This window comes from Bifidobacterium sp. UTCIF-1 (assembly GCF_006408915.1).
Lineage (GTDB): Bacteria > Actinomycetota > Actinomycetes > Actinomycetales > Bifidobacteriaceae > Bifidobacterium > Bifidobacterium reuteri.
This window is the reverse complement of sequence record NZ_JFAG01000017.1, coordinates 1-83,452: the sequence shown is the minus strand read 5'-3', so window position 1 is coordinate 83,452 and position 83,452 is coordinate 1. Positions and strand designations below refer to the sequence as shown.

58 protein-coding genes, 1 tRNA gene and 4 pseudogenes are annotated in these 83,452 nt (G+C 60.2%); 16 read left to right on the top strand and 47 right to left on the bottom strand.

The annotated features are described in order from the left end of the window. Positions 1 to 15: 15 nt before the first annotated feature. The 3 genes from BW09_RS08595 to BW09_RS08585 form a co-directional block, all read right to left on the bottom strand. The gene (locus BW09_RS08595) at positions 16 to 2,088 is read right to left on the bottom strand and encodes an LTA synthase family protein (protein ID WP_140463841.1); all 2,073 of its coding nucleotides are present in this window, start codon (positions 2,086 to 2,088) and stop codon (positions 16 to 18) included. A gap of 278 nt (positions 2,089 to 2,366) precedes the next feature. Continuing rightward, positions 2,367 to 3,293, bottom strand: coding sequence for a metal ABC transporter solute-binding protein (locus tag BW09_RS08590; protein ID WP_140463839.1), 927 nt, complete (start codon positions 3,291 to 3,293; stop codon positions 2,367 to 2,369). Between the two features lie 299 nt (positions 3,294 to 3,592). After that, positions 3,593 to 4,489, bottom strand: a complete 897-nt coding sequence (locus BW09_RS08585; protein WP_258185037.1) for a hypothetical protein — start codon at positions 4,487 to 4,489, stop codon at positions 3,593 to 3,595. 52 nt (positions 4,490 to 4,541) lie between these two features. Here BW09_RS08585 and rpmB point away from each other — a divergent pair, with 52 nt between their 5' ends. From rpmB to BW09_RS08545, 8 genes are all read left to right on the top strand, one after another. Further along, positions 4,542 to 4,781, top strand: a complete 240-nt coding sequence (gene rpmB / locus BW09_RS08580; RefSeq protein ID WP_044089944.1) for a 50S ribosomal protein L28 — start codon at positions 4,542 to 4,544, stop codon at positions 4,779 to 4,781. Positions 4,782 to 4,945: 164 nt separating this feature from the next. Next, positions 4,946 to 5,116, top strand: coding sequence for a 50S ribosomal protein L33 (gene rpmG, locus BW09_RS08575; protein ID WP_044089945.1), 171 nt, complete (start codon positions 4,946 to 4,948; stop codon positions 5,114 to 5,116). Between the two features lie 15 nt (positions 5,117 to 5,131). Beyond that, complete coding sequence (gene rpsN / locus BW09_RS08570; protein WP_140463837.1) at positions 5,132 to 5,437, top strand: 30S ribosomal protein S14; 306 nt, start codon at positions 5,132 to 5,134, stop codon at positions 5,435 to 5,437. A gap of 29 nt (positions 5,438 to 5,466) precedes the next feature. Next, complete coding sequence (locus BW09_RS08565; protein WP_003813936.1) at positions 5,467 to 5,589, top strand: 50S ribosomal protein L36; 123 nt, start codon at positions 5,467 to 5,469, stop codon at positions 5,587 to 5,589. Next, positions 5,589 to 5,756, top strand: a complete 168-nt coding sequence (gene rpmF / locus BW09_RS08560; protein WP_094667360.1) for a 50S ribosomal protein L32 — start codon at positions 5,589 to 5,591, stop codon at positions 5,754 to 5,756. Before BW09_RS08565 ends, rpmF begins: the two co-directional genes overlap by 1 nt. A gap of 99 nt (positions 5,757 to 5,855) precedes the next feature. Beyond that, positions 5,856 to 7,481, top strand: coding sequence for a metal ABC transporter solute-binding protein, Zn/Mn family (locus tag BW09_RS08555; RefSeq protein WP_140463835.1), 1,626 nt, complete (start codon positions 5,856 to 5,858; stop codon positions 7,479 to 7,481). Positions 7,482 to 7,723: 242 nt separating this feature from the next. Next, a complete protein-coding gene (locus BW09_RS08550; protein ID WP_258185036.1) occupies positions 7,724 to 8,197 on the top strand; it encodes a Fur family transcriptional regulator in 474 nt (157 codons plus the stop codon). Between the two features lie 81 nt (positions 8,198 to 8,278). Beyond that, the gene (locus BW09_RS08545) at positions 8,279 to 8,626 is read left to right on the top strand and encodes a lectin-C (protein WP_181161797.1); all 348 of its coding nucleotides are present in this window, start codon (positions 8,279 to 8,281) and stop codon (positions 8,624 to 8,626) included. A 318-nt stretch (positions 8,627 to 8,944) separates the two neighbouring features. On the opposite strand, the pseudogene BW09_RS08540 reads toward BW09_RS08545, so the two are convergent. From BW09_RS08540 to BW09_RS08510, 7 genes and pseudogenes are all read right to left on the bottom strand, one after another. Beyond that, a pseudogene (locus BW09_RS08540) lies at positions 8,945 to 9,049 on the bottom strand (class C sortase); the annotation flags it as partial. A 41-nt stretch (positions 9,050 to 9,090) separates the two neighbouring features. Then, on the bottom strand, positions 9,091 to 10,461 hold the full coding sequence (locus BW09_RS08535; RefSeq protein WP_140463859.1) for an IS256 family transposase: 1,371 nt from the start codon (positions 10,459 to 10,461) through the stop codon (positions 9,091 to 9,093). Beyond that, on the bottom strand, positions 10,445 to 11,098 hold the full coding sequence (locus tag BW09_RS08530; protein ID WP_181162098.1) for a class C sortase: 654 nt from the start codon (positions 11,096 to 11,098) through the stop codon (positions 10,445 to 10,447). The genes BW09_RS08535 and BW09_RS08530 overlap by 17 nt, the downstream gene beginning before the upstream one ends. A gap of 223 nt (positions 11,099 to 11,321) precedes the next feature. After that, positions 11,322 to 13,031, bottom strand: a complete 1,710-nt coding sequence (locus BW09_RS08525) for a SpaA isopeptide-forming pilin-related protein (protein WP_140463830.1) — start codon at positions 13,029 to 13,031, stop codon at positions 11,322 to 11,324. A gap of 1,022 nt (positions 13,032 to 14,053) precedes the next feature. Beyond that, positions 14,054 to 17,302, bottom strand: a complete 3,249-nt coding sequence (locus BW09_RS08520; protein WP_140463828.1) for a DEAD/DEAH box helicase family protein — start codon at positions 17,300 to 17,302, stop codon at positions 14,054 to 14,056. 14 nt (positions 17,303 to 17,316) lie between these two features. Further along, on the bottom strand, positions 17,317 to 19,305 hold the full coding sequence (locus BW09_RS08515) for a site-specific DNA-methyltransferase (RefSeq protein ID WP_140463826.1): 1,989 nt from the start codon (positions 19,303 to 19,305) through the stop codon (positions 17,317 to 17,319). A gap of 429 nt (positions 19,306 to 19,734) precedes the next feature. Then, positions 19,735 to 20,898 (bottom strand): M48 family metallopeptidase, encoded by a 1,164-nt coding sequence (locus tag BW09_RS08510; protein ID WP_140464866.1) that lies wholly within the window; start codon positions 20,896 to 20,898, stop codon positions 19,735 to 19,737. A gap of 149 nt (positions 20,899 to 21,047) precedes the next feature. Between BW09_RS08510 and BW09_RS08505 the strand changes: the two genes are divergently transcribed. Further along, positions 21,048 to 21,521, top strand: coding sequence for a hypothetical protein (locus BW09_RS08505; RefSeq protein WP_140463324.1), 474 nt, complete (start codon positions 21,048 to 21,050; stop codon positions 21,519 to 21,521). A 493-nt stretch (positions 21,522 to 22,014) separates the two neighbouring features. Here the strand turns inward: BW09_RS08505 and BW09_RS08500 are convergent, their stop codons facing one another. The 9 genes and pseudogenes from BW09_RS08500 to BW09_RS08460 all read right to left on the bottom strand — a co-directional run bounded on the left by BW09_RS08500 (position 22,015) and on the right by BW09_RS08460 (position 32,894). Then, a complete protein-coding gene (locus BW09_RS08500; RefSeq protein WP_140463322.1) occupies positions 22,015 to 22,725 on the bottom strand; it encodes a DUF4391 domain-containing protein in 711 nt (236 codons plus the stop codon). Beyond that, positions 22,722 to 27,059, bottom strand: coding sequence for a helicase-related protein (locus BW09_RS08495; protein WP_140463320.1), 4,338 nt, complete (start codon positions 27,057 to 27,059; stop codon positions 22,722 to 22,724). Before BW09_RS08495 ends, BW09_RS08500 begins: the two co-directional genes overlap by 4 nt. Positions 27,060 to 27,082: 23 nt before the next feature. After that, positions 27,083 to 28,018, bottom strand: coding sequence for a hypothetical protein (locus BW09_RS08490; protein ID WP_140463318.1), 936 nt, complete (start codon positions 28,016 to 28,018; stop codon positions 27,083 to 27,085). Beyond that, positions 28,012 to 28,857 carry a hypothetical protein gene (locus tag BW09_RS08485; protein WP_044089954.1) on the bottom strand — a complete coding sequence of 282 codons (846 nt, stop codon included), beginning with the start codon at positions 28,855 to 28,857 and terminating at the stop codon, positions 28,012 to 28,014. The genes BW09_RS08490 and BW09_RS08485 overlap by 7 nt, the downstream gene beginning before the upstream one ends. Positions 28,858 to 29,107: 250 nt before the next feature. After that, entirely contained in the window at positions 29,108 to 29,314 is a 207-nt protein-coding gene (locus tag BW09_RS08480; RefSeq protein WP_044089956.1) for a zinc-ribbon domain-containing protein, read from the bottom strand. 286 nt (positions 29,315 to 29,600) lie between these two features. After that, positions 29,601 to 29,993: a Fur family transcriptional regulator gene (locus BW09_RS08475; protein ID WP_044089957.1), complete on the bottom strand. Its 393-nt coding sequence runs from the start codon at positions 29,991 to 29,993 to the stop codon at positions 29,601 to 29,603. A gap of 111 nt (positions 29,994 to 30,104) precedes the next feature. Then, positions 30,105 to 31,271: pseudogene (gene purK, locus BW09_RS08470) on the bottom strand (5-(carboxyamino)imidazole ribonucleotide synthase); the annotation flags it as partial. Further along, entirely contained in the window at positions 31,255 to 31,755 is a 501-nt protein-coding gene (gene purE, locus BW09_RS08465; protein WP_044089958.1) for a 5-(carboxyamino)imidazole ribonucleotide mutase, read from the bottom strand. The gene purE and the pseudogene purK, both read right to left, overlap by 17 nt. A 146-nt stretch (positions 31,756 to 31,901) precedes the next feature. Continuing rightward, positions 31,902 to 32,894, bottom strand: a complete 993-nt coding sequence (locus BW09_RS08460; protein ID WP_140463313.1) for a zinc-binding dehydrogenase — start codon at positions 32,892 to 32,894, stop codon at positions 31,902 to 31,904. 336 nt (positions 32,895 to 33,230) lie between these two features. Here BW09_RS08460 and BW09_RS08455 point away from each other — a divergent pair. Then, positions 33,231 to 35,229: pseudogene (locus tag BW09_RS08455) on the top strand (1-deoxy-D-xylulose-5-phosphate synthase); the annotation flags it as partial. Between the two features lie 201 nt (positions 35,230 to 35,430). Here BW09_RS08455 and BW09_RS08450 read toward each other — a convergent pair. The 5 genes and pseudogenes from BW09_RS08450 to BW09_RS08430 all read right to left on the bottom strand — a co-directional run bounded on the left by BW09_RS08450 (position 35,431) and on the right by BW09_RS08430 (position 40,938). Next, a complete protein-coding gene (locus BW09_RS08450) occupies positions 35,431 to 36,930 on the bottom strand; it encodes an ABC transporter permease (protein ID WP_140463309.1) in 1,500 nt (499 codons plus the stop codon). Between the two features lie 15 nt (positions 36,931 to 36,945). Further along, on the bottom strand, positions 36,946 to 38,229 hold the full coding sequence (locus tag BW09_RS08445) for a COG1361 S-layer family protein (protein ID WP_238566984.1): 1,284 nt from the start codon (positions 38,227 to 38,229) through the stop codon (positions 36,946 to 36,948). 299 nt (positions 38,230 to 38,528) lie between these two features. Continuing rightward, positions 38,529 to 39,224, bottom strand: a pseudogene (locus BW09_RS08440) (ABC transporter ATP-binding protein); the annotation flags it as partial. A gap of 404 nt (positions 39,225 to 39,628) precedes the next feature. Then, a tRNA-Arg gene (locus tag BW09_RS08435) sits at positions 39,629 to 39,701 on the bottom strand. A gap of 367 nt (positions 39,702 to 40,068) precedes the next feature. Beyond that, positions 40,069 to 40,938 carry a MurR/RpiR family transcriptional regulator gene (locus BW09_RS08430; RefSeq protein WP_044089978.1) on the bottom strand — a complete coding sequence of 290 codons (870 nt, stop codon included), beginning with the start codon at positions 40,936 to 40,938 and terminating at the stop codon, positions 40,069 to 40,071. Between the two features lie 400 nt (positions 40,939 to 41,338). On the opposite strand from BW09_RS08430, the gene BW09_RS08425 reads away from it, so the two are divergent. The 4 genes from BW09_RS08425 to phnX all read left to right on the top strand — a co-directional run bounded on the left by BW09_RS08425 (position 41,339) and on the right by phnX (position 47,215). Beyond that, on the top strand, positions 41,339 to 42,139 hold the full coding sequence (locus BW09_RS08425) for an ABC transporter ATP-binding protein (RefSeq protein ID WP_044089962.1): 801 nt from the start codon (positions 41,339 to 41,341) through the stop codon (positions 42,137 to 42,139). Positions 42,140 to 42,142: 3 nt separating this feature from the next. Then, on the top strand, positions 42,143 to 45,010 hold the full coding sequence (locus tag BW09_RS08420) for an ABC transporter permease subunit (RefSeq protein WP_140463307.1): 2,868 nt from the start codon (positions 42,143 to 42,145) through the stop codon (positions 45,008 to 45,010). A gap of 156 nt (positions 45,011 to 45,166) precedes the next feature. Further along, a complete protein-coding gene (gene phnW / locus BW09_RS08415; protein ID WP_140463305.1) occupies positions 45,167 to 46,375 on the top strand; it encodes a 2-aminoethylphosphonate--pyruvate transaminase in 1,209 nt (402 codons plus the stop codon). Positions 46,376 to 46,435: 60 nt separating this feature from the next. After that, positions 46,436 to 47,215, top strand: coding sequence for a phosphonoacetaldehyde hydrolase (phnX, locus tag BW09_RS08410; protein WP_044089980.1), 780 nt, complete (start codon positions 46,436 to 46,438; stop codon positions 47,213 to 47,215). Positions 47,216 to 47,524: 309 nt separating this feature from the next. Here phnX and BW09_RS08405 read toward each other — a convergent pair whose 3' ends face one another. The 7 genes from BW09_RS08405 to alr all read right to left on the bottom strand — a co-directional run bounded on the left by BW09_RS08405 (position 47,525) and on the right by alr (position 59,600). Continuing rightward, positions 47,525 to 49,288, bottom strand: a complete 1,764-nt coding sequence (locus BW09_RS08405) for a PLP-dependent aminotransferase family protein (protein ID WP_140464864.1) — start codon at positions 49,286 to 49,288, stop codon at positions 47,525 to 47,527. A 366-nt stretch (positions 49,289 to 49,654) separates the two neighbouring features. Continuing rightward, positions 49,655 to 50,293 (bottom strand): pyridoxal 5'-phosphate synthase glutaminase subunit PdxT, encoded by a 639-nt coding sequence (pdxT, locus tag BW09_RS08400; RefSeq protein ID WP_044089983.1) that lies wholly within the window; start codon positions 50,291 to 50,293, stop codon positions 49,655 to 49,657. A gap of 215 nt (positions 50,294 to 50,508) precedes the next feature. Then, the gene (gene pdxS / locus BW09_RS08395) at positions 50,509 to 51,384 is read right to left on the bottom strand and encodes a pyridoxal 5'-phosphate synthase lyase subunit PdxS (protein WP_044089984.1); all 876 of its coding nucleotides are present in this window, start codon (positions 51,382 to 51,384) and stop codon (positions 50,509 to 50,511) included. 166 nt (positions 51,385 to 51,550) lie between these two features. Continuing rightward, positions 51,551 to 54,406: a transglutaminase domain-containing protein gene (locus BW09_RS08390; protein WP_140463301.1), complete on the bottom strand. Its 2,856-nt coding sequence runs from the start codon at positions 54,404 to 54,406 to the stop codon at positions 51,551 to 51,553. A gap of 171 nt (positions 54,407 to 54,577) precedes the next feature. After that, positions 54,578 to 56,671: a DNA primase gene (gene dnaG / locus BW09_RS08385; protein ID WP_044089986.1), complete on the bottom strand. Its 2,094-nt coding sequence runs from the start codon at positions 56,669 to 56,671 to the stop codon at positions 54,578 to 54,580. Positions 56,672 to 56,916: 245 nt separating this feature from the next. Next, positions 56,917 to 58,203 (bottom strand): deoxyguanosinetriphosphate triphosphohydrolase, encoded by a 1,287-nt coding sequence (locus BW09_RS08380; RefSeq protein WP_044089988.1) that lies wholly within the window; start codon positions 58,201 to 58,203, stop codon positions 56,917 to 56,919. Positions 58,204 to 58,241: 38 nt separating this feature from the next. Further along, positions 58,242 to 59,600: an alanine racemase gene (alr, locus tag BW09_RS08375; RefSeq protein ID WP_044089990.1), complete on the bottom strand. Its 1,359-nt coding sequence runs from the start codon at positions 59,598 to 59,600 to the stop codon at positions 58,242 to 58,244. A gap of 277 nt (positions 59,601 to 59,877) precedes the next feature. On the opposite strand from alr, the gene BW09_RS08370 reads away from it, so the two are divergent. Then, positions 59,878 to 61,329, top strand: coding sequence for an APC family permease (locus tag BW09_RS08370; protein WP_044089991.1), 1,452 nt, complete (start codon positions 59,878 to 59,880; stop codon positions 61,327 to 61,329). A gap of 156 nt (positions 61,330 to 61,485) precedes the next feature. Here the strand turns inward: BW09_RS08370 and BW09_RS08365 are convergent, their stop codons facing one another. From BW09_RS08365 to BW09_RS08315, 11 genes are all read right to left on the bottom strand, one after another. Then, a complete protein-coding gene (locus BW09_RS08365; protein ID WP_140463299.1) occupies positions 61,486 to 62,028 on the bottom strand; it encodes an N-acetyltransferase in 543 nt (180 codons plus the stop codon). A gap of 282 nt (positions 62,029 to 62,310) precedes the next feature. Continuing rightward, a complete protein-coding gene (locus BW09_RS08360) occupies positions 62,311 to 62,805 on the bottom strand; it encodes an S-ribosylhomocysteine lyase (RefSeq protein WP_044089992.1) in 495 nt (164 codons plus the stop codon). Between the two features lie 136 nt (positions 62,806 to 62,941). Then, positions 62,942 to 64,987 carry a RecQ family ATP-dependent DNA helicase gene (locus BW09_RS08355; RefSeq protein ID WP_044089993.1) on the bottom strand — a complete coding sequence of 682 codons (2,046 nt, stop codon included), beginning with the start codon at positions 64,985 to 64,987 and terminating at the stop codon, positions 62,942 to 62,944. Between the two features lie 33 nt (positions 64,988 to 65,020). Next, positions 65,021 to 66,205, bottom strand: a complete 1,185-nt coding sequence (locus BW09_RS08350) for a cystathionine gamma-synthase (RefSeq protein ID WP_044089995.1) — start codon at positions 66,203 to 66,205, stop codon at positions 65,021 to 65,023. A gap of 193 nt (positions 66,206 to 66,398) precedes the next feature. Next, a complete protein-coding gene (locus BW09_RS08345) occupies positions 66,399 to 67,469 on the bottom strand; it encodes a pyridoxal-phosphate dependent enzyme (RefSeq protein ID WP_140463297.1) in 1,071 nt (356 codons plus the stop codon). Positions 67,470 to 67,981: 512 nt separating this feature from the next. Continuing rightward, entirely contained in the window at positions 67,982 to 69,424 is a 1,443-nt protein-coding gene (locus tag BW09_RS08340) for an MATE family efflux transporter (RefSeq protein WP_140463295.1), read from the bottom strand. A gap of 139 nt (positions 69,425 to 69,563) precedes the next feature. Next, a complete protein-coding gene (locus BW09_RS08335; protein WP_375137577.1) occupies positions 69,564 to 70,466 on the bottom strand; it encodes an ABC transporter ATP-binding protein in 903 nt (300 codons plus the stop codon). A gap of 97 nt (positions 70,467 to 70,563) precedes the next feature. After that, a complete protein-coding gene (locus BW09_RS08330) occupies positions 70,564 to 71,385 on the bottom strand; it encodes an ABC transporter ATP-binding protein (RefSeq protein ID WP_140463293.1) in 822 nt (273 codons plus the stop codon). Beyond that, positions 71,375 to 72,403: an ABC transporter permease gene (locus tag BW09_RS08325; protein ID WP_081886490.1), complete on the bottom strand. Its 1,029-nt coding sequence runs from the start codon at positions 72,401 to 72,403 to the stop codon at positions 71,375 to 71,377. The genes BW09_RS08330 and BW09_RS08325 overlap by 11 nt, the downstream gene beginning before the upstream one ends. Further along, positions 72,400 to 73,377, bottom strand: a complete 978-nt coding sequence (locus BW09_RS08320; RefSeq protein ID WP_044090623.1) for an ABC transporter permease — start codon at positions 73,375 to 73,377, stop codon at positions 72,400 to 72,402. The genes BW09_RS08325 and BW09_RS08320 overlap by 4 nt, the downstream gene beginning before the upstream one ends. Before the next feature lie 193 nt (positions 73,378 to 73,570). Then, positions 73,571 to 75,250 (bottom strand): ABC transporter substrate-binding protein, encoded by a 1,680-nt coding sequence (locus tag BW09_RS08315; protein ID WP_044090622.1) that lies wholly within the window; start codon positions 75,248 to 75,250, stop codon positions 73,571 to 73,573. 168 nt (positions 75,251 to 75,418) lie between these two features. Between BW09_RS08315 and BW09_RS08310 the strand changes: the two genes are divergently transcribed. Further along, positions 75,419 to 76,198: a type III pantothenate kinase gene (locus BW09_RS08310; RefSeq protein WP_044090621.1), complete on the top strand. Its 780-nt coding sequence runs from the start codon at positions 75,419 to 75,421 to the stop codon at positions 76,196 to 76,198. Positions 76,199 to 76,216: 18 nt separating this feature from the next. On the opposite strand, the gene BW09_RS08305 is transcribed toward BW09_RS08310, so the two are convergent. The 5 genes from BW09_RS08305 to BW09_RS08285 form a co-directional block, all read right to left on the bottom strand. Further along, positions 76,217 to 77,638: an ABC transporter substrate-binding protein gene (locus BW09_RS08305; protein WP_044090620.1), complete on the bottom strand. Its 1,422-nt coding sequence runs from the start codon at positions 77,636 to 77,638 to the stop codon at positions 76,217 to 76,219. A 145-nt stretch (positions 77,639 to 77,783) separates the two neighbouring features. Beyond that, a complete protein-coding gene (locus BW09_RS08300; protein ID WP_044090619.1) occupies positions 77,784 to 79,130 on the bottom strand; it encodes a sugar ABC transporter substrate-binding protein in 1,347 nt (448 codons plus the stop codon). A gap of 614 nt (positions 79,131 to 79,744) precedes the next feature. After that, on the bottom strand, positions 79,745 to 81,826 hold the full coding sequence (locus tag BW09_RS08295; RefSeq protein WP_140464861.1) for a beta-galactosidase: 2,082 nt from the start codon (positions 81,824 to 81,826) through the stop codon (positions 79,745 to 79,747). A 181-nt stretch (positions 81,827 to 82,007) separates the two neighbouring features. Beyond that, positions 82,008 to 83,009, bottom strand: a complete 1,002-nt coding sequence (locus tag BW09_RS08290) for a carbohydrate ABC transporter permease (RefSeq protein WP_044090617.1) — start codon at positions 83,007 to 83,009, stop codon at positions 82,008 to 82,010. Between the two features lie 64 nt (positions 83,010 to 83,073). Further along, positions 83,074 to 83,452 (bottom strand): carbohydrate ABC transporter permease (locus BW09_RS08285; protein WP_140463289.1); only part of this gene is annotated, 379 nt, incomplete at its 5' end.

Below are 83,452 nucleotides of genomic sequence, written 5' to 3'. Positions count from 1 at the left end.
ACCGGGTTGTCCGCTTTACGGCAGTGTCATGAAATCGGTGTTTTTGAGGTAGTTTTTGCCGGCGGTGATGTCGTATTGGATGAGCTTGTAGTCGGCGAGCAGCTGCTTGGTCCCCTCGTCGAAGTCCTCGGTGGACATCGGCTCGCCATCCTGGTCCAGATAGATGCTCTGGCCTTCGGGGATGCGCTCCCAACCCTGGATCTGGTTGACCACCGGTGGCTCCATGGCGGCGATCTTCGCGTGCATCTCAGTCAGGAACGCCAGATACGGCGACACCTTGGCGTCCATATGCTCGGCGGCCTGGGCCACGAAGAAGTTCGGTGAGGAATAGGCGGCGTCATCGGTCTTGACGCCCTGGGTGCCGGACGCCTTGTTCGACCAGATGAAGTAATCGGTCAGATGCAGGGCCAAGGAGTTGCCGTCATCCTGGCTGGCCGAGGAATAGATGCCGGGCAGGTGGTCGCCGTAGAACACCACGGTGACCGGCTTGTCCAGCTTGTCCAATTCGTCCAGGAATTCCTTCGTGGCCTGATCGGTGATCGACGCGCCCTTCTGATAGGTTTCGATCGACTCCTGCTCATCCTTCTCCAATGGCGTGCCGGTGGTGGATTCGACGGTGAAGTCGTTGTCCTTGTACCACTCGTGGTAGGGCATGTGGTTCTGCATCGTGATGATCTGGATGAACTTGTTCGCGGTGCCGTCCTTGATGCCCTCAAGCGCCGAATCGTACGAGGATTTGTCGGAGACATAGGGCGAATCGTCGATCTTGTCCTGGTATTTGATCACATCAGGGCCGGTCAGCGTATAGAAGTGCGAGAATCCGAACTTCTTGTAGTTCGTGGCGCGTGAATACATGCTCGACTCGTAGGGGTGGTAGCCAAGCGAATTCGCGGGCGCGCCCCACATCTGGTTGATGGTGGGCGCCCAATGAGCGCCGGGCACCAGCTGCTGGTACGGGCTGGTGAGAGAGGAGTCGAAGTTGGCCATCGACAGGCCGGTCAACCCCATGTATTCGAGGTTCGCGGTGCCGCCGCCATAGCCCGAGGAGAGCATCAGACCCGAGGTCGTGTTCTCCTTGATCTTGCGGATATTGGGCATGGAGTCCTTGTTGACCTTCAGCCCGGGCACACGGCTCGGGTCGGAGAATGATTCGGACAGCACGTACACCACGGTGGAATCGTTGAGATTGTTGGCGCGGGAGGCGTTGATCCGCTTGGCCTCCTGCTCGTAGCGCGCCGCCACCTCCTTCATGGTCTGCTCGGAATAGTCGCCCGGCTTATCCATGATCTTGGGGTTGACCTGACGGGTGAAGGCCACGAGCGGGCCGTTGCGCTGCGCATCATAGACCGAATCCCACATGGAGGGCTTGTCGCCCATGCCCAAGGAGAGCTTGTTGGCCCAGGAATCCGTGGTGCTCACCTGCATGCAGTACAGGGAGAAGGCAAGCAGTGGCAGCAACAGCAGAATCAACCGGGAGGCGAAGCTCAGCCCCATGTTCCCGGTGCGGATCATACGGCCTTGGCGCCCATCGAAATGACGCAGCACCAGAATAAGCGCCACCAATGCGATGAATGCGCCCAGCGCCACCAAAATGGTCACGTGGGCCCCGGCCGGGATGAAGGTGAGCATGTTGCCGGTGTTGGTGCCGAGGAATCCGAGATCGGCGGGCAGGATAGCCTCATATCGGATCTCCACCTTGAAATGCTCGATCGCGGCCACGAAGATGCCGGCCGCGAGGATCACGATGCTGGCCGTCCAGAACCGGTTGAACAGCATGAGCAGCGCCAGATACAGCAACCCGACCAATATCACGTTCAGCAGGAACACGAAATTGCCGTCGGTCCACATTTTGCTGACGAATCCGAAGCCGACCGTGGGGCTGGAAAGCTGCACACGCGTGGAGCTGGAGGAGACACCCACTTCGAGCGCCGCCACGGCGATGATGTCGAATACGAGGAACAGCACGCCGTACAACCAGCCGGGGAACGGCTTGTGCGGGTGCTTCGGGGTGACTTCGTCCGCCTCGGCCCGGTTCTCCCAGAGCCGCCAACGGAACTTCGATGTGGTGTTACTGGTGTTCTCGCTCATTCGCCTGCAGTTTACCTATTGTTTCTTCAATATTTCCAAAGGGCTATTGTTACCGCACAACCTTGGGGAATCATGATCATGCGACGATTCTTTACGGTTCTCTGACTCCTCAGAATAGTGCAAAGGGTGCCTCGGCATAACCGAAGCACCCGTATACAAGGAGCCTTCCCCAATAGCTCGCGTTCTCACTATCCCTATGCGAACCGCGCTATTCGATCGGCTTATTGATTATGATCACGCACCGTTGTGTCTGTTGCGCATTACCGCCTGTCGCCAAGTCACTTCACTGCGGCGGCGAACTGATCGACCAGGGCATCCATCCAGTCGAGCAGGTTGTCGTATTCGGACGGCATCTGTTCGGTGAGTTCCACGATCGGCACGTTGGCATCCTTGGCCGCACCGGTGATCTGATCGGTGGTGGAGTTGGCCTCCTGGGAGTTGAAGACCAGCATCTTGATGGAGCCGCCCTTCAGCGCGTCCTGGAAGTCCTTGATGTCGGCCGGGGTCGGCTCGCTCTCGTTGGCGGAGGCCTGCGCATAGCCCTTCGGCGTGGCGTCGCTCATCTTGAGGTCGTCGGCCAGATACCACGCCACGGATTCAGTGGCGGCATAGGGCAGGTTCGCCGTCTTGGCGGACGTCTCCTTGATCTTGGACTCGAGCTTGTCCTCCTTGGCGTGCCAGTCCTTGTTGAGCTGAGCGTAGTCGTCCTTGTTGTCCGGGTCGGCCTTCTGATAGGCGGCGGTGATGGCGTCGGCGGTGGCGGAGCGGACCTCGGCGGAGAACCAGACGTGCGGGTTGTCGCCCTCCTTGATGCCGGCGGTTTCGGCGGCGTCAACCAGCGTGGCATTGGTGGACCCGGCCGCCTTGGATGCCCACGGGTCGTAGTCGGCGCCGTTGACCACAGCCACCTTGGCCGAGCCGAACTTGGCTACGTCCGCGGCCGTGGGCTCGTAGTCGTGCGCCTCCACGTTGGTCTTGGTCATGATATTGGTGACTTCGACGTTGTCGCCGCCAAGGTCGGCGGCCACCGAACCCCACTGGTTGATGGAGGCGACGACCTCGATCTTGCCGGAGGATGCGGCGGCGCTGGAATCGGACTTGGTGTTGCTGTCGGCGTTGCTGGAGCCGCAGGCGGCCATCGAGAACAGGGTCGCGGCAGCAGCCGCGACGGCGAATGCACGCTTGGCATTGGACATGATGGACATGGTTTGGGTTTCCTCTCTATTTCAACTGCCAGGCCGGGCGATGCTGATGCTGTTGCATCATCGCCCGGCCACCGAGACGACAGAATAACACATATTGAGAACTATTATCATTTGCATTTGTTTCGGCGTGTTCTCATTCGGCCGCGCGACCCGTCACAATCTTCAACACCCGGCCCTCCGTAACGCAGCAACACAGCAAAACACAGCATGACCAAGCAATGCCGAACGACACAGATCGCGATGCTCTCATCCACCTGACCTATTCACCCAATTCCAATCAGCCCTGCATCAGCGCGCACTCAGACACGTGGCACCGTTGCACCGGACGCCACACCCACCAGCTCCATCAGACTTACGGTATGGGCGTCCTCGCATATCAGCGCATCGCAGTCGGCTATAGCGCGAATGATGTCACGGCACCGGCACTCACCATCCGCATCCAGATGACGCGCCAAACAGCCGGCTCCGACCACCGGCAGCTCCAATACGCACGAAGACTCTCGAATCAGGCGGGAGACCACGGCACCAGTGGAGCGCTCATCATAGACGCCATCCTCCTCACCCAAGCCATAGAGACACAGCCGATCGTCGTCGAAGAACCGCTCCTCGAACTCGTCAAGACCCACCGCATTGGCGACGACACCGACGAACAACGGCATACTCCAGTCATCAAGGCGGAACAAATCCGTCAGATACTGCGCCACCAGAGAGCCCTCCAAACCGACCGGCAACGAGACAAGGAACGCCTCAGGCATGGTAAACGACAGGGATTCCGGCGACGCGGACGCGGAAATCCCCATAGCATCCGACAACCCATTCGACTCAATCCTTGGCGGCACTTCCGATCCCACCCCGACACCTGTTGCAAACGCCGAGCATATTGACTTCAGCACGCGTCCGACGTCATGCTTCACCGTGCAACTCATGCAGCATTCCTCCAAGGCGAACGAGTCGGTCTTCCCGAATGCCAGATCGTCGGCTCGCGGTCGAGTAATCGTACGCACGATGTCCAGCCCGGACTCGACGGCGGCATTCGGACGCACGTCATAGGCGATCGAGCATATGGACGGACAGGAATCAGCCAACGAAAACGCAACGGCATCAAGACTGAGCCGATCCGCCCCTGTGAGCAGCACCACCGGCACGCCAGCGCCGCGTTCCGCGTTTCCCAATGATTGCAATACCGGATGAATCATAACGACCTTTCTTTTTGATAATGGTTATCATTATGGTGTATAGTCTGCAATCATGTCCAAACAATGTCAAATCCTGGGCACGCATGCCTCCACCGGCAATCGCGTCTCCCATTCGCATCGGAAAACCAAACGAACCTTCTCGCCTAATCTGCAAACGAAGCGGTATTGGGCCCCGTCTCTGGGACGCACCATCACACTCACCGTGAGCGCCAAAGGCATGAAGACCATCGACCGCATCGGCATCGAAGCGGCGCTCGCTCGCATCCGCCGCAACCAGAACGTCAACCGATGACTCGCGCCCGATACTCGCTCGGCAGACACTGGCTGCTCGACGCGGGCGACGCTCATCAGCCCTGCGATGCGCACTCGGCAGGAAACCATTAGGCACCCAACAGCCATCCGTCAGATACCTGAGATGCAACCAACAGACAACCAATAGAAAGCAGTCGAAGCATCATGTCAAGCAAATCATCGGAGATCAGACCGGTCATCACCCTTAAATCCACGGCGGGAACCGGCTTCACCTACACGACCCGCAAGAACCGACGCAACACGCCGGACCGACTCGAACTGCTGAAGTTCGACCCGGTGGTGCGCAGGCGCGTCGTCTTCCGGGAATCGCGCTGAACAGGAGGAAATCCCATGGCCAAAACCAGCAAAATCAACCGACAAATGCAGCGCGAACGCATCGTGGCGAAATATGCCGAACGGCGAGCGCAATACAAGCGGGACAGCGTCAACCCGCACCTGCCGCCCGAGGAACGGGCCGAAGCCATGCGCAAACTGCATGCGCTCCCCCGCGACGCCAGCCCGACCCGCCTACGTAACCGGGACTCCATCGACGGGCGGCCGCGAGCCTTCAACCGCAAGTTCGGGCTTTCGCGCATCAATCTGCGCGAAAAGGCGCATAAGGGCGAATTGCCCGGCGTAGTGAAATCAAGCTGGTGACCCACAAACCGTAGATAAGAAGCAACACCATGAAAGTCAAATCCTCCATTCGATCGCTGGCGCGTAAGGACGGCTCCTACGTCGTCCGGCGCCGCGGACATCTGTACGTCATCAATAAGAAGAATCCGCATTGGAAAGCGAGGCAAGGCTGATGGCACTGCCGAAATACCGGACCTCACGGTCGCACACCCGCTCACGCCGAGCCAATTGGAAGGCGAAAGTTCCACAGTTGGCCACGGTCACCACACCGGAAGGCGAAGTCGTCCAGGTTCCCCAGAATCTGGCCGCAGCCGTACGGAAGGGGTATATGAAGCCCTAATGTCCCGCGTGTCCTGCGTCGGAAATGTGTTGACAAGCAGAGCACACCCAGAAACTGAACAATCAGAACAATACGAACAATCAGGTAGAAAGCCCAAACATGACTAACCCAAACGCTAGCCAGCCCACACCCGAAACCAATCCCGATGCTCGCGCAGCCATCGGCGAACGCCGCAAGCCAATCATCGCCGCCATCGCCGCATTCTGCGTCGGCGCGCTGCTCGCCGGCGGCATTGTCGGCGGATTCGCCTACGCAAGACAAGGCCAGACGTCCGGCGGTGAGCCCGGCGGCAGCACCACGGCGACGGCTGCGGATTCCTGCGACACGACATTCACCGTGGTCGCCTCGGTGAATCAGTGGGGTTCGCTTGCCGAGCAACTCGGCGGCTCCTGTGCCGAAGTCACTTCGCTGATCAACTCGACCTCCGCCGATCCGCATGATTACGAGGCCACCGCCTCGGACCTCGCGAAGCTCGCCAAGGCCGACATCGTGGTGCTCAACGGCGCCGGATACGACGGCTGGGCGGAAAAGGCTCAGCTTAACCCGGACAAGCAGACCATCGTGAACGTGGGCGACCTCATGGGCATCACCGCCACCGAGGAGCACTCCCACGAGCATGAGGAAGGCGAGGAAGGCGAGGAGGGTCACCACCATCACCACGGCTCCACGAACCCCCACGTGTGGTTCAGCCCCGAAGGCGTGCTCAAGGCCGCCGAGGCAATCAACGACGCCTACGTGACCAAGGCAGGCGAGAACTCGAAGACCGCCGCCACCGTGCAGCGCCACTTCAACGAGTGGAACGGCGAGTACGCCGACTTCGTCGCCCTCGTGAACAAGGGCCGCGCCGCGGGAGTCGAACGCAACTACGTGGCGACCGAGTCGATCATCAGCTACCTGCTCGATTACATCGGTGCGACCGACAAGACCCCCGAAACCTACACCAACGCGATGAACAGTGAGTCCGAGCCGTCCGCCGCCGACCTCAAGAACGCGATGGACATCGTCGCCAGCGACGACGTGGACATCCTCGTCGTCAACCCGCAGGAGATGGGCGGCTTCGCCAAGAAGCTCAACGAAGCCGCGCTCTCCAGCAACAAGACGATCATCTCCGCCACCGAACAGCTGCCCGAAAACCAGAAGACACTGCTCGGCTGGCTCACCCTGATCGCCAAGCAGGCGCTGGCCACCGACACCACGAACGGCTTCTTCCTCACGCAGGACGTCAAAGACCGCACCCTGTCCGATTACGAGGGCGAATGGCAGTCCGTATACCCGTACCTTCAGGACGGCACACTCGACACGGTGATGGAGGCAAAGGCCAAGAAGGGCGACATGACCGCCGAGGAGTACAAGCAGTACTACGACACCGGATACAAGACCGACGTGGAGAAGATCGTCATCACGGGCAACCAGATGAGCTTCACCCGCGACGGCAAGACCGCTACCGCCACCTACCAGTACGACGGATTCAGAATCCTCGACTACGCCAAGGGCAACCGCGGCGTAAGGTTCCTGTTCACCGCCACCGGCGACGTGCCCGAGGGCGCACCGAAGGTCGTGCAGTTCTCCGACCACGGCATCGCGCCGGGCAAGTCCGCCCACTTCCACATCTTCATGGGTGACTCCTCCCAGGAGGAGACCCTGAAGGAGATGGACAACTGGCCCACCTACTACCCGGCGTCGATGAGCGGCGAGGAGATCGCCACGGAGATTCTGGCGCACTGAGCCATACCCGCGGCGTCGTCCCGAGCCGGCCCCTGAACCACCACTTGCGCCCCGATCGGAAACATGTTTCTCCGCCGATCGGGGCGCATCATCATGTCTCGCCATTCTTCGGGCACGACGGCACCGGCGCACCGGACCGGCGCGACCATGGCGTCAGGTTCGCGGATTTCCCGCACAACCATCCGACTTGCCTTCTAAACGATAACCACTATCATTATCCAATGGGAGAGGAGGGGAATACAGTGACCAATCACGACGGACAACAGCGCGACGAGCGCGCGGAGTCGCCCAACCCCCGCATCACCAGACCGCGCATGCTGATCGAGCAGACACTGTCGGAGTTGTCGCGCTTCGCCACCGCTCAGGAGATCACCGACATCCTGCGCAACCGAGGCACGCGCATCGGCACCACCACCGCATACCGGAATCTGCAGATGATGGCCGGCCAAGGAAAACTCGACATCATTCATCTCGACGGCGAAACCCTGTACCGCGCCTGCACCGACCATCGTCACCACCACCACATCATGTGCCGGAGTTGCGGGAAGACCATAGAAATCGAGATTCCAGGGCTGGAACAGTGGATCGATCAGGCGGCGGCCAAACTGCACTACATCAACGTCGCCCATGAGCTGGAAATCTACGGCCTGTGCCCCCGCTGCGCGCAGAAGGTCATCGACAGTGCCCACGACGGCGACGGGCAGCGAAACCGGTAACCACTTTCACTAACTTCCACACGCACCGCGCGCGTCTTATCCTTTCAATCGAAAACCATGGACACATTGAAAGGAAAACTTATGACCATCAAAACCATCGACCAGCACGCCTACGAAATCGTCACCGAGGAAGGCACCTTCGCCGTCTGCAAGGACACGCTCGCCAAGTTCGACATCTCCGCCCACGAGCACGGCGTTGCCGCATGCGGCTGCTGCGGCTGCTGCCTGACCGGCGACTGCTGCGACGACAACGACTGCATGCACGGAACCGACGAGCAGTGCGAGGGCAAGGCCTGCATTCACACCTGCCACGAGAACCGCGAAGGCCACGAGTGCGCCTTCTGCCACCTCGCCTTCGACACCAACGAGAAGTGCCACGAGGAGATCCTCGCCGATCTCAAGGAGCTGAAGGCCGAACTCGCCGCCTGAAAAACGATTTGTCCGGCCCGTGCGATGAGTGAATTCATCGCGCGGGCCGGGGCCACAGGCCGTGCACCCCTTCCCTTCCAAGCGGGCGTCCCCCGTCATTTAAGAGAGGTACCCCCCTCAGAATGACGAGGGACGCCCGCTATGCATACGCCGCGATTACGCGCGATGCCGCGCACGGATCGACGCCCTGCACGAACCGGCGCTGCATACAAACCCCGAGCCGCCGCCCAAAACGATGAGAAACACCACAATCCCCGCCATCGTCGGCACCGATTCGCGCCGTGTTGCGCTTTCCCCTCCCCCACGTGAATCGGAAGGCACGCGGACACCCGATACGAGAAGCCTATGGGTGTTCACCCCATACGGGGTGCAGGTCATCAGCGTGACGCGGTCCTCTCCGGGAACAATCAGCAGTTGCGTCGAGCTTGTCAAATTGTTTGTGTTTGGGGTTTTGTTTTTGTTTTTTAGAGGTATGGTTCCATGCGTTCGGGATACGCGGCGGCGAGTTGGGCCAGGGCCTGTTTCCAGTTGGTGGTGACCCGCCCCTCGATGAGACGGCATTCGCTTTTATGGCGTTTGCCTTTCCCGGTCTTCTCCCGTTGTCTGGCCCGTTTGTCCTCGATGTCGCAGATCGCGAGCCACAGGAGCTTGACGACGGCCTGGTCGTTGGGGAACTGGCTGCGGTTGCGGCCGGCCTTCCTCAACTGATAGTTCAATGATTCGATGCTGTTGGTGGTGTAGATGACACGGCGCAGCATCGGCGGGAACTGGAGGAACGGTATGAACCGGTCCCAGGCCCGCTCCCACGTGGCAGCCACGGACGGGTACCGGCGTCCGAGCTCGCTTTGCCTGAACTCGTCCAACGCCTTGCGCGCCTGCCCGGAATCGACCGCCTCGTACACCCGCCTCAGATCCCTGCACACGGCCTTGCGGTCATGGTCGGCCACGAACCTGTTGGCCGCGCGGATCAGATGCACCACGCAGGTCTGCACCATCGCCTGCGGCCATGTCGCCTCTATCGCCTCGGGCAGGCCCTTCAACCCGTCGCAGCACACGATCATCACGTCCGTGACGCCCCTGTTGGCGATCTCGGCGCACACGTGCGCCCAGAACGAGGAGCCCTCCGCATCCTGGACCCAGATGCCCAGCACGTGCTTGAGGCCGTCCATATCGACGCCGACCGCGAGATGCGCGGCCTTCGACACGACCCTGCCCCCATCCCTGACCTTCACGCGTATCGCGTCCAGGTACATGACCGGATAGAACTCGTCCAACGGGCGCTCCTGCCATTCGAGCACCGCGTCGGCCACCGCGTCGGTGACCGACGAGATCGTCTCGTGCGACAGTTCGGTGCCCACGGTCTTGGCGAGATGATGCTGGATGTCGCGCACCGTCATGCCGCCCGCGTACAGGCTGACGATCATGTCGTCCAGACCACCGAGCCGTCTGGAGCACTTCGGCACCAGCCTCGGCGTGAACGAGCCGTCGCGGTCCCGCGGCACCTGGATCGTCACGGGCCCGACCCCGGTGGCCAGGGTCTTCGGATACGAGCCGTTCCGCGAATTCCCCGTGCCGCTGGCCGCCTTGCCGTCACGGTCTCCCGCCTCATAGCCCAGATGCGAGGTCATCTCCGCCTCCAGGCCGCGCTCCAGGGCCGCGCGCACCAGTTCCGGGATCAGACCCCCATCGCCGGCCGGCTCCACATCGCCCCTGTCTATACGCTCGAACAGGGAATCCAACGAACCCGACGAAACAAGACCATCCACCAGCTCACGGGCGGAACCCACGGCAACGGCACCATCGCCGCACCCTACTTCATCATGCGAGGTCACCATCATAATATCCTTTCACCCGGCAACCCCATACACAAACAATTAGACACCCTCGTTGCGTCACGTCATCGGGCTCTATCACGCTGATGCGGTCGACGCGGTAGTCCATGCTCCTGCCCAGCACGTCGATCGAGAACCTGTCGCCGACCGCGACCTCGTCAAGATGGGTGAACATCACATCCCGCACCAACCCGCTGTGCGCCGTGATGACCGCATGCGTGGAGGGCCCGCCCACCGGCAGCGACGTGCCGTACAGATGGCCGGCGCCGCGCGCCAACGTCTGCTCGCCGGTGCCATGCCCTATCGGCAGATCCACATGGATGACGCCGATGCGGATCGACCCCATGACCCCTGCGGAGATATCCAGCAATCTGCTGTATCGCGAGCGTTCCCCGTCATCCCTCGTTCCGGCGGAATCCGATGGAACCGTCGACCATTCGCCCAGGACCGGCTGCCCGCGCGTCGCCAGTACGTCGTTGTATCGGCGGGCCGCATCCAGCATGCGCTCACGTTCCCGTGCGCTCCTGTACCGTGCAGCTTGCGCGACCTCCGCGGCGCGACGCTCATGGCCAGCCTGCCGCACCATGCGCGCCCCGAATACGCCGACGATCAGAAGCAGCGCCACCAGCAGATACGCCACACCTCTCAGCAACAGCCGCCGCCCACGCCGCTCCCTCCGGTCAATGACGGCACACACTCCCCCTTCGCAACGCCGTACCGTCGCGACATCCCTCATCGTTCGCATAACTCCTCCCGAACCGGCGACGCCCAACGCGTTCGGTTCCGTGACGCACCCCGAGGCGTCACGGAACCGAACGAGACCCATCAGACGGACAGCCGGCAAGCCGAATGATCGCGTACCGTCATCGACGGCGCGCCGTCTTGAGCAGTCGCGCCTTGACGACGTTGCCGACTCCCAACGCACCCAATCCCACGGCGAGCGCCACGATCGCCGTGATACCCGCACCACCGGTCAGCGGCAACTGGGCGATGGTCTTCACGTTCGCCACGCGATAGTCCGAGGTGCCCGGATCATGGGAGACCAGCCCGAGCACATCGTCCTGGGGATCGGTGTACTCGACCGACTGCAGCTTCTTCTGCCGGGAGGTGGCGCCGGATACGAATGTCGGCTTCACTTCGAAAGAGAAGGAAGGCAGAGCATAGTCCGGGTACCCCTCCGGAGCCTTGGTCTCCAGCACGGTCTGCACGCCGGAGTCCACACCCGTGACGGAGACCGTGCCCTTGGCATCACCGTCGGAGGCGGTCACGAAGCTCTCGTCCCTGCCGGAGACGGCGAACTCCGCACCGCCCAGCAGTTGGGACGGATCGGCCTTGTCGGTTTTGGTCAAGCCGAACCCGTAGGTGTAGGCGTAGATGTAGTTGTCTTCACTGCCGAACGCGCATGCCGCGTTGGCACACGCCTGCGCGGTATGCGTCAGATCGGTGGGCGTGCTGGAGTACGACAGGGACGAGGTGATCGGATTGCCTTCCACGCCCTGCGGCGTGGAGACAGCGGCAGCATCGGTGAGCCGCACCTTCGCATCCACGGTCAGGGAGCCTCCGTCAAGCACCTTGTTCGCCCCCTGTCCGTTGACGTACTTGCCGAAATCGATGGTGGCGATGCCGCCGGGCGTCACGTCGAAGTCCTTGCCGGCCTCGAGCCTCTGCACCGTCGCGCCGTCCACGGATGTGACGGTCGCCACCACTTCGCTGCCGTCGAATTCGATGCCGGAACCGTCCTCGCCGCCATCCTCGCCGAACGCCAGCGCCAGCGAGTAGATGCGCCCACCCAGCGGATACCCGGTGTACGAGGGAATCGTGGTGGAGACCTGTGTGTAGAAGTCATGCCCGATGGCGAAATCCGGCTGGTCGACGATGCGGAATGTGCCCTTCTCGGTCTTCTCCGCCAAGGCGAGGTCCACCGTGGGCACGTTCTGGTTCTTCAGATTCACCTTGCCGAGCGGATGCGCGGGGTCGAACGACGCTCCGGACGCGTCGGTGGAGACGAGAATCGGAATCGAGCCGATGGTCGCTCCGAAATCGATGCCCTGATCGTCTACGAGCAGCCAGATGCCTTCGTCCACCTCGAAGAACCGGTTCTGGTCGTTGTAGACGAGGACCTCGTCGGGCTCGATCTCCGTGTCGCCGGAGACGATGTCTTTGGCGAGGGCGTCGGCGAACGCCCTCAGCTTGGGATTGGAGTCCCATGGCTTCGCATTGTCCTGGGGGTCAGAGAATGCGGTGGCCACATACCGCAGCGGGTCGGAATCCACGACGCCCGCAGATTCATGCAACGCCGTCGAGGCCACGGAGGCGTATTTCTCGTTGGTGGTGACGTCGACACCTTTCAGTACGCCATCCTCCACCCGGGCGTTGGAGTACGTGCCGACGCGGTACGCCTTGAAACGGTGTTCGCCGGAGACACCAGTGGGCGTGCCACTGATTTCGATGGACGTGTCGGTGATGGCCGGATCTCCGGCGGCATCGGTGGAGGCGAATGCCGGAGCCGCCACGCCCGCCAGCGCCGACATGGACAACGCCGCTGCGCATCCCACTGCGGTTATTTTGCTCATGCCCTTCATGGGCACCTTCTTTCTATCTGCCTCAGGCAGCTGTGACAGGGCCGCCACGCCCGTCGACGGCAAGCCGCGGGGCGCGGGGCGGGATGGGTCCCATCCCGTTCGGCCATACAAGGCAGCGATGCTCGCCGCCTCCATCATTATTGATAATGATTCTCATTTTAACAATCTGTGGCGTGTCGCAGCTTGCTGGATGCGACTTGCGAGATTCAACACGCAGGATGTATCTCGCGGGATACACGGTTTGCTGGATATGCCGTTCCCGTACCCAGTGCCCTGCGTCGTAAATTCGTTTATCTCATTCCCAGTTCCCCTTGTCAGGAGAGCCTGCCCGCGAAGAAGGCCTGAGGGGCAGTCAATTCATCAACGAATTTGCGGCGCGAGATACAAGGTGTTTGTTTCATGCCGGGACTTCACTTCCGTGCTGTATTGCTTCAATGCTTGTTCGGCAGGTTGAGCGGTGTTTCCCGCAGTGTGACACCAACCTGCCAGAGCACATCCTCGTTGCAAGGGGTACATCGCGCGCGTTGCGAACACCCATCTGCGCTACGAGGGGTATCCAAACCTCGATATCCTGGGTACGCACGGCGGAATACCGGCCCTCACGGTCTGGAATCCCCGTGAACCCCCGGTCCAGGCACCCCTCGTAAGCCACATAGAAGTCCGCAGCACCCCGTATCAACCCCTCGTCACCGAGATAGCACAGGCAGGTCAGCGCCTGGCGGTGAAAAAGGCCGTGAGAAGCGCGGCGCACTCCCCCTCGCGCACACCGCCATACTCCCATCAGTTCCGTCCGAGTCCCACCGACCCATCCAAGCCAGACAGCGGAAGCCACACGAAGCAACAGCGCACCCCAGCGGCGGATTGTACGAAGCAATGGGCTGTTCTTCGTGCAAACCGCCGCCGACCTCATCCCAGTGACCGCATTATTAGAAATGCGATTGTCTCAACGCGTTGTGGTCCACTGATGGTTAATCCAATAGTTTCCTTTACTTAAGTGCAACTGTAAACAACTACTATTGCAGTGATTTGATCGTCTCGAGGAGCGACTGATAGCTGTTGACTTGTTCGTAGCGAACATCGCCGGCTAACTGGAATTCGTTGAACAGTTTTGATGCACAGGCGATTTTGCCTTTTTCGACTTCACGTAATTCAAGCGAACCCATAGTGCCTTTGGTTTCCGCTACGAAGAACAGGTGCTTGATTCCGTCGTCCTCGCGGAACGCGACCGCCCAGTCGGGGGCGTAGTTGCCGACCGGTGTGGGGATCTGGAATCCGCGCGGGAGCTTCGCGTAAACCGCCACTTCATCCGCAGCATCGAGATCCTTGGCGAAGCGTCGTTCCACGCTTTCTTTGGCTGTGCCGTCGGGGAAGACCCAGTCCTGCACGCATTTGCTGGCGCGGTATCCTTCGGCCTCGATGCGTGAGTTGCCTCCCGCGGTGAAGATGCTTGCATCGTATTCGCCTTCGATTCGGTCGTAACAGATGTGGTCCACGACCATGGCGGCCTTCTGCTCGATGATGAGCTTCGACACCTTGGCGATGAACTGTTCCGGATTGTCGGCGAACATGCTGAACTTGGCCGGAGCGATTCGCTTGAGAATCTCGGCTGCACAACGACGGGTGATGCTCGCCCCGCGGGAGATCTCGCCAAGCAGGTCGTAGGCCACACCGTTCGACGCATCCACGTTCATCTCATTGCCGCTGCTGGTCGACTCCCTCACGAAATGGTCGCCGGCAGCCAGTTCGTTGCGATTCGCCTTCTGTTTCTGCAGGCCGCGTGTAATCGAATACGACAGCTTGGAGACAACTAGCTCATTGTCGATGGCTTTGACGGCGTTGCCAACCAACTCATCATCGTCGAAGCTGACCGTGTACGCATACTTGTGGTTGATGCGCTTCCACAACGCCTGAAACTCCTTGCGGTTCCAATTGTCGTTGAGCGGATTGGCCAGCGCCTTCTTCTTGAGCGCGTTTCCGATAAGCATTGACGTCGTGCCTTCCAGCACGGTTTTCAGTGCGAAATCGATTGCGAGCGCTTTGTCCTGCAATGATTCGGGAAGATCCTTGATGGTCTCCTCGTCCAAACCGTGCTCACGGTATTCGTCGGTCAACTTGTCATCGTAATCAATGAGCCCATGCTTGATGAGCACAAAGTGGACGCGATTCGCCTCCTCTTCGGTGAACGTGACCGGCTCGCCGCCGACAGCCTCGCCTCCGAGCTTTTCGGCAGGCACCGTGATACGGGTGAGGAACGCGTTGTCGACCTTGAGAGGGCGTTCGCGCAGGTTGGCGTTGATGTCCTTCTGCAGGGCCTCGGTGAAGTCCGCATAGCTTTCCGAGGCGATCACCGTCAGCAGGTTGACCTCCTGCACCTGATCGGCGCCAAGTACATTCGCATCCTGGCGCACGCCGTCCTTGTTCACGCACAAACGCAAACCGCGGCCGACTTCCTGGCGTTTGCCGGTTTCAGAATCGGAATGCTTGAGCGTGCAGATCTGGAACACGTTCGGATTGTCCCAGCCTTCGCGCAACGCGGAGTGACTGAAGATGAACCGGGTCGGCTCGTCGAAACTCAGCAGGCGTTCCTTGTTTTTGAGGATCAGATCATAAGCGCTGATATCGTCGCTTTCCTGCTCCTTGCCTTTCGTCTTGGAGTCGATGCTATGCCCGTGCTTGTCGATGCTGAAATAGCCGTTGTGCGCGTCATGCGCCCGAGTATGGCGAAGGAATTCGCGATACTGGCCACGGTCCACATCCAGGTAGGTGTTCAGCCAGTCCTGCACGCACGAGTCGTACTCTTCCTCGAAGATGCGCGCGTATTCGCCGGACTGTTCCTCGCCGTTCTCACCGTATTGGCGGTACTTGGCCACCTCGTCGATGAAGAACAGGCTCAGGCATTTGATGCCGCGCGCGTAAAGCATGGCTTCCTTGTCCAAGTGGCTCTTGATGGTCTCCCGGATCTGGATGCGGCGCAGATCGGCTTCGGCGCCATCGTTGAGGATTTCGCCACGGCGCAGGATCGTGCCGTTGAGAAACCGCACGTATCCCAATCCACCGCTCAGCTGGTCGGGCACGATACCGTCCGGCGCGATGGACCAGCCACCCCGGTACGCCTCAAGCTCGCCGGACGCCGTGTACATGTCGTCGTCCACGTCGAAAAGCCCCATGGCTTTGACCACGTTGCCGGCGGCGGACATCTTCTTATGCTCGATGCGCGCCTGGGGAGCATGGTTCGGCTTGACGATGATGTCCTGCAGATACAGGTATCCGTCGGTGCCTCGCATGTTCTCCAGCTCGATGCCCTTGACCTCGATGCGCTTGACCAGACGCTGGTTGTAGGCGTCCAATGCATCCAGCGAATACACAAGGTCATGATGGACCTTGTGGGTAGCCGAATAGTTCAGCACGAACAGCGGCTTGAACAGGGAGACGCCTTTCTGCGTTGCCACACCTCCCATCTTCTGCGGTTCGTCCATGATGATGATCGGGCGCGTGGCCGCGATCACGTCGATCGGCCGGCGCGATCCGAAGTCGTCTCGTTCGGAAAAGATGATGCGCGAATCCTTGCTGCGGCCTCCTTCCTTCATGGAGGTATTGAACGTCTGCATGTTGATGACCATCACCGATACGTCCGGCGACTGGGCGAACGTATCCAAGTCATTCAGATTCGACGAGTTGTACACGAACCAGTTGATGTGCTTCCCATAGCCGGTGTCGTCGTTCACGCCGGAAGTGTAGAAATAGTCGTCCGTCAATGCCAGTGACTTGTCCACGCCCTCACGAATGGCGATGGACGGCACCACGATGATGAACTTCGACCACCCGTACCGACGGTTAAGCTCAAGGATCGTCTTCGTGTACACGAACGTCTTGCCGGTGCCGGTCTCCATTTCCACATCCAATTCGACCGCGCCGTTGCCTTGGAACAGCCGAGGCGAATCAGCCAGTCCTCCGCGGTGCTGGACCTTGTGGATGTTGGCCAGCAATTGCGCTGGGGACAGCATGAGATCGTTGTTGCGATAGCCAGTGTCGTCCAACTCTTCGGACCGCATGTCATCGAATGCGTTCTGCTTGGATTGGTTTTGCAGAATATCCAATTCGCCTTGCTCCGCTTCAGGCGTGAAGACGGGTTCCGGCTTCCCCCATACGCCGACATCACGGATATAACTCACATGCTCTCGGGAAGGCTGCCCCTCGAATACGTCGCATACGGCATTCGCGGCATCAGTCTGATATTGGTATCTGGAAAACTCGAATTTCATGCTTCACCTCATTTTCAGATGATGCGAATCTGCGTCGAACCCTGCCGGGCGTTCGCCGCCTGTTTGAAGATCTCGGTGAAGTTGGTGACCGTCTGGCTGTTCTTCAGACCTGCCTCAGCAACCACCGCATACGACGGTTTCGGGTCGAGCGCCGCCATGCCACGCAGCACCGATTCGGGAATCTCTGCGTCGAAGCACGCCACCAGTTGGCCGCCGTTCACGCTATACACCGTGTGACCGGCGAACGCAGGATCCTCCAGCACCTCGATCGAGGAATCATACGGCAACTGGAGCGACGGGAAGCATTCGAAGAGCTTGTCCAACGAATCACGATCAGCCTTGGATACGTCGACCAAATCATCCAACTCGCCCTGTGTTGTCTCCAGCGGGGAACGACGAGCATCCGCATAATTCGACGAATCCACGCGCAGCACACGGAAACCGATATCCGGCACCTGCTTCGGCTCCGCACCAAGCTCCAACTGCTGGTTCTCCTGCTCGATCTCGGCCTTGATCTTCTCGCCGGCGCGACGAATGCGCTCCTCACCGATCTCGCAGATCGTGTGATAGCCAGCTTTCGCCGCTTCAGAATTCTCGTCGCACACCTCAGGCAATTGCACCATAATGAACTTACGATTGCCACCGTCTCCAGCGTTTAGCTGCATAACGGCATGCGCGGTGGTCGCGGAACCAGAGAAGAAATCAAGGATGATGTCCTCTTCGGATGTTGCCTGCTCCAAACAATAGAGCAACAATCCGACCGATTTAGGGGTATCGAAAATATTCTTACCGAGAAGGGTTTTTGTTTGTAATGTTCCAGCTTCCGCAGAATACTCCGCTCCTATCCAAACGGACTTTGGCTTAATACGTTTTTGGCCGCTAGAGGATAAATAATCCTTTTGAAAGACATCATATTCATTACGCCCAGATACAAGCTGAACAGTAAGTTCATCCAAACGTTGCTGTGCAGTCTCTTTTCCCCATCGCCATCGACCATCACTTCCATCGGAGAGTTTAGGGAGAATTTCTATACTGTCATCAGAAAAAACTAGACTGAGTTTTTTCTGTATTTCAGAATAATAAAAAGGATAGAACATATTCGGACGATCTTCACGTCGTGAACCTGCTCCTCGTTTTCTAAGACCTTGTAAGCGATATTTTCCTTTATCGTCATTTAACTTGTATTCTTGGATGTACTCGGACGGAATAGGAACTCCTAGAGACTCAAAGGACTTTTTCTTATAAATAAGAAGCCCCTCATGTGCAGTAGCGATATATTTATCATCGCTTCTTCCTTTAAAATTATTGACAACCGCGACATCTGCAATACGATTATCACGACCGAAGATTTCGTCTGCAATTTTCTCAAGATTATCTTCTTCATTGGCATCTATGCTGATGAATATAATCCCATCCACAGTGAGCAAATCCCTTGCCAACAACAACCGTGAGTACATCATGGTGCACCAGTCGGAGTGGAATCGGCCGTTGGACTCAGGGTTGGCGACGAGACGTCCGCCGTCCTCATCGTATTCACCGCTGTCACCGGCGTAGTCATCGGCGTTCTTACGGAAATTGTCACGGTAGATGAAGTCATGCCCAGTGTTATACGGCGGATCGATGTAGATCATCTTGATCTTGCCGGCGTACGTCTCGCGCAGGATTTTCAGCGCGTCGAGGTTGTCGCCTTCGATATACAGGTTCTTGGTGTCATCCCAGTTCTTGCTGCGGTCCTTGACTGGGCGAAGTGTCTTGGCGATCGGCTGTCGCGCCTCTTCCTTGGCTGCGCGTTTGCCCGGCCAAGTGAACTGGTAGCGTTCGCGCATACCTTCGGCCACGTCGCCGAGCTGGTCGCGCAACGCATCGAAATCAACCGCACGCTTGACTTCCCCGGTTTGCGGGTCACGCACTTCCGTCGCCACGTTCGGGAACAGTTCGAGTATCTTCTCGATATTCTCCTGTGTGATATCAGGCGTCACCGGTTCGATGCGAGGCACTTCCATGCTGCTCTCCTTTACTCTGTTCTTTCTAACAATTCATTCAACGGGTCATGATCGTAACCGCCGTTTCCCGCCCATAATCATGAACCACGGTTATTTGACTCCGTGCGGCTTGCTGGTTTGCCTGTCGCTCCGACACTACAGTCAACCGGACAAGCACCCATACGATACGCCGAAGACCGCAGCATCGGCACCCATCATTGGATGCCGTAGCGTTGTAAGCGTCCGGTCGCCACCACGACGCTGCCGACCATTGGGCTTCGCCGATAATTCCCCATAGGTATCCGGACGATCATGGGCATGAGGCAAAGGCGCCGATGATGTCGTAACCTGCGTTGAGTTCATCGCACCAAACCTCCACAATTTGATTACCTATGCCGGTTTCATCAGGCGCAATGCACTTATAGCACACTAGAATTCTAACGCTGTGACTTACAGCGTAGACAAGGTACCGTCTATCTTTTCTCCTCGTTTCCACCACATCTCCTGTCTCTCATTATCCCCGATAGAATCCGCAGCGTTAGCGCACAGTCTCGTTAAGCTTGAGTCCACTGATTCGGTACTGATGAGTACGGGCTTTCCATTACTCCCCATGCTCCATAGGACAGCAGGTGTCGTTTCAGTGTCGTGGCCACGAAATTCGCACCAGTATTTTTCAGCATTTTGCAACGTTTGTGAGACCTTTCCCTGCAACAATTGACAGAAGCAAATATTGTATTCACCAAGATTTCTTGGTTTCAATCCACTGTCGATCGCTTGTCGAATCATTTTTTCCGCTTTACCTGGGTCTACCGGAATGAGACAGAACCCTTTTGCGTTCAGTGCTGCTAAATTGCCTGGATATTGCCTAAGGAAGAAATCAAATAATGTCGATGCTTGCTCGTAGTTATCTTTTTTCAGATATGCGAGAGCCGATTCGTATACTTGTGTATACAGGTGATCTTTTAATATAGACTCATCCGAGGAATAAACAGCTCTACGCGCGATAATTTCGATAAGTTCGGACTGCCTTATAGGAATCCTGGTGACTGCCCGCTCTGGAAAGTCCCCGATTTCGTTATCCACTATATATCGATACTCGCGATGTAAAGATGTGGTCAACCATGCGTTCGGGTCAGGTATCAGATATCGATCGCACAACCACTGGTACTGCTCAGATACTGCCGCATCTTCGGATGGCGTTAAACGCAGTTTGTCCCATTCGTCGTCAGATGGCGACTTAAGTTCAATTATGTCTTTCAAATTGGCGGATGCCATCCATTTTGTCAGCATCATGTAGCGATCTGAGAGCGTTCGGGTCGCATCATGACAGGATCCTTTGAGGAGAATCTGCCGCCACCGATCCATGAGTTGTTCCGGATATAGATCGTTCGGAGCAAGGCCCATTGCTCGAAACAGCAATGGTATTGTCACATGACTCGCGAACCCATATCGAAGCACATCTTCGGCGAGGCCATATTTTTCGAGAATGCGCAAAGCCCCAGTAATGATCTGACTTCTGAGAGGTGCGTCCCCTTGATTCGCATTCAAGGGTCGGCTTAGTGCTTCTCCAAGGGCTTGAAAACATGAGCGAATATCGAAAGAAGGGGTTGCCATTAAACCTCCAGCCCTGTTCGCTACATATGATGATATGCAGGATATTGACAATATAGTATATATTATGATAATATGGGAACTGTAGTTTGTCTAGTATCGGCATGATGTTTATTCGTGCTGACATTTCACATGCCTTGACAAGGAGAGCTATGACAATTTTCCAAGCGTCTGATCTCGCAACCAAAAGAACCGAGGTTCTACAAGCAGCTCGCGACGGAAAAGCTGTTATTCGAGATCCACAGGGGCAAGGTTTGGTGATGCTTCCTGAAAGGAAACTGCAGAACCTTGAAAAATACAGTCAGTGGTCAGTGCAGCTTGAACGACTTCGCCGTATAGTCAACTCCAGTAGGCGTCCTTCTGTTGCAGAACTGGGCGAACTTGCGTGGCTGAGAGTGTTCGACAATGAGGATTTGGAATCTTTCTGCGATGATCTTTCGGACCAGCTCATTGCATGCTCCGCTGATGGTGACTACTCGCAGCTCGATCAGATGATTAAAGAATGGAAAATAACCGCTGGTCAACTTGAAGATCCATTACGTAAACGCATCCTGTTGCGCAATGGAGTTGATCCCGCTGAACTGACCGACGCCGTGCCTCTCGCAGAACAGGACGTCACACAGTGATAGACAGCGCATACAATCCTTACGAGCCTACGAGAAGACCTGGCGGGCATCCGAATCAACGCCCCACTTACAGGATAGTGGTGCATCGCAGGTATTCCGACGCGTGGAATCAGCTTGTATCACGCGTCGGAATACAGCAGGCACAACAGTTTTGGGATCACGTTTCATCCACTCCCGGAGCGCCGGATCCTATCGCGTCCACATGCTTTCTGAGAGGGAAGGCGGGACGTCCAAAACAGCCAGGTTTCTCTCGAACCATCCATTACGAAGTCTCCAGTATGGCCAGAATTAACTACCAGTATTGTGATTCCTACAGAACTTCGCCGGAGATGGAACCCCATCCGACGGTTTTCATTCTCACCATTGATTATTCATCGCACTGAACCTCAAAGTTCAATAAGCATTGCCAATTTTGTTGGACGTCATACGGGAACTTTCTATGGTGCCGGTGAATCTGGCGGATCCCAGCCATTACTTGACTGTGCTTGTGGATCTACGAACCCGTCTCCAGTTCCTTGAGTTGGAGTCGTGTCAATCGCAGCCGGCTCCACAGGTCGTTGCGCTTGGCGATCTGGCGGGTTTTGGCGTGGGCTTTCTCAAGTCGGTCGATCTCGGCAAGAAGCGCTTTCCTCTTGCTGTCAACGGCGATGCGATGGTCAACCTGTTCGGGGTTTGCGTCGTTAAGGATGACCTGCGCGCAGATGGCGTCCCATGTATGGCCAAGGTCACGTTCGTCCAAATGAATCGACTCCTGCGTGAAGTTCACGTTCTCGGCCGTGTAAACGCACCCCTCCATAAGACCTTGGGAGACCTTGGCATTGCGGAACACCGCCAACGTGCATTCACCGGCGAACGTGCAGACGAACAGAATGCGCGTCTTATAACCCGTTCTCTCGCCGTAATAGCGAGCGATATGCTCCATGACCTGCACGGGCGGCGTCTCTGTTTTGGTTTCGATGCCGAGCACGAAAACCGTATTCACGGTTTCACTTGCAGGAATGCCGGTGGAACGTTCATTGATTTGCGCAAGCATCGTGAACGACACCACGTCTTGCGTGAACCTGCGGCGCAATGCCGCCGGCACATCCATGCCACGGTAGAAGCCTTCCTTGGATAGGCGGCCACGTCCTGCCGGCACTGCGGTGATGCTGGGCAGTCCCATGCTGAGGGCGGATATGGGACCGCAGTATTCGATGTCGCTCATTGCTTTGACTCCGATCGAGGGTTCCGCTTGGGCAGGATCACCAGGAAGCAGATGAGTTCGAAGTCGTCGATGCCTTGTACCGTCGGCGCGAGGAAGTCAGCCATGCCCGTGGTCAGGAAGCTATCGGCTGCTGACTGAGAGTCCGCTTTAATAATGCCAGAAACAGCTTCTTGCAGCAGACGCGAGGCACGGCTCATGTCCTTGCCGTTCTTCGTCATCCGGTTGTAGATGCGGCATGCGTGATCGTCCGGCTCATTCTTGCCTTTGCACAGCATACGCATGAGATCAAGGCACGCTTTCGGCTCCAGATGCCCGTGCAGAATCGTACCATCGCTGCCAACATGCACCAGATAATACGGGTGAAGACGGTTGCTGCCGCTCGTGTTGACGCCTTCGTTCACATTCTTCAGCACGAACATGATGCCGGGCTCGTCGCCTTCCACCACCGCATCGATGCCATCCGGCGTGTGCTCGATATCGGGATTCTGCTGGTGGTATGCGACCAAGTCCATGCGGAACTCGTTGAGACCGAGATCAGTGATGCTGATGCCACCTTCCACGTCTTCAAGGTCGGGAATCTCGTTCTGCATCTGTTTGAGCTGGCTCGCCCGGTAGGCGAGATCGCCTTTCTCGTTCTCGTTGATGTAGTCGTCGTCACCGGTGGACGTGAGCACAGTCAGACGCATGCGCGCTTCCACACGGTCCTTGAGCTTCAGATACTTGTCGAGATCCACGTCGGGCCAATAGTTGACCAGTTGGATACGCTCGTTTTTCGAGCCGATACGGTCCACACGGCCGAAACGTTGGACAATGCGCACCGGATTCCAGTGAATGTCGTAGTTGACCATTTCGTCGCAGTCCTGAAGATTCTGGCCTTCGGAAATGCAATCGGTAGCGATCACAATGTCGATGTTCTGATCATCAAGCCCCTTCGTGGTGGTTTCACGCTCCTTAGAAATCGGCGAGAAGCACGCGAGAATGTTACTCATGTCACCGCCGACCTTCTTCAACGTGCAACGGCCCGGTCGAGCACCGGTCACTTCTGCCGTCTCCATGCCAAGCGTCTTCGCGTACGCGCTCACATGCTCGTACAGGTAGTCGGCAGTATCCGCGAACGCAGTGAATACCAGCAGTTTGCGGTTGCCGGGGTTGATCGGATGCTCAACCTTCGCGCGGATTGTATGGTACAGCTGCTGGAGTTTGGCATCATGACCAGCGTCGATACCGCCGATCATCTTCAACAATTCGTTGATAACGGTAATGTCGGCTTGAATATAACGACGCCAGTCCTTCCAGTTCATGTCGGACAGAGCGAACTGTTTCTTACCTTGCGTGGTGAATTCCATCTGTTCGTCGTCGTCCTGATCAAAGTCAAAACCAGCATCGAAACTATCCGCGTCAATATCCTTGAACATACTCGTATCGCGATGCTGACGGCGGTATTCCTCATACCGGTCGAGCACTTCAACCGTGCCCTTCATATAGCCAAGCACACGCTCCAACGTCAGCCGGAACGAGTGCACACTGCTTTCAAACCGTTTCAACAGGTTCGTAGCCATGAGCTTGCGTACGCCGGTCTCACGACCGCTCGTGGTCAGGCTCTCCCCCTCGCCTTCAAAATACTTCGCCCTGCGTGATTCGAGTATGAACTCGGACGGCATGTACAAGGCCAGAAAGAGTTTGTCGAGTTCATCGTAGATTTGATCGTATGTGACAGCACCCGCTTGCGTGGACAGTTTCGGACGCACGCTGATCGGCTTCAATCGTTCCGGGAACCTGCCGATTGCTTTCATGTCGTAATAACGTTGGATATGCTTGCGACTGCGCGCCACCGTCACCTGATCCAACACCTTGAAGAAGTCGAAGTCCAAACGATCCATGAGATTCGCCGTGGTCCGCTCCTTCGGTTCGAGCTTCGACCATGCCGAATACGCTTTCTGCGCGTTCTTGAACACATTGTCGATATCCGTAGACAGGTCCAGCTTGGCGGTCCAATCGTCGTCGTTGCCCTCGTAGGCGAGACGCAGCTGGTTCTCCAGATCACGGAACCGGTTGTTCACCGGCGTCGCAGACAGCATGAGCACCTTGGTGCGCACGCCGGAGTGAATGACCTTGTCCAACAGTTTGACGTATCGGTTTTCCTTGCTGTCCGCCTTCACCGCCGAATCGTTGCCGTTGCGGAAGTTATGCGATTCGTCGATCACGACGAGATCATAGCCGCCCCAATTAATACGCTCGATCGGAATGTTCATGATCGTATCACCCTTGGAACGGCTCAGATCAGTGTGATACAGCACGTCATAGCGGAGACGATCCTCAGCGATCGGATTATTGGTCGCGTTCGACCGGTACGTCACCCAATTGTCCTTCAGCTTCTTCGGGCACAGTACAAGCACGTTGCGATTGCGCGACTCGAAATACTTGATCACGGCCAACGCGGTGAACGTCTTGCCCAGACCGACCGAATCAGCCAGAATGCAACCGTTATACGTTTCCAGCTTGTTGATGATCGACACGGCCGCATCCTTCTGGAAGTCATACAGCATATGCCAGATGCAGCTCTCCCGGAAACCGGTGCCTTCCTTGGGCAGCACGTCCTCGTCCACGTCCTCGAGGAACTCGCTGAAAATACGATACAGGGCCTTGTAATACACCAGTTCCGGAGGATTCTCACGATACATGCGTTCAATACCGTCGATCACCGCTTCGGTCACATCATGCACTTGGCTGCTGTTCCACGCCTGATCGAACATGGTCAACAACCCACTCGTCTGCGTCGCATCCTGCTTCATCACAAACGACGTGTATGCAGGAGACGACGCATGCTTGGTCACGCCGAGCTGCGTGGTCGAAAACTCATTGAACGGCATATATCCGGAAGCGTCTCCACCATCACGTTCCACGGCAAGGAACTGCGGGAAGCCGGTTTCCTCATCGAATGACATGAATCGGGCACCTTTGCGTCGTATCCAATCCACGCATTCCAACGCGACTGCCTTCTGCGTCAACTCGTTGCGCAAACGGATTTCCAGATTCGTGCCGTACAGGCTCTGCTCTCGCCCCAGACGGGGAATATAGAACTCGCGCCGTTCTTTCGGTGTGCGATCCTTCGTGAACGCCTTCGACGTGAACAGGAACCGGAACGAATCCAACGATTCCAACTGGTCACGCAGCTCACGGTACGCATACATCGAAAACAGCGAGGCCGCCACCGACATGCGATCGCCGGAGCGTATTGTGCGTACCAGATCATCCTTCACCAGTGAGGTGCGGTTGTCGATTATGCCATAAGCGTTCATGCGCTGTGATCCTTCATCTTCCTTGTGATCGTCTTCGCGATCACCCTCGTAATCGTCCTCATGGGTTTCACTGCGGTGCTGATCGGCTATGCCCGGCGTTTGCTCAGGCATAGCATTCTGCGATGCCGATGCTTCCGGTTCAGAATCCGTACGTGGAGCAGAAGCCGCCGGAACGGTCTCCCGCTCAATCACAATGAAATGATATTTCGACCATCCTCGTGACATAACGACGCTGGCCCGCAGCGGCGTCCCATCATCCGCAGCGAGCTGATAGAAGCAAGATTCCCCGGGTTTCAGCTCGGAACCGGCATGGTCCAATATCTCACGTTCGACGGATGTCAGATCCCCCTCATAATCAGCCCTGCCATCCGAGTAGGCGCGCACGTTCAGCTCGCCGTCCTTGACCAGCGTCACCGTTCCGGAATTCTGCAGGAAATCAGCCATACGCCGCGCTACGACCGGCCGCGAGGCGCGCATCATCTTGGACCGGGATGGTCTTCCCTGCTCGAACACTCGATTGACTGCAGCCGCATTGACGGACTTGCCACGCATCGCGTCACGCACATACGATTCAGGCAACAAAGAAAACGATGCAAAACGATTGCATGAATCCTCTTCCAGACGCTTGCTCTCAGCGGGACTAGCAATAGTCTCGAACGGTCGTGCCAAATCATCATCCGTTTGCTGCAGATAGTGGCCAAGCTCATGCATCAGAGTGAAATTACGGCGGGCCGTATACTCGCCGTCTGTGAACTGAACCTGTATTCGGCTTCGTTCACCCTCTTCCAAAGCAAGGCTGAACAGGCCAAGCAGACCGGCTTCGATGTTATCGTCCACAGTGACGTAATCATCCACATCGCTGCCGTTCAGCGAAGCGACATACTCAATCAGCACCTCACCTTTCCAACGATCCACGACCTCACCGGGATCGGCTTTGGGCGCTGGAGGAAACTCGGAGTGCCGGGACGAGGCCAGGGCGAGCATGGCTCGCGCCTGGTTCTCCACCTTGCGATGATGCTGCAGGAACTCTGACATTGTTACACCGCCGCGGCCTCTCCTTACCGGCTACCGGATGCTGACAGCACTTCGTTCGCGGCCTTATGCAGCGCACCACGCAAAGCCTGCACACCATGCCCGTTCACCCTAGCTGCAAGCTCGAACTGCGCCTTGTATGCCAAACCCTCACGCGAATCGCCCGGCAAACCACTGGCGGCATACGCATCCGCAGCTGCGCGCCACAACGGCTGTTCAACCTCGATCAGGTAATCGTCATCCACAGCAGGCTTGTCATATGGGGACTGCGGGAATCCGGCTTCGGCCATTTTCCTCTGCTGCTCAGCGGTCAACGCCTTACCGCGGCTGACAGCGATGCGCTGGCCGGGAGACAACTGCAGCACAGTTTTCAACGCGTTCGCGTACGCTTCCAATTCTTCACCGGAATGCCGAGTGACCTTCTGCTCATCATGCAGCTTCGGCAGCTTGGCGCACATGGCATGCCATGCTTCCATGCATCTGCGAATCTCGACAATCGCCTTTGCCGCAGACGTTGTCGCATCCTCCGGAGTTGTCGCGCGTTCAATGCCAAGCGCATCATCCTCGCGGTCATTGACCAGCGCATCGGACGCGGCTTGTCCGAATTCGCCCAACGGCTTGAACAGTATGCGGACCGGCACTTCGGTCGCCAACTGCGGCCATGCGACCATAGTCATGCCCAATGGAGTATTGCGCACCACCAATGCCTCTTCGGTTCGCTCAGCGTCATTGTTGCTCATCGGAATCGCCGTGATAAGACGCGCGTCATCATTCACGCCTCCGACCAGTACATACTGGGCGCCGACCTCGGTTTTCGCCATCCACAGCTGACCGGCAGCCACAGGCTGCTCCAGCCGCTTCGCAATGTATTCCGGATTCTCGAGGCGGAAGATTTCGTCTGGAATCGCAGATGCTGGAAGCGTAAATGAACGCCTCATCGGCGTCTGAACATGTTCTACCATGATTCACCTCCGTGCTCATCAATGGAATAATCGTCGGTATCATCGTCATTCATGCCGACGGATTCATAGGTTATGTTCGTCAGATCCACATCGGTATCGGCATAGGTGTATTTGTCCGATTCGTCTTGAACCATATATGGATGAAGATTGATGATGGCTCGTGTCAGCACGTTGATCGCCACAGAGCCCTCAGCCTTCTGCAGGATACCGCTGAGGCACGCAATCATCTGTTTGCGATCCAGGAATGGCCGTCGACTGCGCTTCCCCTTTCGGTAATCATCATATTGCCGGTCATCGGGCCAATCGATCAGTCTCCTATAGGGCCATGCAAACGAACGAATCTCCTGTTCCGAGAATCTCGTCTGCAACGGGGAGCAGGTCTGTAGATGCCATAGATTGGTTTCCGGCACATTCGCGAAACTCGTGCCATCAACGACGGTTGCAGCTATCTCCATATCGTGTTCGATGACGCGTCTGGTCAAGCCAAATTCCGTCATGTCAAACAAGTCAGCGAACCAATGTTTGATTTCACCGCGAATACCGGACTCGAATTCAGCATCCGTTCCAGAGGAGTGCAGCAGTTTGATGATTTGCGGATTGATGCTCTTCTCCTCATAATCGAGCGAGGTCATGCCCTTGCTCTTTCTTGTATTGGAAAAGATGAATTTCATGGTCCACGTATCGGGATCAGTGGAGCCGAACCTCGCCACGATGGCGGGATTAAGACCCGTCGCATATCCAGACGATTCCAGTTTCGGAGATATAGCGTTGTATATCAGATCATAGAGTCTGGCAAAACAACGGTCCTCCAGCAGCTCTTTACCGTAACTTGTCGGCATAACTCCTCCCCATCGAATGGAAACAAAGCCAGTCTACTACCAGCGCGAAATGCAAGCCGGCCAAGACCATCTACAAGTCCTTGAGAGTTACATTGCCGTTGCGATTCCGGTCGAACGGGTATCCTGGCATGTTGCGTTGCAGTTCCTCCTGAGTGAGCCGTCGACATTCCCAAGGCACATGCCGCCCGGCCCACACCCGTTGCGTGGAGCCACAACCTATTACTGCTGGTAGAACGACTCCTGCTTGCTATCATTGACCAGGATGTTCATGGTCAACGGAACTGATCAGAGGCTTGACCTCCGCAGGGGCCTGTGCCGGAGCAGGGCCCGCAGGAATCGGACCGGCAGACACCGGATTGGCGGACACCGGATTGGCATATGCGAACGGCGTGCCGCACTGACGGCAGAACTTCGCCTCATCCGGATTGGATGTACCACACTGAGTGCATGGTTTCATGAGTGTATTCTCCTTCTCAATCTCCTCTGATGAGCCTCACCATGAGACCCACTGGCCAATGTGTCAGGCCAGTCACTTGATAATCCGCTTCCCGGCATATACCGTGATGCAGCTCCCTTGTAACCGCCCGTCAATCGGTAGTAACCGGACAATCGCCTCACACCCGTTGGAAACACCGGAATATCAGGCGTGTCTTGGTTTTTAACAATAAGCATCGAGGGCATCCCGCGTTGTCGCAGGATGCCCTCGATGCTTATTGTCGGTTTGTCTCACCGCTTCGCGTCGATCACCGTTTCTGGCATTCGGGGCACAGGCCGAAGACCTCCAGCGTGTGCGACTCGACGGTGAATCCATGCTTGCCGGCCACGCTGCGCAGCCACGCCTCGTTCGGCGGGTCGATCTCCACGGTCCTGCCGCAGTTGCGGCACACCAGATGATGGTGATGGCCGTCGTCGCCGCACAGGCGGAACAGCTGCTGGCCGTCGAGACGAATGGTATCCGCTGCGCCCGTGTCCGCCAGCGCGTTGAGCTGACGGTACACGGTGGCGAGGCCGATCCTGGAGCCTTCGTCCTCCAGCTTGCGATGCAAATCCTGGGCGGAGATGAATTCCTCGCAACCGGCGAGCGCTGCGCGGATGGCGTCTTTCTGCTTGGTCTGACGTTCGATATGTTCAACCATACGGAAACGTCACGCCTCCCTGCTGCCTGCCGCCGAGCTGGCCGCAGCTGCAGTACCGGCCGCGTCAGACGCGCCTGCCGACACCGGTTGCACGAACGGACGCTCATACGGTTTCAGGTCGTCCCAGCATCCGGTGGCCTCCAGCTCGGCGACCGTGCGGGCGGTGTCGTCGGTGAGCACGGTGATGTGGCCCATCTTGCGGTTGTGGCGCAGCTGCGCCTTGCCGTAGTCGTGCACGTTCCACTCGGGGTGGGTGGCGATCTGCGCGCGCGTGGGCAGCACATGCTGGCCGAGCACGTTCACCATGACGGCCGGGCTCAGGAGCTTCGGTTGGATGAGCGGCCATCCGGCGATGCCGCGGATATGCGCGTCGAACTGGTCAATGGAGCACGCCTCGATGGTGTAGTGGCCGGAGTTGTGCGGACGAGGCGCGAGCTCGTTGACGATCACGCGGTTGTCGCGGGTGACGAACAGCTCGATGGCGAGCGTGCCGGCGAGCTCGAAGCCCTTCGCGAGCGCCAGGGCCATCTCATGCGCAGTGCGTGCGATCTCGGGCGAGACCTCGGCGGGGGCGATCGTCATGTGCAGGATGTTGTTGCGGTGGTCGTTGCGCACGATCGGGAAGGTGACGTAATCCTTGCCGTTGCCGGAGACGAGGATGGACGCCTCGAACGCGAAGTCGACGAACCCTTCGAGGATGGACGGGGGGAAGCCGCCACCGCGGTCGCCGCGGGCGCGAATCTTCTCCAGATCCATATCGTTTTTGAGCACGTGCTGGCCGTGGCCGTCGTAGCCGCCGGAGCGGGTCTTCAGCACGCACGGGTAGCGCAGCTCGTCGATGGCGGCCTCGAGCTCGTCGAAGTCGTTGACCTCACGCCACGGCGCGGTCTCGATGCCGTGCTGGTTGATGAAGGTCTTCTCGTTGATGCGGTCCTGGGTGACGCGCAGCAGGTCGGTACCCTGCGGGGCTGCGACCAGATGGCGCACCTCGTCGATGGAATCGGCGTCGACGTTCTCGAACTCGTAGGTCAGGACGTCTGATTTCTCCGCCAGATCATGGATGGCGGTCTTGTCGTCGTATTCGCCGACGATCTGGAAGTCGGCGACCTGTGCGGTCGGGCAGTCCGGCGTCGGGTCGAGCACGCCGATGCGGAAGCCCATGTATTTGGCGGACAGGGCCATCATACGGCCGAGCTGGCCGCCGCCGATGATGCCGATCGTGGCACCCGGCTGCAGCATCTGCGTGGCGCCGTGCGTCTCCTCAGACAAGCTGGGCATTGGATTCAGCCACCTTTTCCTTCAGTTCGTTGCGATAATCCTCAAGCTTGTCGGCGAGTTCCGGCTCGAACGCGGAGAGCATCTGCACGGCGAGCAGACCGGCGTTCGTGGCACCGGAGTTGCCGACGGCGGTGGTGGCCACCGGAATGCCGCCCGGCATCTGCACGATGGAGAGCAGCGAATCCCAGCCGGAGAGGGCGTGGGAGCGCACAGGCACACCAATCACCGGCAGCGTGGTCTGCGCGGCGATCATGCCCGGCAGGTGGGCGGCGCCACCGGCACCGGCGATGATGACCTTGAGGCCGTTGGCGCGGGCGTTATGCGCGAAATCAGCCATCAGCTCCGGCGTGCGGTGTGCGGAGATGACCTGCTTGTGGTAGGCGACGCCGAACCGGTCGAGGATATCGCAGGCACGCTTCATGGTCTCCCAGTCGCTGGAGGAGCCCATGACCACCGCGACTTCGGGCTTGGATTCATTTGCCATTATCATTTACTCCCTAGTTATTGAGAATATGCCCCCACTGTACTCCTACGCCTTGCATATCGGCAGAGGCGATGAGTTCTTGGTGTCGCACCACCACTGAAGCGCCAGGCAACGCTCTTCTCAGGCCGTCCCAGCGGTGGAGTCTCCTACAGCTCGATGACGATCTTGCCGAAGACGTCTCCGGCGACCATCTTGGCGAAGGCTTCGGGCGCGGCGCCGAGACCGGAGAACACGGAATCGATGGCGGGATGGATGTCGGCGATCTGCACGAACCGCAAGAGCCGTGCGAAGTCCTCACGCGAACCCATCGTGCTGCCCTGCACCCGGATGTCCTGGAAGAACACGCGCGTCAGTTCGGCACCGGGCTGGTCACCGGTGGTGGCGCCGCAGATGGCGATGGTGCCGCCGGGACGCACGGATTTGACGGAATGGCTCCATGTGGCCGCACCCACGGACTCGATCACCGCGTCCACCTTGCGCGGCAGACGGGCGCCGGTCTCCAATGCGGCATCGGCCCCGAGCTCCAAGGCCTTGGCCCGCTTGGCTTCGTTGCGCGAGGTGACATACACCTCAAGACCCGCCGCATGGGCGAGCTGGATGGCGGCAGTGGAAACGCCGCCGCCTGCGCCTTGGATCAGCACGGAGTCGCCCGGTTTGACGCCGGCGGCATTGAAGAGCAGCGAATAGGCGGTCAGCCAGCTGGTGCCAAGCGCGGCGGCTTCGACAGTGGTGAGATTCGCCGGCTTGGCGAATACGTTGGCGCTGGGAACCGCCACCTTCTCGGCCATGGTTCCCGGATATCGTTCGGACAGGATCGAACGCCGCTCCCCCGGCGCCACACCGTTGCCATCCGAGCCGACCACGGTGTACAGCACCACTTCGCTGCCCGCCTTGAGTCCGTGCTTGCCGGGGATGTCCTCATCCAGCACACCCACGGCATCGGTGCCGAGGATCATCGGCGTCTGCTCGGCGGCGAGTCCCACGCCCTGCAGGGACCAGATATCGTGATGGTTCACGCTCACGGCACAGGTCGTAATCGTGGACCAGTATTGGCGCGGCTGCGGCTCGGATTGCTCTCCGACCGCGAGCGCGGCAAGCGGATCATCATGGTTGACGGTGGATGCGTATACGGCCTTCATCGGCTTGACTCCTTCGAAATAACCTGACAATGACGAGCTGGCATCCATTCTTCCACACCCGAACCAACGCGGCATACGCCTCACTGCATTTACGGAGATGTTGGGGGTATTTGCCCCGCCCGAAACGACTTAGGCAACAGGTGACGCTAGCATGTCGAATTCGGAAGTCTGATGCGAGGGGAGAATTCTGATATGGGCGAGGTGCGGGGCAACGAATCGGACAGTGTCATCACCGACGGCGTGAGCAGCGAGCGTCCAATCGTTCCCCGGTCCGCTACGACTGCAGCCACAGCCACAGCCGCCCAAGGCGCAGCACCCGCGACCACCGACGCACCCCTGCTGCGCGGCATCACCGGCCCGGCCGACGTCAAGGCGCTGCCGGCAGGACAGCTCAAGGAACTGTGCCGTGAGATTCGTGCCACGCTCCTCTCCTATGGGCACCATCACGGCGGGCACATCGGCTCGAATCTTGGCATGGTCGAGGCCACGGTGGCCTTGCACCGCGTGTTCGACTCACCCCGCGACCGCATCGTGTTCGATGTCTCCCATCAAAGCTACGTGCACAAGATGCTCACCGGCCGCGCCGCCGCATACCTCGACCCGGAACGCTTCGGCGACGTGACCGGATTCACCAACCCCGAGGAGAGCGAACATGACCAGTTCGTGCTCGGGCACACCGGCACGTCCATTTCGCTGGCCTGCGGGATCGCGAAGACCCGCGATACCGAGAATGCCGCCGCCGAAAACGCCGCGACAGGCGCATCCAGCACGATCGGCAACGTGGTGGCGGTGATAGGCGACGGCTCGCTGAGCTCCGGCGTGGCGTTCGAGGGACTGAACAACGCCGCCGAACAGGGCGGCAACCTCATCATCGTGTTCAACGACAACGAGATGTCAATCGCCGGCGATTTCGGCGGCATGTACGGACCGCTCGCCCGTCTGCGCGCCTCGGGAGGCACAGCGCAGCCGAACCTGTTCGAGGCGTTCGGATTGGATTACCGCTATGTGGAGGCCGGCAACGATGTGGATGCGCTGGTCGCCGCTTTCGAGGAGGTAAAGGACATCGATCATCCGGTGGTGGTGCATATCCATACGCTGAAAGGCGCGGGATATGCGGGATATGATGGATGTCCCGAGTGCAATGGGCAAGCGAGCGACACCACGCAGCAGGGTATGGATACCGGCGATATGTCACATGGCACGACTCGTCCCGGCGATCTGGCCGAGGGCATTGCTTCCACCGACAACGTGCTGCATACGGAGCCTTGGCATTCCGACCATTGCAATCTGTCCGACCACGAACCGCATGAGGGCCAGTGCGAGGCGTCGCATTGGCAGAAACCCGATTCCGCGCTGGGCAATCCGGACGACCCGCGCAAATACTATGGCAAGATGGCCATGGCCGCGCTCGAACCGCGATTTAACTACGAGCCAGGGCTCGTGGTCATCTCCCCCGCCACTCCGGGCTCCAACGGCATCACGCATGATTTCCGCGAACGCGCGGGCATGCATTACGTGGATACCGGCATCACCGAATCCCATGCGGTGGCGTTCGCTGCCGGCATCGCCCGTGCGGGCGGCACACCGGTGGTGGCCACGACGGCATCCTTCTTCCAGCGCGCCTACGACCAGTTCTTCCAGGAGATGAGCCTGAACCGTTCGCGTGTGACCGTGCTCGACTTCCTGGGCGGACTGTCCGGCTCGGACAACACCCATTCCGGCACCTATGACCTGACGATGTTCGCCAACATCCCCGGTGTCACGATGCTGGTGCCGACTTCCGGCCGCGAGTTCCTTCACGACCTCGCCTGGTCGACGATGCCGGTCGGCAAGCCCGGCGCACCGGAGGGCGCGGTGGTGATTCGCGTACCGGGTGAGGCGATTCTGGCGGCCGACCGTGATTCCTCCCTGCTGCCGCTGACCGGCGGCGCAGCGGCTGGTTCACTCACTGGTTCACTCAATACGGCGGAGGAGACCCCGAACGCCGGCGGCAGCGATGCCGAACGCATCGCCGCAACCGTCCGCGATCTGCAATCGGCCCCGCTGCCGCAGTCCCAGGCAGACATGCTGAGATGGCGAATCACCCACCGGGGTGTGCGAGTGGCGATTGTGGGCCTTGGCAACGCCTATCCGCTGGCGGAGCGCGCTGCGGCAGAACTTGCCACCCGGCACGGCATCGGAGCAACGGTCATCGATCCGCGCCAGTGCACTTCGCTGGATACGGACGTCTTGGAGTCGCTGCGCAGTGGCCATCAACTTGTCGTCACCCTTGAGGACGGTCAGCTGGAAGGCGGCTGGGGCGAGAAAATCACCGCCTACTATGCCAACCATTGGATCCGGCCGGCGTCCGAAGCCCAAGGCACCGGCCTTGCAGCCAGCGCTCCTGCATTCGGCGACACATCTCATGACACACATGCCGCGCCAGCGAATCCCCGCGTATTGAACTTCGGCGCCGCCAAGGAATTCACCGACCGCGTTCCCCTCGCCGAGCTCAACGACCGTTACGGCCTGACCGTGAAGCAGGTCGTCGACTCGATCATTCGCTGTTTTTGATGGCGTCCAGCGCCGGAATCTTCACGGCCTTGTTGGCCGGACCGAATCCGAACAGCAAGCCGATCAACGTGGAGAAGAGGATGGCGAAACCGAACAGCCACCAGGGGATCACCGAGTAGCGGGTCACATCCTCGCCGCCGACCAGCGCCTGCCAGAGCCGCTCCCCGAACGACAGCGAGGCGGCGTCGTCAGACGCTCCGTACATCATCGACGAGAGATAGGTCATGCCGATGAGGTTGATGGCCAGCGAAATCAGTCCGCTGATGATGCAGCCTATGAGTCCTCCGAAGAAGCCAATCGCCCCGGCCTCGGCCAGGAACATGACGCGGATGTCTCGCACATAGCAGCCGAGCGCCTTCATGATGCCGATCTCGCGCGTGCGTTCGGTCACGGACATGACCATCGTATTGGCGATGCCGATGGCCGCAACCAGCAGGGACACGGCACCGATGCCGCCGAGGATGAGCTGGATGGCCCGCGACTGCTCCTCCAGCGACTTGCGCATGTCCTCGTAGGACGAGGTGTCGAAGCCCATCGCCTTGATCTGCGATTCCACCTCGGGCACGGACGACAGATCCGTGACCTTGACGAACGCCTGATCGTATGTGGTTGAGGTCTTCTTGGCCGTGGACGGGTCCACTTTGGCAATCAGCGCCTTCAGGTCCTTCAGGTCCATGACCAATCCGCTGGAGGTGGAGTACCCCTTGCTCTGGTCCGCCTTGGTGATGCCGGAGACGGTGAGGTCCACGGTGACGGTCTCCGACTGGGAGCCCGTGCCGCTCCCGGAACCGCCGCCCATCATCTGCATGCTGTAGGAGCTGCCCTGGTAGTCGGTGCCGGTGACCAGCGTCAGCCGCGTTTTCATCGGATCGAAATACGGGTCCTGGTCCTCAGGCTCCTCGCATTGGCCGGTGGCCTCGTTATACGTGCAGGAATACGAGCCGTCGCCACGGTTGGCGTAACGCATCTCGCCGCCGCGCAGGGTGTCCATGAAGTCGTACGCCAGCCACTCGCCGGCCAGGACCTGACCATCGCGGACCGGCATGGAGCCGTCCTTGATTGTGTAGCCCATCTGGTCGAACTGCGTCATGTCGATGCCCATGATCTGCACGAAGTCGGCCACGTACCGCCCACCCGAACCGGCCTTGAGCGTGGCGTTGTACGGCAGGTTCATCACCGGTGTCACACCGGAGACGTTGCCCAGCGAACGGAAGCTCTCGAGGGCCTTGTCGTCCAGCTTGACCTCGGTGGTGCCCGAGCCGGTGTTCGTCCTGCCTCCGCCGGAGGTGTAGACGGTGACGATGGAGAGATCGCCCATCTGCTTGAGCATCTTCTCGTTCTGTTCGTTGATGCCCTGGCCGAGGGAGATCATGAGCACGATGGAGCAGCAGCCGACGATCACGCCGAGCACGGTCAGGATCGTGCGTGATTTGCGTCTCCATAGGTTCTGGCGGCAGAGCCGCAGGATATCGCCGAATCGCATGGCATGGCCTTTCGCTCAGGCCTTGTGGGCAGGCGAGGAAGGCTGGATGGCGGTCTGTGCCTCGGACCGCGACGCGCCCGCCGCAGGGGCAACAGTCGCAGTGGATTCGGCAGGGCCACCGGCGGCGGCCGTGGAACCGGCAGCCGAAGCACCGGCAGCCGGCGTAATCACCACAGTCGGCGTCGCATCCGAACCAGAGCCACCGATCTTGAAATCTGTCGGGGAGCTCGTCCTGGAGTTTGCCAAGGAGCCCGCCGAACCGGCGTTCCGCTCGGCGGACGTGCCATCCGCGCCCTTGCCTTCCGCCCAGTCGTCCCACTCCTCATCGATATCGCTCTTCGCTTTCTTCTTGCGATGGCGGCGCACCAACAGCACAATCACCACAATCAGCACCACTATGCCCAAGGCACCTGCCACCCACACCCACCAAGGGACGGCAGGACCGGCGGCGGGCTCACTGAAGTCGTCGACCATCGTCTCGTCCACGGGCGGCATGTCCGCCACGGTGAGCTTGACCGGGAATTCCTTGGTCTTGGTCTGTCCGTCCGAGTCCTCATACGTGATCTTAAGCTTGGCGTCGAGCTCGCCCGCCGCCTGCGGGGTGAACGCATAGCCGATCGAGCCGGTGGCGCCGGATGCCACATTGCCCACATACTGGTTCTTCATCGTGGCGTCGAAGCCCTCGCCCTCCATCGTGGCCTCCACGTTGGCGATGTCGCCCTTGCCCTTGTTCACATATTCCATTGTGAGCGTAGCCTCCTGGCCGGCGATCACCTGATCGGGCAGCACCGGCTCGCCGATCTCGAAGCGGTCGGGCTGGCTGATCGGCACTGAGATCTTGATGTCGGACTGGGTCGAGTTGCGCGCCCCGGAGTCCAGATACTCGTATTTGAAGCTCAGCCCGATGGGCTGCGCGCCGCTTTTCGCCGAGGACAGCGCCTGCATCGGCACGGTCTGGGACAGCGAATAGCCGGCCCACAGCGCGTCCACGTAGAAGGTGTTCGTACCGCCGGCGATCGCGAAGCTTTCGCCGCCGTCCACTGTGACCACCATGTTCGTCACGGCCACCTGGCCTTTGTTCTGGAAGGTGAAGTTCAGATCGAACTTGGAGCCGGCTGCCACCGTGTCGGCGCCGGTGGTGAAGTTGGTGACGATGATGTTCGGCACCGGTCCGGCCACAGGGGTCGTGACCTCGCCCGAGCCGCCATCGCCGGACACGCTGGCGCCGTCTTCGGCGAACGCCTGCCGATGGGCTGCCGGCATGGCGACCAGCAACGCCAGTGCGACGAACATCGCCATGATGGCGGCGAACAGGCGGACGACGCCCCGGCGAGCGGCAGAGGGCCCGGTTGCGTCCGGGGTTATTGCGTCCGGGGTTATTGTGGACAGCGCGATCGCGGAACCCGGCTTGCGGGTATCGGCTTCAATGGAATGCATGGTCATCTTGTGGCTCCTTGTTCGCGCCGCTCCTGGGTGTTCGGCTGGGTTGGGGACTGGTATTGGTTCCGGTTGTACTCAAGGCGCTGTGTGCTGTTGTCGCCTCGACGGGATGCTGTGGTTGCAGACAACTGGGATTTGGCCGCATCCGTTGGATGCATTGAATCCGGCCACTGCGCCGCTGCTGGACGATTGGCCGTATCGCTGATGATGCGGCCGTCCAGCAGGGTGACGATGCGGTCGGCGTATGCGGCCATCTGCGGGTCATGGGTCACCAGCACGATGGTCTGGTTGAAGTCGCGGGCGAACGCGCAGATCATCGCCATGACCTCGGCCTTGGTCTTGGAATCGAGGTTGCCGGTGGGTTCGTCGGCGAACACGACCTCGGGCCTGGTCACGAACGCGCGGGCGATGCCGACACGCTGCTGCTGGCCGCCGGACATCTGCCGTGGGTAGTGCCCGATGCGGTGTCCGAGGCCGACGCGCTTGAGGATGCCGCGGGCCGTCCGTTCGCGTTGCGCTTTCGGAACGCCCCGGAACATGAGCGGCATGGCCACGTTTTCAAGCGCGGTCAGATTGGGCAACAGATTGTAGGACTGGAACACGAAGCCGATGTGCTTCTGGCGGAAGGCCGCCAATTCACGCTCGTCGAGTTTGCTGACCGGCACACCGCCGATTCTGACGCCGCCGCGCGTGGGCTTCTCCATGCCGGCAAGCTGGTTGAGCAAGGTGGATTTCCCGGAGCCCGATTCGCCGAAGATACAGCAGATCTGACCCTGCGGGATGGCGAGGTTCACGCGTTCCAACGCCACTACGGTCTCGTCTTCAACCGGGTACTCCTTGCGCAGGTTGCGCACCTCGATGATGGGCCGGGCGACCTTACCGCCGGAACCAGCACTGCGGTCATTGGTTCGGGCATCGTCATTTCCAACGTCATCGGCATCATGCCGAACAACATCCTGGGTCATAGGCACCCTCTTCCCTCGTTCGTCGCCATTGGCGGACGCTGCTGTGCACTGACATCCGCAGAGAAAACCTGCTCTGCGAATGCACGTCCTCGACGTGAGGCCTCCAGACCGTCGCATTCATCCAGCTGTCAGCGCATCCGCAGCCAGTCTATAGCGTTTGCCCATGCCTGTGCATCCCCTAAGGGTGTTCCCGGATAGTGTTCCCGGATCACGCATGCAAAGGCCTCTTCACCCGACCGCACAAAAAAGCCGGTTTCGTCAAACTCACGCAACGAAAACCGGCTCTGTTCACGTGCCCCCGACCCGACTCGAACGGGCAACCGACGGATTAGAAGGCCGTGGCTCTATCCATTGAGCTACAGGGGCATGCAAAGGAATAACGTACTAGACGGCCACGACCCATGATGCATTTGCCTCTCAAAAAACGACGCTGAAGGAAATACCCGTCGCGCTATTGGAGCATGAAATACGCTGCGATTCGCGGAAAGGGACTGTAAGTACGCGTCTCGACGAAGGTCACGCGTACTTACAGCCGGTTTCAGCGGCAATACAGACCGTAAGTACGCGCCATCATCGTTGGGACGCGCACTTACAGCCGCTTATAGAATCGACTACAGTTCTCCCGAGCACCACAGGCAACCGCGAGCAGCAGCGGGGCACGCAGACCATTGCCAATCGTGGCGCGATCCATCACATCGCAAGTCGCCACAGCCGAACGAATCAATCCAGAAGTTCAGCTTTCGAAGACGCGGTCGCGAATCATACGGCCGGATTCGTCCAGCGCGGTGGAGAAGCGGCCGTAATCGGAGAGAATCACGCCCATGTACAGCATGTCCACGAGCGCGGTATCGGCCACGCGCGAGAAGATCGCATTGCCGTAGATGGCATGCGAGTCGCGCCCGGTCACAAGCACTACATCAGCCCAGCTGGCCAAGGGAGCGCCGATGGCGTTGGTGATCGCGATGGTTTTGGCCCCACGCGATTTCGCCAACCTCAGCGCCTTGACCGTATCAGCCGAGCTTCCGGAGTGGGAGAACGCGATGGCAACATCGCCATGAGTCAGGTGTCCGGCGCCGATCTGCTGCAGGTACGCATCGGTATTGAGGCGACTGGTGAGCCCCAGATACTCGAACTTCGTGAACAGATCCATGGCCGGCGTCAGCGAATTCTCCACGCCGAAAATATCAATCAAACCCGCTTCGGCGATGATCTCGACCGCCTTACGGTAGGCTTTGGCATCCAAGGCACCGCGCATCTCGTCGATCAGCGCTTTGGCACCATCGGCGGCCTTGGCAGGAATCTCATCGACATTATCCCAAGGATTCAGGTCGAATCCGGACAATGGATCGAACGTCACCTGATGAGCGGCGGCGGGGTGACGCAGCACATACCGCAGTTCACGGTAGCCGCCGAATCCCAGTTTGCGGGAGAACCGAATCACGGTGGGCTGGCTTACATGCGACGCATCCGCCAATTGTCCGACCGTAAGATCGGCCGCCTCCTCGGTGTGGTCACGAATGTATTGGGCCACGGCCCGCTCGGCCGGACGCAGCGTAGGGTACACGTGGTCGATACGCTCCCGTATTCCCACTGACGATTGCACAGGTACGCTCCCGTTCATTGCCATTGCCATCTTGTACGATTCCGAGCCTACCGGCTCACGCCGCGAAATCGGACATTTGCATTGACCGCAATATGAACTGTGACTGAACTCTTCCGCCGGCCGCCTCCGTTTGCACAAAACTACACGACTACACGAAAACCATGTAATTTCACTTGCTGTTCACAGTCCTTTCTCCGAGCTTTCCCCGATGTAATACAATCGCTACCCCGCATCGACGCACTATGGAAGTACGGCATGAGGTTGGAGCCGTGATAACGGAACACCGATCATGACGTCACATCATGCGGCGTCAAGCAAGTTCGGACCGTCCGAGCGTCAAACCTGACACACACCGTCAGACAGACGAAAAGGCGGCCAAACGAAAGGCAAGTTGAGAAATATGCTCGAACTGAAGAACATCACCAAGTCGTTCGGCGACACCCACGTGCTGAACGGCATCAGCATCACCCTTGGCGACGGCCAGATCATGTCGATCCTCGGCCCCTCCGGCGGCGGCAAGACCACGCTGCTCAACATCATCCTGGGCATCACGGACGCCACCAGCGGCCAGCTGCTCTACAACGGCGAGGACCTGACGAACGTGCCGATGGAGAAGCGCGGCTTCAACATCGTGTTCCAGGACTACGCGCTGTTCCCGAACCTCACCGCATACCAGAACATCACCTACGGCCTGCGCAACAACCCCGGCATCTCCTCCGAGGCGGAGATCAAGGAGCTCATCTCCCTGCTCGGCCTCGAAGAGCACCTGAACAAGCACATCGACGAGCTCTCCGGCGGCCAGAAGCAGCGTGTGGCCTTGGCACGCACGCTGGTGATGAAGCCGAAGCTGCTGCTGCTCGATGAGCCGCTGTCCGCATTGGACGGCGTGATCAAGGAATCCATCAAGGCCAAGATCAAGCAGATCGTGGAGCAGTACAAGCTCACCACCATCATGGTCACGCACGACCCTGAGGAAGCCTGCACGATGAGCGACAAGGTGCTCATCATCAACCACGGCAAGGTGGCCCAGTTCGACACCCCGGAGAACATCATCGAACATCCGGCCAGCGACTTCGTCAAGAAGTTCATCCTCCACCAGCTCGAAGTCAAGCGCAACAACATCTACACCCTGTTCAACGAGGGCGATGCGAACGCTTCCAAGGCCAACGCCCAGCTCGCCGCCGAAGGTCAGGAGGCCTGAGCGATGTCGGTCGAATCCATCCAGGCGGGCAACCAACTGCCCAGCATCCGCCCTGAAATAGTCAATTACGAGCGCCGCCCATCCAAGCCGAAGCAGACGGAACTGTGGACGCTGCTCATCATCGTGGCGGTGTGCTTCGTCGGCTTCCTCGTGGTGCCGATGATCCTCGTGATCATCCGCTCGTTCACCACCGCAGGCGGCGCGGCCACCCTTGAGAACTATGCGACGATCCTCTCCCGGCCCGAGTTCATGCGGTCGATCACCAACTCGCTGACCGTGGCCGCGGTCTCCGCGCTGGTGGCCGTGATCCTCGCGTTCCTGCTGAGCTACACCATCAACTGCACCAACGTGCCGGCCGGCTTCAAGAAGGCCGTGGCCCTGCTCGCGCAGCTGCCGATGTTGCTGCCGACCATCACCTACGGCTTCGCCATCATCTACTCGTTCGGCAAGAATGGTCTGATCACCCAGCTCATCGGCCACCCGCTGTTCGACATCTACGGTTTCAACGGCCTGCTGATCGGCTATGTGATCTACACACTGCCCACCTGCTTCCTGCTGATCAACAACAGCTTCCAGTTCGTGGACAAGAAGTTCATCATCGTCTCCCACATCATGGGCGACAACCCGTTCACCACCTTCCTCAACACCGTACTGAGGCCGCTGATCGGCACGATGGCCGTGGCCTTCATCCAATCGTTCTTCCTGGCGTTCACCGACTACGGCATCCCGACCTCGGTGGGCGGCGAGTACGACGTGCTGGCCATGACGCTGTTCAACCAGATGCTCGGCTCCATCCCGAACTTCAACCGTGGTGCCGTGATCGCCGTGTTCATGCTCATCCCCTCGATCATCTCGATCATCCTGATGACCGTCCTTGAGCGCTTCGCCATCCGCTACAAGCAGATCAGCCAGGTCGACCTGCCCAAGGGCAAGAAGCGCGACTGGATCTGCGGCATCCTCTCGGTGGTGACGCTGGTGTGCGTGCTCTCCGTGTTCCTGGTGATCCTGCTCATCCCGTTCGTTCAGGAATGGCCCGACCACCTCGGCTTCACCTTCAGCCACATCGCCAACCTGTTCACCGATTCCCAGCTGACCCAGGTGTTCACCAACTCGCTGTACGTGGCCGTGATGACCGCCATCTTCGGATGCGTGTTCGTCTACGCCGCAGGCCTGGTGACCTCGCGCTCCAAGCTGCCCGCCTGGGCACGCCGCTCGGTGGACGCGATCTCCGCGATCATCAACACCGTGCCTGGCATGGTGCTCGGCATCGCCTTCCTGTTCATGTTCTCCGGCTCCCCGCTGCAGAACACGTTCTGGATCCTCATCATCGCGAACATCATCCACTACTTCGCCACGCCATACCAGATGATCAAGGACTCGCTGACCAAGATGAACGCAGGCTGGGAGACCACGGCCAAGCTCATGGGCGACAGCTGGTTCAAGACGCTGGTGCGCGTGGTCACGCCGAACGCTTGGCCCACGCTGCTGCAGATCTTCGGATACTACTTCGTCAACGCGATGGTGACGATCTCCGCGGTGGTCTTCCTGACCGGCGCCCGCACGCAGGTGATCACCACCAAGATCTCCGCCCTGCAGCACATCGCCAAGTTCGATGACGTGTTCGTGCTCTCGCTGCTCATCCTCGTGGTGAACCTCGTGGTCAAGGGCCTGATCGCCCTCGCCACCCGTGACCGCTCGAAGGAACGCGCCAAGGAGGCCAAGAAGGCCCGCGCCGCCGTGAAGACCCCGCAGGTGGCCGCTGCGGCCGCCGCGGTCCGTCCGAGCAGCCAGCTGACCGCCGCTGCCGCAGCCTTCCAGCTGCCGAACGACGGCAACCGCAAGACCCGCAACATGTTCACCGGCATCGTCTCCGCAGTGGTCGTGGTGCTGCTGGTGGCCTTCGGTACCTTCTCCACTGGTGCCGCTGCGGCCGGCGGCAAGGTCGTGATCTACACGAACGCCGACGAGGAGGCGGTGACCGCCTTTGAGAACGCGCTTGACAACAACGGCTACAAGGACCAGTACATCATCCAGGAGTTCGGCACCTCCGAGCTCGGCGGCAAGATGCTGGCCGAAGGCAAGGCGCTTGAGGCCGATATGCTGACGATGAGCTCCTACTATGTGGACTCCGCGCAGGAGCGCAACCACATGTTCGCCGATCTGACCGATGTGCACACCAAGCTGCTGGGCAACACGGAGAACTCGAAGGCACCGGCCTACCGCTCCCCGACCACCGCCCAGGAAGGCGCCATCATCATCAACACCGAGGCCCTGAAGGCCGCAGGCGTCGAGGCGCCGAAGAGCTACGCCGATCTGGCCAAGCCCGAATACAAGGGACTGATTTCCGTGCCGGACATGGAAGGCTCCTCCACCGGCTGGCTGATGATCCAGGCCATCGTCGACGCCTACGGCACCGGCGACAAGGGCAAGCAGATCCTGACCGACATCTACCGCAACGCCGGCCCGCATCTTGAGCAGTCCGGCTCCGGCCCGCTCAAGGCCGTGCGCGCCAAGGAAGTGGCGATCGGCTTCGGCCTGCGACACCAAGCGGTCGCGGACAAGAAGAAGGGCCTGCCGATCGACTATGTCGACCCGACCGAAGGCAACTACTCGCTGACCGAGTCGGTGGCCGTGCTCGACAAGGGCGCGAAGACCAACCCGAAGGCGCAGAAGATGGCCGGCATCATCATCGACAAGGGCCGCAAGGAACTCCTGCAGACCTACCCGACCCCGCTCTACGAAGGCGAGAAGGCCCCTGCGAACGCCTCCAAGCGCTCCAAGTCCTTCCCGAAGCCGCTGACCGTGGATCTGCTGCAACAGCATCAGGACTTCTCGTCCGAATGCAAGCGCATCGCACAAGGCGAGGACTAAGCGAATAATCCAGCATAATCCCCGCCCACAGGCGTGTTGCCTGTAGTCGACTACAGGCAACACGCCGTTTTCATTCGACAGACTACGTAGAAGATTACAGAAACTACGCGGATGACTAGACTCACCCGCAGCATCACCAGAAAGGAATCAATCACCATGGCAAACGAATACAAGCTGCTGACCCCCGGCCCGCTGACCACCACCCGCACCGTCAAGGAGGAGATGCTCTTCGACCATTGCACCTGGGACGAGGACTACCAGCAGATCACGCAGAAGATCCGCCGCCAGCTGCTCGAGCTGGCCCACTGCAACGCCGACGACTACACTGTCGTGCTCATGCAGGGTTCCGGCACCTTCGGCGTCGAGAGCGTGCTGACCTCCGTGATCGGCAAGGACGAGAAGGTGCTGCTGTGCACCAACGGCGCCTATGGCGACCGTCAGGTCAAGATCTGCGAGCACGCCGGCATCGCCTACACGCAGTACGCCGAGCCGTACGACCGCATCCCGGACGCAGCCCGCGTGGAGGAATACCTCGCCGCCGACCCGTCCATCACCCACGTCTCGATGATCCACTCCGAGACCACCTCCGGCCTGCTCAACGACATCCAGGCGGTTGCGGCCGTGGCCAAGAAGCACGGCTGCACCTTCATGGTGGACGCCATGAGCTCCTTCGGCGGCGTGGACATCCCGGTGGCGGACTGGGGCATCGACTTCCTCGTCTCCTCCGCCAACAAGTGCATCCAGGGCGTGCCCGGCTTCAGCTTCATCATCTGCAACAAGGCCAAGCTCGAAGCCTCCAAGGGCAAGGCCCGCTCCCTCTCCCTCGACCTGTGGGACCAGTGGAACACCCTCGAGAAGGCCAACGGCAAGTGGCGCTATACCTCCCCCACCCACGTGGTGCTCGCCTTCTCCAAGGCGCTTGACGAGATGTTCGCCGAAGGCGGCATCCCGGCACGCTCCGCCCGCTATGCCCTGAATAACCACCTGCTCATCGCCCGCATGAAGGCGCTCGGCTTCCGCGTGTTCCTCGCCGACCACCAGGGCCCGATCATCACCACGTTCCTCTACCCGGAGGGCACGCAGTTCGACTTCCACGACATGTACGAGTTCATCAAGGAGCGCGGCTACGCCATCTACCCGGGCAAGCTGACCGATGAGGAGACCTTCCGTCTCGGCAACATCGGCGAGATCTACACCGACGATATCGAGAAGGTGACCGAGCTGCTGGCCCTGTACATGGGCGAGCGCGGCCTGTTGGCTGCCGCGACCGGACTGGATTCCGTACCGGCCGCCATCGCCGCGATGGACGCCGCGGGAGCCCCGATCAAGGCCGCCGCCCCCGCCAACGTGAAGCTCACCGCCTGACACAACCCGTACCACCAAGATCCCTCAATCGCATTCGTTCTACTAAGAGAAAGCAATGTTATGACTCGTTTTGAAGCCGTCATTTTCGACTGGGCCGGCACCACCGTGGACTACGGCTGTTTCGCCCCGGTGCGCGCATTCCAGGAAGCGTTCAAGGAGTTCGGCATCGAGCCGACCATGGACGAGACCCGCAAGCCGATGGGCATGCTCAAGCATGACCACATCAACACGATGCTGCACATGAACCGCATCGCCCGCGCATGGGAGGACGCCCACGGCTCCGCCCCCACCGACGCTGACGTGGACGCCGTCTACAGCCACTTCGAGCCGAAGCTGCTCTCCATCCTCGACGGCTTCGCCGACCCGAAGCCGGGCGTGATCGACGCCGTGGCCGCCTTGCGCGCGATGGGTCTCAAGATCGGCTCCACCACCGGCTACACCGACAAAATGATGGAAATCGTGGTGCCGAAGGCAGCCGAGAACGGCTATGCACCGGACTTCTGGATCAGCCCGGACGGCACGAACGGCTTCGGCCGCCCCTACCCGTACATGGTGTTCAGGAACCTTGAGAAGCTCGGCGTCACCGACGTGCGCAAGGCCGTCAAGGTGGGCGACACCCTCTCCGACATCCGCGAAGGCAAGAACGCCGGCGTGTTCACGGTGGGCGTCACCGAAGGCAGCTCCCAGATGGCGCTGTCCGAGGATGAGTTCAACGCCCTGTCCGAAGCCGACAAGGCCGCCGCCCGCTCGGCCGCCCGTGACGCGTTCGTCAACGCCGGTGCCGACGCGGTCATCGACACGATGGCCGAGCTGCCGACCCTGCTCGCCCAGATCGCGTGAATCCGGCGGATTCGCTGGCCCAATCAGACCAACCAGCACTGACCAGCCGGGACAATCGGATTGGCCCAATCCGGCGAATCATGGGCTGAAGTGGGACGAAACATAAGTTTCTGATGGCATAGCATTATGTTTCGTCCCACTTTGACACCCCAAAACGGGACGAAACATAATGTGACCTCGTCAATAACTTATGTTTCGTCCCGTTTTTTCGTTGCCACGAGGCAGCATACGTTTTGAACAGATGATGCATAGAGTCTCATAGTGTCTCATGGCATACCGCCGTACGCCTCGGCACCGCCGTACGCCTCGTCACCGCAGCGCTTCGCGGATGATTCCACAGATGGCCCTGATGCCACGCTCGATGTCCACAGCATCGGGGCGCACGAAATTGAGACGCAGGTGGGAATCATCCATCTCGTCGACGTCGAAAACCCCTCCCGGCATGAAGGTGACACCTTGCGCCCGGCACGCTGCGAGCACATCCAGCGATCGCACCCCCTCCGGCAGCGATACCCAGATGTAATAGCCGCCTTCCGGAACAATCCAGTCCATCCCATCGGACGCATACCGCCGCAATACAGCGACCGCCGTATCCCGGCGTCGTCGATACGAGACGACCAGCGCGCGGACGTGCTCGGCGATGCGACCCTCTTTGAGCAGTTCCAGACAGATGCGTTGCGAGGATGTACTCGTATGCTGGTCCACCATCCGCCGCAACGCCGCAAGTCGGCCGATCACGTGCGGGTCGGCCACAATCCACCCGGTTCTGAGCCCCGAGGTCACGGTCTTCGAGAACGTGGACAGATACATCACGTATCCCTCGTTCTCCATGCCGGCCAACGGTACCGGTCTGCGCCGCGACAGCGCCGCGTCCTCCGCGGGCTCATGCATGTCCTCCTGCACATGACTCGGTACAGGCCCGAATGCGAATCCCGATGCGTCGTCCGCCTCGGTTTCCTCCGCCGGCCCGTACCACAGTTCGCCATAGGCGTCATCCTCGACGATGAGGCATTGATACCGGCGAGCCACCTCAATGAGCTCACGACGGCGGTTGAGCGGCATGACGGTGCCGGTGGGATTCTGGAATGTAGGTACGGTATAGATGAGCTTCGGCCGGAACCGCGCGCAATACCCCTCAAGCAGATCGGTACGCATGCCATGCCCGTCCATAGGCACGCCAATGATGCGCGCATCCGCCGAACGGAATGACTGCAGGGCCGGGAAGAACGTGGACTGTTCGACCAGCACGCAGTCCCCGGGATTGACGAATGCACGTACGATCAGATCGATGCCCTGTTCGGAGCCGGAAAGCACCATCACATTGCGCGCCCGGCAATGCACGCCTCGGGAGCGCATATGGTCGGCGAGCAGTTCGCGCAATTCCGGGAAACCCTCGATGGGCGACTCCGGCTGGCCGTCGAATTCATGTGAGGCGAAGGCTTCCAGACTCACCCTGCGCAATAGATCGTCGGGAATATCGGCCGGATTCGGCGAACCGGTGGCGAAGTCTATCACCGTGTTGCTCGACTGCTGGGCGCGTTCGGCGGAGGCGATGTCGTGATAGGTGAACCGATTGGAGTAATCACTGAACAGCACCGACCACGGTGGGCGGATGACCGTAGGCTCAGCGGATTCGGGCGACGCGCCCCGCATTGTGACATCAGCCTGTCCCTGTACCGAAATGGCGATTGACCCTCGTGACGGCGCGAAGGCCGCGAGGGAGGAGGACGAAGAGGACGATGATGCCGGTATGGATGAGATTGTCGTAAGGTTTGCCCGCACCTGCGCCTGCCGAGAGGATGCGGATTCTCCGGCCACCGCCGGCCCCGATGGATCATTGGGCAGCACGAACGTGCCTTTGCCGACCTTGGATGCGATGAGCCCCTCATCCTTGAGCTGCTGATACGCCTGTAAGACAGTAGTGCGGTTGACTTCGAGCCGCACCGCGAGTTCGCGCTCAGGCGGGAGACGGTAGCCTTCGGCGAGCGCCCCGGAGACGATCTGCTCACGCAGTTCACCTGCCAGCTGCCGATACAACGGCACATTGCTGCGTCGATTGAGCTCAAGCCGCATGGCCCGCCACCTTCCTGCATGAGATACACGCCGCACGTGCCTATACACGCATATCGTTCATGCGCACCGGCGAATAATTATACATTTTGCGGGGTTGCAGCCCGCCGCGCATCCATACGTACGCCCACCGTGTAGGGATTTCCCCACCGTGTAGGGAGCCGTTTTTCAGGAATGGCGGTTTTCCGCCGTTTTTCATCCCTACACCGTGGGAGTTTCCCTGCACGGTGGGAGTTTCCCTACATCATGGAGCAGTCCCTACACCGTGGAGCCGTTATGGGGACTCATAACTCATGGGCAGTCGTAGATCGCAAGGCGCGATGGACCGCATGAAGGTCTCAAGCGCCCATTACAGCGACAGGACGCCCATTACAGCGACAGGAACAGCTCGTGCAACCGTGTGTCATCCGTGAGTTCGGGATGGAACGCGGTGGCGAGGATGTTGCCCTGCCGCAGCGCGACCGGATGCCCGTCGATCTCCGTCTCCACCGTGGCCTCCGGCCCCGCCGACACTACGTACGGCCCGCGGATGAACACCAGCGGGAAGTCCGTGATAAAGTCCGGCGCATCCGGCTTACCGAAATCCGCGGTGGCGGCGAAGCTGCCCAACTGGCGACCATAGGCGTTGCGGCGCACCACGGCGTCGAGCGCGCCGAAGTATACGTTCGGGTCGTTGTCGAGCTTGCGCGCCAATAGGATCATGCCGGCGCAGGTGCCGAACACCGGCTTGCCGGCCTTGATGTGCGCGTCGATCTTCTCGAACAGCCCGGTGGAGCGCAACAGCTTGCCCTGCGTGGTGGATTCACCGCCCGGCAGAATCACTCGGTCGATGGATTCATCGAAATCCTCGGCGGCGCGCAGCAGCTTCCACGGGGCCCCAAGCTTGTCCAGCACGGCCGCATGCTCGGCGAAGGCGCCCTGCACGGCGAGGATGCCGGTCACGCCGTGCTTGGCGGATTCGGCACCGTCCGATTCCTCTTTGGAAATGTATTCAACAGCTACAACCATGGTTACCTCTTTTGCGATGTCTCGTCTCCCCTCAGTCAGCAGAGCTGACAGCTCCTCTCGGCGAGGGGGCCGGAAATGGGATTGTTCGCATGTTCTGCCGCATCGGCTTCAGCGGCCTCACCGACCAAGGGAGACCGGCCTGAGCGAAGAGGCGCGCCGACCGGATAATCGGCGGCCTCACCGACCAAGTTCCGCCAGGGGAAGCACAAGAATCGTTACTCGCCGCGTGCGGCCATGATGGTCTGGATCTCGTCCTCGTTAATGCCGACCATCGCCTCGCCGAGGTTCTCGGACAGCTTGGCGAGCAGATCGGCGTCCTGCCAATTGGCTGTGGCCTTGACAATGGCGGCAGCGCGCTTGGCCGGATCGCCGGACTTGAAGATGCCGGAGCCCACGAACACGCCTTCGGCGCCAAGTTCCATCATGAGTGCCGCATCGGCCGGGGTGGCCACGCCGCCGGCGGCGAAGTTCACGACCGGCAGACGGCCGTTGTCGTGCACGTACTTGGCGAGGTCGTACGGCACCGCCAACTGCTTGGCGGCCTCATAGACCTCGTCATCGCGCAGGGAGACGAGCTCGTGGATCTGCTTGTTCATCGTGCGCATGTGGCGCACGGCCTGGATCACGTCGCCAGTGCCGGGCTCGCCCTTGGTGCGGATCATGGCCGCACCCTCCGCAATGCGGCGCAGCGCCTCGCCAAGGTTCTTCGCACCGCACACGAACGGCACATCGAACTGGTTCTTGTCGATGTGGTACACGTCGTCCGCCGGGGACAGCACTTCGGATTCGTCGATGTAGTCGATGTCGATGGCCTGCAGGATGCGGGCCTCGGCGATATGGCCGATGCGCACCTTGGCCATGACCGGAATCGAGACAGCTTCCTGAATACCCTTGATCATGGCAGGGTCGCTCATGCGGGAGACGCCGCCGGCCGCACGGATGTCCGCCGGGATACGCTCCAAAGCCATGACCGCGCAGGCGCCGGCGTTCTGGGCGATCTTGGCCTGTTCGGGCGTGGTGACGTCCATGATCACGCCGCCCTTGAGCATCTGGGCGAGGTTTCGATTGAGTTCTGCACGGTTCTGTGCCATTGGTATCCCCTTATGTGCGGTATCGAATGATGTCGTCCCGCCCATTATCAGGTACCTCAGCACATCGCCAGCCAAACCAGTCCAATTTGGATGGGGCCAATTGGCAAGTTCTTGACCCGTCCAATTCGTGACGCAGGCCCGCGCAGAGTCAGTCAGTTGGCGTCAGTCAGTTGGCGTATTGGCCGACCTCGGAAGCCAAGGTCCAACCATCCGACGAGGCGTAATGGTCCGTCACTTCGGATGGCCTCTTGAGCTGGTACTTGTCCGACGTGGTCGTTCCATCGTCATCCCATGTGGGGTCGATCAGCAGCCACTGCCCGTCGACCTTCACATAGTTCCACGCATGCCCGGCCTTCGTCCCCGCCACATTGCCGGACACTACACGAGAGTCCAATCCGGCTTCCTTGGCGAGAATCTGATAGCTGTATGCGTAGGACAGGCATACGCCCTTGCCGCTCACCATGCCATAGGAGCTCCACGCATCCGGGAAGTTGTTGAGGGCGTCGTTGCTCTCGTACGCATTGGCGATACCATCCTTGCCCAAGGCGTTGGACGCATCGTAGTCGTATTCCATCTTGCCGGTCAGGAACCGGTCGATGGCGACGGCCTTGTCCCGATCGGAGCCTTGGAATTGGCCCACCGCGGCTTTGGCAGTGTCTTCCACCGCCTTCTGGCGTTGCTGGTAGCCGTCGGGATACTTGACCCACATCACTGTCTTGTCGCCGTTTTTGCGCACGGTGTAGTTCACACCGTTGGACACGATGCTGATATACGGGTTCTGGTACATGACCTCGGTCATCACATCCGAGGTGCTGGTCTGATAAGCGTCGCTGGCGTACTTGCTGATGTCGATCACCTCATGCCCGTTCAGCAGATTGTTGGCCAGATACTTGCCGAAGTCGGTGGATGCGTAGTTGAAGAGCGGCGACTCCTTGGTATCGGAATCAATCTTCTTGTTGTCATACCCCGACCAATCCACCTTGCCCACCGAATAGATGCGGTCAAGCATGCCGCCCGCCTTGGGCAGGGCATCCGTGGCTGCCTTGGTGACCTGAGCGAACACCGGGTTGAGATCGCCTTCATAGTAGAGGCGACCGGTGTCCTTCAACTTGGTGCCAGGTGCGCTGTAGATGAAAGTCCACCCGTTCTTGCCATCGCTTTTCAGATCGCTGAATGTGCTCGGCACCGTCACCGTGGCGCCATTAGCCATCTCCACGAAGGTGTAGATATACGTTTGCATATCCTCTTCGACGGTGTTCTCCTCGCCGAATACACCCCTCATGTTCTGGCCCCACTGGTCAATCTTGGCCTGCTCCGCCTGACCGATGGGGATGGACGGCACCAGGTCGTTGGCGTCGATCGCATGCCAGAGGCCCTCATTGCCGGCCTCATCCACTGCGGTGACCACGAAGTACAGTCTTCCTGCGGAATCGGCATCCCACGATCCGCCGGCATCCTGCAGGATCTGGGCGCAGTTCTCGGACATCGACCGCTGGCAGTGGTCGATGGAGTCCTGATGCTCCACGGCGAGGGAGCGGAACGCGATGTTCTGTTGCTGCACACTGGTGCCAAGCGTCTCGTCCGAGTATGACTTCGGTTTGTCATAATCCGCGGAGAGCAGCTGGGTCTTGTCGGTGGATCCAAGCTTGTCGATGGCATGGGACTCCGGCATGTAGTTTTCGTCGCCCTCTTTGCCGATCTGCTTGTGGGTCGTGTAGATATACACGTTATAGGTTTTCGCTCCGTCCACCTTGTCCCAGGAGATGTCGACGCCGCCGTCCTTGTTCACCACCGGAGTGACGTTGTTGACCTGCGGCAGACGGGTGATGCCGGTATGCTCCTTGACACGGAAGAACTGCACGATGGGTTTCGCCAGCTTCTTACCATCCGGGGCCACGTACTGCACGTAATAGTATCCGTTGGAGGGCAGGAAGCCGTACTCCTTGCCGATGGAGTCCCCGTGCTGCATGTTCTCCGGTAGATTCATGGCACCGCTCAGTATGAGGGTGCCGGCACCTTCCTTCTCGTCGAACGGGCTGGATGCGATGGTCGACGTGGGAACGGGAACCGCGAATGAGGAATCCTGATAGACGCGCGCACAATCGTCAAGCTGCAGGTCCACGCCGTCAAGCTGGGACTGCCCCATCTTGACGGTGTCGCGGATCTTGACCGGATCCTTCATGATTGTCTTGAATTCGTAATATGTATCGACGGCGATGGGGTCCTTGAATTCATACTTGCCGTTCGGCATGCCCGCATAGGCCTGTTCCTTGGTGGGCATAGTGGAATCAGCCATGATGCCGTCGATGGCGCCATCGGCCTTGAGCATGTAGTATCCCGCCACCGAGGCGATGCCGAATACCAAGGCGAGCGCAACGACGATCGCGATGAGGATGACCCACCACTTCGGCTTGCGCCTCTTGCCTTTGACCTTGGCGTTCTTCGCCGCCTTGCCCCGATGCGCACCGCCGCGAGTGCTCTCCTGTGGAGCAGTTGGGTACTGCGGCTGGCCTGAATACGATTGCGGGCCAGGCTGCTGCGGCTGCGGAGCGGACTGCTTCGGTTGCGGGCCAGGCTGCTGCGGCTGCGGAGCAGTGTACTGGTTCTGTGCCGCCGCCCATCCCTGCTGCTGAGGCGCAGCCTGGTACTGCGGCACCTGGTACTGCGGTGCCGGATACTGCGGCTGGCGCTGGGGAGCCTGATACTGATATGACTGGTTCGCGGAGGTTTGAGGCGATGGCTGCGTACTCGGCTGGGGCCGACCTTGCCGGTACGGAGGCTGATACTGAGGATATTGCCCTTGCCCATACGGTTGCTGTCCAAGCTGAGCACCATTCGATTGCGGGTACTGAGATTGTGGATATTGAGGCTGCGGGTAGGCGCCATGCGATTGGTCGAACTGGCGTCCCTGGCCCGACTGCGGCCATTGCGGCACGGCATTGCCACCCTGCTGGCCGCTCCCCTTGAACTGCTCAGTACTGTTGAACTGCTCATCGCCGTTCAGCTGATTGCCACCATTCATTTGCGGTTCCACTTCGATCCGCCTCCCCCTACATCCTGAATGTCGCTTCAGGAAACACCTTTGTCAGTGTCGTGTTCAGTGTGATATCCCTTACACTATGCACGAGCTTAACACTCACTGTCCGGCGACAAAAGACTCTGGCCGACGAAAAGAAGTCTCCCGGCCGGAACCCTAGCCGATGGTATTGCCGTAGACCTGCGCCTGAAGGTCCTTTCGGGCGGTCTCCATGCGGGTGATCTGACCGAGCAGCGCGATCTTCTCCTCGCCGTCAGGCAGTTGGGCCATGCGACGTCTGGCCAGACCTATCTGGCGCATGAAGCCCATATCCAGTAATCTGGTCAGTAATTCCGAGGCATAGCGCTGTTCCTCCTTGGTGGGCGGGCGCAATTGCACCTCTGCTGCGGGGATCCCCTGAGTGGCCGGTTGCGGCGGCTGCGCACCCTTGCCGGTGTCGTCTCCCGGCAAGGGCAGCGGCATGACCGCCAGCTCGTTGATGACCTGATCGAGCATCGGACCTCCGGCCTTGGTGAGGTTGTGCATCCACAAGCCCTGAGGCGTATCCGTATTCGGCAATCCTCCCGCCGCCGAAATCGCCTGAAACAGTGTGCGGAACACTGGACTCATGAAATGGTCGATGGTGAGCTGCCCGAACATCGTGCGATCGATGGCGCGTGGCACTTGAATCAGCGTGGCCATGAACTGCTGTTCAGCGATGAATACGGCATCATCGATCTTGAAATATGCCTGCTCCTTGGCGTCCCTCCGCTCCAGCGCCTTGCGCGCAGCCGGATTCGCATACGGATTGGCTCCGGCTTCCAATCGAGGCTCCTCGCTCTGGAAACGCCGCTTCGGCGCGTAGGCGTCGTCATCGCGCACCTGCATACGGCGACGGGCGTCCATCACCTCACGCCGCATCACCTCAAGCTCCACGCCAATCCGTCCGGCGGCCTTGCGCGCATAGGCATCCCAAAGGGACCGGTCGCGAATCTGTGCCACCAATGGGGCGACCGCCTTCATCGCCCCCACCTGACCGGGCGTATAGGTCAGGTCAAAACGGGCGATGGCCGTATCGATGACGAAGTCATACAACGGTTTGGCATTGGCGATCAACGACCGCACCGCCTCGTTGCCGCGCTGGATTCGCAGGTCGCATGGGTCGAGGTTATCATCAGCCACAGCTACGAACGTCTGCGAGAGGAACGCGGAATCCAGACCGAACGCATGCAGTGCGGCCTTCTGACCGGCGGCATCGCCGTCGAAGGTGAACACGATGCGCGAGCTCAACGGCTGATCCTTGACCTTCAACGGCCCGACCAGCTGAACGGCTCCCAGAGAATCGTCGGCGATAAGCCGGCGGACGATTTTGGCATGCTCGGCACCGAACGCGGTACCGCAGGTGGCCACGGCCGTATCGATGCCGGCCAAGTGCATAGCCATCACATCCGTATATCCCTCGACGATAACCACCTGACGCTTTTTGACAATCGACGATTTCGCCAGGTCAATGCCATACAGCACCTGCGTTTTACGGTAAAGCTGGGTATCCGGGGTATTGATGTATTTGGCGGCAATCTGATCGTCCTCATACAGTTTGCGTGCGCCGAAACCGAGTGTGCGGCCGGTCGAATCGCGGATGGGCCAAGTCACACGGCCACGGAAGTAGTCGTAGATGCCCCGCTGGCCCTGCCTCGCCAGACCGGCATCAAGGATCTCCTTCTGAGTGAAGCCTTTGGACGCCAGGTGGCGTACCAGATTATCCCAGCCCTGCGGAGCATACCCGCAGCCGAAACGTTCGCAGTCGGCTTGGGAGAAGTTGCGACCGCCGAGCAGCTTGCGAGCAGCCAGAGCCTCCTGAGTGAGGATCTGGGAGACGAAGAACCGCTGCGCCTCCTCGCACGCCTCCAATAGCCGCGTGCGCTTGGAGCCGGTGCCGTCCGGCCGTCCCGAACCGTTGCCGCTGTTCTCGTAGTGAAGCTCGATGTGGTATTTGTCCGCGAGCAGTTCCACGGCCTCGCGGAAGTCGATGTTCTCGGCCTGCTCCACGTATTTGAATACGTCTCCGCCAAGACCGCAGCCGAAGCAGTGCCACACACCGAGCGAGGGGCGTACGTTGAAACTGCCGGTTTTCTCGTCGTGGAAAGGACACAGTCCCACGAACGTGCCGGTGCCGGAAGGCTTAAGCGTCACGGTCGCGGATACGATGTCATACAGATCCGCGGCGGCGCGCACCTTCTCAACGTCTTCTTTCTTAATCATCCCGACCATAAGAACCAAGAGTACCGCCTGATTCAGGACAGGGTAAATTTTTACCGAAAGCGACGTTAGAAAGCCGTTTTCACCGCAGGATGGCATTGTCTAGTGATCCGTCTCACTAATAATTGAGCACTGCATCTCCTGTCTCTCCCCCAGTCAGCTTCGCTGACAGCCCCTCGTCAGAAGGGGCCAACATCACTCAGACAATTACGAGATAGACCACTACCACCGCACAACGGATGGTCACCAATCCCAAATCAGCACAGGATGGAATGCAGCGCCAGGGCGGAGTTGTCGGTCAGGGAGGCCACCTGGTCCACGGCCACGCGCAGACGCTCGTCGTCGTTGGTGGACTCGTTCCAGTCGGCGAGGAACTGGCTTTCCAGCGCGTCCGAGGGGGCCGGCGAATCGGCCATGAGCACGTCGATCAGATCCTCCACGATGGTCTGCTCCTCCTGATGGAACGGCTCGCGTTCGCGTGGCGCCATGACGAAATACACGGCGATGCCCTTGAGCGCCACAATCTCGTAGTCCGTCTCTTCGGGAATGACGATGTTCGCGGAATACCGGGTCAGCGGCCCCGGCCCGTACGTGTCCCTGGTGGCCATCTCCACCGACCAGCAGAACCGGCCGATCAGATCGGAGGTGATGTTCTTCAACTGGGCCAACGCCTGCCGCGACCCATTGAAATGGGCAGGGAACACATGCTCGCGCCGGAATCGGGTGAACGCGGCGAGCAGCTTGTCCGCATCCCATTTCGCCCCGTACCATGCGCGGGTCTGTTCGATGATGTGGTCGAGGATCTGCGGGTCGGCGAGCACGATCGGGTCGAACGCACCAGTGGCTATCGAATCCTCGACGTCATGAACCGAATAGGCGATGTCATCCGACAGGTCCATGATCTGGCATTCCATCGGCTTGGCGTCTTTGGGCGCATTGACCTTGAGCCAGCGGAATACCGGTTCATCATCCGGATAGACGCAGAACTTCTTCGACCGCTCCCCCTTGGGATGCAGATCGGCTTCGGCAAGCGTCCACGGGTATTTGACGGCGGCGTCGAGTGCCGCGCGCGTGAGGTTCACGCCGGCCGAACGGCCGTCCGGGTGGAATATCTTGGGTTCCAGACGGGTCAGGATGCGCATGGTCTGGGCGTTGCCCTCGAACCCACCGATGTTACGGGCGATTTCGGCGAGCGCCCGTTCGCCGTTATGCCCGAACGGTGGGTGTCCGAGGTCATGGGCGAGACAGGCGCAGTCCACCACATCCGGATCGCAGCCGAGCATCGCGCCGATCTGCCGGCCAATCTGGGCGACCTCCAATGTATGGGTGAGCCTCGTGCGGGCGAAGTCGTCGGTGCCTGCCACCAGAATCTGGCTTTTCGCGCCGAGCCTGCGCAGGGCCGAGGAATGAATCAGCCGGGCGCGATCGCGCTCGAAGGCGGTTCGATACTTCGATTTGGGCGGCTCGGGGGCCCAACGCTCCTCGTCAAAGGCGCTGTATCCCTCGTTGCTCAGTACCGGTTCCCCATCCCGCGTTGTTTCCATGGCTCAAGCATAGGACGAGACACCGCCCGGCTGGCACCTTACAGCAGCGACGCCGGGTCTAGCATGGCCAAATCCTCAGGCGGCAACACTTCGGCGGCGTGCTCGTACAGGCGTGGGATGCGGTTCCTCAGACAGGTGAAAATCTCGTAGCTGATGGTGTCGGCGGCGCGGGCCCAATCGTCGGCGGTCGGCTCGGCGTACTCCTCGCCGCGGCCGGGGCCGAACAGCTCCACCGTATCGCCCTCGTGCACGCCGAGCTCGGCGGCCGAACCATGGAGATCCACGATGAACTGGTCCATGCACACGCGGCCGCACACGCGATACAGCCGCGGGCCGGCAGCGGTCATGATGCGCACCGGACCGCCGTCCTTCTCGATGTGCTTGGCACCCTGCATGTCGAAGCCGGAGGCCGAACGATGGATGCCGTCCGCGTACCCGAGCGGCACGATGGCGGTGGAGGTGTTGTCCGGGGTCAAATAGGTGCGGCCATAGGAGATGCCGTGGCCCGCCTCCACGTCCTTGACCGTGCCGAGCTGGGCCTGCAGACGCATGGCCGGGGTCAGATGCCAGTCGCGCGGCGTGCCCATGGCCGGGTCGGGCTCATAGCCATAGAGCCCGATGCCCGGACGGGTCAGCTCGAAGTGGATCTCCGGACGGTCCAGGGTTGCGGCGGTGTTCGCCAGATGGCGGATCTGCGGCGGAATGCCAGCCTTCTCCATGCGGCGCGTGAAGTCCTTGAATGTCTCGATCTGGCGGTCGGTGGAGGCCACGAACTCGGGCACATCCGGCGAATCGGCCACGGCCAGGTGGCTCCACTGGCCAATAACCTGAATCACGCCCTCGTGCGCGAGCGGCACCAGTTTGGCGAGCGCCGCGTCGAAGCCTGCGGGCGTGAAGCCGTTGCGTCCGAATCCGGAATCGACCTTGACGTGCACCCGGGCCGGCTTGCCGAGTTTGCGCGCGGCGGCGGCCACGGCATCGATGCCAGGCAGCGAGCCGACGGACACGTCGATGTCCGCGGCGATCAGCTCGTCGAACGGCACTTCGGTGCCGTTGTAGACCCACGTCAGAATATGGCAGCGGTCGGGCCCGATGCCGAGTTTGCGCAGCAGCAGCGCCTCATGCGACTGAGCGGTGCCCAGCCAGGTCGCCCCACCGGCGAGCGCGGCCAGAGCCGCCGGCAGCAGACCGTGGCCATAGGCGTCCGCCTTGACCACGCCCATCACCGCGGTACCGGAATCCGGGCCGCCGACCACGGAGACCAGATGCGCCATGTTGTCCCGCAAGGCCTTGAGGTCCACGATGGCCTGTGCAGGGTATTGGCGACGGGCGGCCGCATAATTGGCCTTACCCTGCTCGCCGGAGAAATCTATTTCGGGTGCTGCGTTCATGCTCATGAGACCCTATTGTTGCGCGACAATGTGACGTGCGCACATCCGGAACCCCCGATAAGCCATATTGAACGAAAAGTAACCCAAAAGTTACACATAGGCGGCTCTTATCACGGAACCATGCCGCCATTGTCCCCGCATACGGCGTACACTATGCGAATTATACGGAGCTCCGCATGGTTATTCGATGCGAACCGTTGTCTGATTCCCGGCGTTGAGGCGTGCCGGGATCCCGGAAATCCGTCCGGTCTAGCCCCATACACCAAGTTCATGAGAGAAGAACATGGATCTTTTCCGCAAGAAAAGCGTGGATCAGCTGGTATCTGAATCCACTCCGCTGAAGCGTACGATGCACACCTTTGATCTGACGATGCTCGGCATCGGCGCGATCATCGGCACCGGTATCTTCGTGCTTACCGGCAAGGGTGCGCTGACCGCCGGACCGGCACTGTCCGTCTCCTTCCTGCTGGCCGCCATCTGCTGCGGTTTCGCAGGCCTGTGCTATGCCGAATTCGCTTCCATGGCACCGGTTTCCGGTTCCGCCTACTCCTACGCCTATCTGGCGTTCGGCGAACTCATCGCCTTCATCATCGGCTGGGATCTGATTCTGGAGTACGCCCTGCAGGCGGCCACTGTGTCCGCCGGATGGTCAGGCTACTTCAACAAGCTGCTTGAAGGGTTCGGCCTGCATCTGCCGGTCGAACTGACCGCCGCCTACGGCACCACGCCGGGCGTGACCACGTACTTCAACCTTCCCGGTTTCGTGATCGTGCTGCTCATCACGTGGGTGCTGTCCATTGGCATCAACCAGACCAAGCGCACCAACGACATCATGGTGATGATCAAGCTCATCATCATCGTGCTGTTCATCATCTGCACCGTATGGTTCGTGAACCCGGCCAACTGGCATCCGTTCTCCCCGTACGGCATCTACACCTTCCAGCCCGGCTCCACCCAGCCCTATGGCATCGTGCCGGCCGCATCCATCGTGTTCTTCAGCTTCATCGGCTTCGACGCCGTCTCCTCCTCCGCCGAGGAGACCGTCAACCCGAACAAGACGCTGCCTCGCGGCATCCTGCTGTCGCTGGCCATCTCCACCGTGCTGTACATCGTGATGACGCTCATCATGACCGGCGTGGTGCCCTACAAGCAGTTCGCCGAGTTCATCGACGCCCCGGTCGCCGGTGTGATTCTGGCCACCGGCCTGAACTGGCTCGCCGTGATCGTGAACCTCGGTGCCCTGATCGGCATGACCACGGTGATGCTCGTCCAGCTGTACGGCCAGTCCCGCATCTGCTATGCGATGAGCCGCGACGGCCTGTTCCCGGAGTTCTTCGGCCATGTGCATGAGAAGTACCGTACACCGTTCAAGGGCACGTGGTTCTTCGGCATCCTGACCGCGATCGCCGGCGGCTTCATCAACATCAACGTGCTGTTCGAGCTGGTGAACATCGGCACCCTGACCGCGTTCATCATCGTCTCCGCCGGCATCCTGTGGATGCGCAAGACGCAGCCGGACGCGCACCGCGGCTTCAAGGCCCCGCTCGTGCCGTTCACGCCGATCATCTCCATCGTGTTCTGCTTCGTGCTCATCGCAGGCCTCAACTGGGAGACCTGGGTGCGATTCGCGGTGTGGTTCGGCCTCGGTCTGATCGTCTACTTCGCCTACAGCCGCAAGCGCTCCAAGCTCGTCGGCGAGACGGCTGCCGCTGAGGCTGCTGAGGCTAAGGACTGAGTCCCCGCCACGGACCAAAGTCAAGAACTGAAACGATTGCCGGCCGATGCTGAACCCCTCGGCCGGCAATCGTTTATATGGAAAGGCGTACGCTGAGTGATGCCCAGCGTACGCCTTTCCATATAATCGCCATGCGCAAGTCCAGACACCGATAATTCACCACTCGTGGCGCTGGTAGGCGATCCTCGTGGTGTCAGTCGGCCGGTCGACGAGCTGAATCAGGCCACAGCGGGCGAAACCGGAGCTTTCCAGCACATGCTGCATGGCCTTATTGTTGGGATGGGTGTCGGCGCGCACATTGCCATAATGCTTCAAGGCCCACTTGATGCAGTCGCGGGCCGCATGACGCACCAACCCGGATGAGGCGATGCGGTGGATGGTCACATAGGTGTCATTGTCGAGCCATGCGCCATCAATCGACGCATACGTGGGATCCTTGCCCGGGCACAACGCGAACTGCGCCAGGATACGCTCGTGTCCGCCGATCGTATCCACCAGCAGCATCGTACGCTGGTTGGCGATATCATCGATGATCACGGATTCCCGGGGAAACTGCGTGCCCCACTGCGTCGGATTGCCGTTGGCAGCCATCAGCGCGCGAGCGCGAGCGTAGATCGTCTGCATCTGCGGCAGATCACGCATGGTGGCATGGCGGAAACGCCGGCCTGTCGCTGCAGTGGCAGCACTCGACTGCGTCACCTTTCACCTCTCTCACTCGTTGTGTCCGACTTCTCTCAATAATCAAGCCGTCAACGTCCAGTCCGTCGCCCAGCTTCGCCAGCTGACCTCAGCAGTCAGCCTCAATAACCAAAGCCAAACGGCAAACTCACGGATAACTGACGGTAAACCTACCATGCCTCGAGCATAAAAATCCCGCCCGCGTTGCGATGCGGACGGGATAGGACGGAATCTGACGTATCCTGCTCGTCAACCGGCAAGCAGGAATCGGAAACTCGAAACCGACGACCGGCAACCAGTCGGTCAGACGACCTTGCGCTCGAACGGGTCGGAGCTGATGCCCTCCTCGAGGATCTGCTTGGCCCATTCCTTGGCGGTGAACAGGCTGTGGTCGCGGTAATTGCCGCAGCTCTTCTCAGTGGTGGCTGGCACGTCATCCCACGTGGCCTTGTAGGCGATGAACTCCAGCGACTCCTTGAGCGCCTTCGCCACTTCCTCGGTGGGATGCTCGCCCCAAGTCAGCAGGTGGAAGCCGGTGCGGCATCCGAACGGCGAGCAGTCGATATAGCCCGGGATACGCTCGCGCAGCAGCACGGCGATCGTGTGCTCGATGGTGTGCAGGCCACCGGTGGGGATGGCCTGCTTGTTCGGCTGGGTCAGGCGCAGATCGTAGTTGGAAATCACATCACCGTGCGGGCCCTTCTCGGTGTCGATGTAGCGCACGTATGGCGCCTTGACCTTGGTGTGGTCGAGCTGGAAGCTTTCCACGACCGGCTTTTCGGACTGCTCTTCTGCCATTTCGTTGTCCTTTCCACTGTCAGCATTCGCGGTACCGCCAGCAATCGTAGTCGCCGCCGAACGGGATTACGCATCGACATCCCACGGTTCGCTATAGACGATAGTTATGGCGCGAGCCACTGGATTCGGCGACTGCTTACCGCGCATTGGCTGCGCTGGCTGCACCGAACGAAGCGACCGCCTCCATGAAGCGTTTGCCGTACAGGTCCAGCTTGCGCTGCCCCACACCGCTGACGGCCAAAAACTGTGCGTCGGTGACAGGCCTGATGAGGGCCATGTCCCGCAAGGTCTTGTCGGAGAAGACGATGTACGGCGGTTTGCCGATCTCCTGGGCGATGGTGCGGCGCAGGTCGCGCAGCTTCCGGAACAACGCCTCGGCGTCGTCATCGGGAATATACGAGCCCAGCGCCGCACCGGATACGTTCGACGCTGCGACACCGACGGGCACTCCCCCATCAACGTACACTCCCCCGCCGCGCACGCCGGTTCGTTCACCGGCGCCTCCGACCGTGCTTCCGGCAGCGCTCATACCGGCCGCTCTTGCCGACACCTTGCGCCGCAGCTTTTTCATCTCGTAATGGAAATCAGGAGAGGTGGTCTCCGCCGCGCGAGGCCCGAAGTGCACGATCGGCAGACGGCCTTCGGCAATGGTCAGATGACCGTCGGAGGTCATCTGACTGAGCACATCACGGATCAATGCGGTGTCGGTATCTTTCAGCATGCCGAACGTCGGCATCTGTTCGGGATTCAGACTCGACAATTCCTGGGCCTTGGAGCCACGCAGTATTTTGACGATCTTGCCTGAGCCCACCTGCTGCTGCACATCGTGCACGCATCGGCTGATCGCGCGTGCCACGCGGGTCACATCGATGGTCTCGAAAGTGCTTTCGCAATTCGAACAGGCACCGCACCTGACGGCATCCTTGGCGCCGCCCGCCTTCGCGGTATCCTCTGACGCAGAAGAAGCATCAGTGGAAAGCCCGGAAAGATCCTGGCCAAAATACCGTGTCATATACCGGTGCAGGCAGTCGGTGGTGCGGCAATAGCCCACCATGCCATCGAGCAACTGACGCTTGCGCAGGCGCGCAATCTCCTGTTCTTCGGGAGTCATGCGCTCATTCTCGTAATCGCTGTCGAGCAGCCGGCGTCTGGTCACGATGTCCGACTCGTTCCACAGCAGCGTGCAGCGGCTGGGCTCGCCGTCTCGCCCCGCGCGACCGGCCTCCTGATAGTAGGCCTCGATGGATTCAGGCATGTTGTAATGAATCACGAAGCGGACGTCCGGCTTGTCGATTCCCATACCGAACGCGTTGGTGGCCACCACCACCGGCACCTTGTCGGTGATGAAGTCGCGCTGCGCCCGTTCGCGCACATCAGATGCCATGCCGCCATGGTAGGCGACCGCCGTATGGCCCATCTGGTTCAACGTGGCGGCGAGCGCCTCAGTGGTTTTGCGGGTGGCGCAATAGATGATGCCGCATTCATCCGGGTGCTCCGCCACATAATCCGACACCCATGCAGCCTTGTATTTGGTTTCCAGCTTGACCACGTCGAAATACAGATTCGGCCGGTCGAATCCGGTGACGGTGACCGCCGGCTCGCGCAATCCGAGCAGACCAACGATATCCTTGCGCACGTTTTCGGTGGCGGTGGCGGTGAATGCGCCGATCGGCGGGCGCTGCGGCAGTCCCGCAATGAATTCGCCGATGCCCAGATACGACGAGCGGAAATCCTGCCCCCACTGGGAGACGCAATGCGCCTCGTCCACGGCAATCAAGGCAATCGGAGTGCGCGCGGCGAAATCACGGAATCTTCGTGTTTCCAGACGTTCCGGCGCCACATAGAGCAGTTTGATCTGTCCGGCTGCCGCCTGCGCCAGCACCATGGCCTGCTCGTCCGGGTCCTGGGTGGTGTTGACGAACGCGGCAGACAGACCGAGATCGTTGAGCGCATCAACCTGATCGCGCATCAGAGAGATCAGCGGCGAAACCACCAACGTGAGTCCCGGCATCAGGGCGGCGGGAATCTGGTAGCACACGGATTTGCCCGCGCCGGTCGGCATCACGCCCAACACGTCCCGACCGGTCAGAAGCGCCTCGACGATGCCGAGCTGGCCGGGCCGGAACGAATCGTAGCCGAAATACTGTTTAAGCGCCCCCAGCGCCGCCTCACGTGCCGTCATGACATACAACCATAGCGCACGGGGGCGCGTGATTCACAGGCGCTCGAGCGCCTGCTTGAGGTCGGCGATGAGGTCGTCGGCGTTCTCGATGCCCACCGAGATGCGGATCAGGTTGGCAGGCACCTGCAACGTGGTGCCGGCCACGGAGGCGTGGGTCATGGCCGCCGGCACCTCGATCAGGCTCTCCACACCGCCAAGCGATTCGGCGAGCGTGAAGATCTCGGTATGGTCCACGAACCGCTTGGCCGCCTCGGCACCAGCGGCCAGCTGCACGGAGACGATGCCGCCGAATCCACCGTGCATCTGGCGTGCGGCGATCTCATGGCCCGGATGGGATTCGAGGCCCGGATACCAGACGCGCTCAATCACGTCGGAGGGCTGGGATTCCAGCCATTCGGCCACCTTCAGCGCATTGGCGCTGTGGCGCTTGACACGCAGGTCCAGCGTCTTGAGACCGCGGATATCCAGCCAGGAGTCGAACGGAGAGGGCACCGCTCCGGCCGCGTTCTGCAGGAACGCCACCTTCTCGCGAGTCTCCTCGTCGTTGAGCACCACGGCACCGCCCACCACGTCGGAGTGGCCGCCGATGTACTTGGTGGTGGAGTAGACCACCGCGTCAGCGCCCTCATCCAGCGGATGCTGCAGGGCCGGCGAAGCGAAGGTGTTGTCGACCACGACCTTGGTGCCGTACTTGTGCGCCACTTCGGCGGTGGCTGCGATGTCGGTGATGTTCAGCAGCGGGTTGGAAGGGGTTTCGACCCACACGTACGCATAGTGCTTGGCGGCGAGCGCCGTCTCCACGGCTGCAAGGTCGGTGATGTCCACCACATCGAGTCCCACGCCCCACGGCACAAACACCTTGGCGAGCAGACGGTAGGTGCCGCCGTATACGTCGTTGCCGAGCAGGATGTTGTCGCCGGGCTTGATGGTGGAACGCAGCAGCACGTCGATGGCGGCGAGACCCGAGGAGAAGCTCAACGCGTATTTCGCGCCTTCCACGGAGGCGAGCTGTTCGTCGAAGCTGGTGCGCGTGGGGTTGATGGAACGCGAGTAGTCATGCCCGCCGCGCAGACCGAGCACGCCGTCCTGCTTGAAGGTGGAGGTGGCGTAGATCGGGGTCACCACGGCTCCGGTGGTCGGATCGGGCTCCTGGCCGGCGTGGATGGCACGGGTGGCAAGGGCATTGGATGCAAACTTGGCGTTGTATTCGGCGGACATGTGTTGTTCCTTTCGGTGTATTCCGTATTCGAGGGTAAGTCAGGGTTGGTCAGTGAATGCGCGTGTTGATATCAGCGTTATTGATAGCGGGTTATCGCGGGAATTGCCTTTGTTGATGCGCGGTAGATGCACTGTCGATGCGACCGCGCCGGCCACGCCGGCCGCACTGGCCGCATCGACCGCTTTCCGCCGGTCAGCTTTCGCTGACGGTCTTCCCGGCCGTCTCGTCGGGGGACGGCTGGGAGAGGTATTGTTCGGCAAGCGACGGCTTGGCGGTGCGATCCACGATGTCGCCGTAGCCGTTGGCGCGCATCCAGTCGTCGTTGAAGATCTTCTCCAGGTAGCTGCGGCCGGAATCGGGAGCCAGGACCACCACCAGCTGGTTCTCGTCCAGATTGTTGGCGAGCGCATACTTGATGGCGCTGGCCACGGCCATACCGGACGAGCCGCCGACCAGCAGCGCCTCCTCGCCGGCGAGCCTGCGGGTCATCTCGAACGCCTCGGCATCGTTCACCTTGACGATGTCGTCGGTGATGTTCCGGTCGAAGGCCTTGGGATAGAAGTCCTCCCCCACGCCCTCGATGTCGTATTGGTGCACGTCGGCCAGTGAATCGGCGGAGTAGATAGAGCCTTCCGGATCGGAACCGATGACCTTGACCGCACCGTTCGAGGCTTCCTTCAGATACTTGCCGGTGCCGGAGATGGTGCCGCCGGTGCCAATGCCCGCCACAAAGTGCGTGACCTTATGGTCGGTGGCCTCCCAGATCTCTGGACCGGTGGTGTAGTAGTGGCTTTCCGGGCCATTCGGATTGTCGTACTGGTTCGGACGGAAGCCGCCGGGAATCTCATTGGCGAGGCGTTCGGCCACCTGGTAGTAGGAGCGGGGATCGTCCGGGCCGGCGTCGGTGGGGGTGACGATGACTTCGGCGCCGTAGGCGCGCAGCACCGCACGCTTGGATTCGGAGACCTTGTCCGGCAGGGTGAAGATCGTACGGTACCCGCGCTGCTGAGCGACCAGGGCGAGGCCGACGCCGGTATTGCCGGAGGTGGGCTCTACGATGACGCCACCGGGCTTCAGTTGGCCGGACCGCTCGGCGGCGTCGATGATGCGCTCGGCGATGCGATCCTTGGAGGAGCCGCCGGGGTTGAAATACTCGACCTTGACGGCGATGGTGGCTTTGACGCCGAGGCTTTGGGGGATGTGGTTGAGCTTGACGAGCGGGGTGTTGCCGATGAGTTCCGCGAGACTGTTGTGGATGGTCATGATGGGGAATCCTTTGCTGTACGGGTGACGGTTGACTGGTGGGTCTGTTGATTGTCGTGAACCGACGTCCGCAGGCGAGTGGATATGTGTGGATGACCTTGTGATGTTAAGATTCGTCGGGTTACGTTGCGGCCGAGTTCCCGCTTCGCCTATACCCTATAGCTTTTCCTATTACTTCACCTGCATGGCATCTTCTGCCGCTTCTTCGGCAATCAGGAAATAACAATGGCGGCCGATTCGCCGCTCTACGAATGCTCTATCTCAAGTTATGCGTCACTCACCGCTCGCCCTAGGGCGTCGGTCAGCGACAACAACATGAGATGAACTGCATGTCTCATACGATAGCACAGGGCACAGCATAGGCGTGTCGCAGGTAACCGCATTCCGGACAGCAACGATTCTGCCAAGGTGCGAGGCGTAGCGGCAAAATGGCTTACCGCCGCCAGCCAGGATGGCAAAATCGTTGCCCACCGACTGCGACACAGCACGACTCTCCGTCCCGGCCAGATGCATCACTCCATGCCGAGCACAGCGTCTTGTCCGCCGAGCACACGCCTGATCTCATGCCGAAAGACAACAATGGACACCAACGCCGAGGTGATGTCCGATATCGGTTCGGCGACAAACACGCCAGTGACGCCCATGAACTGCGGCAATACGAACGCCAACGGAATCAGGAGGATGATTTTGCGCAGAATGGCCAAAAACAGCGAAGGCTTGGCCAGACCCAGCCCCACCAAGGTGCATTGAACGCCACATTGGATACCGAAGATCCCCCATCCACACACGAACAGTGGCATCATCGAGCCGACGACGGCTATGATGCCAGCGTCAGCGGTGAACAACCTCGCGATCGTTTCCGGGATAATCGCGATGACCGTCACCATAGCGGACATCACCACAAGTAGCAGCCCGATGCCAAGACGGTACGCATGCCGCACACGTTTATGGTTCCGAGCTCCGTAGTTGTAGCTAATGATGGGCTGAACGCCTTGCTGCAGACCATTGTTCACCACATATATCAGCTGCATCGTGCTGGTGATGATGGTCATGGCGGCCACATAATCATCGCCACCCAACCGTTCCAGCTGCGTGTTGAACACCACGTTGATGGCACATTCCGTCAACTGCATCACAAACGGAGAAGCCCCTAAAGCCAGCACCGGCAGAATCGTCGCATCGACCCTGAACCACGTCGCGCGAAATCGTATGGCGCTACGCGATGAAGCCAGAAATGCCACGATCCATGCCGCAGAGAGGAATTGGGAGATGACGTTCGCCACAGCCGCGCCACGAACACCCATATCGAGCACGAAAATGAACACCGGGTCAAGAATCAGGCTCATGCCGGCACCGATCAGCACCGAGACCATAGCCACTTTCGCTTTGCCTTGCGCAGAAATGAACGAGTTGAGTCCAAGCGTCACCTGAACGAACACGGTACCCAGCAGATAAACCCCCAGGAAGTCCGAGGCATACGGCAACGTATCGGCGCTGGCACCGAACGCATCCAGAATCGGCACTTTGCCGAACTCCAACAACACGGTGAGCGTCAGCGAAATCGCCACCAGCATTGCGGCACTCGCGCCGAGAATATGCTCGGCGGCACGCACATCGCCTTTGCCCAAGGCTATGGACGCCAAGGGAGCGCCACCTGAGCCGACGAGCAACGCGAACGCCGCCACGGCGATAGTGATTGGGAAGCAGATGCCGATGCCCGCGATGGCCAGATCGCCCACTTCGGGGATATGTGCTATGAAGAGTCGATCGACGATCGTGTACAACGCGTTCGCGGCCTGCGCCACGATCGCCGGCCCCGCCAAGGAGATCACCAGCGGGACAATCGGCTTGGTCGCCAGATCCTTCTGGGCGTCCGTTCGGGCCGGCGGCTTCAACTGCGTCTTCGTTCGGGCACGCTCTTCCGCCGGAGCGGCTGTCTGATCACTTATCGGCATACCTCAAAAGCTTGGAATAATGATCGAATCATAGGCTGAAATCGCGAGGGAATCGAACCGCGGTTTGCCTCCAAGCACCACTGCCAACTGCCGCATTGGCTGCCTGGTCTGACTCCCGGTTTAATCATACGAACAACGACTACAGCGAGGCGGCGGCGATGAGCTGCCGGGTGTAGTCGGACTGAGGGGCACCGAGCACAGCCGCCGTAGGTCCGGATTCGACCACGCGGCCTTCGTTCAGCACGACGATGCGGTCGGCGATATGCTGCACGACGCCCAGATCATGGGAGACCATGATGATCGCGGGCCTGACAGGCTCACCGGTCGCCGGATCGACTGTCTGCGAACCCTCGCCGGAGAGAATCGACTGGAAGGTCTCGAGGATCCGCACGCGGGCGGCCACGTCGATGGCGCTCATCGGCTCGTCGGCCAGGATGACGCGCGGTTCGTTGACGATGGCGCGGGCGATGGCGACGCGCTGGGCCTGACCGCCGGACAGGTCGCATGGGTAGCGTCCGAGGAACATGCGCGGGTCAAGGCCTACGCGGGCCAGCGCCTGTACGGTCTTGCCCTCCACCTCGTCGGCCGCAAAGCCCAATGCCCGCCGGCGCAGCCACAACGGTTCGGACACCGACCGTTCGACCGTCCAACGCGGGTCGAGCGAACCATACGGGTCCTGGAACACGATGGACGACTCGGCGCGCAGGGCCTTCATGCCTGCCGAACCCCGGCTCACCTCGACTCCGCGATACATGATCTCGCCGGAATCCGCAGCGGCCAATCCCAACATGATGCGGGTCAGCGTGGTCTTACCCGACCCGGATGCACCAATCACCGCCAAGCACTCCCCTGCGTGCACGTCGGCGGACACGTCGAACAGCACCTGGCGTCTGGCTGCCCGACCAAGCCCGAACAGCCCACCGCCGAACAATCCCCGATGCATGTCGCGTAAAGCAAAGGAGGCATTAACCCCTTGCGCGGACAGCAGCGGCGCACCATGACGGGCCTCGTACCGTGCCGATGCAGACGAGTCGTATGACATAGACGATGCATACGGAGCATGAGACAGCCCCGAGCCACCCCGGTCCTCTGTACTGCCCGGATTCCCCGCTTCGGAATGGGGGTTGAATGTTGATGCGTCACTCATCGGACCACTCCTTGGATTCCCCGGGTTCCTTGGCTTCCCCGACTCCGGCGTGCAACGTCAGGCTCCGCGCGGCACCAACCAGCCGCCGTGTCTCGGCTGTGGCCGGCGCAGCAAGCAGATCAGTGGTGTTCCCGGACTCTACGATACGCCCGGCATCCAACACGTAGCAGCGCGTGGTGGCGCGTGCGAGTACTGAGAAATCATGGGTGATGAACAGCATCGCAGCGCCGGCATCATCCACCAGCGAGGTCAGCAGATCCACTATCTGCCGTTGTGTGATGGAGTCAAGCGCCGTGGTCGGCTCGTCGGCGATGATGAATCGCGGCGAAGTGATGAGCGCCGTGGCGATACCCACGCGCTGCTGCTGTCCGCCGGACAGTTCATGAGGGTATTTGCCGTACGCCTCCCCCGGCAGGCCGACCTTGCCGAGCATGGCGCGCACGCGCTCGGCCCGTTCGGCCCGCGTGAGATCGTAGTGTAACCGGAGAGGAAGCGCGACCTGCTGTCCGACGGTCATCACCGGATTCAAGGCGGCGGCCGGGTTCTGGAACACCGTGCCCACGTATCGGCCGCGAAGGTCGGCGAGCGCGCGTTCGGAGGCACCCAGCACCTCCACGCCTCCCATGCTCACCGAACCGGTAGGTTCGGCATTCACGGGCAGCAGGCCGAGCATGGCCTTGGAGATCATCGATTTGCCGGAGCCCGATGAACCGATCAGCCCCACACGCTCGCCATCGACGATCCGCAGATCCACATCAGAGATGATGCGGCTGCCACCGATGGTGACGCAAAGACCACGAACATCAACGCCCATCGTATGCCTCCCCGCCGTTATGCTCACCGCCGCGAATCGCAACAGCAGCCGCGTTCCCAGCGTGGTTCTCCGTGGTTTCACATGACTGAGATGCCTCGACCACCTTATCCGTTTCGAAAATGCCATTGGGCATGCAGCCCCGGCCGGCCTTGCCGTCCCCTTCCTCAACCCGACGCAACGCGGGATTGGCTACGGGATCGATGGCGTCACGCAGCACGTCGCCGAACACGTTCAGCGCCACGACCACCACAGTGACGATGAGACCGGGCCACAGCACGGTCAGCGGAAATACATTGATGAGCTTGACCGAGGTGGCCAGCGAATGCCCCCAGCTCGGCACGCCGGAGGGCACGCCGATGCCAAGATATGTGAGCCCCGATTCGGCAAGTACCGCCGTGCCGGCGGACAAGGAAAGCTGCACGGCAAGCACCGGCAGGATGTTGGGGATGATGTGGCTGACCAGCACCCGCCATCCGCCGGCCCCGTTCGACAAGGCCGATTCCACATAGGACGAACGAGCGGCGAGCAACGCGGCAGGCCGCGCGATTCGCGCCAGATTGAGCCCGTACCCGAATCCGCAGGCGATGACGACCACCACGATCGAAGCACCTAACGGCACAGCCAGAATCAAGGCCACAAGCACTGTGGGAATGGAAATCAGCGCATCCACCAGCACGACGGCGACACTGGAAAGCGCTGCGCTACGGGCCACCATTGCGGCGACCAATGCGAGGCCCCACACGGCACAAAGCGCCACAGTGAGCAGCACGATAAGCAGATTCGTGAGCGAGCCGGCCATCAGCCAGCTGAACACATCCGCCCCGGTGCCATCAGTGCCGAGCCAATGGTCGGCGGACGGCCTGGCCCACACATGGTAGCCGTCCGTGACCCATAACGACTGAGGCGTCCATACCAGGGAGACGAGCGCCACGACTACCCACAGAGCCAGAACGATCAGCGCGAACCTGCCTTCCGCGCGACGCCAGATGGAGCGCAGTACGATGCTCAGCCCGCTCATTGACTCACCTCCGAAAGGCTTGTGGCGGTTTTCATGCGAGGGTCGAGGACACGGTGCAGCACATCCACAATCAGGCCTATTCCCAAGAAGAACGCGGCAAGCAGGAACAGCTCGCTCTGCACGGCGATCAAGTCGCGGTTGCCTACATCCGTGACCAGACCATTGCCGATGCCGGGCAGGGCGAACAGGTTTTCGATGACCATCACACCGGTGATCATCGAGGCGAACGTGAGCCCGATCACCGAGACCAATTGCGGAGTCGCAAGCCGCAAGCCCACGCGCAATACCGCCTGCGTACGTGTCATGCCGCAGGAACGGGCCATGTCGACGTATCCGGAATCCGCGAATCCTCCCAATGCGGCGCGCGTGTACCGCATGATGGAAGCCCCCACGATGATGCCTACGGACAGTGCCGGCAGTACCAGCGAAAGCAGCGCGCGACCGGGCATCGCCCAACCATCGAGCGGGAATCCCTGCGAGGGCAGGATGCCGATCAATCCCACGCCGCGCCCGAACAGCAGAATCAGCAGCAGGCCGCCCCACAATGCGGGAATCGCGCCGCCGATGATCGACATCATATGGAACAGCGCCCGCACACGGGCCGAACGGGCCAGCACAGCCGCGCAACCGAGCGGCAGTCCTATGGCGAGAGCTATCAACAGTCCCACGATGATCAGCGGAAAGGTGATGGCGGCGCGCGAGGCGACCAGCGCAGTCACCGAGCGACCGGTAAGGATCGACGTGCCGAAGTCGCCGCGCACCAAAGCACCCATCCAATCACCGTACTGCTCGACCAACGACCTGTTCAGCCCGAGCTGCTCGCGCAGCTGAGCCACACGTGCGGGCGAGGCGTTGACGCCCGCCATCACGGAGGCCACATCACCCGGCAGGATGCGCAGCGCGGCAAAGATCACGATGGACAATCCGAACAACGCCACGACGAACAGCGCCAGACGGTGAATCACGAACCGCATCGCCAGTCTCCTTTCCTTGGCATTCGGATGATTTCGGAGATCTTCTCAGTTACCTTTGGTGATACCTTTAGTGATACCTATGGTGATACCTATGGTGACATCTATGGTGACGGCTCCCCTCGGTCGCTTCGCGACAGCTCCCATCGCGACAGCCCCCATCGGAGAGAGGAGCCGAGGTTTTCGCGAGCCGCGGCTACTTGGTGTACGTCACGTCGTACAGCGGCATCACCGTCTGATTCAGGTCGAACGGGAAGCCTTCGACCCCTTTGGCGGTGGCGGTGGTGACACGGTAGTTGAACAGCCAGTCGGCCGGGGCGTCCTCGGAGATGAGCTTCGCGGCCTCGGCGAACTTGGCGTCGCGCTCCTTGTCGGAGGTGGCGGCCACGCCCTCGTTGTACAGCTTCTGCACGTCCTTGTTGTCGTAGCCGAAGTAGTAGGTCGGATCGGCCCAGGAATAGAAGTCGTGGCTTTCGTTGTGGTCCACGAGCGAGATGTCGAAGTCGTGGTTGGTGTACACGTCCTGAAGCCAGGTGGAGAACTCCACCACATTCACCTTGAGGTCGATGCCGATGGGCTTCAGCTGCGAGCGCAGCTGGTCGCCGAGCTCGGTGCCGTAGATGTTCGCATAGGTCAAGCTCAGTTCGAGCGGCTTATCGGTGGAATAGCCGGCCTCGGCCATCAATGACTTGGCCTTGGCCTGATCGTACGGGTAGAGGCCGGTCAGGTCCTCGTATCCGGGGTCGAGGGACGGGATCGGGCCGCCGAGCGCCTTGTCAGCGCCGCCGCGTGAGGCGATGATCTCCTTGTGGTTGATCGCGTAGCGGATGGCCTGGCGAATGCGCTTGTCGGCAAGCTTGGAGCCGGAGGCGTTGTTGAAGGCGAGCACGTACTTGTCGGTGCCGTTGCCCGCCTTGACCGTGTATTTGTCCGGATCGGACGCGAACGGCTCGGCCAGGGTCTCGGTGATCGGGGCGAGCACCTGCACGTCGCCGGATTTGAGGGCGTTGACCGCAGCATTGTCGTCGGCCAGGTAATTGATGACCACCGTGGGCGTCTTGGCCTTGTTATTGCCCCAGTACTTCTCGTTGGCCTTGAGGGTGATCGAGCTGTTCTCGACGAACTTGGACACGGTGTACGGGCCGGAGCCGATGGCCTGGGTCTTGAGGTCGTACTTGGCGTCCTTGTCGAACACCAGACCCGCGCGGCCGGTCAGCGTCCACAGCAGGTTGGAGTTCGGGGTCTTCAGGGTCATGACTACGGTGTCGGCGTCCTTGGCCTCGACCTTGATCACGGCGGCGAGCGCCTCGGCGTCATGATACTGCTTGGCGATGAGCTCGTTGATGGACCAGGCCACATCCTCGGCATCCAGCTTGTCGCCGTTGGAGAAGGTCATGTTCTTGTTGAGGTGGAAGGTGTAGGTCAGGCCGTCCTTGGATTCCTCCCAGCTGGAGGCGATGGCGGGGGCCACCTGGTTCTTGGAGTCGCGCGCCACGATGCCTTCGTACACGTTGCCGATGAGCACCTGGTCAAGCGCGGAGCCAGCGGTGGTGCGGATGTCGAGGTTGGTGGGGGCGAGCTTGAGGCCGACGGTCACGCTGTCGGCATATTTGGCGCCGGATGCGCCGGATGTGTCCGTCTGCCCTTCGTCGTTCGCGGAAAAGGCGAACGTGACGCCCACGACGACCGCGATCGCCGCGATGACTGCAATCAGGGAGATCAGCCACCACTTGGGACCGTTCTTCTTCGGGTTCTTCGCTCGTGCGGCGAGGCTGGCGTCCGTGGTCGCCGCAGTCGTGGATTCGGTACCGTTCGCTCCGGTTGCGCCGCTGCCGGCGTGCGCACCATTATCTTGTGCACCATTGTCTTGTGACATGGGTATTCCTCTGTGATTCTTGATATTCAATATGCACTATGCATGGTTATGAACATATGCAGTTCCAATAAGCCGGTTGGCCGCCCAGTCGGGTCGACCACCGCTGCCCCATCATAGACGCGGGAGTAGAATAACCCTTGAAATCCATCTCGACGTTGGAGGGTTATCATGCTGGTGGCCGTCGATATCGGCAACACGAACATCGTCATCGGTTTTTTGGATGGCAAGTCGGGCAATACGAATGTGGGCACGTACCGCATTACGTCGAAAGCAAATCACACGTCTGACGAATACGGGCTGTTCCTCACGGAATTCCTGCATATGAGCGGATTCACCCCGGATGATGTGGATGATGTAATCATCTGTTCGGTGGTGCCGAAGGTGATGCATTCCTTCCGCTCCTCAATCATCAAGTTCTTCGGACTCGATCCCATGGTGATAGGCCCCGGCGTCAAGACCGGCATGAATGTGCGCGTGGACGACCCGAAGTCCCTGGGTGCCGACATCCTGGCCGACTGCGCGGGCGCCTACAACGAATATGGCGGCCCGGTACTGGTGGCCGATTTCGGTACGGCGACCACATTCACCCATGTGGACGCCAACGGCGTGATCGATGCCGGCGTAATCACCACCGGCATCCGGACCGGTGCCGCGGCCCTGTGGGGCGACACCGCGCAACTGCCGGAGGTGGAGATCACCCGACCGACCACGATCCTCGGCACCAACACCAAAGTGTGCATGCAGGCGGGACTGTATTACACGTTCCTGGGCGGCGTGGAGCGCACCATCGAGCAGTTCCGCAAGGAGCTCGGCGGCGAGGACTTCACGGTGATCGCCACCGGCGGTCTCGGGCGCGTGTTCGAGGGCGACACCGATGAGATCGACGTCTACGACCCCGATCTCATCTTCAAGGGCATGGCGCATATCTACGCACGCAACATGCGGTAGTGGGTTAGGCTATGTTGTCTATTTGATGGTGAAGCCCTGATTGAATCCGTATTCCTTCAGGTCCTTCTGCCATTGGGCGAGTCCCGTTTCAAGGCTGATCTTCTTGCCCGGATCCGTCAGAGGCTGCAAAGGCTTGCCGTTGGCGTCCTTCCGCCCCAGATCGATGTCGGCCTGCCGAAGCTGGTACGCCTGGAAGTCGCTTGTCCACTTGTAGGACTTGCCTACGGTGGATTCGAAATCACTGCGCGCATATACCTCGAATGGCAGATACTGGTATCCCACGGATACGTCCTCGGCGGCCTCGGAAAGTACTCGGTTGAACTTCTGCCCCCCGAAATAGGGGATTTCGATGCCATCATCATTCGTGATGGTGGTCTTGTCCAGGAAACTCTCGGAATTCAGCGTGGCATAGTCGGCGGGGAATGCGCCGCCGGCCACGCGCGCACTGATGCCCTGCGCATCATGGGCGACAAAGTCAACGAATCGGTATGCCGCGTCCGGCTTGCGGGTGAGCTGCAATACGGTCAACGCGGAGCCACCGCTTTCCGCGTTGGCTGGTTGACCGTCATAGGTAGGCATTGTGGTCACGCGCCATAGGCCTGCCGCGCCCGGCACGTTGGCGAGCAGCAATGATGGCATCCAGGCTCCCATGAACACGGATGCGATGGTCCCGTTGCCCACACGTGTTTTCCACCGGTCGGACCATGTGGCTGACGTGGTGTCGACTAGCCCCTCATCGATCATGCGCTGCCAGAATTCGGTGAATCGCTGGGTTCCGGCATCATGCTCAAGATCGATGGTGACGGTTTTCCCATCGGTCGACGTGTGGAACGGCTGGCCTCCGGCGAGCCAGATCATCGCATCGTAGAAGCTGCCGTCTCCCGCATCGGCTGCGATATAAACGCCGATGTCCTTGAGTTTTTTCGCAGCCTCGTAGTAGTCATCCCATGTCTTGATCTGCGTGGCATCGACGCCGGCCTGGGTGAAGATGTCGTCATTGTAGAAGAACCCCATCGGACCGGAGTCCATCGGCAGACCGTATATTCGTCCGGCAAGCTGCACCGAGGCCCATGTACCGCCCGTGTAGAAGTTGGCGTAATCGGAGCCAAGACGGTCGGTCAGGTCGAGCAGTTGGCCGGAGACCGCATACTGCGGCAATGCATAGTATTCGATCTGCGCCACGTCAGGGGTGCCGTATCCGTCCTGGATGGCGGTGTTGAGATTGTTGTAGCCGGAAATGTTCGTCCAATTGACCTTGATGTCCGGATTGGCCTTTTCGAATCGACTGATGACCTTGCCCATGCTGGGTTCCCAGCTCCACACGGTGATCTGCGTGCGATTGTCCTGCGTGGCCTGCCCGCATGAGGCAAGGGATACGGAAAGGATTGCAGCCACAACTGCCGTAGCCATTCTTGAAAGTCGCCGTCCGATCATGCCCATGGTGCAGAGTCTACTATCATCCTCTGAATCGGCCGAAAGGGGGGCAATGCAAATACGACGAGCCCCTGAGGCATGCACCTCAGGGGCTCGTTCAATCGGAAACGGTATGGGGAACCGTCAGATCATCAGGCTTTGCCTCATTGGCTTACTTGACGGTGAAGCCCTGATCCTTGCCGTAATCCTGCAGGGCCTTCTGCCAAGCGGCTACACCATCGGCGAGCTTCTGGTCGCCGGTGTAGGACTTGCCGACGTAGTCGCCGAAGATAGTGCGGGCCTTGACCTCGAAGGGCAGGAACTGGTAGTCGGAGGACACGTTCTCAGCCGCCTGGGCGAGGACCTCGTTGTACTTCTGGCCGCCGAAGTAGTCGACGTCCTGACCATCGGCGTTCTTGACGGTGGTGGCGTTCTTGAAGGAATCAGCCTCCATGGAAGCCTTGTCAGCCGGGAAGGCGCCACCGGCCACACGGGTGGCCACACCGTCGCCGTGGTTCGCGTACTCGATGAACTTGTAGGCGGCCTCGGCCTTCTTGGAGGAGGCGAGCACAGCCAGCGAAGAACCGCCGTTCTCGGAGTTGGTGGCGGAGCCGTCAGCAGTCGGCATCTGGGTCACGCGCCACTTGCCGGCGCCACCGGCAGCGGAGTTGGCCAGGTTGGCCGGCATCCAGGCACCGGTGAGCAGGGAGGCGATGGTGCCATCGACCATGCCCTTGAACCAATCCTCGGACCAGCCGGCGGTCTTGGTGTCGAGCAGGCCCTCATCGAGCAGCTTCTGCCAGTATTCGTTGAACTTCTGCACGTTCTCGTCACCGGTCAGGTTGATGGTGACTTCGGAGCCGTCGGAGGAGGTCTTGAACGGCTGTCCGCCGGCGAGCCAGGTCATCGAGTCGTAGAAGCCTGCGTCACCAGTGTCGGAAGTGATGTAGTAGTTGTCGCCAAGGGCGTGAATCTTCTTGGCGGCCTCGTAGTAGTCATCCCAGGTCTTGATCTGCTCGGCGTCAACGCCGGCCTTGTCGAAGACCTCCTTGTTGTAGAAGAAGGCCATTGGGCCGGAATCCATCGGCAGGCCGTAGACCTTGCCGCCGAACTGCACGGATGCCCACGGGCCAGGGGTGTAGAAGTCCTCGAAGCCGGAGGTCTTGTCGGTGATGTCAAGCAGGTTGCCCTTGATGGCGTACTGCGGGATGGCGTAGTACTCGACCTGGGCCACATCCGGGGCGCCCGAGCCGGCCTCGATGGCGTTGTCTAGCTGCGTGTATTCCTTGGTGTTGGTGCCGACGTTCTTCAGGTCGACCTTGATGCCGGTCTCCTTGGTGAAATCCTTGGCGACCTGGGTCAGCGTGGGCTCCCAAGCCCACACGGTGATCTCCTGCACATCACTCTCCTGTGCAGGCTGGCTGCTGGAGTTGCTGTCGGAACCGCAGGCGGCAACGGATACCAGCATGGTCACGGCGCCAGTAAGGGCGACGGCCTTCTTTGCAGCGGTGAACTTCATCGTTCTGTTTTCCTTCCTTGAACCGTCCAGAACGATTCATATGTATGTCATTCGCAACCACCAGCTGCAATCGATTCAAATTCCTTGGAATTCCCCTCGACCCTGAGATGTGGCTCCAATCGCCATCTCCAACAACTATGATTGCGTTAACATCTGCAAGTATACACACTCCGCCAACGAACGCAAGCGCGCCAATATCGGCGTATTATCGCAAACACTATCCACAATTCCGGAATAATTGGCGTAAGCGCTTACATTCCGGTTTGCGAAAGTAGTCTTCATCCAGTCGACAATCCGCCCCCACTACGGAGGTCAGCCAAGCATTACAACGATCGCTAGCATGCTGCGCCAGAAATGCGTCAACAAATTGACTACCCGTCAGTCCCGCTTCGCGAGGGCCAGCTCCCCTGGCAAGAGGAGCCACGATATAATCGACGAATTTCACAGGCACGGCATACTAGAACCCGGCCGGCAGACCCCAATCGAATCATGACCCATCCGGATACTGCGGCGATCGCATGGGATCCGTGCTGCGCATGTTCGCAATCTATGCCAATGCGCCGGCCTCCACACAAGGCAGAGGCCGGCGCATCAATCAGACAGCGGCGTTACCGCTACAGCTTCACCACCAGAACACCGTTGGGCCGAATCGCAGCCGTATGCTCGGATTCGTTGACCTGCGCCAGCGAAGCGACCAGCGGTTCACCTTCCACATCCACCACGGCGACCTCATGCGTGCGGTTGAACAGGAACACGAAGTGGTTCTCATCCGTGGCGTCCGCGCGCTCCACGCGCAGCACCTCACCACGGTCGTCTCCAGCAGGGGTCTCGATACCAAGCTCCTCCAGCAATGCCGGCAATGTCTTGGCGAGCCCCTCACGGCCCAGACGAGCACCGACATACGCCGCCTTGCCGTCGCCGAAGTCGTTGACGGTGACGGCTGGCGCGCCGTCGAATCCGGTCCACTTGTCCGCCTTGAAGGAGGCCACCACGTGGGCGGTATCGGCCACGGAGGTGATGACATCGGCGAAATCGTGAGCCACGGCGCCGTTGGTAAGGTCGAGATGATCCATAGCGCCCGGGAAATCGTCGCCCATGGCGGCGAACTCCTCGATGCGCACACCCACCACATCACGGATGGAGCCGGGGTAACCGCCCAGCCAGACGTGATCCTTCTCATCGACCAGACCGGTGTAATAGGTCACGAACAGCTTGCCGCCATTCGCCACATATTCACGCACACGGCGCGAGGTCTCTTCCGAAAGGATGGTCAGGCTCGGCAGCACCACAGCTTCATACTGGTCCCAGGGGCCGCGGACCGGCACCACGTCGGCGGTAAGACCGTTGTCCGCCAACGCGCGGAACCACGTAAGCGGTTCGGTCCAATGGCGTACCTCCTGAGTAGGCGTGGCGGTATGTTCCGTAGCCCACTGGGACTCGTAATCGAACACGACGGCAATCTTGGATTTGACCAGCTTGGTGTCCAACAAACCTTCGTCGGCCAGTTTGCCTAGGTCGGCACCCAGTTCGCACACATCGCGGAAGATCTGGGAGTCGGCACCCGCGTGAGGCACCATCGAGGAGTGCCACTTCTCCGCGCCGGCCTTGGACTGCCGCCACTGGAAGTAGCAGATGGCGTCGGCGCCCATGGCCAGATGCGCCAAGGAGTCGCGCACCAGTTCGCCGGGCTCCACACGATAGTTGATCGGGCGCCAGTTGACGGCCGAGGTGGAATGTTCCATCAGGAACCAGGGGTTCTTGCGCGCGATGCCGTCGGTGAGGGATGCCGAGTATGCGAGCTCATCGAGGTGAGCCTCGCCCGGCGTGAAGTAATGGTCGTTGGACACGAAGTCCACGTCATAGCCCCACTTGTCGTAATCGAGGCCGGTGCCGCCGGCGGAGACCATGAAGTTCGTGGTCTGCGGCTTGCCGGGCGTGATCTCCAGCAGTGCGTCGCGTTCGGAGCGGTAGAAGTCGAGGAGTGCGTCGCTGCTGAAGCACTTCCAGTCGAGCAGCTTGCCCGGGTTCATGAAGTTGCCGTCGCCGATGAAGCGCGGCGGGATGATCTCGGAGAAGTTGTTCATACGCTGAGCCCAGAAGGCGGTGCCCCAGGCATCGTTCACGGCGTCGATGGTGCCGTAACGCTTTTCACACCACTTTTGGAAGGCACGCTCGGCGTCTTCGGAGTAGTCGAAGCGATTATGGCAGCCGTACTCGTTGCTCACATGCCAAGAGACCACATAAGGGTTGTCCTTGTAGTGTTCGGCCATCTTGCGGCACAGGTTGAGCGCGTAGTCCAGGAACACCGGGCTGGTGGCTCGCCAGTGCTGGCGTGCGCCAGGCTGGCAGACGTCACCGCGGTAGTCGACCCAGAGGATCTCCGGGTGGGCCTGGGTCAGCCACATCGGCGGGGATGCGGTGCCGGTTGCGAGATCGACGGCGATGCCGGCCTTGCCTAGCTTGTCGATGACGCGGTCGAGCCAATCAAAGTCATAGACACCTTCCTCGGGCTCGAGCTTGGCCCAAGAGAAGATGGCGACGGAGACCAGATTGACCCCGGCTTTCTTCATCAGTTCGATGTCCTCGTCCCAGACCTCTTCGGGCCACTGGTCGGGGTTGTAGTCGCCGCCGTACCAGATGCGGGGCTTCTGCCCCTCGAGCGGTTGCGGCCAATTGAACGTCCTATGTTCAGTCATTGGTATCGTTTGTCCTTACTTGCGTAGTGATATCTCCATCGACATTCCATCTACTTCGATGGAACAGAAGCCGGTGAGCCATGGGAAACGGCTCACCGGCCAGATACTCGCCTGCTCGCTACCGCTTATTGGGCGGAATCTGCACTATGCACAGCAGGAGGAATGTCTCCATAAGGAGGATTCACTCCTTGACTGCGCCGGCGGCGAGGCCGGACTGCCAGTACTTCTGGAGCATGAGGAACGCGATGACCAGGGGGATGATCGTGATCAGGGAGCCGGTGATCACGAGGTTCTGGATCGCCTGGCCGCCGGCGGTCGAGGCCTGGTCCTTCCACTGGTTCAGGCCGATGGTCAGCGGATACCAGTTCGAGTCCTTGAGCATGATCAACGGCAGGAAGTAGTTGTTCCACGTCGCCACGATCGTGAACAGGGCGGTCGTCACGATGCCGGGAGCCAGCAGGGGCATGCTGATCGTCCAGAACGTGCGCCACTCCGAGGCGCCGTCCACGCGTGCCGCCTCCAGCAGCTCGGTCGGCACCGCCTGCTCGCTGAAGATCCACATCAGGTACAAACCGAACGGGGAGATCAGCGAGGGGATGATCATGGCCCACGGCGTGTTCGTCAGGCCCAGCTTGGCGAACAGGAGGAACTGCGGGACCGCCAGCGCGATGCCCGGCACGCTGATCGAGCCGATGATCACCGCGAACACGGCCTTCCTGCCGGGGAAGCGGAACTTCGCCAAGGCGTAGCCGCCCATAATCGCCAGCAGGGTCGCGCCGCCCGCGCCCACCACCACGTACAGGAGCGTGTTAATAAGCCAGCGGCCGAAGATCCCCTCCTGGTAGGTGAACACCGTCACGATGTTGTCCCACAGGGCGAACGACTTGCCGAAGCCCAGGCCGAACGTCGACGTGAAGTCGGCCTGCGTCTTCGTCGCGTTGATCAGCAGGTACACGAACGGGAACAGGCAGTACACGGCGAACACCGCGCACAACACCGTCATCAGCATGGAACGCCTCGGGTTGTTCACGTTCGCGAACCCGGCCTTCGCCGCGCGCCTGCGCTCCGCGGCCTCGTCCCTCTCGATCCTCCTCTGACGCTCCCTCTCCGCCTTCTTCGCGGCCCGCTCCTGGGCCCTCAGCCCCGCCGCCGACACACGGGCGGAAGTCTCAGCTGCACTCATCACGCACGCTCCTTCACGATCACAGACACAATCACAATCATCCTCGAGACAGCCACCGGGCGCATCACCTCATCTGCTCCTTCATGCTCCTCAACTGCACCGCGTACGCGATCGCCATCGTGATCACCGCCATCACAATCGCCAGGGCGGCGGCATAGTTCGACTGGTTGCCGGAGAACGACAGGTTGTACGCGTACATGTTCGGCGTGTAATACGTCGTGATCGCATTGCCCGGCACCATGCTCTGCAGAATGCTGGGCTCGTTGAACAGCTGGAACGAGCCGATGATCGAGAAGATCACCGTGATCGCCAAGGAACCCCTCAACTCCGGCAGCTTGATCGACTTGACGATCTGCCACTCCGAGGCGCCGTCGATCGAGGCCGCCTCGTACAGGGAGTGCGGGATCGTCGACAGCGAGCTGTAGAAGATCAGCATGTTATAA

Excerpts from the sequence above, each read along its gene's own strand:
- BW09_RS08595 (WP_140463841.1), bottom strand. The coding sequence starts at position 2,088 with ATGAGCGAGAACACCAGTAACACCACATCGAAGTTCCGTTGGCGGCTC.
- BW09_RS08590 (WP_140463839.1), bottom strand. The coding sequence starts at position 3,293 with ATGTCCATCATGTCCAATGCCAAGCGTGCATTCGCCGTCGCGGCTGCT.
- BW09_RS08585 (WP_258185037.1), bottom strand. The coding sequence starts at position 4,489 with ATGATTCATCCGGTATTGCAATCATTGGGAAACGCGGAACGCGGCGCT.
- rpmB (WP_044089944.1), top strand. The coding sequence starts at position 4,542 with ATGTCCAAACAATGTCAAATCCTGGGCACGCATGCCTCCACCGGCAAT.
- rpmG (WP_044089945.1), top strand. The coding sequence starts at position 4,946 with ATGTCAAGCAAATCATCGGAGATCAGACCGGTCATCACCCTTAAATCC.
- rpsN (WP_140463837.1), top strand. The coding sequence starts at position 5,132 with ATGGCCAAAACCAGCAAAATCAACCGACAAATGCAGCGCGAACGCATC.
- BW09_RS08565 (WP_003813936.1), top strand. The coding sequence starts at position 5,467 with ATGAAAGTCAAATCCTCCATTCGATCGCTGGCGCGTAAGGACGGCTCC.
- rpmF (WP_094667360.1), top strand. The coding sequence starts at position 5,589 with ATGGCACTGCCGAAATACCGGACCTCACGGTCGCACACCCGCTCACGC.
- BW09_RS08555 (WP_140463835.1), top strand. The coding sequence starts at position 5,856 with ATGACTAACCCAAACGCTAGCCAGCCCACACCCGAAACCAATCCCGAT.
- BW09_RS08545 (WP_181161797.1), top strand. The coding sequence starts at position 8,279 with ATGACCATCAAAACCATCGACCAGCACGCCTACGAAATCGTCACCGAG.
- BW09_RS08535 (WP_140463859.1), bottom strand. The coding sequence starts at position 10,461 with ATGGTGACCTCGCATGATGAAGTAGGGTGCGGCGATGGTGCCGTTGCC.
- BW09_RS08525 (WP_140463830.1), bottom strand. The coding sequence starts at position 13,031 with ATGAGCAAAATAACCGCAGTGGGATGCGCAGCGGCGTTGTCCATGTCG.
- BW09_RS08520 (WP_140463828.1), bottom strand. The coding sequence starts at position 17,302 with ATGAAATTCGAGTTTTCCAGATACCAATATCAGACTGATGCCGCGAAT.
- BW09_RS08515 (WP_140463826.1), bottom strand. The coding sequence starts at position 19,305 with ATGGAAGTGCCTCGCATCGAACCGGTGACGCCTGATATCACACAGGAG.
- BW09_RS08510 (WP_140464866.1), bottom strand. The coding sequence starts at position 20,898 with ATGGCAACCCCTTCTTTCGATATTCGCTCATGTTTTCAAGCCCTTGGA.
- BW09_RS08505 (WP_140463324.1), top strand. The coding sequence starts at position 21,048 with ATGACAATTTTCCAAGCGTCTGATCTCGCAACCAAAAGAACCGAGGTT.
- BW09_RS08500 (WP_140463322.1), bottom strand. The coding sequence starts at position 22,725 with ATGAGCGACATCGAATACTGCGGTCCCATATCCGCCCTCAGCATGGGA.
- BW09_RS08495 (WP_140463320.1), bottom strand. The coding sequence starts at position 27,059 with ATGTCAGAGTTCCTGCAGCATCATCGCAAGGTGGAGAACCAGGCGCGA.
- BW09_RS08490 (WP_140463318.1), bottom strand. The coding sequence starts at position 28,018 with ATGGTAGAACATGTTCAGACGCCGATGAGGCGTTCATTTACGCTTCCA.
- BW09_RS08485 (WP_044089954.1), bottom strand. The coding sequence starts at position 28,857 with ATGCCGACAAGTTACGGTAAAGAGCTGCTGGAGGACCGTTGTTTTGCC.
- BW09_RS08480 (WP_044089956.1), bottom strand. The coding sequence starts at position 29,314 with ATGAAACCATGCACTCAGTGTGGTACATCCAATCCGGATGAGGCGAAG.
- BW09_RS08475 (WP_044089957.1), bottom strand. The coding sequence starts at position 29,993 with ATGGTTGAACATATCGAACGTCAGACCAAGCAGAAAGACGCCATCCGC.
- purE (WP_044089958.1), bottom strand. The coding sequence starts at position 31,755 with ATGGCAAATGAATCCAAGCCCGAAGTCGCGGTGGTCATGGGCTCCTCC.
- BW09_RS08460 (WP_140463313.1), bottom strand. The coding sequence starts at position 32,894 with ATGAAGGCCGTATACGCATCCACCGTCAACCATGATGATCCGCTTGCC.
- BW09_RS08450 (WP_140463309.1), bottom strand. The coding sequence starts at position 36,930 with ATGCGATTCGGCGATATCCTGCGGCTCTGCCGCCAGAACCTATGGAGA.
- BW09_RS08445 (WP_238566984.1), bottom strand. The coding sequence starts at position 38,229 with ATGGCGATGTTCGTCGCACTGGCGTTGCTGGTCGCCATGCCGGCAGCC.
- BW09_RS08425 (WP_044089962.1), top strand. The coding sequence starts at position 41,339 with ATGCTCGAACTGAAGAACATCACCAAGTCGTTCGGCGACACCCACGTG.
- BW09_RS08420 (WP_140463307.1), top strand. The coding sequence starts at position 42,143 with ATGTCGGTCGAATCCATCCAGGCGGGCAACCAACTGCCCAGCATCCGC.
- phnW (WP_140463305.1), top strand. The coding sequence starts at position 45,167 with ATGGCAAACGAATACAAGCTGCTGACCCCCGGCCCGCTGACCACCACC.
- phnX (WP_044089980.1), top strand. The coding sequence starts at position 46,436 with ATGACTCGTTTTGAAGCCGTCATTTTCGACTGGGCCGGCACCACCGTG.
- BW09_RS08405 (WP_140464864.1), bottom strand. The coding sequence starts at position 49,288 with ATGCGGCTTGAGCTCAATCGACGCAGCAATGTGCCGTTGTATCGGCAG.
- pdxT (WP_044089983.1), bottom strand. The coding sequence starts at position 50,293 with ATGGTTGTAGCTGTTGAATACATTTCCAAAGAGGAATCGGACGGTGCC.
- pdxS (WP_044089984.1), bottom strand. The coding sequence starts at position 51,384 with ATGGCACAGAACCGTGCAGAACTCAATCGAAACCTCGCCCAGATGCTC.
- BW09_RS08390 (WP_140463301.1), bottom strand. The coding sequence starts at position 54,406 with ATGAATGGTGGCAATCAGCTGAACGGCGATGAGCAGTTCAACAGTACT.
- dnaG (WP_044089986.1), bottom strand. The coding sequence starts at position 56,671 with ATGGTCGGGATGATTAAGAAAGAAGACGTTGAGAAGGTGCGCGCCGCC.
- BW09_RS08380 (WP_044089988.1), bottom strand. The coding sequence starts at position 58,203 with ATGGAAACAACGCGGGATGGGGAACCGGTACTGAGCAACGAGGGATAC.
- alr (WP_044089990.1), bottom strand. The coding sequence starts at position 59,600 with ATGAGCATGAACGCAGCACCCGAAATAGATTTCTCCGGCGAGCAGGGT.
- BW09_RS08370 (WP_044089991.1), top strand. The coding sequence starts at position 59,878 with ATGGATCTTTTCCGCAAGAAAAGCGTGGATCAGCTGGTATCTGAATCC.
- BW09_RS08360 (WP_044089992.1), bottom strand. The coding sequence starts at position 62,805 with ATGGCAGAAGAGCAGTCCGAAAAGCCGGTCGTGGAAAGCTTCCAGCTC.
- BW09_RS08355 (WP_044089993.1), bottom strand. The coding sequence starts at position 64,987 with ATGACGGCACGTGAGGCGGCGCTGGGGGCGCTTAAACAGTATTTCGGC.
- BW09_RS08350 (WP_044089995.1), bottom strand. The coding sequence starts at position 66,205 with ATGTCCGCCGAATACAACGCCAAGTTTGCATCCAATGCCCTTGCCACC.
- BW09_RS08345 (WP_140463297.1), bottom strand. The coding sequence starts at position 67,469 with ATGACCATCCACAACAGTCTCGCGGAACTCATCGGCAACACCCCGCTC.
- BW09_RS08340 (WP_140463295.1), bottom strand. The coding sequence starts at position 69,424 with ATGCCGATAAGTGATCAGACAGCCGCTCCGGCGGAAGAGCGTGCCCGA.
- BW09_RS08335 (WP_375137577.1), bottom strand. The coding sequence starts at position 70,466 with ATGTCATACGACTCGTCTGCATCGGCACGGTACGAGGCCCGTCATGGT.
- BW09_RS08330 (WP_140463293.1), bottom strand. The coding sequence starts at position 71,385 with ATGGGCGTTGATGTTCGTGGTCTTTGCGTCACCATCGGTGGCAGCCGC.
- BW09_RS08325 (WP_081886490.1), bottom strand. The coding sequence starts at position 72,403 with ATGAGCGGGCTGAGCATCGTACTGCGCTCCATCTGGCGTCGCGCGGAA.
- BW09_RS08320 (WP_044090623.1), bottom strand. The coding sequence starts at position 73,377 with ATGCGGTTCGTGATTCACCGTCTGGCGCTGTTCGTCGTGGCGTTGTTC.
- BW09_RS08315 (WP_044090622.1), bottom strand. The coding sequence starts at position 75,250 with ATGTCACAAGACAATGGTGCACAAGATAATGGTGCGCACGCCGGCAGC.
- BW09_RS08310 (WP_044090621.1), top strand. The coding sequence starts at position 75,419 with ATGCTGGTGGCCGTCGATATCGGCAACACGAACATCGTCATCGGTTTT.
- BW09_RS08305 (WP_044090620.1), bottom strand. The coding sequence starts at position 77,638 with ATGGGCATGATCGGACGGCGACTTTCAAGAATGGCTACGGCAGTTGTG.
- BW09_RS08300 (WP_044090619.1), bottom strand. The coding sequence starts at position 79,130 with ATGAAGTTCACCGCTGCAAAGAAGGCCGTCGCCCTTACTGGCGCCGTG.
- BW09_RS08295 (WP_140464861.1), bottom strand. The coding sequence starts at position 81,826 with ATGACTGAACATAGGACGTTCAATTGGCCGCAACCGCTCGAGGGGCAG.
- BW09_RS08290 (WP_044090617.1), bottom strand. The coding sequence starts at position 83,009 with ATGAGTGCAGCTGAGACTTCCGCCCGTGTGTCGGCGGCGGGGCTGAGG.